Raw genomic sequence first — 111,922 nt, 5'->3', positions numbered from 1 at the left:
AACGAATAGAGGGCCATATTTGCCTTTGTTACATAGCCTTCGCCATTCAAAACTTCGTGCTACAAAAAATAAATCGTGACAAAAATGTGATTACAGAAAAATTGCTAAGAGAAGCATTAGACAAAATGCAAGTAAGTCTGATAGATAACAATGGGAAAAAATCTTACTTGAGATCGATGCCATCAGAAAACGAAAAACTCATCCTAAATAAAATGGGTCTAAAACCAATCTTACCAATCCAAACACAAGAAAAGTTTAAAATCTAAAAATCCACCAAAATAATGGTTTGTAGAGAGCCGATTGGACAATACTGTGCCTTATTATCAATTACTTAACTCAAAATGGTGTCAAACTCAAGGGAAAAGGGAAATATTGATAAGATTAGTGCTGTGATAATTCTTCAGTCTTTTTTGAGTTCAAATAAATTCTTTTAAGCTACAATCTAAATAGTAAACTTCAAGCAGAGGATTTTTAGCTTTGATTTTGTTTGCAAGTGTTTTGCTTCTAATACCGCTGCTACAATACAACACTATTTTCTCGTTTTCTCTGATATTTTCAATTTCGAATTCATCTTGCGGAATGTTTTCTCCTCCTATATTAAATTCTTCGTGTTCGTAGTTTTCTCTGATATCTATCAAAGTAAAGTTGTCTAGTTCAAGAAACTCATTTTTAGAAATGGCCAAAGGATTTTTTATTTCTGAAGCACAGAATGCTTCATAATCAATTAATTTTTCCACTTTGGGCCGGCTTAGATCTTTTTTGATTTTCATTTTTCGAAAAATCATTTCTGAAAAATGAACCAGGAGAATTTCATCTACCAAAGGTTTACCGATACCGCTTATGATTTTTATGGCTTCTAATGCTTGCAAACTTCCTATTACGCCTGCCACAGGTCCAAGTACTCCGCCAGTGGCACAGTTTGGGGCGTTTTCAGGACTTGGAGGTGAATTAAACAAATCTCGATAGGTACTTGATCCATTTAAATTAAATACTGCCACCTGGCCTTCCATTTGGTGGATGGCAGCATAGACAAATGGCTTGTTGAGAATTTCGCAGGCATCATTTACCAAATATCTTGTTGGGAAATTGTCTGAGCCATCAACTATCAAATCAAATTTAGAAAAAATTTCTAAGGCGTTGTCGCTATTTAGACCTTGAGGATATAATTCAGTTTTAATGTGTGGGTTTAAATCTTTGATTTTTTGGTCTGCAACATCTATTTTTTTTTTGCCTATGTCTTTGGTGTCGAATATTACTTGTCTATGTAAATTAGACTCTGCAACAGTATCAAATTCTACCAAACCTATGGTTCCAACTCCAGCTGCCGCCAAATAGGTCAAAACTGGCCCACCTAGGCCTCCGCATCCAATTATAAGAACAGATGCTTTGTTTAGCTTTTTTTGACCCTCTATGCCCATTTCTGAGAGGATTACTTGTCGAGCGTATCTGGTGTTATATTCAAGAGACATTCAAACTGTTTTTTTGTAAAAATATGGAATAAATTGAATAAAATAAAAAACCGCCCGAAGGCGGTATTTATTTTTAGAATAGCAAATTAGTAAGTCGGAATCCTTAAGAGCCGCACATCTCGCAACCTTCTGGGTTGTCAAGTGAACATTGCATTGCTGCATATTTTAGTTCTTCTTCGCTTAATTGGAAGCTTGCGGCTGCTTCTTTTGCTTTTGCTTCATTTTCTTTAGCGTAAGCTTCATAGTTGAGGGGTTTTTCTTCAAACTTCTCAGTTACTGGCGTAGTTTCTGCTATGGCTTGTCTATCTACTGTAAACTTAACGGCATCAACTGCGGCCTTAGTACGTAAGTAGTACATGCCGGTTTTCAGTCCAGCTTTCCATGAATAGAAATGCATAGAAGTTAATTTAGCAAAATTAGGATCCATCATAAAGATATTCAAAGACTGACTTTGGCAAATAAATGCACCACGGTCAGCAGACATATCTATTAAGGTTTTTTGTTTTATTTCCCAAGCTGTTTTGTAAAGGTCTTTTAAATGATCTGGGATTTCTGAAATGTTTTGAACAGAACCATTGGCTGCAATCAGCTTATTTTTCATTGAATCATTCCAAAGACCAATTTTTACTAAGTCTCTCAAAAGGTGTTTGTTTACTACTACAAACTCACCTGAAAGAACTCTTCTTGTATAAATGTTAGAAGTGTAAGGCTCAAAACATTCGTTGTTTCCAAGAATCTGGCTTGTAGAAGCTGTTGGCATTGGAGCTAATAACAATGAGTTTCTTACACCATTTTTTATCACTTTGGCTCTCAAATCTTCCCAATCCCAAAGGCCTGAATCTGGCGTTACGCCCCACATATCAAACTGGAATTCGCCTCTCGAAATTGGTGAACCTTCCCAAGTTTCATATTTTCCTTCTTCTATGGCAAGCTCCATAGAAGACTCCATAGCAGCATAATAGATAGTTTCAAAGATATCTTTATTTAACTGTTGAGCAGGTTGACTATCAAAAGGCATACGCATCAAGATAAACGCATCAGCCAAACCTTGAATACCTATTCCGATTGGTCTATGACGTTTGTTGCTTTTCTCTGCTTCTGGAACAGGATAGTAGTTAACGTCTATGATTTTGTTTAGGTTACGCGTAATAACCTTTGTGATTTCATAAAGTTTTTTGAAATCAAACGCTACTTGGTTTGTGTCAATGTTGTTGACAAACTTAGGCAAAGCAATTGAAGCCAAATTACAAACAGCTACTTCATCAGGAGCAGTATATTCTATGATTTCAGTACAAAGGTTCGAAGATTTGATTGTACCAAGATTCTTCTGGTTCGACTTTTTGTTGGCTGAATCTTTGAATAGAATATATGGCGTACCAGTTTCTACTTGTGATTCTAAAATTTCGAACCAAAGTTCTTGAGCAGATACTTTCCTTCTGGCTTTTCCTTCTGATTCATATTTGTCATAAAGTCTTTCAAATTCTTCTCCATAACAATCTGACATACCTGGACATTCGTGAGGGCAGAATAAAGACCAATCTTCGTTTGCCTCAACTTTTTTCATGAACAAGTCTGGAATCCAAAGAGCGAAGAAAAGGTCACGGGCTCTTAGTTCTTCTTTTCCGTGGTTTCTTTTCAAATCCAAGAAATCGAAAATATCTGCATGCCATGGCTCAAGATAAATTGCAAACGATCCTTTTCTTTTACCACCACCCTGATCTACATATCGTGCGGTGTCATTGAATACTCTCAACATCGGTATAATACCGTTTGAGGTACCATTGGTGCCTTTGATATAGCTTCCCGTTGCACGGATGTTGTGAATAGAAAGTCCGATACCACCAGCAGATTGGGATATTTTTGCAGTTTGCTTTAATGTATCGTAAATACCATCAATACTATCGTCTTTCATTGTTAAAAGAAAACATGACGATAATTGCGGCTTAGGTGTACCTGCGTTAAAAAGCGTAGGCGTAGCATGTGTAAACCATCTTTCAGATAAAAGATTGTAGGTTTCGATGGCTTTTTCGATGTTTTCGCCATGAATACCAACAGAAACTCTCATCAACATGTGCTGAGGACGCTCAACGATTTTTCCGTTAAGTTTCATCAAATATGATTTCTCTAGTGTTTTGTACCCAAAATAATCATATCCAAAGTCTCTATCATAGATTATTGAAGAATCTAGTAACGCTGCATTAGCTTGAATCACCTTCCAAGTTTCTTTTGAAACCAAAGATGCATTTTCTGCAGTTTTAGGATCAACATACTGATAAAGCATTTTCATTGTACCTGAAAAAGACTTCAAAGTATTTTTATGTAGGTTTGAGATTGCTATCCTTGCCGCCAGTGTTGCATAGTCTGGGTGTTTGGTGGTCATAGAAGCTGAAGTTTCAGCAGCTAAATTATCTAATTCTGAAGTTGTAACTCCGTCATAGATTCCTGAAACTACTTTCATTGCAACTTCAACTGGCTGAATAAAAATGGGATCTAGTCCATAGCAGAGTCTCTCAATACGAGCGGTGACCTTGTCAAATTTAACTGATTCGCGTCGTCCATCTCTCTTAATTACGTACATGTCTATTCTAGGAGTAAAAAGGTGTAAAATAAATTCTTTTAAATCTTGGGTTCTCGATAACGAACATCAAAAGTAGATAAAAAATAAAATAAAAAAAAGACAAATTTTTTTTGGATTAACAGAATATTAAAATTCTTCCGAGAGGCTAATTTTAATTGTACCTTATAATCAATTATTTGCAAAAAAGGCATCACGAAAAAATACCAAAATAAAAGTTTTCCACAGGAGTTTTAGAAATTTATTATTGGTTTACAAGGTCAAAAATTCAATAAAATATTAATTATTTTAAGATAAAAAAGTGTAATCTAAAAAACATTTATCCGCTAACTTATCCACACTTAATGTGTTCATTATTAATCTGTACATTCCATTATCAACAAATCACCACTTTGATAGGAAATCTTTATAATTCCATCAGTTGCTACCTCGTTGCTATTTCCGTTTCTATAACCTAAAATGAGGGATTCATTGTTCAGAGGGTATTTTAAATTTTCAGTACTTATGCCATCTGTTTTTCCAAGCGGCATTAGCGATATTGGGGTACCAGATTTGTACCATTTTGTATAAATATTAGGGAAGGGCAATATTGGAAAAATACAAGAATGGTCGTCTATAATTTTGAGCTTAATGAGGGGTAAATACTTAGGTAAAATGGCAATATTTGCCATGGTGTGATCTGCTCTTTTACCAGTTGCCCAGAGTATATTAGCAGCAGGGAAATTCCGCTCAATCAGAAAATCAATGGCCTTTTCGAGATCTGTTTTGTCTTGATCTGGGGCATGAATTATTTCAATTGGAAACTGACTTTTTAGGATCTCCTCTTGATTAAAATCAATTCTATCAAAATCGCCGAATAATACATCTATTTTAATTCCTAAATCTATGACTCTATTTATGGCTCCATCTAGAACAATGACAAAAGGACTCCATTCAAGTAGTTGACCCATAAGTTCTTGACTACAGGCTTCTCCGTTAGCAATAATAAGTGCCGGCTCTTGTTTTTCCTTTACGATATGATGTGATGACATATTAAAAAAAAGACCCAAATTTTTGTTTGGGTCAGGTTTTATTATTCTGCTGCTTTTGTTTCAAATAATTCTGGGAGATTAGCGGAGAGAATATTAAACCAATTGATGATTTTCTTTACATCTGTGGCATAAACTCGCTCTTTATCATAATCTGGCATAACTTTTTCAAAAAACGCAAAAATCTCTTTGTTCTGAGCATTTTTTACGTCAATGTCTACTTTCTCTCCAAATTTTTCTTTGATTGACATAAAGATTTCACCCAAAGGAGTGGCTTTATTTATATCTTCTGTATAAACTGAAATTTCTTTTAAAACAGATACTTTAGCATTAGCATTAATCATTTCTCTTTTTTTGAGACTATCTAATGATTCAACGATAACACCCGCTCTGCCTGGTTTAACTATCCTATAAAGGCCTGGTTTTCCTGAGATATTTGCTACTTCTTGTAATAATTCCATATATATTTTTCTATGTGATTTTTAAAAACGCTGCAATTTAAACAAAATTACGCTTGAGACTGTAATCTTATGTTTTGTGAAATTAATTAAATGTCCCCTTTTATGGGTCTTAGTACAATTTCTTCTACTACTGCAGAATTGGATAGATTATAACTAGCCCAAATAATATCTGCGATGTCTTCAGCTTTCATAAAACGCTCTTCTGGCAAGTCTACGCCAGCCCAACTATCAGTAAACGTAGCACCGGGCATAACAGAGGTAACTTTTACACTACTTAACTTAAGCTCGTCTCTAAGGCTTTTACTAAATCCAAGCAAAGCAAACTTTGATATAGAATATGAGCCACTTTGTGGATAAGCCAAAAGGCTAGCTATAGAGCAAATATTAAAAACGTGAGAGGAGTTTTCTGCTTTTTTCATTTCTGGCACCAAAATTCTCGATAAATAGTAGGCACTGTAAACATTGGTATTGATTAAAGTTTCTAGGACACCATCTTCTTCTTCCAATAATTGCCCTGGAATAAAAGCACCCGCATTGTTTACCAATACTTTGATGTTTTGGTTTAAGCTTAGAATAAATTTACCAAAATTTTCAACTTCAGATTTCACAGACATATCCGCTGCAAAAATGTGGATTTCAGATGTAAACTTATTTTCTAAGTCTATTTTTAATAAATTTAAGTGCTGAATATCTCTTGAACAAACGGCAATATCAAATCCCTCTGACGCAAATTTTTCTACTATGGCTTTACCTATTCCTTTGCTTCCTCCACTAATGACCGCTAAATTTTTCATAATTTTTATTTTCCTCAAAATTAACAGAAAGAAGACTTAAAATAAAATTCAGCATTTATTTAGGGTTAATTTAATCGTGCGTTCATTACCTTTGTATACTAAAACAGTATCCTTAATGTTAAATCTTTTAGGCAAATTCTTCATTTTTCTAATCGAACTATTCACCAGACGTGAGGCTGCCAAAGTATATTGGTATAGGTTTTTGGATGAATGTATAACTATTGGAATAGACTCAGTGTTAATTATTGCTATAGTAGCATTGTTTATTGGGGCTGTGACTTGTGTTCAGATTTTCGCCAATTTGGTGAGCCCGATGATTCCTTTATACATTGTGAGTAATATCGTAAGGGATATGACTCTCCTAGAATTGTCGTCTACGTTTATGTGTGTGGTTTTGGCTGGAAAGGTTGGATCCAACATAGCCGGTGAGCTAGGCACAATGAGAATCACAGAGCAAATCGACGCATTAGAAGTGATGGGAATAAATTCGGCTTCGTATTTGGTACTTCCAAAACTTTTGGCTGCCGTAGTTACTTTTCCAATCCTAGCTATCTTTTCTGGATTTTTAGGAATTTTCGGTGGATATTTGGCAGGTACTTTAACCGGAATTATTACCCCTGAGCAGTATATTTATGGAATACGGTTTTCGTTTATTCCTTATAACTTTATTATTCCAATCGTAAAATCTATGGTTTTCGGGTTTTTGATAGCTACTATTTCGGCTTATAAAGGTTATCATACTAGAGGGGGAGCACTAGAAGTTGGAAAAGCTTCTACCGCTGCGGTGACCAATAGTTGTATTGCCATTTTGATTGCCGATTACCTTTTAGCAGAGTTGTTGACATGATAGAAATAAAAAACATTAGTAAAGCTTTTAATGGGAAAGTTGTTTTAGATAATATTTCTGGGCAATTTAAAAAAGGGCAAACGAGTTTGGTGATAGGTTCAAGCGGTACAGGTAAGAGTGTTTTGCTAAAATGTATGCTTGATTTGCTTCAACCTGAAACTGGAGACGTATATTTTGACGGAAGAGAGTTTTTGCATATTTCCGAAAACGAACGTAAAGACCTCAGACGAGAAATGGGGGTTTTGTTTCAAGGAGGGGCTTTGTTTGATTCTAAGACCGTTCATCGAAACGTTCAGTTTCCTTTGGATATGTTGACAACTATGACAGAAGCCGAAAAAAAAGATCAGGTGGAGTTTTGTTTGCATAAAGTTGGACTTGATGGCACAGGAAAACTTATGCCATCCGAAATATCAGGGGGGATGAAAAAAAGAGTTGGGATTGCAAGAGCAATTGTAATGAACCCTAAATATCTTTTTTGCGATGAGCCTAATAGCGGTCTTGACCCTTTGACATCAATAAAAATAGATGAGCTTATAAAGGAAATTACTGACGAATATCAAATAACTACTGTAGTAATTACCCACGATATGAACTCGGTCCTTTCGATAGGCGATAATATAATGTTTTTGTACAAAGGCAAGAAGATATGGGAAGGAGACAGCACTTCTATTATGAAGTCTAGTTTAAAAGAGCTGGATGAATTTGTATTTTCTAATCATGCTTTGAAAAAACTACGTGGAGAATATAATAAATAAAGACATGTATAATTATGCCTTATTTTAAATCTTCAAAAAAAAAGCTAAAATTCTATTTCTTACTACTTTTTTTAGTTTCCAATCAAGTAAGTTTTTGTCAAGAGAACTTGATTTCCAATGATTTATTAAAAGGTCAAATTGACTCTGCTTTGAATTTTATGCAAAGCAGCCAAATAAAAGAGACAATACCTGAAAAACAATACGCTGGTGAGTGGCCTGTAGATATGCATTTGACGAGTGCTTATTTTTTTATTGGCAAAAAACAAAAAGCTCAAGACTCCAATTGTTTTACGGTTTCGGCCATTCATAATGCCCTAGCTGAGGTGTATTTATTGGACTCTTCTCGAAAGGAATTGTTGCCGATTTTGAAAGCTGCCCATGACGATATTGCCGAGTATGACGATAGTAATCTTTACAATTTCTGGAAAAAACTGCCTCCCACTAGGCGTTTGAAATATTTTAATGAGCCTAAACCACAACCTTTGGTTCATCGCCCTACCAATTTTCATCTAAGAATCAAGTTTATCCATAATGCCGCGAACGTACCAGAAGATGCTGACGATACTTCTTTGGGAAACCTAGCAGCATATTATAGTAACAGACTTTTTGACACGAAAAACTCTTTAGCTTCATACAAAAGATTCGATGAGTATTTGGACTTAAATCGAAAAAACAGGAATTGGTTTAATGTACTTTTTCATGCCGATGCCAATTCGGGAGCTTACATGACGTGGTTGCATCCTGAATACGAATATAATCGCTGGAATGTAGCTAAGACTGCATTCAACACGCTACTCATTTTCGTGCCTGGCAGTACTGCTCGCCCTGAAGCCTATGAGCCTTGGGTTCCATTTGGAGCGAATGATGTCGACGTAGTTGTGAACGCTAATGTTTTGACCTATTTAGCTAAAACTCATCAGTTAGAGAAAAGTATAGGATATAAAAACTCTGCTGAATTGATAGAAAAAAGGTTGAAAAAGAGAGCTTGGGCTAACAATTCGGTTTATTATCCCAATCAATTTCATATTCACTTTACAGTTGCTAAAGCCTACGCAAGTGGTGCTGAATTGTTGAAAAACTCAGCAGAAATAGTTTTAAAAGACATTTTAGAAAAACAGAATGAAGATGGGAGTTTTCAAAGCTATAGTTTTATTAATCATTTTGATAAAGTCCAAACTACAGTGAATGCTTTATCGGCCATGGTAGATTGTAAAAAGAAAGGTTTGGAGGTCTCTGATGATGTAATGAAGAAAGCTATTAAATTTATTTTATCTCAAAAGATAACCTCAGGAAATGAAATACACTGGGAAGCAGGCGTGTATTTTTCAGGCGGTACACTTTTACGGAATACTTTGTTTTGGAAATCAGAAGCCTATACTACCGTTGCTATTATTAATTGTTTTCAGCGATATTTGAGTTTGTAGAAGGGGGTAAGTTTAAGTTCAAATTCAAATTCAAATTCAAGTTCAAGTTCAAAATCAAAGCATAAATTCAAAATTTTAATTCAAATACAAAGTTTAAAACTATTTTCAAGCATCAATTTTTTTCAAAAACTTCTGGGTTTTTTACTGCGAATTTTAAGTATTTAAATAGTTTTCCGGCATGAGATGCATCTACTACTCTGTGGTCTAAAGCTGCACCAAGGGTAATTACTCTTCTAGGAACAACTTCTCCATTCACCACCCAAGGTTTGAGTTGAACCCCGCCCATTATCATAACAAAAGAAACGTTGGCTATAGGAAATAAAGCAGGAAAGCCGATGTCTAAACCCAGTGTGCCAATATTTGACAGCATAAATGAACCGAAAGTATGAGGTTTTAAGCCCAAGAATGGAATTGAAATTCCCCAATCTACAAAAACAGTTTTTAAGATTTTATAAAGCCAGTTTCTTATCGGCCACGGAATCTTAGCAACTACTTCTTTTAACTGCATAGTTCCGCTTTCTACACCTTTTCTTGACTTTTTGATTTCTTCATTGAGTGCCTCTACGGATGTTTCAAAAGTAAGTTTGTCAGATTCTTTTACAACTATCGAAGTCATTTCACCATTTGCTCCAAGTACACTAACTGCTGGATTTATGGTTGGGAAAGTATAAATAGTGCCTCTTTTTACGAATGTATTAAGTTCTGGTACGTCTTTTTTGATGGCCCTTGAAGTAGCCAACATGAAGAAATGAGTTAATGTTATTTTAACCCCTTCTTTTCTTCTTTTAGCTATATAAGTTTCTAAGTCAGTAACATCAATTTCTACCGAACCTAATATTTTAGAATCACTGGGTTTTTTGTATAAAGTAGAAGCGGTTTGTCGCCAAGAGGTATTCAGATTCAATTTTTCTATTTTTTCTTCAAAATTATTAATTTTTATATCAAAAAGCACTATTCTAAAGCAAAAGCAACATACTTATTCCCTTTTGGAGTACCCAATTTTGTTCCTCCACATGCAAGCACCAAGTATTGTTTGCCGTTGACTGCATACATTGCTGGCGTGGCAAAAGCAGCTGCTGGTAATGCAAATTCAGAAATTAATTTCCCTGTTTTTGTATCAAAAACACGAAGTTTTGCGTCTTTTGTTGCTGCTATAAACAATAGCCTAGTTTTCGTTATCACTGGTCCTCCATAGTTTTCAGAGCCTGTTCCAGTTATTCCCTCTTTTTCTAAAAGCGGTTCGTTTCCAAATGGAATTCTCCATAGTTGTTTGCCAGAATTTAAATCAATGGCATTTAATGTTCCCCAAGGCGGGGCAATAGCGGGTAAGCCTCTATTATCTAAAAATTTATTATAACCCGTCATTTTAAAGGCTACACCGGCTTTTTGACTTATCTCATTGCTTTTACTTTGAACTTCTTTTTTCTCTTCATCAAAAAGAAATGAAATTAAGGCTTGTTTTTCTTCTGGTTTAATAAATGCAAAACCTGGCATCATGCCTTTTCCTTCGTTAATTCTAGTTAGTAAAGCTACTTTGTCGAGTTTTTTGGAAATATCTATTAAACTTGGATTACCGCTTTTTACGTTTCCTTCTCTGTCTGGCTGGTGGCAACTTTGGCAATAGTTTACGTAAGTTTTTTCGCCCAATGGGAGGCCACTTACACTTTTTGTAGGCCTCATGGTTTGTATCCAGGCCATTTCATTGGCATTGATGTATATTACTCCATTGGGGGCCACAGCACTTCCACCCCATTCTGCTCCGCCATCAAAACCTGGGAAAATAATTGTTCCTTGTTCGCTAGGTGGGTCAAATAGCCCTTTTTTGTAGGTTTTGAATAGCTTTTTTAGTTCTTCTTTGTTTTCAGCATAAGGCGATATGTCTTTTTCTGTTAAAGTATGCGATTGCCTAGCGTAGGGTTTGGGCAGTGATGGTACCGGTTGCGTTGGCCATGTAACTTCTCCTTGCAGTTTTGATTTTGGTACAGGTATTTCATTTATCGGGAAAAGGGATTTTCCAGTCACTCTATCAAACACAAAAACATAGCCTTGTTTGGTAACTTGTGCCACAGCATCTACTGCTTTTCCATTTTTATTTAAGGTTATTAAATTAGGAGGGGCTGGTAAATCTCGGTCCCAAATATCATGATGGACAAACTGATAGTGCCATTTTAGTTTTCCTGAGCGGGCATCTAAAGCCAATAGACAGTTGCTGTATAAATTTTGCCCAACTCTGTTCCCTCCATAAAAATCATAGGCGGCCGAGCCAGTAGGTACATATAATATTCCTCTTTTCGTATCTACTGCCATGCCTGCCCAGTTATTTACCGCTCCAATGTTTTCGTTTTTGTAAGCTTCTTTTGGAAAAGTTTCGTAGCCTTTTTCGCCAGGGTAGGGGATAGTGTGAAAAGTCCACACCAGTTTTCCTGTAATAACGTCAAATGCTCTGATATCACCTGGTGCGGCATCTGCATCTTCAGAAAGTCTAAGCGGCATATAAATTAAATTTTCGAAAACTGTTCCTGGCGTATTTGAAATTATGAACTTGTCTTTGGCTATCTCTGGCAGTCCTGTATGAAGGTCTACTTTTCCATTATCTCCAAAACTTTGGATTGGTTTCCCTGTTTCGGCATCCAAAGCCCACAAATTGGGCCCAGCAGTATAAAGAATACGTTTGTCGTTTCCATTTTGCCAATACGAAACACCCCTGCTTGTACTTGCCCAGTTTTTCAGCGGATCGCCAAATCTCCAAATCTCTTTTCCCGTGGCGGCATCAAGTGCAAATGCTTGAACGGCGGCAGTTACACCGAAAAGCACGCCATTTACAACCAAAGGATTGGTTTGCATTTGACCTGAATCTGGACATGCATATTCCCAAGCTATTTTTAGGTTTTTTACGTTTTCGGGTGTGATTTGCTCAAGTTTAGAGTAATGATTTCTGTCAATTCCTCCTAAGTATTCAGACCAATTTTCAGCAGAACCAAAGCTATTGTCAAAGAAATTTAATTTTATAAAACCGAATGTTGCGATTAAAATAAGTAGGATTAAAGCCTTTTTCATAGTTTTTTACATTAGAAATTCTAGTTTTCTTTTTTCATGATTTTGGTAATCTCGTTTAGCTTTTCCACTTTAGATGTAAAATCACCTTTTAGCTTGTTCCGTATACTTTGAAGATTGTCCAATGTTTCTTGTAAGTTATCTGGTAAAATATCTTCTAAAATTTCACGAAATCTTTTAGCAAATGTTGGAGACTTTCCATTGGTTGAAATTCCTATTTTCAAATCACCTTTGGACACCACTGAACCTAGATAAAAATCACAAAGATCAGGCGTGTCAGCTACATTTATAAGAATTTTACGTTTTTTGCACTCAATTCTCGCTTGCATGTTTACCTCTTTACTATCTGTTCCAGCGATTACAATATCTATATTTTCTAAATATGTATCATCAAAGGGTTCATAGATGAGTGTCAAATTATGATTTTTTGATAAATCTTCTATTTCTCTTTTAATAATAGGAGCTAAAATCGTTATTTCTGCATTCGGTGCGTTTTTTAAGAGTGCTTCTAATTTTTCTAATCCTACATTTCCCCCACCAATTATTAAAAATTTTAATTGGTCGGCTTTCAGAAAAATTGGGAAAAGGGTATTCATATTTTTGAAATATTTGCAAATTCAATATTACTTAATTTTCCTTTTATAATAAAGCTTACTAAACCTTTTTAGGTTTGGCAGGTTTATTTTTTGGCAATGAACTTTTGAGTTTTTAGGTTTGAAAATTTAACAATTTTAATAAAAAATAGTAGAATTTAGTTTTTGAAAAACTTTAATTCGAACAAGATTTTTAATTAGTAAAATATTAATATTAAATTAGTTACCAAATCAAGTAAGCGTTGAATTTCCTTTATAATTTGAACAATAAAAATATAGTTTTATGGCTCTAAATGACGACTATTTACCTTGTAAATCTTACGAAAACCAAGAAAAAGATCCAAAGAATCCTGGATTTACTATTTTTCAAGACAAAAAAACAAAGAAATATTATTTTGCATTGGTTGATGCCCTAGGCGGGCTTTTGCTCAAAAGTGAAGGATACGCAGATTTGAAATCAAGAAAAAACGGCATTGCTTCTGTTTTGAAAAATAAATCTATGGACGGAAGATTATCCATAGTAAAAGACAAGAAAAAATATTTTGTGGTTTTGAAAGCTGGAAACAACAAAGAAATAGCAAGATCATGTGATTTCACTTCTGAGTTAGACGCAAAGAATGTTTTTGAAAAAATAAACCAAAAAATTGAGGTTACTGAGGTAAGCGGATCAGTTGAAAATCAAAATATTCTAAAATCTTTAGAGGGCTTTTTGAATGTTGGAGAATATTTGGATAAAGCCAGAATTTGGGATTCTTATGGCATCACAGGTTTTGTGAAATTTCAAGCCGAAAACGGCCAATATTATTTTGGCGTTTATAACCCTGACGCCACTCTTTATTTAAGATCAGTAGGTTTCTCTACAGAAGACGAAAGAGACAATGCTTTTGACTTAATGGAAAGCACGATATTGTTAGAAGAAAATTATAAAATTGAAAACTTCGACGGTAAATATTACGCTGTTTTGTTTGAGGAAAGTGAGATTTTGGCCATTTCGCCAGATTTTAGTTCATTCATTGAGGCATTCGTAACTACACCAGGAGGAAGACCTAAAGAAGTGGTTGGTACTATATATTAAAAATCATTTATTCAATCTTGTGATCGTCAAAGCCCTCTTTTTTAAGAGGGTTTTTTTGTTACCTAAAATCCTGAAATTGAATTCTAAATATTAATTTTTTATTTCAAATAATAAATCTAATTTTTGCAAGAATTTGCCGTTAAACTAAAAATTTTAAACCTTCTACTTTTCATGAAAAAAAGCGTAATTCTTCTGTTGGCTTTAGTATTTTTCAATTCGTGCAATCATCTGCCATCTGTTGGAATAAAATCTCTGGGTTTTGGAGACGAAATCGAAGTTTTGCAGAACTTGTTTTTTGAGTTTGATGAAGATTTAATGTTTGATGGAGACCTCAACAAATGGGAAAGTACCCCATATATAAACTTTGAGCCTAGAATTGATGGAAAGTTTAAATGGATAGGGAAAAAAGAATTGGTTTTTTCTCCTTCAAAGCCCATGAAGTTTGCCAATGATTACAAAGCCACTTTGTCGGATAATTTGCTGAAAAGAAAAAAAGGAAAGGCCGAAATAGATAAAAAAGAAACGATTTTGTTTCATACGCCCTATCTGAAAGTTGAAGATGCTCAAGTGTTTTTTGCAAAAAACAAACAAAACCAAAAAGAGGCGAGGGTGCTTTTTGACTTAAATGGTAAGTACGATGCTCACAACATTAAGGAAGAGATTAAGATTTTTGACGGTAAAAAAGAACTTGACTACAAGCTTATTCCAGCAGAAAACTCCAGCAATTTGGTTTTGGCATTGAATGATTTTCCAGAAACAAAAAAAGGAGATTTAGTAGCACAAATAGAAGGAAAAGAGGGTAATGCGGCAAAATTCAAGAAGTCTGCAAAGTTTGATTTGGCATTTTTACCTGCCGACCGGCTTGAAATTTTAAAAATGCAGACAAGCTTCAAAAAACTGAAGGGTTATATTTATGTGAAAACCACCCAACAAATCGAGATAAATCAACTCGAAAAACTTATTGAAATTGAACCCAAGGTGAAATTTACCGTCGAAAAAGCCGATCAAGGATTCACGATAAAAGGAGAATTTAACCAAGATGATCTCTATAAAGTGATTCTAAGCAAAAATTTAACAGGCGTGTTGGGAGGAAAAATGGATGAAGACTATGAGGGCGAAGCGTTTTTTGGTAGGGTAAATCCATACTTGGAATTTACCAATAAAAATGCCCAATACATATCAAACCAAGGCAATAAGAACATTGGCGTCAATATCATCAATATTCCGAAGGTGAATATTACAGTTTCTAAAATCTACGAAAACAATATTCTGCCGTTTTTGAAAGGCAGCCGAAGGAGCTATTTTGATGGAGATGAGGAGCAGTATTATTTTTCGAGTGAAGCGGATTTGTACAGTGATGTGATTTCCGATCGAAAAATCGAAACCGAAGATTTGCCATTGAAACAAGGCGTGTCGATTTTAAATCTGCCTTTGCCAGAGCAAACCAACAAGAGGGGCATTTATTTCGTTTCGGTTGCTTCTGAGGACGATTATTACCGAAGAATCCAAAAGATTGTGTCCGTTTCTGATATTGGCATAATAGTCAAAATGTCACAAAATCAAGAAGACTTGGTAGTTATGGCCAATTCTATTATGAACACATCTCCTTTAAAAAACCTTGAAATAAAACTCATTAGCAACAATAATCAAGAAATAACCAGGGGAACTACCAACGACCAAGGCTTGGCTATTTTTAAAGACCTTAAAAAAAATAATCCAACATTCACTATGGCCATGGTTACAGCTTCCACGGCTGATGACTTTAACTACATATTGTTTGATGATACCGAAATTGAAACCTCAAAGTTTGATATCTCTGGCAAAAACCTTAATGAAGCTGGCATGGATGCCTTTATTTATGGTGACAGGGAAATTTACCGTCCAGGCGAAACTATAAATATCAACACCGTAATCAGAAAAGACAATTGGGACACACCGGCTAATATTCCCATAAAGATATTGGTAAAACAACCCAACGGAAAAGAGATAAGCTCCGCCATGACCCAAACCAATGCTTCTGGGGCAATTCAACATAGTGTGAAATTAGAAAGAAGTGCTTTGACGGGGTTTTATAACGTTGATGTTTTTACAGGAAACAACGTTTTGATTGGCTCAAAAACTATCAGTGTGGAAGATTTTATGCCTGACAGAATTAAAGTAGTTCTTGACGCACCCGAAAAAGTAGAAATTGGCCAAAAGGCCCAAATAAAAATCCAAGCTAACAATTTATTTGGCCCACCCGCAGCCGACAATAAATACGAGCTTGATTTTTCTATCAAACGCAAAACATTTAGTCCAAAAGGATTCGAGGGTTTCACGTTTGGCATAGAAGACCAAACCAAGTTTGAAAACGAACTCAGAAATGGTATCACAAACGCCAAAGGAGAAGGTTTGCAAATATTTGATATAGATTCAAAATTAGAAAACAAAGGATTGTTAGAAGGTAAAGTCCTAGTGTCTGTTTTCGACGAAACTGGTAGGCCCGTTCACCGCAAGAAGTCTTTCGAGATATTTACACAAAAACAGTTTTTTGGCTTGAAAATTCCCACCTACTTCGTAGGAATCAACAATCCATTGCCAATAGAAATGGCAGCTGTAAATTCGGAAGGGAAAAGTGTAAGTGCCAATGCAAAAATGGAAATATACCTATTAGAATACCAAACTGTTTTAGAAAAAACAGAAGAAGGCCTAAGATATGTTTCTAAACGAAAAGAAAAACTTATAAAAAGCCAAAATGTAAATTTTGCGGGCAAAAATTATCAACAGAATTTTGTTCCGAGAATTTCCGGTGAATATGAAATTAGGATAATGCCAGAGATTGGAAACAGTTTTGTGAGTACAAATTTCTATGCTTATGGCTATGGAAGTAAGGTTTCGTTTGAAGTGGATTCTGACGGTGAAGTAATGATAGAAACCAATCAAGAAAGCTACGTTTTAGGGGAAAAAGTAAAGGCGATATTTAAAACACCTTTTGACGGAAAACTTTTGGTAACTGTGGAAAACGCGGGAATTCTAGAACACAAGTTTATTCAAACTACCAACAAATCTGCTGAAATTACGATTGACTTAAAAGATAGTCACCTTCCAAATGTGTTCATAACAGCCACCCTAATCAGAGCTATGGACCAGCCTGAGTTGCCGCTGATGTCTGCTCATGGCATGAAAACCATAAAAGTGGATGATCCGAAAAGGAAAATTCCAATAGTGATAACAGCAGTAGAAAAGTCAAGATCTAAGACAAAGCAAAAGGTTGAAGTTAGAACTCTGCCAAATACTGAGCTAACCATAGCGGTAGTGGACGAGGGTATTTTACAGTTAAAAAATACTGAGACACCAAAAATCAACGAATATTTTTACCAAAAAAGAGCATTAGGTGTTAGGTCTTTCGACTTATATCCTTTGCTTTTACCAGAGATAAAATTGAACGCTAAAAGCAGCACAGGCGGAGATGGCGGAATGGGAAAAAGGGTAAACCCGCTAGCCAATGGACGAGCCGAATTGGTAGCCAAATGGAGCGGTCAATTAAAATCTGACGAGAACGGAAAAGCCAATTTTGAATTTGATATTCCAGAATTTTTAGGAAGTCTACGTATTATGGTTGTGGCCTACAAAGGAGAAAAATTTGGTTCAGAGGAACAAAAAATGACCGTAACGGACCCAATTAGCATAAGTGTAGGTATGCCGCTGTTTTTAAGTCCAACGGACAAAGTGAAGGTTCCTGTTACGTTTTTTAATACTACCGAAGAGACCCAAGAAATAAAAGTTTCGGCACAAACCGAAGGCGAAATAAACGCTGGGGCTTTTTCAGAAAATAAACTGACGATAGAAGCCGGAAAGGAAAAACATTTGGATATTGAAGTAGCAGGAAAGGACAAAATGGGCTTGGGAAAATTAAAAATTCTGGCAAAATCTGACAAAGAGACTTTTTCTAAAACAACCGAAATAAGTGTTAGGCCAGCAGGTTCATTACAAAAATCTGGCTCTTCGGGTATATTGGCCAAAGACAAAGAATTGGCCTTTGCATCGCCAGATGGTTATATACCAGGCACTTTTTCTTCAAAAATTTATATAGGCAACACACCGATGATGCAGTTTGGCAATAGGCTAGAAACCTTGCTTGCATATCCGCATGGATGTTTAGAGCAGACGATTTCCAAAGCCTTTCCTCAATTGTATCTCGACGACCTGATTGGAGAAATAAACGGCAAAGTGGAAATTTCGGAGTCGGGAAATTCGGAGCGGAATCCACAATATAATGTCAATGCGGCGATTCAAAAAATCGAAGGAATGCAACTTTACAACGGTGCCTTGAGCTATTGGCCAGGCTCTCAAGAAGAATATTGGTGGGGTACGGCTTATGCTTTGCATTTTCTTTTAGAAGCCCAAAAGTCGGGCTTTGAAGTTACGCCGAGTGTAATAAGTCAAATGACAAGTTTTCTTACCCAACGCACCAATGAAGAGGAACAAAAGGAAACGATTTGGACTGCTACCAATGGCGTTTATAGAAAAAAAGAAAGGCTAAAAACCGAGATTGCATATTCACTCTATGTGCTTTCGCTTACGGATGAGCCCAATATTTCGGCTATGAATTTGCATAAAGCAGCCTTTGCTAATTTATCCTCTGACCAACAGTTTTTGATAGCTTGTGCATACAAACAAATTGGCGATGATGCTACTTATGGAAAACTTTTACCAAAGACTTTGGTTAGAGAATCTTATGATCGAATGCTTCATGATAGCTTTTCCTCGCCTATCCGAAACATGGCTTTGGTGCTAAATACCCTTGTAGAAAGTGATCCAAGCAATCCGCAAATAGCGAGTCTGACGCAGGCATTAAATACGTTGCTGAGCAATAAAACTTTGTATCTTAATACCCAAGAATTATCGTTTTCAATGTTGGCAATGGGAAAAATCTTAAAATCACGAAAATCAACTGGAAAAGCTGAGATATTTTCGGAAGGAAAACTCATAAGGACCGTAGAAGGTAAAGGCCAATGGATAGACATGAGCAAATATCCCAAAGGAATAAGTGTAAAATCTACCAACGACAATCTGTACTATTATTACGAATCAGAGGGTATCCGCAAAGACAATAAATTTATAGCCGAAGACAAGTTTTTGAAAGCAAGAAGGGCATATTTTACAAGAACTGGCGAGGTGATAAAAAGCCCGATTTTTAAACAAAACCAATTGGTGGTGGTAAGGCTAACCGTAAGTGCCCAAGCAGGTTTGATGTACAATGTAGACAACGTAGTGCTGACAGATATGCTACCAGCTGGATTTGAGATAGAAAACCCAAGATTGGTAGAAGACCGCGATATGCCATGGATCAAAAATGCATCAAATGCCACGTATTTTGATATTAGAGACGACAGAATCAATTATTTTGTAAATGTTGACAACACAGAACGTCATTATTATTATTTGGCCAGAGCCGTAACGCGAGGGACTTTCGTGCAAGGGCCAGTTTCTGCCGACGCCATGTATAACAACAACTTGCGTAGTTATTGGGGCGGCGGGACTGTTGTGGTGAATTGATTGGGAGATATCGGATTTTTTGATTAGCCAGTACTATCTGTCTAGACAGTTTGGTAATGTAAATAGATGCTTGGTAGTTTTGAGGAACTGGCTGAGTCTTCACTAGGGACTCAGCTTTATTGGGTGATTTTTTTGTTTAAAGTCTCTTAAGGGGAGGCTCTAAACGGCGAGGAAATGGCTCTTGGATATGTAAATATTTTTGTAATTTTGGAAAAAAAGATTAATGAAAGTAATATTGGATATAAAAGATAACCGGATTCCTTTTTTTATGGAACTGGTTAAAAGTCTTGATTACATAAGCGTAATTAAGGAAGTAAAAGACGAAAGTAAAAGTCAATTTGTGTAAGATCTGGCTGAGTCCTTTAACGACGTAAAGTTATACGAGCAAGGAAAGAAAAAGTTGAAATTCGCCAAAGACTTATTAAATAAGTTTTAAAGTAATAGCAACTGAATCGTTTGAAAGGAAGCTAAAACGTTTGGCAAAAAAACATAGATCCCTTAAAACTGATTAACTTGATATAATAGAAGAACTTTTAGAGAATCCAAATTCGGAACTCCCATAGGAAAAGATTGCTACAAAATTCGTATTGCAATTTCTAGTAAAGGAAAGGGTAAAAGTGCTGGGGCAAGATTGATTACTTATGTTCGAATTTTAAATAAATTTTTTTTTAATGGATATAGAGAAGCCCTTGTTAAGGCCTTATCGTTTAATTTAACCTTTGCCATTTTATATGCAAATCTCTGGGAAATTAACATTCCTTTTAATTTACCTTTTTTACGATATTTGCAATTGCTCTTTTTTTATTCAGCATAGATATTTAACTACCCCAGTGATGAAGAAAATATTTACTTTTATCTTTTTTTTAACAAACATCTGTCTATCAGCTCAGGTAAAACAGCCTAACATAATAGTGATAGTAGTAGATGATATGCGATTTGACGAATGGGGTGGTGGAGGGCATAGTTTTCTAAAAACACCTGCTATAGACAAGTTAGTCGCTGAAGGAACACAATTTACAAGAGCCTATCATGCCATTCCCTTATGTTCGCCAAATCGTGCCAGTATCTTAACAGGACAGTATGCGTCTAGGCATGGTATTTTGGACAATTCATCCCGAGATCAAGCCAGCTTCATGCTAGACTTATTCCCAAAATACCTCCAAAAGGCAGGATACAAAACTGCACATGTTGGAAAATGGCACATGGGCAATAGTTCTTTACCAAGACCAGGATACGATTATTGGTTATGTATGGAAGGACAAGGAAAAACCTACAATCCAATACTATTCGAAGGGGATAAAAAGCAAACTTTCGAAGGATATATCACGGATATTTTCACAGAGAAATCCATACAGTTTATTAAAAACTCCTCTGAAAAACCGTTTTTTCTATATATCGGTCACAAAGCGGTTCACCCTGAGGCTGTTCAACGAAACGACGGCACTACGGATCTTTCGGTTCCTAAAGTCTTCATGCCAGCTCAGCGACACATTGGTACCTATGATAACCAAACGTATCAACGAAGCCTCTCTTATTCTCCTGATGCTAGGGTAGAAGCAGGAAAACCAGTTATTAATAACGCTTTTAAAATTAGAAATGAAACTATAGAAAAAGATTCGCTTTGGATTCCGGCTATGGACTTGGGGGTTTCGGATCAATCTATCAGAAATAGAGCCGAAATGATGCTGTCGGTAGATGAAAGCTTAGCAAAAATTGTAACAACTCTAAAAGAGCAAGGGATAGAAGAGCAGACTGCCATAATTTTCACAAGCGATAACGGTTATTTCTTCGGAGAACACGGGTTTTCGCTTGAACGACGCATGCCCTATGAAGAATCTATAAAAGCACCCTTGTTTATTAAATATCCTGGTATAAAAAGCCAGATATCGAAAGTTGACGGGCTGGTATTATCTATTGACATTGCTGCCACTGCCTTGGATTTGGCACAATTGAAAACGGAGAAAAGTATTCAAGGAAAATCTTTGGTACCGCTTATTCAAGGAAAAAAGCAAAGTATTCGGCCTACTGCCTTTGTTGAATATTATAGTCACGAAAACCCATTTCCTTGGACTGCTCAATTAGACTACAGGGTGGTGGTTAATGAAAATTTTAAATATATCAAATGGCTTAGATTTGACGAGGCTGAGTTTTATGATTTGGCAAAAGATCCCAATGAGTTAAATAACCTCATTGATAATCCTTCTTATAAAAAGAAAATCGAGGAAATGCGAGCAGAAATGGCCAAACTTCAATTGAAGGCATTGGGCTTAAATTAGGAACAAGATTTGGAATTATAGGTAAGTTGTATAAAGCAAAAATTAAAACGCCTCAGATATGCGAAACTTATTTTGATGTCAGCGAGGACAGAATAACTATATCATAAACGTGGACAAAATAGACCGTCATTATTATTACTTAGCACGATCAGTCTCAAGAGGCACCTTCATACAAGGCCAATTTTCAGCCGACGCCATGTATAACAACAACTTGCGTAGTTATTGGGGCGGTGGGACTGTTGTGGTGAATTGATTGTTTTAGAAGCTTTTTAACCACAAAGACCAAAAAAGTTTTAGGAAAGTTCGTTAAAGGGTGAGTATTAGCAGAGTCTCCGTCAGGGACTTAGAAGGTTTGGGCTACTTTCTTTTTGGCATTTGTATGCTCAGAATCCCCTAAAAGCCGACTCTGAACAGATAGTAAAGGGCAAAGTTCTATTTATTTAGACCAATAATAATAATTAAGTATTTTTGTATTAGAACAAATAAGATATGGCAACAATTATTATTCAAACGGAATCAAAGAGTACAACAAAATTAATGTTGGACTTGGCCAAAAAATTGGGTGAAAAAGCCAGTGTTTTAAGTAAAGACATTGAGGAAGACTTGATTTTTGGAAGTATGATTAAGAAAGCAAAAACCAATAAATTGCTGTCAAAAGAGTCTATTTTGAATTGATTTATTGTGAAAATACCATGTTACCAAAAATTAAGTCCGTTAAACCATTACCAAATTATATCATTGAGGTTGAATTTGAGCCTTCGGTTCAAAAGCAATTTTCAGTTTTACCCTATTTAAAATATACAGTTTACAAGTCATTGGTTGATGTATTTTTTTTTAATACCGTAACTGTAAAGTATGACACAGTTGTTTGGGGAAAAAATGAGGAAATAGATTTCGATCCATATACTATTTATTCTGAGGGGGTTCCGGTTTGAGGTTTGTATACGCCATTTTGTTACTAAATCTTAAAATTAATCGTTTAAAAGTATTTTAATTTAATGTTAACTTTTGGTAAAGGCATTTGTTTAATTCGGGCTGAAGACCGATGTTCACCCATACTTTGTCTGAAGACTAAGCATAGTTTTGCAATCATTATTCTTTCCAGTGTCTCTAGTGGATATTTAATAGGGTTCAGATTAAATTAAAACGTAACACATTTAACTTAAACTTTAATAATTTTGAAATCTTTAATTTTATTTTTTTTAATTAATATCACTGCATTAAAATTAGGGTTTACACAAGTTTTGATTGAAAAACCAAGAGATTTTGAAAATCCTCAAATTATTTTGATTGAAAAACCAAGTGATTTAAGAAAACTTCTTCAACGAAAAAAAGACCTTCCGATACAACAAGTAGAATCTATGGATAGGTTTAAAGCTTTATTATTGAAAGAAAATTTATATGATTCAGTAAGTTTAACCAAGATAAAAGAAAACGTTAAATTAGAATTAAAAAGAGATAACCAAACTCCCTTTTTTGATTTTGAGGATGTTGAATATTTTTGCCAAAAGAGCTATTTTTTGCCTTATTTAAAATTTCCAAAGGAAATAAATCTTATTCAATCCTTTAAAAATAGTTCTGAAAATTATTTAAAAGATTCTTACCGTGAAATATTTAAGCTTATTGAATTAGACGGTAAAATTAAAGATTTCGAGATAAATAGGATCGAAGAAATTAAAGATTTTGGTGAAAGAACAATAAAAAGGGTTGTGCACGTTGTAACCTTTTCTTACAACAATATCAAATATGAGGATCGATACAATTATTTAGAGCCTTTAAAAGATGCTCATTTATCGAATTTAATAAAAGAGCCAGATTTTTATGTTCAAGATCTAAGTTCTGTATTGCCTTCAATTTATGCAATTAATTTTCTATTGGCCGATATTAATAGCACTAAAAGGTTTTTAGTAACTTGGAAAGGCCAAATAATGAAATTGTATTTTATAAAAAAAGAAATTGCTAAAGAATTTGAACCAGACATTTGTTTTGCAGACTCATATTCAAATATGCAAATTGTAATGGATGAATTTATTGAAGAAGGTTTTTTGCCTCGAATGTCAAAAAACGAAAAATCTCAAATTTTTAAAAATTATCGAAAAACTTCACCTCAAATTTTAATTCCAGAATTTTTAATTAGTGCAAATACAGATAAAATAGTCAAGTTTACTTTTTATGATTATTACGAAAATAAAAGCTTTAAATGGCATGAAAATATCCAGAAAATGTCAAAAGGCATAATCAAAATTAAAGATTTCAGTGATAATTTAGATGAGTACGTGAAATATATTAAGGGGAAAAGCGAATCCCAAAAACAAGTTGATTATAAATTTAGATTTGTTTTAAATGATTCCTTAATTAGCAAAAAAGTTGAATTACATAATAAATGGCAAAAAAGAGTTGAAGAGAAAGATATATTCAATTCTGTTTTAATTGATGTAAATAAGAAATTATCCTCAATGAATATTGATTCAAAATTTTATTATGACGGATACAAATATTTATACTTCCTAAATGAAAAGGAAAAATCTACTTTGAAAAAGAACAACTTGGTATTTGAACTTTACGACAAATTTTAATCAAGATGAAAATAATATTCAAGGATTAAAGAAAACAGTGAAACAAAAAACTTTTTTTCTTGCTCACTTCCTATCCTCCCCCAAAGTAAAATACACCTTGGTCATATTGGCTTTGCTTTTGGTGTTAGATTTGGCATTTCCAGTAAAAGTACCAGACAATTATTCCACAGTAGTGCTGGACGATGAAGGTCGCATTTTGAGTGCATATCTCAATGACGAAGATAAGTGGCGGCTGAAAGTGCGGACAGAGGAGGTTTCTCCATTTTTTCTCAAAGCAATTCTTGAAAAAGAAGATAAATACTTTTATTATCATCCTGGGGTCAATCCTGTGGCCGTTTTGAGGGCTTTGGTATCTAATCTTAGCAAAAGTCGTAGAGTTTCTGGGGCTTCCACCATAACTATGCAAGTAGTTAGGATGATTTACCCCAATGACCGCACCTATTTTCATAAAATTATTGAAATGATTCGGGCCGTTCAACTCGAATTGCATTTTTCGAAAAAAGAGATTTTGGCGATGTATCTCAATTATATACCATTTGGCTCAAATGTGGAAGGTATCAAGGCGGCATCGTATATTTATTTGCAAAAACATCCTTCCAAACTCAGTTTGGCGGAGGCCTTGATATTGAGCCTAATACCTAACAAACCCAGTCTTTTGCTTTCTGGCAAAAACAACAAAGACTTGGATTTCTTTAAAACCAAATGGCTGAAAAACTTCGAAAATCAAGAGATTTTTACTCCTTCGGAAATAAATTTGGCAAAAAGCGAAGTAATAAAACTCCACAGAACTACTTTTCAGAAAAAAGCCCCACACTTGTCTGATAGATTAGCCAAGGAAATTTCGGCTCCTTATATTAAATCTTCTATTCATTCTGGCTTTCAGTTTTTGGTAGAAAAACAGGTCTCAACTTATTTGGAACGCGTAAATACCTTGGGAGTAAAAAATGCCATGGCCATGGTGATAGACAACAAAACCATGAAAGTAAAAGTCTACTGTGGCTCTGGAAACTACAAAAATAAGCTAGATGGCGGCCAAGTAGATGGTATAACTTCGGTTCGATCACCGGGAAGTGCTCTGAAGCCATTTTTGTACGCTTTAGCTTTAGAAAAAGGCATCATAAACCCCAAGGCCATTTTGTATGATATTCCCTCGGATTTTGGAGGATTTTCACCCACTAATTTTGACAATACTTTTCAAGGGCAAGTAAGCATGCGAGATGCTTTGCAACAATCGCTCAATATTCCCGCCGTAAAAACTTTAGACGAAGTCGGCTTGGCGGATTTTCTGATTGAAATGAAAAAGGCGGACTTCAAAAGCATCAAAAAAAATGAAGACCAACTTGGTTTATCGGCAATTTTGGGCGGCTGCGGCGTGAGTATGGAAGAAATGGTGCGACTTTACGCCACTTTTGCCAATGGTGGTTTTTTTCAAGAACTTAATTTTACATCAAATGCAAATTTGCCTAAAAACACCCCAAAAGCTCTCCTAGATCCTGCTTCTTGTTATATTATATCGGATATTTTGAGTGGAATTCAGCGACCTGATTTTCCCAATAATTTTGATTTTACGTTCCGACTGCCAAAAGTAGCCTGGAAAACCGGGACTTCCTTTGGTAAAAGAGACGCCTGGGCCATAGGATACAATCCCGACTATACGGTAGGTGTTTGGTTAGGCAAATTTTCTGGAGAAAGTATCACGCAATTGAGCGGAGCTGCGGTGGCCACGCCCTTACTTTTTCAGATTTTTAATACCATTGAGAAAAACAAACCGTGGTTTAAAAAACCCGAAAGCCTGATTTACAAAGAAGTTTGTTCTGTAACAGGTTTACCCAAAAATGATTTCTGTAAAGAAACACAAATGGATTTTTTTGTAGATAAGGTCTTTTATAAAAACAAATGCCAACATCTCAAAAAAGTGTGGGTGAATCCTTCGGAAACAATGAGTTACTGTAGCTATTGTTTGGATAAAAACAACGCAATTTTAAAAGATTATCTTAATTTGCCCCCGGCGTATATTTCGTTTTTGCAAACTAATGGCCTTCCACACCATGCACCGCCTGTTCACAATCCTGCCTGTAGTCGTATCACCAAAACGAATGCTTTGTCTATCGTTTCACCACGAAACAAAGGCCTATATTATGTTGAAAATACTGGAGAAATAGAATTGAAAGCGAGTGCGTCAAACAGTACCTCACAGGTTTTTTGGTACCATAATAATACTTTGGTTGGGAAATCAGAAGTTTCGAAAAGTGTGTTCATAAAGCCCGTTTTAGGAAAAAACACCATCACTTGTACCGACGAAAAAGGCAAAAGTGTGAATGTTTGGTTTGAGGCAAAAAGGCTATAAATTCTCGAAAGAATAAAATTTTACAATAGAAGGTCAGACCCATAACGAACGATGGTCAGACCAAAGGTCAAATTCGCGATTCTGGCAGATGGAACGATGTCAGACCAAAGGTCAGACCTTCAATACTAATAAAGTGAAGTAACAATTAAAAGGAAATAAGCTCCCACCCAAACACATCAAAATTCAAAAAACCTACCGAATCTGCCTAACATCAGAAATACAATCTTTAGGCAATTGTCCGTAATAATGAGGAAAAATCTCTCCATTTGTGGCTTTTTCATAAAGCAATTTATCACCTAAAATCTCGTCATTGATTGACAAAAGTATAAGGTCTTTCTGATTTACATAGTATCTTTCAAGCACGCCTGCTACTTGGTTTTCGGTGGATAAATGCATAAAACCCTCCGCCTCGAATGTTTCTGGATAATAAAACGCTTCGTTTTCAAATTTCTCCCAATATGCTTTCTTTACTACGTGAAATATCATAAATTTAGTTTCAGATTAAGAACCTCAAATTACCATTTTATCAACATTACCCCATGAAGAAGCTCCTGATTTTTTTGTTTTTTTGTTGCTCAAGTCTAATTTTTGCTCAAACCCGGTTTGAAGTAAGTTTCCCAAAGACCGAATCCAAACTTGACGGGAGACTTTTGCTGTTGATTTCAAACAACAATACTTCTGAGCCACGGATGCAAGTAAGCGATGGACATGATACCCAAATGGTTTTTGGTTTAGACCTAGACAATCACTCTGCTGCTCAAACCAGAGAAATAAACGCAACAAATAGTTTTGGCTATCCTATCCAAAACTTAAGCAAAATTCCAGCTGGAGAGTATTATGTACAGGTGTTGTTACACAAATACGAAACTTTTAAGCGGAAAGATGGCCACACCGTAAAACTTCCGATGGATAGGGGCGAAGGCCAGCAATGGAATCTCGCACCGGGCAATATTTATTCAAAACCCATAAAAATCAAGATAAACCCCAAAGAAAATACTATAGTAACGCTCAAAATTGATCAAACCATACCGCCAATAGAAGAGCCGAAAGACACCAAATACATCAAACACATAAAGATTCAGAGTAAGCTATTGACGGAGTTTTGGGGAAGGCCTATGTTTATTGGAGCTCATGTTTTGTTGCCTGAAGGTTTTGATACTCATCCTGAAGTAAAATATCCTTTGGCTATATTTCATGGTCATTTTCCTGCTGACTTTGATGGTTTTCGTACTATTCCTCCTGACGAAAATCTTCCAAATGATTATAACGAGCGTTTTAAAATCTATGGTTATCAGAAAATAGTACAACAAGAAGCATACGATTTTTATAAAATGTGGACGGGTCCAGACTTTCCACGGGTTTTGGCTATAGAGATACAACACGCCTGCCAGTTTTACGATGATTCGTATGCCGTAAATTCCGAAAATATCGGCCCTTATGGCGATGCCATTACTTATGAGCTAATTCCTTACATTGAAAAACAATTTAGAGGCATTGGCCAAGGTTGGGCAAGGTTTACTTATGGTGGTTCTACTGGAGGTTGGGAAGCCTTGGCAGTACAAGTCAAATATCCTGAAGAGTACAATGGCTGTTTTGCAGCATGCCCTGATCCCATAGATTTTAGAGCATTTACTTCGGTAAATATCTATGAAGATGAAAACGCTTATTATTATGGAAGTGATTTCAAGAAGACCTTAAAGCCTGGGCATAGGGATTATTTAGGTCAGATTCAGTCCACGGTGCAGGACATGAACCTAAGAGAATTGGCTTTAGGAACTAAAACCCGAAGTGGCCAGCAGTTTGATATATGGGAGGCTGTTTATTCTCCTATAGGGAAAGACGGCTATCCGAGCAGAATATGGGATAAAAAAACCGGAATGATTGATAAAAACGTAGCTCAATATTGGAAAGAAAACTATGATTTGACCTATATCTTAAAACGAGATTGGGCAAAAAATGGAGACAAATGGCGTGGGAAAATCAGGATTTACTGTGGTGACATGGATAATTACTATCTCAACAATGCCGTTTATTTGGCCGAAGAAGAACTGAAGAATCTTTCAAACCCAACTTACGACGGCCAAGTAGACTACGGCGACCGAGCCGAGCACTGCTGGAACGGTGACCACAGCCAACCCAATTATATCAGTAGACTCAGATACCATCGCATGTTTATACCCAAATGGACCGCTGAGATGAAAGCTCCCGCTGATGCCAATTTGACGAGTTGGAGATATTAAACAATCATAGCACTTTATTTTTACTTTTAGCTTGAGAGTCCATATTACTGCCTGATATTAAGCCCAAAAGCATTTCTAAACTCAAACCCAAAGCAATACCTATGGACCGATCAAAACGCGATAAAAATATAATTCCAAAAAGGATACCGAAAGTCATACCTAAACCAATGCCAAGTTTGGTGTAGTACCCTTTTGAAATTAAAGAAAATGTCGTTTTCAAGTAATTTTCAAAATTTATTAGAGCTTTTTCATAGAATTTTTTCTTGTTCTCTGGGTTAGATTTTATATTTAAACTGTCAAGTTCTGTTTCAATGGACGCCATTTCCTCTTTTGAGAACGTTCTAGTTTTCAATTTGGATAAAAGATAAACAAATTTCTCATAAACCTTAATTTCAGATTTCTTTGTTGATTCAGTGATTAAACTTTCAAAATAATTGTACGCTTCTTGTATTGTCATAATATAAATGTTTTCATTTTTAGTGGCCAAAGCCAGAAATTATTACGTTTAATATAGTTAATTGTAAAATATATATATCGTGGAGCTATTTTTAGCACATTGTAGCATGTCGTGTGAAACTATTCTAATTTACTATCTTTCCCACCTTTTATTATTAACCAAAAAGCAAGTCCCAGTTCGCCAATGGCCATCGGAAGAGCCAAAATCATTTCCAAATTACTTACTAGGTCAGATGGGCTTACGGTCAATTTAAGGAAGTGGACTATCACATAAGATATACCAGCTATTAATGCCAAAAACCCTAAAATCTTTGGTATTTTCGAATGAAGTTTTATTAAAACGCCAACGAAAAAAAGATGGATTCCAAAGATAATTAAACCAGCACTCCAAGTCGACTGGAACAATTGAAAATTTTGGATAATTGTTTCCTTACTTTTTTCAGAATAATTAAGGTTTTTAGTGAGATAATATGTCGCAATGCCGAATATTAAGGTATACGCAATTCTCAAAATACTTGAAAGTAATGCAATCTTTTTATTGTCGTTTTTGAAATAAACATAAAGTGTCCAAGAAACCAACAAGTCAAGCAAAAGTATTGCTATAATAGCCAATAACATCCATTTGTAAAGTGGCAAATTGCTGGCGAGGTTGATTTTGACTAAGTCTAATTGACTGGGATTAAATATTTTGGGCAATACAAAGCCAAACGCAAATCCGGCTATTATTGCCATTAAAAAAAGGGAGTACCCAGTGATTTTTGCAAAAGTTCTATTTTTATTCATTTTATTCTACAATTAGTTTCTCAATATCATTGTCTATTAGATACTGAATAAGTTTTTAATTTCTCATTTAAATTTATAAGCTTTCTTTTTCAGCTTTTCTCCAAAAGTAAATAGCAAAAATAGTCGTTATTATAGGAATCATCAGTCCATATTCATCTATCCAAAACGTAGTCTTATTGTTAGAAATCGTTATTGGAGTACATATTTTTTGTATAAAAATATTATGAACAGAATGATAAAGAGCTGCTGGCCATAGACTGTTCGATTTAAAAGTGTAATAGGCTAAGATAAAGGAAATTCCAATTATCATAACCGTAAAAGCTCCCATATGTAGCCAAAGATGCTCACTTTTACCGTACATCAAATTTATCAAAGGGAAATGCCAAATGGCCCAAATTATCCCACTTACAATGGCAAGAGCTTTAAAGGACATCACTTTTCTCAATTCGAAGATTAAAAACCCCCGCCATCCAATTTCTTCTCCCAAGGTTGAGCCTAAGTTTTTTATTACCCCAACAGTCAACAATAGCAAGACCATTATGGCAATTACAAGCGTTTGATATTTACTTTCAATTCCCAATTCATTGCTCCATTCTGAGATTTGTTCAGTATCTATCAGATTTCCAAAGCCTAATAACCATATTAAGGAATAAGCTATGGATACATACAAAAGGGGGGTAAAATAGGAGCGTTTTAAATATTTCAATTCTTTTAAACTCCATGGTAAACTTGAAAAAGACCGCTTTCTGATTTTCAAGGTCAGGAAGGTCGCCAGAGCAGGTGACATCATCAAAGCACCAACATAAATACTAGTTGGGTTTAATTTTAAAATGGCATAATAGGCTACGGAACTTAAAACAGTAAGGAGTATTAAAAATAGCCAAATTGTTCTCCAAGTTTCCTTAATTTCCGATGTGTTTTTTGACATTAAATTTTAGATTTTTTAAAAAAAGGCCATAATAAGATTCTGTTTTTACGTAGCAGATCATTGTTTTATCAAATATAAATATAAGTAAAAATTTCAGGAGTGCTTGAAATATGCCTTTACTGCTCTATTAGGGCATTAGTATATCCGCTTTATAGTCTAGGATACCATCTGTTAAGATTAATCCTGCTTCAGATACTGTTATTTTCAGATCTTGCATTCCACCATTTTGGTGCCCATTGATAAAAAAAGTGTTTTCTCCAGTAGGAATTAAAATGACTTTTGAAACATGGCTTGTTTTTACGGCATCATCCATAAACATTCCTTGTATTTTGTGGTCAGCGTTAATGCTTAGCACAATTCCGACATCAACTGTCTCAAAATGAAATCTGATGTGTACATTTTTAACTTCATCACCTTCCATTTTATAAATATTATACGACTTGAAATTGCCGGCATGTTGTAAAAAATTCATCCACATCCCTTTTAATTGTTCTAGCCCTTCGTCTGTGCCTAAAAATCCTTTCATTTGCTCATTGGCATAATTTAGTATTCCTTTAAAATTTTGGGTACTCATAGCATTTGCGAAAAACAAAGCGGGTTCTTTGAAGGCATTATTTTCTTCCACGCTTTTTGAGAAAGTATAGGTGAAGACGGACCAAGGTTCTTTACCGTTGGTTTCTAAATAGTAGGATCCTCCTTCCTTTTTTAGGCTGAGGGAATGCTCATCGTCTAATTGATAAGTATTTATATAATCAACAAGGCTCTTGTTTTTGATCTTTGTTGGTTTTGGTAAATTTTCAACGGCTTTTCCTTGAATTATTGAAATGATTTTATCCGTAATTTCCGGAACAAAAGTAACCTCGCCCTGAAATTCCTCTTTCACTGGATTTACTGTAGTCGCATTAGAAAGGATGATAATTTTAATGTTTTTTTCTGACAATGAACCCATAACCGAAGCATAGCCAGGAAGTAGGCCAGTGTTGTAAATCCATTTGTCGCCGTCTTTATCGTCAATTACCCAGCCCAATCCAGAGGCCATTTTGTTTACACCCATTGACTGTGTGGAGGTGTATAGTTTATCCACAGACTCAGATTCTAGTAAAATACCATTATCCAAAGCTTGCATAAATTTAAATAAATCGACCGTGTTTGAGTTCATATCTGCTGCACCTTTTAGCCATGATGGATGGAACGGGGAATTGAATTTTTTTAAAGTGTCAAAACCCAAACCTAAATAAGATTGTGCTTTTTGTCCCAAAGGTTTAAAGGAAGCAACCGCTGTATTTGTCATTCCTGCTGGTTTGAAAACAGTTGCCTGCATAAACTGAGCGTAAGGCTGTCCACTTACTTTTTCTATAATATTGGCTAAAAGTAAGTATCCAAAATTGTTATATTCATAACCTTTACCAGGTTTAAACTTCATTTTTGAATCCTTGAATTTTTCCAAAACTTCCTTAAAGGTGATTGCCGTTTCCTCGGGCATGATTCCGTTTCCATTATCATCTTTTCGGCCTATATTGGCTTCCATGCCTGAACTATTATTCAGCAAATGTTGAATCGTGATGGTTTTTGAATATTCAGGTATAAAATCTGGGAAATAAGTTGAAATAGGTGTCTCTAAAGTTAATTTCCCTTCTTCCACTAATTTCATAATTCCTACTGCAGTCAAAGATTTTGTAAGAGACGCAATACTAAAAACAGATGTTTTGGTATTCTTTTGGTGTTTTTCCAAATCAGCATATCCAAAACTTTTTTGGTAAACAATAGCATTGTTTTTGCTAATTAAAACACTTCCGATGAAGCGATTGTGATAAGAATAACCTGCCAATAAGGCATCAACTTTCTTCTCTAAATCTTTTTTGGAGCTTGTTTGTGCAAAGGAATTACTTCCTAATACCAAAGTGATGAAAACGATTATAGCTTTTTTCATAATTTATAATTTACTGGCTGCAATATTATATCTTCTGAAATTCTTCTTAAAATGAAAGTGACGTTTCGCCGCTTTGCTGTGATAGGCCCTCGTTTTTTTGTGAAAAAAGCAAACTTAACAGTTTTGTGGGTTTTGGTCACAACAATGACCCCATTCATCCCTTTTAAGTGATTTTTATAAATTAAATCCTATTTTTGATAAAGAAACGATAGATTATGAAGAAATATGTAGAGCCAATAATTCATCTTTTGATATGGGGAATTGGATATTTTTTGATTTTAAACTATACTTCTACTATAGGTGATTTCAGAAAAGAAAGAGGACCTTATTGGATTGCCCTTTTATTCGGGATGCTTATGAATTTAAGCGTTTTTTATACAACGGCATATTTTTTAGTTCCCAAATTTTTGCGGCTTAAAAACATTAAGGCATTGGTTTTTTCTGTGCTGACTGGTTTTATTTTTATCAATTTGTTTGAAAGCACCGTAGATCATGGCTATTTGGTTAACTTTTTCTCCTCAGCTAGCGAATCATTTTTTGTAACTTTTCTTTACAATACTACAGTCAGTTTTTTTATCTTATTGCTTGCTTTGTCCTATTCACTTATCAAATATTGGGTACAAAATGAAAAACTTAAAAGAGTTCTGCTTGAGGAAAAACTTTCCACAGAAATGGCCTTTTTGAAGTCTAAAATTAATCCTCATTTTTTGTTTAATGTTTTAAATAGTTTTTATGCCAAATCATTAAAGTACAATGCACCAGAATTGGCAAACGGAATAGCTAAACTGGCCGAACTGATGAGATATATGGTGTATGAAACAAACGAAGATAAAGTAGCCCTTGAAAAAGAAATTCTTCATCTGAAAAACTTTATTCAGGTCTACCAACTTAGGATTGCTGAAGAAGACGATGTAACTATAAGTTTTGACCTTAAAGGAGCTATAAATGCTGTTCAAATAAGTCCAATGTTGCTTATTCCTTTTGTTGAAAATGCGATTAAACATGGAATTGACCCTAAATCAAAATCATTAATCAATATTTCTATTGTGGTAGAGCAGAATAAGTTACACTTCGAAGTTACCAATACGCTACATCAAAGTTTTTATGACTTAGTTGACGAGCCTTCAGGGTTCGGACTTGATAATTTAAAAAAGCGACTCTCTATTTTGTATCCTAATGCATATACTTTGGAAACTAAAGAAGTAGATGGATATTTTAAATCTTTACTTATTCTTCAACTTGATAAATAGCCATATGAACTGTGTAATAATTGATGACGAACCAGCTGCGATTGATGTTCTTAAATTTCATTTAAACAACATCTCATATGTAGAATTGCAGAAAACTTTTAGAGACCCTTTGGATGCACTTGAATACCTTCAACAGCATTCGGTTGATCTCATTTTCTTAGATATTAACATGCCCAAATTGTCAGGTATTAACTTTCCTAAGTTTTTACAGAACCCGCCACTTATAATATTTACTACTGCATATTCAGAGTATGCGTTGGAAAGTTATGAGCTTAAAGCGGTTGACTATCTTCTGAAACCCATTGAATTTAATAGGCTGTTGCAGGCAGTTATGAAAGCAAAACAACAGGTAGAAAACAATAATTCAATGCCAATTTCTGGATCTGAAATTTCTACTGACATCACAAAGCAAACTATTTTTATAAAAAGTGGGTCTGAGTTTCATCAAATCTATGTTCATAACATAAAATATATAGAAAGCGAGGGCAACTATGTTACTATCTATACAGACAAGCGACCTGTTTTGGCCCGATATAAACTATCTGAAGTAATAGAAATGCTCCCAAAAGCATACTTTACAAGGATTCATCGGTCTTATATTGTCGCACTAAAACATATAGAAACGGTTAAAAAAAATAGTGTTGTAGTTGACAATAAAGAAATTCCATTAAGTAGCAATTATAGGGAAGAGTTTATGGCTATCATTGAGGACAGGGTAAACAAATGAGAGTTTAAAAGCTAAAAGCAAGTATTTTGCTTCATTCTTTTTTGATTCCCCAAGTTTTTCTCCTTTTCAATGTCTTTATTAAATTTGGCTCATTAAAGGGAAAGTCAATTTGTTTTTTATTAATAAATGCATTTACCCATTTAGCAGAATTTTTAGTGTTGAAATGAGATTGTTCCAAACTTAGTTGAAATTCCTTTTTGATAAAAAAGGAAAAAGAGATCTAAAAGAATTAAACTTGAAATAGCAAATAACAATCTAAACTCTTAAAGATCCCTATGTTGAACAAAGTTAGTAAAATCGGAACAGAAAATCTCAATGATTTTTTGTTGAGCAGTTTAGAAGTTCAAGTGAGCATGATGCAGCAACATTTAGATATTTGTAAGATTTTTGCAAATACTTTACTTTCGAACGAAGTTGATTCCTTAGCTGGGTCAAAGTATTCACATGAAAAGCCCTTAGAGGGTCGCTACAGTCGGTGGGGTCATAATCCAGGAAGTGTTAAGGTTGGTGGTCAACGTGTACCTATTCAAGTCCCTAGAGTATTTGATAATCAAGACCAAAAAAATGTGAGTCTGGAATCGTATGAACAATTACGGAAAGCTCCAGAGCAAGCCGAGAGTATGGTTCAGAGTGTCTTACATGGCATATCGATGCGTGATTACCAGCGAACAGCAGAGACTTTGGTTGGTAACTTTGGTATAAGCCCAAGTAGTGTTAGCAGAGAGTTTGTGGCCCAAAGTGCGGCAGCTCTTGAAGAATTTCAGAAAAGGCGATTTGAAGAAAATGAGTTTGTGGCTTTATTTATTGACGGCAAGTATCTTGCTGGACAACAAATGATTATCGTATTGGGTATAACAGGCAAAGGCCAGAAAATCGTATTAGGCATAACCCAAACCGCTACAGAAAACCACCGTCCAATACTGGAACTACTGACAGATTTGATAGATAGAGGTCTAAAGTTTGAAGAAGGAATACTGGCTGTAATAGATGGTTCGAAAGGGCTAAAAAACGCGATAGAAGAAGCTTTCGGCGACAAGGTGATAATACAAAGATGTCAATGGCATAAACGTGAAAATGTTGTGAGTTATTTGCCAGAAAACAAACAGGAAGAATATCGTAAGAAGCTACAAAACGCCTATTCAGAGGAAGAATATGAGGTCTCCAAAGCAAAGCTTGAGGCTATTGGGAAAGAAATAAAAAGTATAAACGATTCAGCCCAAAAATCGCTTTTAGAAGGGCTAGAAGAAACGTTGACGCTGAAAAAACTAAAGCTTAATGAGTTTTCAAAAAGCTTCTCAACAACAAACTGTATTGAAAGTTTAAACTCTCAAGTGGGTAAATTTACCAGAAAAGTAAAAAGATGGCAAACCGGAGATCAGCGATTAAGATGGGTAGTTTTAGGACTATTAGAATCTGAAACAAGAATGAAAAAAGTCAGTAACTTTGAAAATCTTCAGAAAATGCAACAGAAAATAAAGTCAGAAATAGAAAACAGAATCAATTCAAGTAAAAACTCTTAAATTTCAACTAAGTTTGGAAAAATCTCTTGTTGTTGTTAAAAAATTCAACCAAATAAAACATGAAAAAACTATCGATTCTAAGCACTTTCTGCCTAATAGCTACAAATGTTTTTGCCCAGGTTCCAACATTCAAAAAAACCGTTCTTACCAGAGACTTCATCTCAGAAGGAGTAGCCGTAGCGGACCTCAATAAAGACGGCAAAACAGATATTATAGCTGGCTATTATTGGTTCGAAGCACCCAAATGGATTCGCCATGAAATGGCTCCTTCACGCGTATTTGACCCAAGAAAAGAATATTGTGAGTCTTTCTTAAACCACGCTATGGACGTAAATCTGGACGGTTGGGAGGATGTAATCATAGTAGATTACCCTGGCAAACCCGGATTATGGTTTGAAAATCCGAAGAACAAACCTGGCCAATGGAAAAAACATATCATAGCGGACTCTATGGGAATAGCCAATGAGTCGCCAGGATTTATAGATATTGATGGCGATGGAAGGCTGGATATTTTGTGCGGAGACGTAAAGAAAAAACAGATTGTCTGGCTCCAAGCTCCAACCAAAAAAGGTGACACTGAATGGAAAAGGCATGCAATAAGTACAGAAAACGTAAATGGAACAGAGCGTTTTTCGCACGGTATTGGCTTTGGAGATATCAATATGGACGGCATTAAAGATGTAGTGATAAAAGAAGGTTGGTTTGAAGGTAAAAAAGATCAAAGTTCGGGCGACTGGACATTTCATGCTGCAAACTTGGGCGATGCCTGTTCACACATGCAAGTATTGGACATGAATGGCGATGGCAAAAACGATGTTCTTACTGCCTCAGCACATAAATTAGGCGTTTGGTGGTATGAGCAAATCTCTGAAAATGGCCAAATAAACTTCACGATGCACAAAATTAGTCAAACAACAGCCCAAACCCATTCATCTATAATGGCCGACATCAACGGCGACGGGAGAAAAGACTATATCACTGGGAAAAGATTCTTAGCTCACAATGGAAACGATGCAGGCGACGGTGATGAACCAATATTAATGTGGTTTGACCTCAATCCTAAAAAAGCCCCCTACTACACCGAACATATCATAGACACCGACTCTGGAGCTGGTCTTAACATTGCCATAAAAGATTTGAACAAAGACAAAAAACTAGACATAATTATTGCCAATAAAAATGGAGTGTTTTTGTTGGAGAATGGAGGGAAGTGAATCTTATTTATGTCTTTTAAAAATTAAAATGAGACTTTTTGATTTGAAAACTTTAATAACAGCAATAGATACCGAATATATTCAGTAAAATTGAAATCAAATTTCTTTGTTTACCGTATATATCACCAATAAATAGCAATATTTCAAAATACATTATGCTTTTCAAAAGCAATTCAAAAACACTTCAAAACATTAAGGAGTTTATATCTTAATTTCATAGAAAATTTCTGGAAATAGTTTGCTTACCTTTGCGGCCTAATCACTTTATATGAGAGCTAAGATTGATGATTTTAAAAAAAGAGATATTCAAAATATTGATTATCAAAGTCTTTTTTTAGAGTTAAAAGAGCTTTGTTTTCCCTTATTTAAATACAAACAAGGCAACTGCCACAATATAGTCCATTACTGTTCCATGATTTTGGCAAGTAAAGGCATAAGTCACAAAAAAATCTGGTATTATACGCCCGCCATTTTAAATTTCAATTCAACACTTTGTATATCAAAACCCGATCCCAACAATTTAGTGGCAGAAGGAAATCTCGACTGGGGGTACCATGTAGCTATAATTTTTGATGAAATGGGAAACCATCAAATTTTTGATTGGATAATGGACGAAAACAAGCCATTAAGTTTACAAGATTGGATTTCGAACTTGGGATTAGTAGAATTTAAAACAGACATTGAAGACCCAGAAAACTATCTTTTCAATATTGAGCTAAACTTTGATGACCTGAGCAAACCTGCTAATATTGAATATTTTAAGTACGAAGGTTTTGCCAAAACCAATTATTGGATACCAACAGGACTTGCCATAAACGACACTGCGTATACTTTTTATAACAATGAAAAGGAAATTTTAGAACAAAATAACGACATCTCTTTTGACTATAAATTGTTGGTTGGTAATATCTTAGATTTTGAATGTGTCATCAGAGACCAATTGTATAATGATACAGTTTCACTCGATTTTCAAGCTAAACATTTTTATTTAATTCGAAAGTACATTGAACTATATCATCAAAATCTCAATAAATGGATTGGCGTTTTTGAATATTGGGGATTTTAATATATTGAACGGCAAACTTTAACAATTTCAATATTTCGCATACTTCCCGTCTTTGAAGTTATACCTAAGTTCTGAGTTGGTTTTTGTATTATATTCTTTCTCACTTTCATCCACCCCTCCTTCACTTTCTGTTAAACTGATTTTGAAATCGCCGTTTTTTAACAATTCTCCGTCTGCTCTGACGCTATTGTAAAAAGGTGCGTCGGCCCAGTTCTGATAGTACGAAAACGGGGTACAAGAAGTGTTTTTTCCGTTAATAAAAGTACTCACCAAAATCACTTTTCCGTTGGTATAAGGGCATGCATCAAAAGTAGAAAAGTCATATCCCCAAAACTTCAGCGATTTTGAATCTCCTAAATCATATTCCTTAAATAAGACCGATTTGATGTCTTTAAACACTCCGATATCCAGTTTAGACAAAAACTCTTCGTATTTACCCATTTTTTTCGCCGAATCTATCTGGATAAAACTCGCTTTCAGCCCAAAAAACTCACTTGTGTCAATTAGCGTTTCTGATAGAACGTTAATCTCGTCTACACTTAAATTTTTCAAAGTAGAATCAGCAAAAATATTCTCTAAAGCCAAACTATCAAGTTTAATTTCTTCTTGAAAACTAATGGTCTCTTTGGTCTCATTTTTAGGCGTATTGCAAGCGTTAAAAATACCAATAAAGAGTAAAAAATATATTGATTTCATGGGTTATTTAAATGTTCAAAAATATAGATTTTAGAATTCGAAAATAATGTTGAATTCTTTTTTAGGCATATTTTTTATTTCATTTCAGCAGAAAGAGCATCTAACTCTTCTATGGACCAAGCTTCTTTTTTGTCGGCATGTTGTTCCCTTATTTTCTTTACGTCTTCCACTTTTACTACAGCAGATTGACGGCTTTTACCAACTCTTACCGAAGAGCCCACAAACTCGTAGCGAATATAACTGGTGACGGCCGCAATCCATTCGTCTGAATTATCATTCATAGCCAGCATTACACTTGGATATGTTTTACCTTCTATTGGGCCTTGCAATCCATTCATTAGAATTCTTATAGCTATGTCTTTGTCTGCGTTCAAATGCTTGGCTCCTCTTAAAGCTGGAGCGGCATTGGTAGGTAAACCCTTGCCATCAGATCCATGACAAGCCGAACACAATGATTTATAAATATCTGCACCAGCCAAAATCAATTTCCGCTCAGAAGGAGCAAAATTCGCAAGTTTAATTCCATATATTTTTGCGTCTTGGTTTTTGTCAATGCTCTTTTTAACACTAGAAATCATTTGATTATCAGCATTTTGGGCTAAAATATCCTCTACTATTTTCTTTGCCAAAACACTTTTGTTCGACCCTAAGGATAAAAGTATCTGCGTTCTAACATCATAGCTTTCGTCGTTTATCATTTTACCTACTGCCGCTAGCATAGTTTGGTCATTTTTATTCAAAAAAACCTCGGAAATCCAAATCCCCGTTTTACGAATTTGAGGATCAGGATCTTTCAAAGCCCAAAATAAAGTGGCTTTATCTATAGCATTTAATCCTTCTAAAGTCCATAAGGCATGTATTTTCCCTAAATTAGAAACTCCTGTTATTCCAGTAACCATGGCTTTCAAAGCTGGAACCACAGATTTATCATTCAAAATAATAATTTGTTTTTGAGCATTATCTCTCCACCAGCCATTTGGATGGTCTAGGTATTTCACCAACGATTTAGCCGGCATGTCTAACATTTTAGGTTGTGGACCAGGTTTAAAATCATCATGAACCAATCTCCAGATTCTTCCTCTTTGATTTATCTCTCCTATTCCGTAATAATCTATTTTGTTTCTCAAAAATGAGCCTTTTGGCGTCCAGTTAGACTCTTGAATTATGCCTCGGTTCATATCTACAATATATAAGCAACCGTCAGGGCCTGTGTAAGTATTGTTAGGTCGAAAATAAAAGTCTGTACTTGCTATAAACTCTTTTTTTTCATAGACATTTTCAAGCTGCGTTTTACCTTGGTTATTTATGACTTTTGCCCTTCTAATTATACGAGCCACTGGCTCACAAATAAGATAATCTCCTATCAAGTCTGCCGGCAACTTATCCCCTCTAAAAATAGACTGACCGTTGGCAGCCGTAAAATGATTCAAAGTACTATCAGGATTTAACCTTGGCTTACCTCCCTGCACATCGGGCGTAGATATAATTGGCCATAATTGATTAAATGTCTGCTCGTTATATGCGTCAGCAAACTCCAAAGCACCATACTTTGGATTTATTTGAAACCCACTTCCTGCGTTTTCGCCTCCAGCCCTACTGAAAAATAATCTACCATAATTATCATGCGTAAGCCCCCATTGGCCATTTGAGCCACTCGGCATAGAATCCGGTTTAAGCACCCCGTTTTTATATCTAAATCTTACTGCATCATAAGTTTGATAAATATAATTGTCGATATTCCAGTCCAAGCCACTCCTTTGATGTTCTAGATTCCCGCCTGCCTCTTTTCCTAAAATATAGGCAGGTTTCTTTACATCGGCCACACCATCGCCATTGGTATCTTTGTAGCTATATATATCGTACGTATCGGTTTCATTTACCAAGAGTTCGTGGTTTACACAAAGAATCATTCTAGGCAATAGGAGGTCTTTGATAAAAACCGAACTCTTATCCATTTTTCCGTCATTGTCAGTATCTTCCAAAAGCATCACTCGACTCCTTTTTTCTTTCGTACCTGTACCATCCGTATCCTGCGTATAGGTTTCCATTTGGGCTACGTACATTCGTGCATTCCCATCCCAAGCTATGGCTACAGGTTCTTTTATCATAGGCTCACTGGCCACTAACTCCATATGATAGCCATCGGGAACATGAAACGCCAAGCGACTTTGTTCAGGTGAAAGCACAGCCGGAGTAAGCGGATTAAGGCTATCTGGAATTGAATAAAAAGCCGATTCTGTGGGTTTATTTATTGAAAGATTTGAGTAAAAAAACAAAACAGAAAACGCAATGATACTGTACAATAAATTGAGACTTTTCATTTGGCTTGAATAGGTTTCTTTTAAAAAATATTTTATGGTTGAATTTTCGAAAATCTAAAAAAAGCATAGCTAAAAAAACTGCTCAATGCAGTTAGCAAATGCCAAATGGCGTGACCTTGGTAAAACGAATGCGGGTCACAACCGATTTTTTGCACATCTAAAGTACGAATTTTGACTGCAATAAACATTAATATTATACTAGAAATTGCTAGTAAAAAAAATCTTTCCTGACGGTTTCTGAAATAGATAATAAATACCAAAACTGTCTGAAGTAAAATCATTCCAGGCAAAAGTATGCTGCTTGATATCAACAGGTGGATTGGTATAAATATTACAGTCATAATAATCAATGCTATTACCCAAATTTTTTTACCATTTTCAGTAAAACTATCAATTTGAAATAAATGATAAAAAGCAATCCCTAAAAGAGCAATAGAAATGCTGTAAGTGCCATTCATATCTACTCTTTGGCCGACATAGGTTAGTGAGGCATGAAAAAACGCACTCCCAATACTCAAATAAATCAAAAACAAACCCATTAAAATGGATAACTGTGGAAATTTTTCTAATTTATTTTTAAGATTATTTCTAGTATTTTCAATATCATAAATAGCTATGAATATAATAAGAATACCAAAAAAGAAATAAGCCAAGTTGGAGTAAGTATTCATGGATTGATGAAAAAACTTTTGCGAATTATTAAATTCACAATATTCACCTACCAAAGCAGACTTGCTCAAGGTCATTCCTTCCCAAACTTTGCCACTCAATACTGAATTTAATAACCAAAACCCAAGCAACGTGGCGAGCGTAAATAAAACCGCTTTAAAGACCAATTTAAAACCCAAAGATTTATTCATGTTAGCAATATTTGGAAAACATGCTTTTCATCTTTCAAAAACAGTTTCAAGTAATTGTTTCTCGCTGTAAACCCCGCTACCTTCAGGTTTCATGTCTCGTAGTTTTTTAACTTCGCTCACCGATATATTCTTCCATTCTTTGGCATAAGCGTTTTGCAAATATCTTATAATATCCACAATGTCAGCATCACTTATTGAAGTGTTATTGAGCAATCCAGGCATATCATTATTGAGTTGATACTGCTTACCTCCCACACTTAATGGGCCACTAACACCATGTAAAACTATGGAAGTCAGGCGATGAATCGAACCATCAATATATTCCGAACCTTTGAGTGGCGGAGCTAAATCTTGGACTCCTTTGCCATCGGCTCCATGGCAGGTTGCACAAATAGACCTAAAAAGCTGAAGGCCTTTAGTTCGGGTATCCGTTTCCTTCTTTTGTTTTACAAAAATGCTATTCATTTCATTTTTCTTGTGATTGGAGAGGGCGGTTTCCAAATTGCCTTTTAAAGCTGCCGAAGGATTCATTGAACTAAGATATTTTTCCTCTTTGCCCTCAAGATTACTTACAATAGCCTCCTGGTAAATCTTTTGATCGATATATTTTTGATCGATTTTAGTAAGAATTGGGAAAAAAGTACTCTCCGAAACTTTCAACCAATTTTTAAGTGACAATGGAAGATATAAGTCTATGATTTCATTATTCTTGGCCAAAAGATTATCGCAAATTGCTTTCATCTTAGGAACATTAGCGGCGATTGCAAACTGCTCCGAAAGCCCTAAAGCGTGGGCAATAGTTTCGGGTTGAGAAGTTTGGGAAATGATGTCTGAAAGGTTATTGAAATTTAATGCATTGAGTCCTTCTAGCACAAAAAGAGCATGAATCTCTACACCAAAAGGCTCATTAGACTTACTTAAATTTACCAATTCTTTCACTACCGAAGGGTCTTTCTTCTGAATGAGCAATTGTTGAGATCGATCTCTCAACCAACCATTTGGATGACTTAAATTGGCCACCAATTGTTTAGAACTCGCTTTCGATAAATCTCCGATTTCAAAACCCTTATTTTCCTTACTCGTAATTTTGAGAATTCTCCCAGCATTCTGCAAGGTATCCATTTTCTGTAAAGCCAAAAGCTCTGAAAGATATTGCGAAATGTATGCTTTGTGTTGAATAATTCCCCTGTGCATATCCACCACATACATGGCTCCATCTGGTCCATTGAAAAGATTTACAGGTCGAAAACCCTCATCTGTTGAGGCTAAAAACTCTTTGCCAATCTCAGCTTGCGTAGCTTTTGTGGAAGTTTTATCAAAAGTCAGAATATTCCTTTTAATCAAATTCGCCTCAGGTACACATACAAAGGCATTTTGGTCATATTCAGTAGGGAAAGTGCCTCCACGGTAAACTAATGGACCACAAGCAGCTGTTACACTAACCAAAAAACCATCTTCATTTAACACTCCTTTCTGATAGCCTCTATTTACAGCGGCTTTGCTGATAGGATAAACCAAATCCTCGGCTATTTTTTTGCTTTCAGATACCGTCGGTTTATAGTATCTATTTTTTATGGTTTTGTTGGGCAATACAAAGTCGGCCTGTAAGTTCGTGGAATTGTTGTTAAAATACAGCCTTCCAAAATTATCCTTCGTAATCCCCCATTGCCCCCGCTCTGATGTCGGTTCTTTTAGCCATTTCCCATTTTTCAATCTATACCTAAAGTTCCAATTTGAATTATAAATCCAATTGTCAATATTCATCATCAGCCCGTTAGAAGAATGCTCTACATTTCCACCTTCGGCGTATAATGGGTCTACAATTGTCTTTTTGCCAGGTTTATCATTTTTTATTTCTACAAAAATAAGCTTTGGACCATCCACATATAATAATCCTCCATAAACATGAGCTATGGCACGAGGAAGCACCAATTTTTCTAGAAAAACTTTGCTGTGGTCTGTAACACCGTCTTTATCCAAATCTTCTAAAATAGATATTCGGCCTGTTGGCTCTTCTTCTCCAATGCCCTCCAGATTGGGCATATAGTTAATCATTTCTACTACCCACATGCGGCCTTTATTATCAAAATCCATGCTAACGGGAGCTTTTAAAAATGGCTCGGATGAAATGACTTTCAAGTCAAACCTTTCATCTATTTTATATCCATCCAAAGAAATTTTGGGTTCACTAATATTGATACTAACAAAGCCAAAAATTACAATTGAAATAAAAAGAATTAGTAAAGTTCTACTAGGGCTTAAAATACGCATTGATTGTATATTCTAGATTTTAAATAAATTTTTCGTAAAATAATAAATTTTAACTAATCAATTGTAATAAATCGACCAATTGATAATAGCGATAGATTCTAAGCCTTTTTTTAAAATAAATTATGTTTTTAGGAGATTTTCTTTAATCAGAATTTTGTAAACAAAGGTCGAAACCTAGTTTGCTATTTTTACGTTTATATAACGAACCATATTTGTATCAATGAAAATCGTTATATCTCCTGCCAAAACCTTAGATTACCAAAATACCTTACCTACAAACGAGTATTCACTTCCTATTTTTGGAAAAGAAACTGCAGAACTAAACGAAACTTTGAAAAAAAAATCGCCAAAAAAATTATCAGACTTGATGAGTATTTCGACGGCTTTAGCCCAGCTTAATCATGAAAGAAACCAAATAAGAACAGAGGAATATACCACAGAAAATGCTCGGCAAGCAGTTTTTGCCTTCAAAGGCGACGTATATTTGGGATTAGACGCTTATACACTGAAGCCAGAGCAAATACCTCAAATGCAGGAAAAGCTGAGGATACTATCTGGGCTATACGGATTGCTTAAACCTTTGGACCTAATACAACCCTACCGCCTCGAAATGGGAACCGCACTGAAAGTTGGCCGGAAACCCAATCTTTATAAATATTGGGACAAAAAAATCACCGAGGCCTTAAAAGCGGAATTACAACCAAATGAACCTTTGATAAATCTAGCCAGCCAAGAGTACTTTGGGGCAGTAAAACCAGCCTTGTTAAGTTCGCCCATTATCACCCCCGTTTTTAAAGATTTTGTAAACGGAAAGCTCCAAATCGTAAGTTTCTTTGCCAAAAAAGCACGCGGAATGATGGTTCGTTATATTTTAGACCACGACATCAACGATCCCGAAAATCTAAAAACATTCAATTATGGCAATTACGAATTTGACGTAAAAGCTTCTACGGAAAACGAATTGGTATTTGTGAGATAATATTTATGCAAATTTTTTTCTATAATTTTCCCAAAAAAACGAAGTATTAAAACCAGTCTAAAAAATAAAATGAACGAAAATAAAATACTCAATATCTTCCGCAAAATTGCCATTTTAGAAGGAATTAGTTTCCTTTTAATAGGTATTACGATGTACATGAAGTATGAAATGGCGATGCCAAAGCCCAACTATATTGTGGGTCTAGCTCATGGTTTGCTTTTTATCGCTTATTGTATTTTATTAGCTATGTTGTTTTTCAGAGATAAATGGAAATTCTCAGAAGGCGTACTCGGCTTTGCAGCATCGCTTATTCCCTTCGGGACATTTGTGGCTGATAAGTATATTTTTAGTCGCAAATGATTTAAGACCTGGTGTTATATGTTTTTCTAAAACTGCTTGATATTTTTACAATTCATAAATGAGTTGGAAATTGCTCACCACTCTGTAAAAGCATTGCCTTAATGGGTGGAAATTTCTAGTTTCATACACAGAAATACAATTGTCTTCTAAAACTCATATTAACAAACCTTTACAAGTTAAATACTAAGCAAATTAAACAAACTTTATGATAGCTAAACTCTGAAATACACAATGGAATCTTAGAAAGGTTAAACAGCTGTTTTTTTAAGCATAAAAATCCCAAATTAGTTTAGGTTTTAGTGAGTTTGAAGAATTCGAACCACTCTTCGACATGTTCTGAAAGACATGTCGAAGCTTGATGATGAGGATTTTCAATCCGAATTAGATACTCAAAAAACTAATAGTCAAAAATTATCACTACAATAAATTAAAATATTACTGGCGTCTGAAAAATAATCAGAACTCATTTTAACTATTTGAAAATTAAATTCTTAAAGGGTTAATGATTCAATAGGAGTCATTTTTACTATAATAAAATTCCCCCTTCGGGCTATCAATTGTTTATGATTTAGATATATAATTTTCGATTTTTAGAAGGATGCTAGTAATAAAATAGTGACGCTATACAGCTATGCCAAAGTTTTGAAAATTAAAATATATAGGATTGGAAATCCTATTTTATCTAGCTTCGACATGTCCTACGGAACATGTCGAAAATCCGTAGTTTATTATTACTCTGATATCATTTTATTTAGAATTTTTGTAGTTAACAAATAGTTGAGAAAGTGTAAAATACATCACGCGGATCGTATATTTTAAAGCTTTTAGTCCAAATTATTCCTATATTTTATACTAAAAAAATACTTATTTCGAAAAGTAAAAACCTATAGAATAGTTGAACAAATAACAAGTGTAAAAGAACGAAAAGAAACGCACTAATTATAGATCTCCCAATTGAAACATTAAAGAAACGTTTAAATGCAATTGAAGAAAACACAAGGAATAAGGTAGAGATAAAAAATAAAAGGTATGTTTCTGAAATCAAATTTCTACCTTTTATTAAAAAAGAAATAGCGAATAAGAATACAGGTATAAATAAATAATTAGTAGCTAGATAGAATATATTTAACTCTGAACTCAAAATGAAGTAATCGTAAATTAACTTCTTTTTACTGAAAAATAATATGTAAAGGCATAATGCACTAAGAGGAATTAAAATCAGCAATAAAATTTTTGATATTTTCTCTGATTTACTATAATACAATTGATTTAGCTCTTCTTCATTTATCATTATTTTTTCGCTTTTCTTTTTAATTTGAGATTTGGCCATTTTTCCATAGAAAAACATATTCTTGTGTCCATTTAGACTCATATTCATCCCCTTGTAAACTGGGAAAAAAAGATATAAAACTACCAAAATTAAGAAAAGGGAAATGGGTTTGAAATATTTCTTTTGAATCCCACTTGAAAATTCCAGGGCATATTTACCTGGTTTTGTAAAGATGGTTTTAATTGTTTGAAAAATATTGCCTTCAAAGTGCGTTATAAAGTGTAGTGCCTCATCAACCAGGTGCGAAACTGTTTTATCTTCATAGTTAAATTTCTTTTGGCCGCAGGCAGAGCAGTATTTTCCATTTAATGTGCTACCACAGTTCTTACAAATTTCTAGCATACATATTTTGTTTTAGTTTTTCGAATAAACAAGACATCTTTCAAAAAAACAAAGAATAACAAGCCAATTTTTGTATTAGGGCTTTTATAACTAGTTAGATTAATTTTAATGTTTGAGAATTTACTTTTAAATATACAAGATAGTGGTTTTCATTTCCTTAGCTGAAAGTATATTTAGGGATATCGATAATGAAAAATTTCCTACAAACCGAATCTGCATTACAAAAAACCAAATAGAAATAATATTTTATTACAAAAATAAAAATTTAAACTATTTGAGATTCGATTTTGTAATTATCACACTGAAAATTAAAATAAATAGGATTGGAAATCCTTTTTTATATAGCTTCGAAATGTCCTACCGAACATGTCAAAGAGCCGAATTTTTTTTATTTGTCAAATAAGTATCAAATAGCAAAACACTGATAATAAAGATTTTAAATTGACAAAATGTATGATTTAACAAATAACCATCAAATAAAAAATTAAGCACCGTTCTGCGAAGGCTCCGACCTTCGTACGTGTGTATTTCGGTCTTTGACCTAAGTAAGCATAGTGTATTTTAGCATTTTATTTGAATATTATTGTTGCGACAAATCATTTATTCTGTGGCTACAAGCCGCAATACGCACGTACGAAGGAAATATCCTTCGCACAGCTGGGTTGGGAGATTTTATAAACTATTAATTGAAACATTCAACCCCAAAAAAAGACCTCCCAAGCTATTTGAGAGGTCTTTTTGTATTATAAGGATGCTAAGCTTATTTAGCTCCCCAAAGTTTTACTTTGGCTCTTTCGTTTAAGTAATATAAACAAGGGATGATTATCAAAGTTAGAATAGTAGAGAATATCAATCCAAATATGATGGTCCAAGCCAAGATATTCCAGAATACTGCACTATCGCCGCCTACTGTAACAATCCAGTCAAGATTGACAAATAATGCTCCAAAGTCAAACGCTAGACCCAAAGCCAATGGTATCATACCAAGTACGGTTGATGATGCCGTAAGCAATACGGGAGTCAAACGAGTAGAACCACCCTCAATAATCGCATCTTTCAGGCTATAGCCTTTGGATTTCATCTCATCTATAAACTCAATAATCAAGATACCGTTTTTCACAACTATACCCGCCAAGGCTATTATACCTACGCCAGACATGATAACTGAGAAAGTCTTACCTGTTATCAAAAAGCCTAATAACACACCGATTAAACTCAAAATGATGGTCACGAAAATAATCATAGGCTTAACGATAGAGTTGAACTGTGCCGCTAGGATAAGGTAAATCAAAGCAATGGCCAATAAAAATGCCGTTGATAAGAAACTCATAGCTTCTTGCTGCTCCTCTTGCTCTCCACCTTGGCGTATTTTGTAACCAGATGGCATCTCTATCTGTGCTAAAACATCAAAAATTTGTTTGTTGATATCTGTTGCCTGAGTCGCAAATTCCGGTGTAACATCTGAACTGATCGTTACGATACGCTCATTGTTCTTTCTGTTTATTTGGCTAAACGTACTTGAATAACTCACATTGGCCAATGACGAAAGCGGTACGTTTCTCAATACACCGCCCATGTTCATGTCACGGTAGGTGATGTTCATAGACAGTAATTTGTCTATGCTATTTCTGTCTTCAGGTTTCAGTCTCAACTGTATCGGATACTCGTCTTTGTTATCTCTGAATTTCGAGATTTCGGTTCCAAACAAGGCCGTTCTTATAGCTCCAGCTATTTGAGCCGAACTTACACCCTCTCTCGAAGCCTTGTTTCTGTCAATATTCACCACTATTTCAGGCTTATTTGTTACCAAATCAGATTTTAATTGGTCAATACCTGGTATGTTCGATGCGTTGACTTTGTCAATCACTTCTTTTTGGATCTCCATTAGCTTTTCGAAGTCTTCACCTACCACTTCTATCGTAATGGCTTTTCCGGTAGGAGGGCCATTTCGCTCTCTTTCTACAGAAATTTCGGATCCAGGTATGCCGCCCAATGCATCTCTAAACTTGGTCAACATTTCGGCAGAAGATATCTCTCCTCTTTCACTTTTACTTACAAATGCCACCGTCACCTTAGATTTGTTTGGCGTAGGGGCACGGTCAGGGTTAAAAGGGTCTCCCGCGTTTTTACCAACGTTGGAAATCACCGAGTTTATAGCTCCTTCAGCTTTGTTCTTTTTGATAACATCAAAAACTCTTTTTTCTATTTCAAGTGTTACCTCATTCGTTTTTTTAGCATCTGTACCCACAGGAAGTACATTGTAGATATAAACATAATCAGGATCACCACTAGGGAAGAAAATCACATCAGGTTTTAGAATTCCCATTAAAACAAACGTGAATATCAACAAACCAAAAGTGGCCAATGTTACCCAAAGCGGTCTTAAACCTGTCAAAATCCATGATATCAGATTTTTATAAGATTGGATAAGACGTGGCAAGAGTTTTTCTTGAAAAGGAATAATCAAGTGCGGCGTAAGGATGAAATGGTTGAAAACATAAAGGATAATCAACATTACCATTATATTTCCTACACCTAAGAAAAGGTCAGTTTTACTGATAAAGTATATCAAATAACCCAATGCTGACAATGCCCCCATTACGATTAATGCTTTTTTACTTAGCCCTGAATTGTCATCTTCATGATCACGTTTCATGAATGTAATAGCGAACACAGGATTCATCACATAAGAAACCACCAAAGAAGCCGAAAGTGTAAATATTAACGTAAACGGCAAATATTTCATAAATTCACCGACTATTCCTGGCCAAAACAATAGGGGGAAGAAAGGGGCAATCGTTGTTGCTGTTCCCGCTAAAACAGGTACAAATACCTCCGAAGCAGCAATTTTTACAGATTCCTTGATGTCTAGGTGTTTATATTTGTTAAAAATCCTATGAGAGTTTTCTATAACCACGATGGCGTCATCCACCACAATACCTAAGCCTAATAAAAATCCAAAAAGCACGATGGTGTTTAAGGTAAAGCCCATTAACATTAATGGATAAAATGCCAAAAGAGCAGATAGCGGAACCGAAAGACCCACAAAGATTGCATCACGCACGCCCATAAAAAACATCAAAACCATCACCACAAATATAAAGCCCATCACAACGGTATTGATTAGGTCGTTGATGTCTGCTTTGGTTCTTTCTGAAGCATCGGCCGTAATTTTTAACTCTACATTGGCAGGAAGTCTATTTTCTTTGTAAGTATTAAGTATCTCTTCAATTTTTTCTGAAGCAATAATCAAGTTCTCTCCACCTCTTTTTATTACGTTTAGAGTAATAACAGTTTTGTTGTTAAGTCTTGCAAAATCCTGTTTTTCAGCATTGGAGTCTATAACTTCACCTATTTCACTTAGTCTTGCAGTTGCACCTTGTCCCGATCGAATGATTACATTTTTAATATCATTCAAATCTACAAATTCACCTTTTACTCTGATGGTACGTCTTACGTCATTTACGTTTAAGTCACCACCTGAAATATTCACATTTTCATATTGAACAGCATTCTGAATATCTCCAAAAGTAATTCCATACGCTTGCATTTTTTGCAAATCCAAGTTGATCTGAATCTCTCTGTCCAAGCCACCCACTATATCTACACGGGTGATTTCTGGCGTAGCCTCTATCAATTCCTGAATGTCTTCTGCATAGCCTTTTAGTTTTTCTAGAGATACATTCCCAGCTATGTTGATGTTCATGATAGGAAACTCAGAGAAGTTTACCTCAAGAGCAGTAGGGTCTTGGGTCAAGTCCTTTGGTAAATCTTTTTTGGCTTTATCTATGGCAGATTTAACACGCTCTTTGGCCACTTGTACATCTACGTCGGTATCAAATTCTACCAGAATAATAGAAATATCCTGCAATGCGTTTGATTTAACTCTTTTTACTCCTTTTTCAGATTTTATCTGATTTTCAAGAGGTTTATTGACGAGGTTCTCTATGTCTGAAGGAGCCGTACCAGCATAAACCGTGTTTACATAGATTTGTGGAACCACAATCTCTGGAAACTGCTCTTTTGGTAGGTTTTTGAAAATATTGTAACCTGTAACAGTTATCAATCCAATAATCAAAAATATTGTTGTACGGTTATCACCTAACCAACCTATCAAATTATAAATCATACCCTTTTTAGGGTGCAATTCGTCATATTTATCTAATTCTTCCATAATTTTCTATCGGTTGATTTTTAATAATTAATCAATTGACCATCAACCACTTCTTGGTATCCTTCGGTTATGATTCTATCGCCAGCTTGTAAGCCTGAGGTAATCTCTACAGCACCATTGTAGCTCAAACCTGTTTTTACTTCTCTCGCTCTTGCTACTTTGTTTTTACCTTCTTCCACAGCCACATAAACCAATTTACCTAATTCTGTATTTTGGATATAGTTTTCTGGTATCACGATAGCGTTACCACGACTGATGTCATTGATCATCAATTTTGCTGTAAGATTAGGCTTAAGTTGTTTGTCAAAACTTGGTATATGAGATTCTACCACAAAAGTTCTTGAAACAGCGTTTACACTTTGGCTCACAAAACTCAATGGAGCTTTGATAGATTTCTGAAGATCTGGGAATGTAATTTCTACTGCGTCTCCTTTGCTGATAGTTCCTGCATAAGTATCTGGTACATTTGCCGTAACTTTTAGATTGCTGTAGTTTACAATTCTCAAAATTCCCAAACCTGGCGAGGCCATTTCGCCTGCTTTTAATCTTACCTCATCCACATATCCAGAGATGGGCGACACAACAGTGTTCATTGCATCTTGCGACTTTAGCGTTGTGATTCTTCTTTCGAGAGATTCAACAGATGTTTTGGCTTGGATTAACTGTATCTCGGTACCTATTTTTTGATCCCAAAGATTTTTTTGTCTTTCGTAAATGGTCTTTGCCGTTTCTAATTGTATCAAAACTTCTTGAATGCTATTTCTAAGAATAGAATTGTCAATAGTTGCGATTTTTTGGCCTTTATTTACAAAATCTCCTTCTTTCACAAACACATTAGTAATAGCTCCGCCAGTTTGCGGGCTGATGAATTGGTTGTTTACCGCTTCAACTCTTCCAGTAGCCTCTACGTAATGTTGAAATGTAGATGGCGTAACAGTAGAAACAGTTACTGTTTTGACTTTCTCTACTTTTAGAGGCTCCATTTTTTCTATTTCTGACAGTAGGGTTTTTATTTTTGTGGCTATTTCAGCCTCATTTTTTTTCAACTCTGCCAATTGGATTTTCTTTCCTACCAAGGTATTGTCCTCTTTTTTGCCACAACCCATTGCCACAAACATTAGGGCCAATACTAGCAATATTCCGCTTTTTCTTTTTGTAAAATTTTTCATCTTGTGATTAGTTTTTTAATAATTTACCTTGAGCTTTATCAATATCTACTTTTGCAATCAACACATCATACAATGCACTGAAATAATTATTTTGTGCTTGTTTTAAGTCCGACTCCGCATTTATAACTTCTAAACTTGAACCAAGACCTTGTTGAAACTTAATTTTTGAAACTCTTAATATTTCAGCTGCTAAATCCATGTTTCTAACTTGTACGTCTAATGCTTCAAAACCATTCTTAAGGTTTGTCATCGCTTGTTCGTTTTCAAGCTTTACTGACTCTTTCAGGATTTCAAGACCATTGTCAAGCTTTATGATGTTTAATCGTTGGCGTTCTACTTGGACTTTTCTTACACCTGAGTCATAAATCGGAATCCTAACACCTAATGTGAGAGCAGAGGACCCAAACCAACGTTGAAAAGGATTAAAGACAATATTGCTATGTCCCGCACCTAAACTTCCGCTGAAAGAAACAGAAGGAAACACACCTTTTTGGATTCTCTCCATATTTAGCATGGTCAGTTTTCTATTTGTTTCAAGTTGGTTGTACTCAATTCTGTTTTTTATGTCTACTTCCTCAGATCTTATTCCTCTTAACATTTTCACATCATCCACATTCAATTTTTCTTCCAGTTTAATAGTAGAATTTATTGGATAGGACATTTGGAATTTTAAAAGCTGATAAGTAAAGCTTATCAAGTTTTGTACTTTTTGTTTTTCTGTCAAAAAATTATTTCTCTGTACTGTTAATCTATCTACGTCTATTTTTTCGGCAAAACCTTGTTTAAAAAACTGATCCGTTTGAAAAATCATCGAATCCATTCTCTCTAAATTAAGGTCAAGCAAAATAGCTCTTTGCTCAGCCACTAAAACTGAATAATAAGCCTTTCTAACATTTTCTACCACAGTCAACTTCGATTTTTCAACATCCTGATTCGCCATTTGTCTATAAGTATCTGCTGCCCTTAGTCCAACTAACCATGTGGCATCAAATATCAACTGATTTAGTCCAATCCCAGCTTGACCGCCCCATGGCACACCAAATTTTACTTTGGCAACCTCACCTTCTGCCGCCTGAGGATTAAAAGTTTTTGCCGCAATCAACTGCGTAGGTACAATGGCATTGTAAGTATAGCTAAACTGCCCATTGATTTGAGGCATCCCAGCGTACTTTATCTCCTTTATTTGTAGTTCTGCATCTTGAATTCCCACTTGTGCATTTTTGATGGTATTGTGGTTTTTCAAGGCATAGTCTACTGCTTCATCTATTGTGAAGCTAGTTTGTGCGATGGTTTTTGCTCCAAAAACCAATATCGCCATAAGCGTAAATAATAGCTTTGTTTGTTTCATAAAAAATTAAATTGCTAAACGTGTTTTTTCATATAATTCAAGTCCTTGTGGTGTTACTATGCCTCGTATAAAATGGTCTATACTTTCGAGTTGTACATTCAATAGATTATACACTTTAGGCGGAAAAAGATCCATATTGAAAGCTAAATCGACTAATTCTACTCTTAATTTTGCCAAAATATCTACATTGATATCTGCTCTGTAAAGTTTTTCTTGAATACCATTTACTAAATTCCGTTTTACGATATCTAAAAAACCGTTTTTAAACTCCACATATTTTGCCCAAGAAGAGGGGTGGTATTTTTGCATATCAAAGAACAAAACTCCGTTTACGTTCTCGAGCATTTCACGCATCATTTTGGTAGAGTACATCATTTCCTCAATCGGATTCTTTGATATGTCATAAATCTCATTGGTTTTACAAATTTGATTTGAAAGTGAATGTTCCGTCACTTTTTCTACCAAATCGTCCTTGTCGGCGAAATAATGGTAAATTGTTTTTTTCGAAATACCGAGTTCTTTGGCAATCTCGTCCATGGTGACGCTTCGGATTCCGAAACGAAAAAACATAGACTCCGCCTTTTCGATTATTCTTTGTTGCATATCGGTAAAAACTTAGGAAACTTTCAAAAGGTTCAAAGTTTTTATAATTTTTTTTATTTGCAACTTCTAGGCAAAAATCTAAATATTTTGATATTTCAAAATCATAAAAATATAAGTAGTTTATTTTCAGCTATGAATGGCTTTGTTTATTTATTTGGAAATAAAAATTAAATTTATTAAAATGGTATTTTTTCAAGATATAATTTAACTTATCAAAAACAAATAAGGTAATTTTTTTTCCACAATTCCCTTATTTGCCATTCCAATGTTTTAGAATTAATTTTGTGATATAAACCGGTTTTTATTTGTCTTTGTATAAAAAAATAGTTTTTCCAGTCCTTTCTCAGTTTGACCCAGAGCGTATTCACTACTTCGCCATGGGAGCTTTGACTTTTGTTTGTAAAATTCCTGGCTTCAAAGCTATTTTGAGGAATACTTTTGAAGTAAAAAGTCAAAGTCTGCATCGCAATTTTCTTGGTTTAGATTTTAAAAACCCCGTTGGTTTAGCTGCTGGATTTGATAAAAATGCACGATGGATTGACGAGTTGGATGTTTTAGGGTTTGGGTTTATAGAGATAGGCACCGTAACTCCCAAGTCTCAAGAGGGTAATCCGAAACCAAGGCTTTTTAGATTGAAACCTGACGAAGCCTTGATAAACAGAATGGGATTTAACAACGGTGGCGTAAAAGAAGTGGTTGAAAATCTAAAAAAAAGAAATTCAGAAATAATAGTCGGTGGTAACATTGGCAAAAACAAGTTGACCGAAAATGAAGACGCTTTGAGTGATTATTTGATAGCGTTTAAAGGTTTGGTAGATTATGTTGACTATTTTGTGGTAAATGTTTCTTCACCCAATACGCCAGGTTTAAGGGATTTGCAAGAGAAAGAGCCATTGAAAAAAATATTGAGTGCTTTACAAATCGAAAACCAAAAGCATCAAAAGCCCGTTTTACTAAAGATAGCTCCAGACTTGACAAATTCGCAGCTGGATGATATTGTAGAAATAGTAACTGAAACCAAGATTTCGGGGGTGATTGCCACAAATACCACTTTGTCTAGAGAGGGTTTAAAAACACCGGCTCAGAAAGTGCAAGAAATTGGAGCAGGAGGCCTTTCAGGTAAACCTTTACGGAATCGGTCGACCGAAGTCATTCGGTATTTAAGTGAAAAAAGTCAAGGTAAATTCGGAATAATAGGAGCAGGAGGAATATATACGGCGGAAGATGCCAAGGAGAAATTAGAAGCTGGTGCCAGTCTGATTCAAGTATATTCGGGATTTGTATATGAAGGACCAGCAATTGCCAAAAACATAAATAACAAACTAAAAAAATGAGCGTAGTACCTTACAAAGATAGTAGCGATAGTAAAAAAGAGCAGGTAGCGGAAATGTTTGACAGTATTTCTGGCAAATATGATTTCTTGAATAGGTTGCTAAGCGGAGGCGTAGATATATACTGGAGAAAAAAAGCTCTGGGAATGATAAAAGACAGACCCAATAATCTTGTACTTGACATAGCTACAGGCACTGGAGATTTGGCAATAGAAGCCAATAAAATCTTAAAGACTGATAAGATAATTGGTGTAGACATATCAGAGGGTATGTTGAAAGTCGGTAAAGAAAAAATCAAAAACCTTGGTTTAACTGATAAAATCGAACTCCAAATGGGTGATTCGGAGAAATTGTTGTTTGAAAACAATACTTTCGACACGGTTATCGTTTCATTCGGTGTACGTAACTTCGAGAATTTGCTCAAGGGCCTTACGGATATGTGCAGGGTGTTAAAACCTGGCGGAACATGTCTAGTGGTCGAATTTTCGAAACCATCAAGTTTCCCATTTAAACAATTCTATTGGTTTTACTCTACTAAGATTTTACCTATTATTGGCAAATTGGTGTCTAAAGACAGCTCAGCATATACTTATTTGCCTGAGTCTGTTAAAGCCTTTCCAGACGGTAAAGCCTTTTTGGATGTTTTCGAACAAGCTGGTTTTAAAGAAACCTCAGTAAAAACCCTTACTTTTGGTATATGTTCAATCTATTTAGGAAAAAAATAGTATTTGTAGTGAGTTTTGTATGTTTATCTGCTCAAGTGATTGGACAAATACACACAAAGTTTCAGCCTGATTATGACAATAAAAAAGTCCATTTTGGATATTTTCTTGGCATGGCAAATACCAATTACATTGTAAAATTCAACAAATCGTATTTGGCAGATGTAAATGGCCAAAAAGTTTATGCTATAAGTTCTCCATCATCTACGGCCATAAAAGCAGGAGGATTGGTAAATGTCTACATAAATGATTATTTTGATTTTAGGTTTTCTCCACTTTCGGTAGCCATTTATTCTCGAAAATTACTTGAAAATGATTCAATAGCTCATAATCAAGAAGATAAAGCTTGGTTTGAGATACCGCTTCAGATTAAATATAAATCCGAAAGGAGGAATAATTCGCGAATGTTTATTTTCGCTGGTGCAAAATACGGTTTTGAAACTAATATAGTAAGCAAGAGAGATGGCGTAAGTAAAGTCAATAATTTTTCTACAAAGACCAGTGACTTTTCTATCGAATATGGCATGGGTCTGGAATTGTTCAGAGAATATTTTAAGATTACACCAGAACTTCATTTCTCGCATGGCATAAAAAACATGGTAAGTCCAGGAAACAACAGATCGAGTTTTTTAAGTTATGTCGATAAACTAAAAACACATTCAGTTACCCTTTATTTAGTATTTCAATAAGCTCTGTTCCTTGTTTTATTAAGTTCAAGTCAGCTTCGTAAGTGGCATATTCGTCCGCATTTTTATCTCCCATTTGTATTTTTTCGTTTCTGTAGAGCATTTGGCTTGGAATACTTTTTTTAGCAGAAAAATGAAAAGCATCCACTCCTGCTTCAGATATTTTTAGGATATTGCTTGGATTGACTCCACTTCCAGCCATTATATTTATTCGGTTTGCGGCAGTGGCTTTGAAATCTCTTAAGTTTCCTAAACCTTCAAGAGCTGTTGGATACTGGCCTGATGTTAAGATGTTCTCTATACCCAAACTGATGAGCTGCTCAATAGCCATAAGCGGGTTTTTACACATATCTATCGCTCTATGAAAGGTGACCGGAAAGTCTCCGATGGCATCTAAAAGTCTACTTGTTTTTTCTAAATCTATATTTCCGGTTTTATCCAAAGCTCCTATTACAAATCCCGCTGGTTTTATTTCTTTTAGAATTTTAATATCAGTTAGCATGACCTGCATTTCTTCCTCATTGAAATAAAAGTCACCACCTCTAGGCCGAATCATCGTATAGACAGGTATTGAAACTTCGCTTAAAACAGAGGAGAGAAGGCCTGCTGATGGAGTAGTACCCCCTTCTGGCAAACTACCACAAAGCTCTATTCTATCTGCTCCACCTTCATGGGCAGTTTTTGAGGATTTTAGACTGAAACAGCAAATTTCTAATACTTTTCTTGGTGATTTTTTTAGCATTTTTGAAAAATTAAATATCTGAAAATAAGGCAAATAAGGTTAAAGATGTTTTTTTATTGGAATTTATGACAATTTTTTATACTAATTGCGTTTTAGTGTCAAAGTTTTTTTTACTTTTGCAGCCAAATTTAAGGATTTTTTTAACTAAAACGAGTGGGAATATGTACTGGACACTAGAACTAGTTTCTTATTTGGAAGACGCCCCATGGCCAGCAACTAAAGACGAATTGATAGATTTTTCTATAAGGTCAGGAGCACCAAATGAAGTAATTGAGAATTTGTCGGAGTTGGAAGATGATGGTCAACCTTATGAAAATATTGAGGAGATTTGGCCTGATTATCCTACCAAGGAAGACTTCTTCTTTAATGAAGACGAATATTAATTGTATTCTCTGATTTAATAAATTAAAACACCTCTAATTGGGGTGTTTTTTTTGTGCCAATTATCAATTATATTTGAAGATACTTGATCTAAATTTCAAGTAAGAATGACCTATGGATTTAAAAACGCTCAAACTTTTGGTAAGGCAAGGTGAAGGCCAGCAACTTGAATTTAAGTTGAAGAGCAATCACCCTGACAAAATCATGAAAGAGATAGTGGCTTTTGCTAATTCTGATGGTGGACTACTGATTTTAGGTGTAGCTGACAACAAAGAACTTATTGGATTAAAATATGCTGACGAAGATGAGTATATCATAACAAAAAACATCGAAAAGTACATTTTCCCACCGATTGCATATAATTTGGAACGGATCAGGCTAGAAAATGAGAAAGAAGTACTAATATATAAGATTCTTGAAAGTAATATAAAACCACACTATCTTGACTTGACAGGAATAGCCGAAGAACGAAAAGTTTATGTAAGAAATGCTGATAAGTCGATACAAGCTAGCAAGGAAGTTAGGGAAATTTTGAAAGGTCAAAACAAACCCAAAGGTTACAAATTTGCTTACGGCGAAAAAGAAAATAAGCTTCTAAAATATTTGGATTTAAACGAAAAAATCACGGTTTCTAAATTTGCGGAAATTGCGGAAATTAATAAAAAAGTGGCTAGTAGAACCTTGATATTGTTGGTTTTGACAAATGTTTTAAAAGCCGAACCTCGTGAAATAGAAGACGTATTTGTGATAAATAATGAGCCAAGAATGAAAATTTAAAAAAATTATCATTGGTTTTAATTTCAGTTTTTGGAATAATTCACATTTATTTCAAAATCTAATTGCATAATTTTGTATTGTATTTTACCAATATGAAATTAAATGAAAAAAAATCTACTAGGGATGCTTTTAATCGCATGCTGTTCTTTTGAGGTATTTTCACAGGAAAAAGGAGCCCTTATGACTGCTGACACAACTAACATGAAAATGCTATTTTCTAAACTTAAAAAAATAGAATATGTTGGTTTTTCGGGTTATATGCAGCCTCAGTTTCAAATAGCTCAAACGCCTGGGATTAAAAGTTTCAACGGAGGCAATTTTCCAACAAATATCAATAATCGTTTCATGTTGAGAAGAGGACGATTGAGAATAGATTTCGCCAGATATACAAAAGACAACATGCCCAAAGTTAATTTAGTTTTTCAATTTGACGGGACAGAACGTGGTTTTTTTATTAGAGACTTTTGGGGTAGGGTATATGAAAACAAGTTGAATTATTTTTCCCTAACTACTGGTATGTTTGCAAGACCTATGGGCTATGAAATCAACCTTGGTTCATCAGATAGAGAATCTCTAGAAAGGGGTAGAATGTCACAAATTCTAATGAAAACAGAACGAGATTTGGGAGCAATGGTTAGTTTTGAGCCAAAGGGAACTACCGATTGGAGAAATCATGTAAAATTTGATTTTGGGGTTTTTAATGGAACTGGGCTTACTGCAACGACTGATATCGATAGTCACAAAGATTTGATTTCTAGGCTTTCTTTAAAAAGCACGAAAATTGGCAATAATTTAATTCTTTCGGGTAGTATTTCTGGACTTTTTGGTGGGTTTTCTAATAGGAGTCAACAAGCATATCAGGTTAGCTCCAATAAAGAATTTGAATTAGGTTCAGCTATCAAAGTTGCTCCAAGACAATATCGTGGAGCAGACTTTCAGCTCAAGATTCCAAATAGAAACAAAATGTTCACCGAGATAAGGGCTGAGTATATCGTTGGAAGACAATCTTCATCGGAAAATACCACAGAAACGCCTGCCACTTTACCAAACTTGAACGGTATACCAACTCCTTTTTATATTCGAAAATTTGACGGTGCTTACTTTTATTTTTTACAAAATTTTATAAACCCTAAAAACCAGTTTGTAGCTAAATATGATTGGTATGACCCCAACAAAATGCTATCTGGAGATGAAATAACTGACAAAGTTTCATTAGCGGAAATAAAATTCAATACGCTAGGTTTAGGTTATATTAGATATGCAAATGAAAATCTAAAATTCGTGTTTTATTACGAAATGCCTAAAAATGAAACTACCCAAAAGAAGGAATACACGTCGGATTTGAAAGACAATTTATTTACTTGTAGAGTACAATATAGATTTTGATAATTATTTGTTTTTTCAAAGAGCGAGGCTTTGAATTATTTAAAAGCCTTGTTCTTTTTTTGTTTTAAAAATGCGGATTATAAATAACTCCGAAAATATTGTCCCAAGGGTCTTTTACTGTCGCTACTATTATGCCTCCTCCTACTTCTTGTGGAGTTTCGTGGCTTGTAGCACCTAATTCTAAAAGTTTTTGATAGGCTTCTTCTACATTCTCAATGCCCCAATATGTAATTACCGAATCACCCTTTTCGGCAGTTTCATTTTCTTCCGGTTGTAAACCTAATTCATAACCAGCTACATTATATCCAACATAAAATGGTTCATCAAAATAGGGCTCGAAACCTAAGAATTCAGAATACCACTTTTTGGCTTTTTCAATATCAGATACTCTGTAAATGCTTGTTCTAAGGCCTAATAGTTTCATTTTCATTAAGTTTTTTTCAAAAATAAAATAATTCTTACAACAAATTCTTTTTTTCAGAAATTGCTAAAAAAATAATCTTCTAGGTTAAAGCCTAATTTAGGAGTTTCCTAAATCAAATTTTAAATCGAAGGAGGCAATAATTTGTACATTACCGGTGTCACAATTCTAGTCAATATCAAAGACGAAATAAGGCCGCCGATAATAACCAAAGCCAATGGTGAGTACAGTGGGGAATGTTCCAAAACTAGAGGTATAAGGCCTCCAATGGCAGTCATTGTAGTTAAAACTATTGGAATAAACCTCGTTTTTCCGGCTTTTTCTATTGCATCGTTTATACTCAATCCTTCTTCCTTTCTAAGGTAATTGGTATAATCAACAAGCAGAATGGAGTTTTTTACTTCGATGCCTGCCAGGGCTATAATACCGACAATAGCAGTAAATGAGAGCGTATTGCCTGTTAGATATAATATGCCAACTGCACCAATTACCCCGAGTGGAATTACAGATAAAACTATAAATGAACTTTTGAAAGTTTTAAACTCCAAAATAAGAATTGCTAAAATTCCAAAAATTGTAATTATAATAATAGTACCCAAGCCGCCGAAAGTTTGAGCTCTTTGTTCTTCTTCACCGGCCATTGCAATACTATAGCCTTTAGGAAGAGCTAAGGTTTTCAGTTTTTCTTTAAAAACCGCTTGGACTTCAGGTGTTAAATATCCATCTGCTATAAATGCCGAAACACTTGTATAGCGTTCTGTATCATAATGTTGAATTCTATTTTGAGAGGTTTCGAATTTCAAAGAGGCTAATTGCGACAGCGGTATCTGAGCACCCATTGGCGATGCTATATATACTCTATCAAAAACGTCGGTGGAGACAGTTTTACCTCTTGGCAAAGAAATGTTAATATCATAATCTTCCCCTGTTTTGTCTTGAAATGTACCCAATGATAGCCCTGAAATGGCCATTCTAACATTTCTATCTATTTCGGCAGTTGCTATGCCCATCATTCCGGCTTTATCTTTGTTTATTTCTACCTTAAGGTCAGTATTAATAGCTCCTATTGGGTTGTTTACATAAATCGTACCTTCGGTGCTTTTATAGATTTTTTCGACTTTTAAGGCTATATTTCTCAAGGAATCTAAGTTGTCTCCAAATATCCTGACTGCAAGTGGTGCTTCTACGGGTGCTCCTTGTTCAAACTCTATCGCTTTGATTTTCGCTCCAGGATATTTTTGAAATTTCACTCTAAGTTCATTTATATAGACTGTCCTTTCAGGTACTTCTACATCATCTTGCAATTGAACAAAAATTTGCCCTGTATTGCTACTTGTGCCTCCTTTTGGTAAAATATTATAGTATATACGTGGATTGTCTTTGCCTACATTTGAAGCATAATTTTTTACTATTTTATTCTGTGCCAAAATACCTTCAACGTATCTTACGGCATTGTCAGTAACTCCCAAAGATGTACCAAGAGGTGTTTCAATATTAATTAAAAACTGAGGTTTTTCGGACTTTGGAAAAACACTAATGCCAATCACAGGAATTAATGCCAAACTCCCTCCAAAAGCCAAAAGTGCTATTATTAAGGTTTTAAAGGGATTATTTAAAGACCAAGTCAATATTTTTTGGTAAGAACCGTCAATGGCTTTGTTTAGAAACTGTAAGAAAACATTGCCGCTTTCATGCTCTTCTTTGGGCATAATAAGACTTGCCAAGAAAGGTACAATAGTCAAAGAAACAAAAAGCGAAGCTATGACAGTAGTAATAACTGCCATTGGCAAACTTCTGATAAAGTCACCTGCAGATTCTGGCAAAAAAAGTAAGGGTAAAAAGGCAAAAATTAATGTAGCCGTGCAACCTAAAACCGCAAGACTAATTTGTTTTGTGGCCTCTACGGCTGCATCTTTTCGAGAATAGCCTAGTCTCAGATATCTGGCTATGTTTTCAACTACCACAATCGAATCATCGACTAAAAGGCCTAATGAAATAACCAAACCCACTACACTTAATTGGTTAATACCAAAACCCAAAATGTCCAATCCAGCTAAGCCAATCGCCAAAGAAAGTGGTATGGAAATCATTACAATTACAGCTGCTCTTATGCCCAATGGAATAAGGGTGATTAAAACAAGTATAATAGCAATACCGAAATCTCGACCTAAGCCCATTAGTCTTTTTGATACACTCGTCGCCTGGTCAAAGCTTTTCTCAAATTTTATATGTTTAGGTAGTGTTTTTGCAAAATTTTCAAGTATAGGACTTAGTTTATTGTTTAGCTCGAAAATGTTAGTGTTTTTTTTCTGAGAAGCCGTGATAAAAATACCTCTCTTGCCATTGAGTCGAGCCAGATAAGTTTCTTCTTCATAACCAAATTCTATTTCTGCAACGTCTTTGAGATAAGTGACTTGTGTACCAGATGTACCTATAACAGTATTTTTTATCTCTTCAAGGTTTTCATAAGACCCTGAAGTTTTAACATTTATCTTTCTGTCACCAATTTCTATTGCTCCAGCTGGGATATTTATGTTTTCTGATTGGATGATCGACATTAACCTTGTTAGCGGAATTTTAAATTGAGCCAATCTATCGGTGTTTACGGCTACCCTGACTATACGCTCAGGTGCCGCATGAATCATTACTTCGTGTACATCTTTGAGTTTTTTAATTTCGTCTTTAAGGTCTTTTGCATAGTCCGTCAATTCTCCATAAGTTGCACTTTCTGAAAGAAACGCAGCTTGCATAATATTAACAGTTTCTGGGGTATATTTAAAAACATCAATTGAATAAATGTCCTGTGGAAGTTTGTTTCTAAGGCTATTTAATTCTCTTATAACTTCATTGTTTTTTTCGTCTTCTTTGGCATCATGATTAAACTCCAGTATTACGCTTGCCACGCCGTCATTGGCATAAGACACCATTTTTTTAACTTCAGAAATAGTGTTTAGCTTGTCTTCTATTGGTTCTAGCACAAGTTTTTCCATGTCCTCGGGGCTTGTGCCTGGATATACCACTACGATGGAATTATAGGTAGCCTTAAGAACAGGATCCTCGGCTTTCGGCATATTAAGCAAGGAGCTTAATCCTAAGGCCATTATCATTACAAAAATGATAATTGTAAACTGATGATTTTTAACTGAAAATTCGGTTATTTTCATTTTATAAAGATTTTATTTGTGGGATAGAGTAACTTTTTCGCCATCTGAAACAAATCCACTCCCAAGAGTAACTACTTGATCTTCCTCAACTAAACCATTGATAATTTGCACCTTAGAATCAATAATTTTTCCAATTTTAATTGGTCTTCTCATTACAGAGCTATTTTCATTTTTGTATAAAAAAACAAATGCTTGATCGCCATTGGCTTCAATTAAGGCCGAAATGGGAATAACTAAGCTAGAATTGCTCGTAGAAGGATGAATAACCGCCTTTGCCACAAAGCCAGATATAAGTTTTTTGCCGTTTGAAACCATTTCTAGCTCAACTTCATAAGTACCAGAAGCAGGATTTATTGTTTGTGCTATTTGGCTTATTTTGCCTGTAAAGCTTTCATTAGGATAAGCATCCAAAGATATTTTAGCGTTGTCTCCAATTTTAAGTTTTACAATGTCTTTGTCAGCTAAACCTACATTTACTATAAATGCATCTGTTCCAGTTCCTAGTATAAATGCTGGGGAAAACGGTACGATTAATTCTCCTTGTTCTGCTATTTTTCTCAATATTTTACCTGAAACTGGAGCATATATTCTAGATAACTTTTGGTTGAATTGGGCCGCTTTTACGGTTTGGGTTGCCATTTCCATTCCACTTGTAGCATCTTGGAGATTGGTTTGTGTGGCAGCTTCGTCATCGTATAGTTTTTTAACTCTTTCAAAGTCTCTTTTGGCTTTTTGAAGGCCAATATTGGCTTGGTTTACCTGAGCGTCTATTTCAGACATATCTAGTTCGGCCAATAATTGCCCAGCTTTCACAAATTGTCCTTCTGAAACATAGACTTTTTTTATCATTCCACCGGTTTTAAATGCCAGTTTGATTTCAGACTTAGAGGCTAATACGCCAGAAGCGGAGATTTGATTCACAAAATTTTGTCTCTCAACTGAGGCTACTTCTATGGATTGGGTCTGGATTATTGCTTTGCTTTCTTTTTTTTCTTTGGTTTTGCAAGAAAACGCCAAGCTTCCGAGGACTAAAGGAATAAAAAATAATTTTTTCATAATATCATTGCTGTTGATTTTTTCAAATCAGATTGTTAATTTTTTATAAACCACTGGCTTTTTTAAGATCTGCATATTTTACCCAAATGTCATATTTGATCAGTGACTCACTCAGTTGTGCTATCATAAGGTCATTTTGAGCTTTGGATACTTCCATAAAAATCGCATTTCCGTTTTTATATCGACTATTTACCAAATCAAAAATCTTTTGGGTTTTTTCTATTCCACCTTTCGCAGTATTCAAATTCGCCATGCTAGATTTTAGCTCTTTATATTTTTGTAAAACTTGCAATTGAATTTGATTTTTGGCTTCCTCAAATTTCACGTTGAGTATTTCGTTTGAGATTTTGGTTTGTTCTATCTTGTGTTTTTTCTCATAGCCATGAAAAAGGTCCCAATTCAAACCCAACTGAGCAACTAAATAGGCTTGGTTAGAAAAACTATAGCCAAACCCTTGAAAACCGGTATTAGCTCCAATAAAAAGAGAAGGCAGTTTTGCGTTTTTTTGTTGAAGGTTTAGCAAAGATTGATTAATTCTTTTTCCACTATTTATTTGATCGAATTCCGGTCTGTTTTCTAAAGCAGTTTTTGTATATTCTTCCTGAAAATTTAGAATAGGCAAGCTATTTATTAAGTTGGTATCAGCTAACACATCCTCTTCCAGATTTCGGTTTATAAGAAAATTGAAATAAGCTTTAGCCAATGCACTGTTTTTGTTGGATTCCGTTATTTGCTGCTCAAGTTTGTCAAGTTCATATTCTGAAGTGAGCAAAACATCTTTCAGTATGACATGATTGGATAATAGTTTTTGATTCAAAGAATTTAAATCTTGCAAAACTGATTTTGAATTTTCATATATTTTAACCGCTTCTAGGGAAGTAAGATATTGAAAATAAGCAATTTCAATATTGTGTTTTAGCTCGAATTCCAAAAATCTTTTCTTTGAATATTCAGATGTTAAAAGTTCTTTCTGAAGTGCAATGTTGTTTTTTATGTCAGGATTAAAAATAGGATATTGAATAGCAAACTTGGTGTCGTGAAAATTATTGGGAGCCAATAACTGATTCACATTTTCGACTTGTGGAAAATTGTTGGTTTTGGTGAGTTGATTGAGTGTAGAATATACAGGGTTCAATAAATCACCAATCGGAAACTCCAACCTTCTACCACCGGCAGCCAATGAATAAGTAGGCGAAAACGAAATTTTAGGGAACAAATTGGCCTTGGCTATATCGATTCCCTTTAGTGCTTTTTCCAGCTCCAAAGATTCTTGTTTTAAGGACAAATTACTCTCCAATCCTTGCTCAATATAGTTGTGTAATATTAGAGATTGAGAAAAGGATTTTTGCAAAAAAACCAAGCAAAAAATAAGGATTAGTAACTTTTTCATGCTTTTGGGATATTAGTCATTACCAAATTAGAGGCAGCTTTTGCTATTAATTTGCCTTCTTGATTAAAGATTTTACATTCGGCATGGGCCATTGTTTTGCCATCTCTTATGACTTCAGAAACGGCTTTTATTTTTTCGCCTTTTAAGCCAGGTCTTAAAAAATCTATGTTAAGGTTTATGGCAACGTAAAAGCCAGGTTTGCCCAACGAAAAAGTGGTCATTCCTATTACTTCGTCTATTATGGCAGCTATTGCACCACCGTGCATAATGCCTCCGGGGTTGGTTAGTTCTTCTCTTATTTCAAACTCCACTGTTATACTCCCGACTTTGGCTTCTAGAAGTGTTCCATTAAGCCATCTTCCAAATGGCGATGGGCTTGAGTCTTTAGCTTGTTTTCCAATCAATTCTTTAAACATTTCTCAATTTATTTTAGTATTCCTAAATGCGTGTTTTTAAAACTATCTTCATATTTTAATCCAAAACCCAAAACTCTATCCATTGCAGAATGTGATAACAGAATAGCTCCAGCCAGACTTGCTTCATTTATTGCTAAAACATATCCTGCAATTATTAAAAGAATAGCTAGTGCTTTGTGATGAACTATATTGTATAGCCAAGCACCTATTTTGGTATTAATTAAATATCCTACCATCGAAACATCTGGCACAAAAAGCAATGCTAAAAACCACCACCAAGGGTAGGATAGCAACGCAAACAAAAACATACCAAAGAAAAATTCAGCAATTTCTTCTATTTTTAAGAGGGTCTTCATTTTAGATTTGTTTTGAACCTAAGTTTTTTATTTTATTTAAATGTTTCTCACGAAATGAATCCTTTGAAAAGCGAATTGGGCCAATTGAAGTAATTTTTACGGGTGTAATTCCGCAAAATTCTAAAATCATTTTTTTCAAAGCTTTATGACCAGGGGCTCCATAGATTAGCCAATAATACCACGGTGGTTGGTCCATTGTTGTTATTATTCTGGCTGATTTTCCCTTTAGATATTTATCCCACCAAACTGAGTTTTCTTTCTTTTGAAAAGCAAATCCTGGAAGGAATGTTCTATCGAAGAAACCTTTTAATAGTGCTGGCATGCCTCCCCACCAAAGTGGATACACTATTACAATATGATCGGCCCAAGTTATTTTTTCTTGAGCATTTAATAAATCAGGCTCCAATTCCGTCCTTTTTCTGTAGCCCAAAGCAAGATTGGGATTAAACTCTAAGTCGCTAACGATAATCTCTTTCACTTCTGCTCCGGCAGAAAGTGCACCTACCTTATATGCATTTGCAAGTGCTCTGCAATAACTTTCTTGATCAGGATTTCCCTGAATAATGAGAATTTTTTTCATAGAATAAATAGCTTTATCATTATCAAAATTCCAATAAAAAGGGAAAAAGGCGTGAATATTTTAGTGTCATATTTGGAGAAATCTGTGCCTTTTATTTTCTTAAAAAAACCAAAATATTTAAAGTCACCAATGGCTCTGAGCAAGAAAACAACAGCAATTGTTAAACTGAGGTAATAATTCGAAGTTTTGGAAACAGTCCAAAAATCAATATCAAGCACTATAATTGCCATTAAAAGAAATGCCAAAGCGACGATTAAAGTCATGAAAACACCTGGTTTTAAGGGTTTGGTTTTCGTGGAAGTTTCTGGTAGAGCAACGGAAAGTCCCCAGTTTCCTCCCAAAAGCCAATAAAAATGAATAATGGAAATGCCAAAAATTAAAAAAGCAGCTGTAGATCCGAAAAAATGTGGGAATTGTAAAGCTCTCATTTTTTGCTGCATTTTATGGTACTCAAAAAACTCAAAAAAGCCTTGTTCATTCTGGTTTCAAGTTCCAATTCGGGCTCACAAAACATCGATAGTCGCTTGCGTGCATGTAGCGTAACTATTCCATGAATAAAACTCCATATCATAAGAGAGGCATCATCAACTTCGTATTCTGTTAAATAGCCCTCTGTTTGGCATTGTGCAACTAAAAAACGTAGCAAATCGAAAGCTTTTTGACCATCGTCCCACACTTCGTCTTTGCATTCGAGCGAATCTATTGGGGCGTTCATGATAAACATTAGGTCATATAGTTCGGGATTCTCGAAAGCAAACTTCATGTAGTGCTTGCCCATATCTTCTAACTGATCTATTGCATTTTCGAACTTTGCGGTGTTTTGTAGAGCGGTTATTAATCCAATGAAAGCCTCTTGATGCAATCCAAAAAGCAGATCGTTTTTATCTTTAAAATATAGATAAATGGTACTTGGGCTATATTCTATTTCTTCCGCTATGTTTCTTATCGAAGTTTTTTCGAAGCCTTGCTCTAAAAAGAGCTTTTTGGCTGCTTCCAAAATCCTCTTTTTCATTTCTTCTTTTTCGCGTTCTTTTCTGTCTGCTACACCCATTGTTATTAAACGGTAGTTTTTTTGTTTACAACACAAATAAAATGAACAGTGTTCATTTTCCCTAAAAAAATCTAAAAAATTTATCAAAAGGTGGTTTTAAAAGGTCTTGTGGGGTTTAATTTCTAATTTGCAATTCAATAATATTTAAAAGATGTATTTAAGTTTTTTGTTAATTTTTAGATTTTTTATCTTATCTCAAACGCTAAGTTCGCAGGTGGTTGGAGTTATGGATGGCGACACAATAGAGCTGAGGGAAGTTTCAAATAGCCCAAAAGCCAAAGAAAGGATTGGGAAAAATATCAGGGTTAGGTTTGCTCATATTGACTGCCCCGAAAGAGGAAAGCCATATTTTCAGGTTGCAAAGAAATTTGTATCTGATAGATGTTACAGAAAGACCGTAAAAATAATTCACAGCAACGAATTTGACAGATACGGAAGGTTAATCGGAGAAGTCATACTTGAAGATGGCACAAATCTCAACCAAGAATTGGTGAAGGCTGGATTGGCTATTCATTACAAAAAATATTCTAAATCTTATACTTATGCCAAGCTTGAAATAGAGGCAAAAAACAAAAAAATAGGTATCTGGGCTCAATAAAAAGCTTATTTTCTGACAAATAGCAAAAATTCGTTATTGTTAGAACTTAAAGTGAGTTGATCGTAGGCATTATCATTGGTTTTTAAGACAACACTAAAATTTGTAGCTTCAGAAAATAGCGTTTTAAATTTGCTGTCTTCGGCAGTTTCATAAGGTTTATTAAGAATTTCTAAGTTCAAATTTTCAAAAGTGCCTGTAGATTTACTAGTTGAATTTTTATCAAAAGAAGTGGAATAGTCGCCTTTGGCTAGCAGTAAATTGATTTTAGCAGAATAAGATGTACCGTCTAGAAATGATATTTTATACAAACTTTTATTTATGTCAAAGTCTGAACAAACATAACAACTGTAATTTTGAGTTTCGCTAAAAGTACCAACATAAGTCCAATCTCCTTTTAATATTTCGTCTGATTTTATGTCGGTTTTTTCGCATTGATAAACGCCAAAAACTAAAAGAAAAGCTACGAATTTGAACATAGATTGGGTTGTTTTTTAGTGAATAGATATAAATTCCCAATAAACGAAAAAACGAAAAAAAACAATATACGATTTTCGATTTTTTGGTAATAAATGTATATTCAAAAACTATACCTAAAGGTACCAAGGTTGGTTTTTTTCGAATATTTATTATTGGAAAATTTAGTTGAAAAACTAAATTAGAGATTCTTCCTGTCTATATATCAGGCAATTATTTTCATAATTTTCTTCTTTGTTTTAGCAGAAAACTTGAAAGATAAATATTACCTGTATTTATTAAAAAAATCGAAAATCAATTCGTTGGCATTTAGTGCAGTTGATGGATCGTCACCTCCAATTCTAACTTTGGTAATACCTGGCCAAGAGTGTCCACCGTCTTTTGTAAGGTAAACAGAAACCGTCGCATTGTTTTTACAATCAATCCATTGCGTTAGTTTATAGTTTGTTTCCTGCTTTGTGATTTTTGAAGTATTGCTACAAGTATTGTTTTCTGCCCAGAACTTTAAACCTTTTTCTACAGCTGGGTAATTTATACCTCTTATTCCAATTCCGCCTTCATAAGGCACATGTTCGTCAAGTTCGGAATGAAAATGTAGGACAGGAATAGTATTCTGAGAAGTGCAAGGTTTTGTAGTTACCATAGTACAGGCCACTGGAGCTATAGCAGTAATTTTTTGAGGGATTTCGCAAGCCAATCGATAGGCCATCATTCCTCCATTTGACATACCGGTTAAAAATACTTGCTTGGGATTGATATTAAAATCAGCTATTAATTTATCAATCATTTTACTCAAAAAACCCACATCGTCTATGTCGTTTTCTACGGCGTATTCGCAACAAAGTCCCGCGTTCCATGTTCTTGCTTTTAGCAATCCATCGCTTTGAATACCGTCAGGATACACAATTATGTACTTTTCAGCTTCAGCTTTTTCGGGTAGTTCGTAGCTTTCTTCCATTTGTTTGGCACTACCTCCACCACCATGCATGGCAATCACAAGTGGAAGATCCGTTTTTTCGGAGTAATAATTACTTGGCAAAACAACCGTATAAGTTCGGTTTAGATTTCCGACTTTAATGGTCGGCTCAAATCTAAAAATATTATCAGGTTCAATATCTTTTCTTCTTTGGCAAGAATTTGAAAATGAGGCCAATAACAGGATTATTACGATTAATTTAAATGGCATTGTTATTTTTTAAATATGAGTAAGTTTGACCAAAATTTTTCGATTTGGTTTAGTATAAGCAATACAAAATTTATACCGTATTCATATTTAAATTACTAATTTTTAAAAGTCAGAACATACTTTTCTATAAGTTTAAGTTCATATTAAGCTTTAAGTATTATTTTTGATTTTAATTGAAACCAATAACCTAAAAAAAGTATGTCACTTTGGAAGAAAAAACCAATCAGTCTGCTAATAGAAGAAGCTGCTGATAATGAGAAAAGCTTAAAACGAACGCTAACAGCATGGTCGCTGGTGGCTTTGGGTGTTGGTGCCATAATTGGGGCAGGTTTGTTTGTAAGAACAGCTGCGGCGGCGGCAAACAATGCTGGTCCGTCTGTCACTTATGGATTTATTTTGGCAGCGGTTGGCTGTGCTTTGGCAGGTTTAGCCTATGCGGAGTTATCATCTTCTATTCCTATAGCGGGTAGTGCTTATACATATACTTATGCTACCATGGGTGAATTTTTAGCTTGGATAATAGGCTGGGATTTGATTTTGGAATATGCAGTTGGAGCCGCCACAGTGGGTATAGCTTGGAGCGAATATCTAAATAATTTGCTGGTTGAAGTCTTACATACCAGCCCAATTCCATATGAGTGGTGCCATTCTCCATTTCAGACCTCAGCAGATGGGGTTTCGGGAATTATGAATATTCCTGCCTTGTTTATTGTAGGCGTTATCAGTTTGTTACTTATAAGAGGTATTCAAGAATCGGCTTTTGTGAATGGCATAATTGTAATATTGAAAGTAACCATCGTAATTTTAATTATTATCATTGGTTGGGGTTTTATCAATCCTGCCAACCACGCCACTTATATTCCAGAAGCCACAAAATATATTGACGATCAAGGCATCAGTCATAATTTCGGAGGCATTATGGGGATTTTAGGTGCTGCGGGCACTGTGTTTTTTGCCTTTATTGGTTTTGATGCAGTAAGTACTGCAGCCCAAGAAACCATAAATCCAAAACGTAATATGCCCATTGGGATATTAGGATCGTTAGTTGTTTGTACTATTTTATATATACTTTTTGCCCATGTGCTTACGGGTGTAGCTACTGTAGAGGATTTCAGAACGGGCGGAAAAGAAGCCTCAGTAGCTTTTGCTATTAACAAATATATGATAGGCTATGCTTGGTTAGGTCAGTTTGTTACTGTTGCAATTTTGGCGGGTTTTTCATCCGTTATTTTGGTGATGCTATTGGGCCAGTCGAGAGTATTTTATGCTATGGGGAAAGATGGATTATTACCAAAAGCATTAAGTGATTTGCACCCAAAGTATAAAACTCCTTTTAAAGCAAACATTGTAATTTTTATAATTGTTGGTTTGTTTGCGGCGTTTGTACCGGGCGACATTGTGGGTGATATGACAAGTATCGGTACTTTGTTCGCCTTCATATTAGTTTGTATTTCTGTTATAGTTTTAAGAAAAACAGAGCCCGATATGAAGAGAGAATTTAAAACGCCTTGGGTGCCTTTTGTTCCTGTTTTGGGCGTATTGGTTTGTTTGTCAATGATATATGGTTTGGGATGGACAAACTGGTTGAGACTGATTGTATGGATGGTTTTAGGTATGATAATTTATTTCACATACAGTAAAAACCATAGCAATTTGAAGGATTGATTCTAAACTTCATTTTATGAAAAAGGCAAATCATTTTAACGATTTGCCTTTTTCTTTTTAATATTTCTTACCAAACTTTCACTTCACTCAGAACTACTGCTGCTTTTGCGTCCAAAATCCTAATCCTGATTTTTGAAGTTTGTGTTTTTTCTATTTCTACAATTCTTTTATACCCTATCGTAGTTTCTTGTGCTACTTGTTTCCATTCGTTATTTTTCCAAACATCTAATGCAAAACTTTTAACTCTTTGGCCAAGAGCTATGTATTCTTGTATTTCTACGAAATTTACCACTTGAGTTTTACCTAAATCCAGCTCTACCACAGCCGAATTGGTATTTTCTGCAGCTGCCCAATAGGTTTTTGTATCTCCATCACAAAGGTTTTGGGCTTTCGTGTTTTTATTGAAAATAGAATTAACGGTAACTTTGGCATTCGCCGCAAGGTTATTTGAAAACTTTTCGTTTAGCATTTTTCTCCATTCCAATAGTGACTTTACGTCGTTTTCATGTACTTGGCCTCTTCTGTCAGGAGGAATATTTAATAAAAGATTAGAGCCTCTACCTACCGAAGTCATATAGATTTCGAAAAGCTTTTCAGGTGTTTTTACTTTATCATCTTCTTCTTTGTGATAAAACCAACCCGGTCTAATGCTCACATCAACTTCGGCAGGCACCCAATCTTTTCCTTTTTCATGGCCTGTATTTAATAGGCCTTCTATACCAGCTTTACCTGCATAAAGCGTATCCCGGCTTATGCTATTCCAGTTGGTTCTGCCAGCTACACCGCGTTCGTTTCCAACCCATCTTATCTCTGGACCAGCATCACTAAAAAACAAAATCTTTGGTTCAAGGTCTCTTACCAGTTCAATAGTTTTTGGCCAATCGTAATAAGATCTGCCATTGATTTTACGTTTTTCTTTGCTTCCTCCATAATAGCCATCTCCACCATTGGCTCCGTCAAACCACATTTCGAAAATCGGCCCATAAGCTGCAAAAAGTTCTTTTAGTTGATTTCTGTAATATTCCACATAGGAAGGACTTCCATAATCTGCTCGGTTTCTATCCCAAGGAGACAAGTATACCCCAAATTTTAAACTGTATTTTTTACAAGCTTCTGACACTTCTTTTACAATGTCGCCTTTGCCGTTTTTATAAGGACTTGCCGCTATGGAGTGGTCGGTGTACTTACTTGGCCAGAGCACAAATCCGTCGTGGTGTTTGCAAGTTAATATCACTGCTTTTAGTCCTGCATCTTTTATGGTTTTTACCCATTGGTCTACATTCATATCCGTTGGGTTCACTATTGAAGGACTTTCGTCACCATATCCCCATTCTTTTCCTGTAAAAGTATTGGTGGTAAAATGAATAAAAGCATAAGTCTCGAGTTCATGCCAGGCTAATTGATCAGTTGTTGGTATTGGATAAATGGGAGCTGGGCTTTTAATTTGGCTAGTTTTGCAACTAAAAAGACTTGAAAAAACGAGAGCAGTTAAGGTAATTTTAAAAAGTTTCATTTGGTTTTGGTTGAATTTTAGACCATGATTAAAATTATAAGGAAATGTTTAGAAAAGAAACAATTTTCACTAATTTAGACAAAAAAAACCATGGCCAAATTTCTATCTCTTGAAAACCTCAAAACTGTCTCAAATGCATTTTCATTTTCATTGAAAAGGTTTTCATTTACACTTTTGAGTAGTTTAGTAGCCACTATTTCTATGATTTACTTAGCTACAGAAGATAATGAGAATAATGAAGTTGTGAAAATCGGAATTACGTTTCTTTTAGGTGTTCCATTGTTTTTTAGTGCTGAGATTTTTGGAGAAAGAAATCCCAAGTTAAAATTACCTTCTTTGGCCATTGGAATCTTATTTCTTCTTTTTTTCTATTTTTTAGACGCTCCAGATCCTAAAGATTTATTATATAACAAGTCTTTTTTTATAAAATACGCGGTTTTGATTGTTGCTTTTCATTTATTGGTTTCGGTCGCACCTTTTTTTTTAAACAAGCAAATTTCTGGTTTTTGGCAATACAATAAGCACTTGTTCATTTCTATTCTAACTGGTTTCCTGTATAGTGTAACGCTAAGTATTGGGCTAGTTGTGGCATTGCTTGGAATCCAGAGCCTGTTCGAAATAAAATTAAGCAACGATTGGTATCCGTACATTTGGATTGGGATAAACGGCTTTGTAAATACTTGGATTTTTACCTCAAAAATCCCAAAGCTGGAAATTATTGACGAAGACAATGCCTATCCGATTGGTCTAAAATATTTTACGCAATACGTCTTATTGCCATTGGTGGCTATTTATTTAGCGATTCTTGTAGCTTATGAATTTAAGATTTTGGTGGCTTGGTCATTGCCAAAAGGCTGGGTAAGTATTATGGTTTTGGCAAGTGCAATTTTCGGCATATTGGCCTTTTTACTCATCAACCCTCTAAAAAATACCAATAAGTGGATTCAAATATTTTCTAGGGCTTATTATTGGATTTTGCTGCCATTGGTAGGTTTGATGTTGGTGGCTATTTATGTGAGAATACATCAATATGGACTTTCAGAACCTCGATATTTTGTGGCATTACTGGCTATATGGCTTTTAGGAATTTGCCTATATTTTTCTTTTTCTAAAGTTGATAATATTAAAGTTATACCTCTTTCTTTGTTGATTATTAGTCTTTTAGCTATTTATGCACCTTACAATGCATTCCAAAGTTCTAGAAAAAACCAAGTTGGAAGAATGGAAAGTGTGTTAGAGAAAAATAAGCTTTTAAAAGCAGGGAAAATTGAAGTTCCGAAAGGTTTGAAATTAGATAGCTTAGATCAGGACAAGCTTTATGCTTCTTTGGAATATCTTTCTGAAAATCGTGTGGAAATTTTTGAAAAATACTTGAGTCCGAAGCAATTTCAAGAACTTAAGAATGAGAAAAACGAATACCAAAGGAGTCAATTGGTATTAAATCTGCTCAATCTTCCGTCTAAGCAATCTTATGTGAAATACAGATATTTCAGTAGAAAGAATGAAAATTTTATTGAATTGCATAATGCTGATTATATGATTTCTTCAGATGTGAGTCAGTATAAAGAAGATGTGTTTTCAAGAACAGTAGCTGGTAATTCCTTAAAGACTAAATTAGAAAAAAACATATTGGAATTTACGATTAACGATACCGAGAAAATTGATTTTGATTTGAGCAGTTTAAAAGAATTGGAAGGAAATTTGATAGATTCAAAAGAATTGACTTTTGAAAAAGATAGCCAAAATTGGAAACTGATACTTATTATTGAAAGTGGTAGTTCTGAAAATGGCGAAATAGAGTATTTAGATTGGAAAATATTAATGAAAAGGAAATAATGCCCAACCCTCTTTTCAAAAAACTAGGCTTAAAGGACGGTCAAAAGGTGATTTTAAAGAATATACCTGAGAATTACTTTGACTTATTGATAGAAATTCCAGATGTTGAAGAATGTGAAGAAGGAGAATTTGCCGATTTTATTCATGTTTTCGAAAAAAATCAAGATGCCCTGAAATTAGAACTATCAACACTTTTCGAGAAAATGAAACCAAACGGAATGATTTGGATTTCTTGGCCAAAAAAAACTTCTGGAGTAGCAACTGATCTTGATTATCATTCAGTAAAAGCCATTGCCTCACGGTTCGGATTGCAAGATGTAAAAGTTTCGGCTATCGATGAAATTTGGACAGCTTGCAGATATATAATTCCCCTAAAAAACAGGAAGTGAAACTTATTTTTTAGTCACAGATTCTATCTCAATTTCAAAGTCAGCTTCTTCATAACCTAACTTTAAACTTTCAAACTCTTCTTGATTGCCTACAAATGCATTGATATCAACATTTCCTGCAACACCACTTACGCGTCCTTTTTCGGTGTATTGCCATATCTTTAGATTCGGGCTTTTAACCAAGCTGTGAATATTCCCAGATTGATAGTCGGCTAACCATAGTGGCGTATCTTTGAAATGGCCTTTGATGTATTTGTTATAAATAAAAGTGTTGGAATAAATTATGGGTTTAATACCATAATGTTTTTCAACAATTTGTAGCCATTTGGTTAAATTTTTACGTACAGTAGCAACACTAACATTGTTTACGTCTTTTTCAAAATCTAAAACAGGTGCTAAATCTCCTTCTTGAAGTTTTACATTATTTATAAAATTTCTGGCTTGAACAACGGCATTTTTGCTTGGATTGTAAAAATGATATGCTCCTCTTGATATTCCTGCTTCTTTACTTTCTCTCCAATTATGCTGAAATTTGGTATCTTGAAAATCTCCACCTTCGGTAGCTTTAAGAAAACAAAAACTTATTTTAAAATCACCGTGATTGGCAACTCTTTCCCAATCAACGTTTTTTTGATGGTGAGATAAGTCAATACCATGTATACTATAACGTTTGGTAATGTGTTTGTGGCTAGGTATATAGCTAAAGCTAAAAACGTGCAAAAGCAGCGTTAGAACTAAACTTAAATTTGTTAACATTTCACTCAATAATAATTGCTTAAAAACAAATTTTTATAAGCAATTATTGTGCCGCTTAATCAGACTTTTAGAAGTTTTTATCCTCTCCTTTGATAGATATAAATAAGGCAATAAAAAATATTAAAATGCGAAGAACCAGGATAAAACAAAAAAGTAGAGCCAATTTAAATGACCCTACTTTTGGAAAATTTTACTGAAAACAATTATGCCATTTTTTTATTTGGCCCTTTTTACCAATTCTTCATAAGGTATAATTAATTCTCTGCCAAGTGATTGTCCATTTCTGAAAGATTGAGTTCTAAGACTAAGATTACCATTTGGAACTTCAAAAGGTCCAGTGTATTTATTTCCGAAATTTACTGGATAAGTATTATCTATTGTATAAAATAGTTCGGTATTAGGCACATGATTGCTCAGTTCAACCATTATTTTTTCGTCCACCTTTTTTACTGTCACGATAGGCTCAAATACTGCTCTAGAAATATTGGTTTTAGCAGCATCAAATCTATAGAAATGCGATTCTGTACGATTTATAAATGAATCCCAACTTTTCTTTTCTAATGGACTCCAAAGCACCTCAGAAGTAGCAAAAGCTCTTGGGTAAGTCATGTAAAATGCAAATTGCAAGTTTGGAATCACCTCTGTCCATAAATTGGCTTGACCACCTAGTATATACTTAGCTTCGACACCCTCCGGAACTGGCTCAAACTCGAATGATTTCTCTAAAGACAAGCTGGCATAAATTGGGTTTTCAACACTTTTATCGCCTTGGGTATAATCTATGTAGGCGTAAGTGGTTGGTGTCATCACAACTGGAACACCCATTTTAGCAGCCTCAATTCCGCCCTTCATGCCTCTCCAGCTCATCACTGCGGCACCTGGAGCCAATCCACCTTCTAATATTTCGTCCCAACCTATTAGTTTTTTGCCTTTTGAGCTCACTATCTTCTCTACTCTTTTCACAAAATAGCTTTGCAATTCGTGGGTATCTTTTATTTTATTCTTTTTCATAAAAGCTTGCACAGAAGCGTCTCTTTCCCAATATCCATGATAAGATTCATCTCCTCCCATGTGAATGTATTGTCCTGGAAACAACATCGCAACTTCCGTCATAACTTTGTTTACAAAATCGTAAACCTTCTCGTCGGCAGGATTCAGTGTATTTTCGATCAACATTTCAAATTTTCCGTCTCCATACCATTCCGCAAACTTAGCTCCTGGGTTTACCATAGTTGGTTTTTTCAAAGTTGAAAGTTCGGGATAAGCTGCTAATGCTGCCATACTGTGGCCTGGAATATCAATTTCAGGTACTATCGTAATATTTCTTTCAGCCGCATATTTTATAACATCCTTGATTTGTTCTTGGGTATAAAAACCACCATAAGTTGCTTTTTCGCCTTCTTTTGGTTGTGGACGCGTATCTCCAAATCTTCCAAAACGTTCAACTCGCCATGCCCCAATTTCTGTTAGTTTTGGAAGCGACTTTATCTCAATTCTCCAACCTTCGTCGTCTGTCAAGTGCCAATGGAAAACATTGAATTTGTATTGGGCCATTTTGTCGATATATTCTTTCACGGCATCCACTCCGAAAAAATGGCGACTATCGTCAAACATCAAACCTCTCCAACCAAACCTTGGATAATCCTTAATTTTGCAACCCATCAACATACCCATTCCGCTAGGATAATCTTTCGATTCAAAATCTCTCGGCAACATTTGTCTTAGTGTTTGTAAACCGTTAAATATTCCACCATTGGCATTTGCTGCTATTTCAACCGTATTTTCTTTAACTTCAAGTGTATATCCCTCATTTCCAAGAGATGCATCTTTGTCTTTTAAAATTTCTAAAATAAGTGCCTTATTGCTTCTGTCAGGATTGGCAACTGATTTAATTTCAACATTTGTGCCGCCATTTTTTAGGAATTGTTGAAAATTTTCGACTATTTTCAATAGTTCAGGATTGCCATTTTTTATGTCTAGGCTGGTTTGTTGGTCAAGCATAAACATGGCATCCGTACTTTCAAAACTTACAGGAGCAGGTATAATGGTATGCTGAGCAAAAATCGAATTAGTAAAAAAGAAAATGCTAATTATGAGCAGTAGTTTTTTCATGAAATATATATTAAGGTTTTAATGTAAAATTATTAAATTTTTTTAATAATTGGCTATTTATGAGCTTTAAAAAGTAAATTTCAATACACTTTTTATGCAAAAGATGGAATCTTATTTTATAGAAATATTTATAACAGCCAATACGGGATGATGATCGGAAGCAAATAAACCTCCCCAAGTATTGGTTAGTGTAGCGTGTTTTAAAACATTTGTTTTTGGCTTATTTACAAAAACATAATCAATTCTCCGGTTGTCAACTTCTTTAGCTTCAAAACCGTTAAAGGTGCTTTCAGGCCCAAAATGTGGGCTCTGGCTTAAGGTGGAGGTTTCTGTTAGTTCACTTAGAATTATTTTAATGGGTTCTTCCGTTGGTGTTGCATTAAAATCTCCTGTTAAAATTGCCAATTCATTTCCTGCAATTTCCTTTATTTTTCTTAAAATCAATTTTGAGCTTTCGGCTCTCGCTACTTGACCAATATGGTCATAATGTGTATTAAAAACATAAAATTTCTTTTTGCTTTTAATATCTTGAAAATAACCCCAAGTCACAATTCTTGGCAAATTGGCATCCCAACCTTTGCTAGGTTTTTCGGGAGTTTCGCTTAACCAAAACGTTTCATTTTTAAGCAATTTAAACTTGGTTTTGCTGTAAAAAATAGGGGAGAACTCGCCCTTTTCCTTTCCGTCATCGCGGCCTAATCCAAAGTGTGCATATTCTGGCAATCTTTCTTGTAAATCATTGATTTGGCCAATCAAAGCCTCTTGCATGCCACAGAAATCAGCCTCATAAAATTTCACCATTTCAGCAGCTCTATCTTTTCTGTTGTCCCATTTGTTGATCCCATCTCGCTCCGTATTGTAGCGGATGTTGAAGGTCATTACTTTAATGTTTTGAGCATTTAAATTATTTAACACAAATAGACAAAAAACAAGCTTGATCGCTTTCATACTTTTCTAGGTTGATTATTTTATTAAGCCTTAAATCTATAAACTTTGAATATAAGAAACAATTCTATTTAGAACTTTCAATTAGCCTAATCGGAGATAATCTATCATGATTTCTTTATTTCTATGGAATTTAAAATAGTGACTATTTTGATTTGATAGGAATAATAACTTTAAAATTATAACACAAATTTAATAGTCTACTAATTTGGTAGATTAAATATATTAATATAATTTTGTCGAAGTTTTTTAAATGAAATCTGGATGAAATCGCAAAATAGAAGTCAAGCAAATACGATAGAATCTCAATATTGGTGGTATATAATCCCAATGTTGATGCTTTTTGTATTGTTTTCAGTTTTATTTTATAATTATTCATCAAGGTTTACTTTTGCTAATATCAGTGAAGGTTTTTCCTCTGACTTTTTCATTTTTCTGTTGATTGGATTGTTTGCCCAGTTGGTAGATGGCACCTTAGGAATGGGTTATGGTGCTACTTCAACCTCTTTTTTGTTAGCTTTTGGTATTCCTCCTGCCATTAGTAGCACAGGTGTTCACGTAGCCGAAATGTTTACAACTGGAGCTTCAACTATCTCTCACCACAAATTCGGTAATATCAACAAAAAATTAGCTAAAATGCTAATAATTCCTGGCGTAATTGGCTCAATAATTGGAGCATATCTTCTGTCAGATGTTATTAATGGAGATCTGATTAAGCCATATATAGCTATTTATATGATAATTCTGGCTTCCATTATTATTTATAAAGCTTTAAGAAAAAAGAGACCCAAAAAAGCCACCAAACAATTAGGCGTTCTGGCTGTTTTTGGTGGTTTTATGGATGCCATAGGCGGAGGAGGCTGGGGCCCCATCGTTACTTCAACGCTTATTGGAAGAGGTCGAGACCCTCGCTATACCATTGGCTCAGTCAATGCCGCTGAGTTTGCAATAGCCTTCGCTAGTGGACTAACTTTTTTGATGTTTGAAGGCGTAAATGGCTGGCAAGTAATAACTGGACTAATTGTTGGTGGAGTAATAGCAGCTCCAATTGGAGCTTATTTGGTTAATAAAATCCCACGTAAACCAGCCATGGTCGCTGTAGGATTATTGATTATAGCCATAAGTGCAAGAACACTTTTCAAACTACTTTAATGTTCTTGCTTTAAGTTTTCGTTTAGACTCCAATCGAAATAACTTAAGGGTATAGCATAAATCTCTATAGATTTTTCTTCAAACTGGTCGTGGATTAATTTTTGAATTTCTGTAAAAAAAGCAGCCTTGGTTATGCAACTAAGCTTATGAACAATCTCCTCACTTCCTTCTGCTTTATAGCTTGTTCTATTCCAGTCAATTTCTATTGATTTTGCATATTTATATTTAAGAATTAAATCTTTGATTTGACTCATTTGATTTTCAGTTCTTCCTATTACCTGTAGCTGTATCATGAGATTTTTATTTAATTGTTGATGATTCCTGCAGCCCATTGTTGTTTAAACCATGTCTGTAGATACTTATTTTTGAGTTCTACCAATTTCAATTGTGCCTCTAGAGATTTATTCTGTCTTGAGTTTATGATAAACAAGGAACTTTCTCCTTGAGAAAACCTTATCTCTTCTAAATTTAGCAATGACTCGTAGTTGCCTAGCAATTGCTCAGATATTTTAATCTGTTTTGCTAAGGCCAATATTTCGGCTTGGTGGCCTCGGATTTTAGTCTCTAAATCCCAATTTTTTTGTTTAAGAAGCCAGTCGTTTTCTTTTAATTTTAAGACTGATTTCTGATATTCACCACGTCCTTCCCTAAAAAGCAAGGGAACGTTTAGGCTCAAGCCAATTTTGTAGTTATTGTTTAATTGTGAATACATTGCTGGCTCAAAGCTGTAATAATCTTTGGATAAAAGATTCATCTTAACTCTTAAATCAGGCATAAGTGCTTGTTTTTTTAGCCTTTGTTCTATTTCTAATTGATTCCTTTTGAGGTCGTAAAATCTAATTTGTGGATGCATATCAATATTCTGTATCAGAGACTCTACGACAGGAATACTTGGCAAACTTTTAAGAATCAAAGTATCGGGAATGGTCTGATTGGTCAATAACATCGGCTCGCCATTCTGATCCCACACATAACTTGACAATAGAATAGCTGATTTATTATAAGACTGAAAACTATTCTCAAGCATTAATTGAATTGAAATTAGTTGACTTAAAGCCTCTGTAGTATCAATACCTGACTTATCTCCGTTTTTTTCTAAAACTTTGGTTAATTGAAATCTTTCTTGGGCATTATTGAGGTTTTTTTCTAGAACCAATATCTGCTGGTAGTTTCTAGCCCATTCATAGTAATCGCTCAAAGCTGATAGAAATAAATCATTCAAAGCATTTCTTTTGTCTACTTCATTACTTTGAACCAAAACCGCTGCTTGCTTTAATGTTGCCCTTTTTTTATCTAAGATAAAATCTTTTAGCAAGGGCATTTCCAATCCAAAATAACTCAAATTCCCACTGGTGCGTTCGGCATTAAGGTATTTACCAGAAGCGTTTTCCATACCCATTTTTACTTTTAAGCCGATTGGCGTAAAAAGGCTAAGTTCGGGTGTGTTCAAATTATAATAGGTATCGCCTAACAGTTTCTTCGAATCAAAACTATAGTTTAGCTGAGGGTCAAAGATTCCTTTTGCTGCTAGCACGGCATATCTAGACTGACCAATCTTTAAGTCAGCCTGTTTGACAATAGGATGATTTTCTTCTATTTGTCGAAGAAATCTATCCAATGTTAAAGTTTGGGCCTGTGTGAAGGACCCAAAACTTAATAAAAGAAATATAATATTATTTAGTCTTTTCATCTTTTTTAAATTGATAATATTCTGGTGGGAATCCGTTGATGTTTCTCCATAGTTCGAAATAAATTGGAACATCTTTTAGCAAAGCAATACCGTTAGCCCCGCCTCCTATTTTTAGCATATCTGGCCATTTTTCATCAGGTGCTACCAAAACCCTAAAAAGGCCGCTTTCGTTGGCTGAAGTTTCAATATAGGTTACTTTTCCACCAAATGTACCATAGCTTGAATTTGGCCAGCCACTAAACACAATTGCTGGAAAGCCATCAAAAACAAACCTGATATTTTGTCCAAGACTCAACAGTGGCAAATCCATGGGTTGAATATACAATTCGACTGCTTTATCAGGCATTTCTGGAACAACTTCGGCTATTACATCAGCCTCTTTTAGCACTTCACCTATACCCGCTTTTTTTGTTTTTACGATTTGCCCATCTTGTGGAGCTAAGATGAATAGCATTCCTTGCCTAACAGCATAGCTGGCCATTTGATTCTTTAATTTTGATATTTCCGCCTCAGTAGATCTAGCGGCAGAAATGCTACTAAACCTATCTCCGTCGGCTTTCGAAATTTTCTCTTGATAATCTTGAAAAATACTATTTCGCTCAATTTTTAGATTAAGCAATTCCTGTTTGCTCTGGTTAAGTTTGTTGCTTACGCTATTCACTTTGGCTTTGCTATTCTGAAAGTTTACTCTTCTTTTCTCAAACTCCACCATAGAAAGTGCACCTTGGTCTAGCATCGTTTTTGCGGCTTCTATTTGCCTACTATAGGCATTTAAGGCATTTTCTTCCGCCACCAGGTCTAAGCTATCACTCGAAATTTTTAATAACTGTTGTTCTATTTTGTTACTATTGGCCGAAATTTTTAGCCTTAAGCCTTCTTTTAGTGCCGAAATCTGTATTTCAGAAGTTTTGGCTTTATTTAGATAGCCTTCCGAACTTAATGTTTTTGCTTCTATTTGTTTTCCGTAATTTTCAGTTAGAAAAGGATCCAAATATTCTGTTTTTACTTCCGAAAGTTGAATTATGGTATCTCCTTTTTTTACAAAATCTCCCTCTGAAGCATACCATTTTACAATTTTGCCAGGTAAAAGCGTGTTGAGAGCTTGAGGTCTATATTGTTGATTTAAAGTGGTTACTTTTCCTTTTGCCCTTATATTTTGGGTCCAAGGCAAGAAAAGAACAATAGCAGCACCAATGGAAATTCCTAAAAACCATTTTCTGATTTTTGATTTTTTATCAATGTGATATAAGTGATTAAGCGAATCGTATTTCTCTTCTAAACCAGAGTCGCCATCCAAAGATTTTTTTAATAAATTATTCATTAGTTTTTCAATTCAATGATTTGATTAAAATATGATTTATGATTATCATTATTTGAAGTCATAATTACGGTTGATTGCCTTTCTTTTAGAAAATCAAAGATTGGCTCAAATTGTTCTTGGTTGTAAAACTTAAAGGGATCTTCTATCAAAAAGATGTTTTTAGGCAATATCAAAGCCCTACATAACAATATTTGATATTTAATTTTTGAAGCCAATTGCAATCCAAATGGCATTAAGGGCGTATTTATTCCTTTTTCCATTTTGTTTACATAAACATCCAAGCCAGTAAGTTTAATGATGTTCTGTACCGCTGCTAGGCTTATTTTTTTATTTCCAAGCGTAATGTTTTCGTATAAGGTGCCATCAAATATCTCTTGATTTCCTGACAATATTCCCATTTGGTTTCTTAGTGATGCGAGGTCATAACTGCCAATTGGTAAGTCATTTATAAGCACTTGTCCATTTTGTTTGTTTACAACTCCCCCTAAAAGTCTAAATACGGTAGATTTTCCAGATCCGAAATTTCCTTTTAGCAAAACCCACTCTCCTGAATTGATCTTGAAATTCAAATTGTCAATTAATGGTTCTTCGTTTTTATATTTAAAGTAAACATCCCTAAACTCTACACTTAAGCCTTGGTTGTTTTCTTCTAATATCGAACTTCCAGTATCTTCTATTGCAGCTTTAGATATTTTATCAAGTTTTTCTACTGATGTTAATGATTCATAGATTTGATCAAGGTTGCTAATCATTTTTTCGACCGAAGTCAGAATCACGATTATTACAATATCTGCTGCTATAAACTGGCCAATATTAATTTGCTGTTGGATTAATAAAACCACACCTAAAATCAACATTGATGCAACAATTATTGTCTTAAAAACAATTAAAATCCAAAACTGAATTTTTAATATTTCGAAATGGCTCGTTCTTGCTTTTAAATAACCAGATAATAAATTATCTGCTTTTTGCAAATGCAAATGGGAATTTTGCGAATATTTAAATGTTTTTATTCCTCTTGCCATTTCTTGAAGCCACGCAGCTATTTTGTATTTGTAATCACTGGTTTCTAATGAAGTCTGGAATCCTCCTTTTGAAGTGGAGCGGATTATCAAAAATATTGCTGTAAACAAAATCAAACCGAACGCAATAAACAGAGGATGATAAAACGATAGTAGAATTATTCCGAAAAGAATCTGAATAAACGCAGCAGGTATATCTACTAGCAATTTGTGCAAACTTTTTTGAAGACTTGGCAAATCAAAGTATCTGTTAACTATTTCTGGTAAATAATAACCCTCTAATTTTTCAATATTTAGTCTAGGTAATCTCTCTGCATAGTCAAGTGTGTATCGGAAATATAGCTTTTGTTCGATTTTTTCAATTAGTTCTAGTTGTTTAACTTGCAAAAAACCCCCAATGAAGGTTCCAATCAAAACTAATATTATAAGAACAATAATAGAAGTTGACAAGCTGCCTGCTTGGACAAAACCTATAATGGTTTGTATACCCAAAGGCAGTGAAAGGGAAACCAATCCCGCAAAAATTGAATAGAAATATATAGCAGTTATATCTTGTTTATCAAGCCACAATAGTTTGAATATCTTACTTAAAGCTGCTAAAATGCTTGGTTTTTCCATAAAAGTGTTTTTTCTTTCAACAAAGATAATAAATAATTGTTATAATAGTAATACTATTACAAATATTTGTTTAACTTTGTTCCATCGATGTTTTAATATTATAAAGTATTTTTTATGCAGATAGGATTTCAAGTAAAAATGAACAAAGCTCTTTATTTGAGAGACCCCGAAACTAGCGGTTTAGGTAAGCAGATGATAAGGAAGTCTATTGAATTGATTAACGAAATAGGTTATGAAAATTTTACTTTTAAAAAATTGGCCGTTGCTATTCCTACCACCGAGGCCTCCGTTTATAGATATTTTGAGAATAAACATAAACTGCTCATTTATTTAGTGGACTTATATTGGGCTTTTGTAGAGTTTCAAGTGATTTTCAAATTAAACAATATCATTGACCCTGAAGAAAAAATAAAAAAAATTATAGATTTACTGGTTTGGGAAGACAACGAGGAACAAAGTATACTTGACATTGACCAAAAGGCTCTTTACTATATTGCGATTGCGGAAGGAAGCAAAACATATTTAGCCAAAAACATAGATGAATTAAACAGAGAAATGCTATTTAAGCCTTTTAAGGATCTTTGTTCTCTGATAGCAGATGTCTTTTTGGATTATAAACCTGGTTATCCATATGCCAAAACTTTAGCAAGTTCTTTGGTAGAAATGAGTCATTTTCAATATTATTTTATGCAACACTTACCTCGCCTTTGTGATTTTTCAGAAAAAAAAGACCCCAAAGAACTGGAAGCATTTCTCGAGCATTTTGTATTTCAGAGTTTAAAATGAGTAATTCTTAAATCTCAAAATGGCCTCGAAGCCATTATAAAAACTTATCCCTCCTTTTTAGATATTCACCCGCAATTCTTTTGATTCTAGAATTTATTGGTATTTTTGAAAACCAATAAAACTACCTTCCTATGCGATTATTTTTAGCATGTATTTTCCTTATTAGTTTTGTGTCAATCGCACAAAAAAAGCCAAATGTGGTTTTTATTTTGGCTGATGATCTAGGAATTGGAGATGTGAGTTGCATGAATCCTAAGTCAAAAATCAATACACCCAATATCGATTTAATGGCAAAAAAGGGTATTAAATTTTCAGACGCACATAGCAATTCTGCGGTATGTACACCTTCCAGATACGGAATCCTTACGGGAAGATATGCATGGAGATCTGAGATAAAATCTGGTGTATTGTGGAGTTATGATAGTCTATTGATTAAAACGCAAAGAATGACTTTGGCCTCTATCTTGAAAACCAAGGGCTATGAAACAGCCTGCATTGGCAAATGGCATTTAGGTCTGGGTTGGCAAAAAAACGGAAATGGTGAGATTTCGTTTGAAAAACCATTAAGAAATGGCCCAAATGATATCGGCTTTGATTATTTCTATGGCATTACAGCCTCCTTAGATATTCCGCCCTATTTTTATATTGAAAATAACAAAATTACGGCTACTAAAATTGATACAATTGCTGGTACAAAGGGAAAAGGTTTCTGGAGAGAAGGACCTATTGGGGATGATTTTAAGCATAAAGAAGTATTAGATGTTTTTACACAAAAAGCCATAGATTTTATTGGGAAAAAACGCAAAGAGCCTTACTTTTTATATTTGCCATTAGCTGCTCCCCACACGCCAATTTTGCCTTCGAAAGAATATCTTGGTAAATCTAAAACTAACGAATATGGTGATTTTGTACTTATGGTTGACGATATGATAGGTAAAATTATCCAAGCGATAGAAAAAACTGGCGAAATAGAAAATACAATTATTGTTTTTACGAGCGACAATGGATGCTCTACAGCTGCTGATATTCCCGAATTGCAGGCTCTCGGCCACGAGCCAAGTTATATTTACCGCGGGCAAAAAGCCGACATCTATGAAGGTGGACACAGAATTCCTTTGATTGTAAGGTGGGATTCTAAAATTCCAAATTCTAAAGTTTCAAATCAGACAGTTTGCTTAACAGACTTTTTTGCTACGATGGCAGAAATCACTCAAACCAAGCTAGAAGATAATGCTGGAGAGGATAGTTTTAGCTTATTACCGATTTTTGAGAGTAAACCAAAAAAGTACGAAAGAACTTCTACTGTTGTGCATTCAATAGATGGAAATTTTGGAATTATGGAAGGAGATTGGAAGTTAAATTTTACTGCAGGTTCTGGCGGGTGGAGTTTTCCGAGGGCTGGAAAAGAGGAGCTAGGTTTACCTAAAATACAATTGTATAATTTAAAAGACGATCCATCTGAAAAGGTTAATCTTCAAGATAAATATCCAGAAAAAGTCAATGAAATGAGACTTCTTATGCAGAAAACCATAGAAAATGGAAGAAGCACCAAAGGCCAAAAACAAGCCAACGACGGAGAATTTCTCAAGGATAAAATGATAGGAATTTGGGAATAAGCTTATCAACACACCAACTTAAACCCTTCACCATGCAGGTTCATGATTTGGATACTTGGGTCAGCTTTTAGGTATTTTCTCAGTTTGGTTATATACACATCCATGCTGCGGGCATTGAAATAGGAGTCGTCGCCCCAGATGAGTTTTAGGGCATAGCTTCTACTAACCGTTTTGTTTTGATGTTGACAGAACAACTTAAGCAAATCGGATTCTTTGGTGGTGAGTTTAAATTTTTCGCTCGTGCTTTTTAATTCATGTTGTAGGGCATTAAATTCCAATTTTCCAAGCTGAAAAATTTCAGATTCAGGATCTATATCTCCTTTTTTGCTTCTTTTGAGTATGGCTTTTATTCTTACCAAAAGTTCCTCCATGCTGAATGGCTTCGTAATATAATCATCTGCTCCTACCTCAAAACCTTTGATGGTATCTTCTGTCATACTTTTGGCAGTTAGAAATATCAAAGGAATGTCTGCATTTTTTGTTCTGATCTCTTTGGCTAGGGCAAAGCCATCTTTTTTAGGCATCATCACATCTAAAACACAAAAATCAAACTCAGCAGAAAGGAAAATATCTAATGCTTGATTGCCATCTTTGGCAAGGGTAACATCATAATTTTTAGCTTCTAAATATTCTTGTAAAAGTGAGCCAAGATTTTGGTCATCTTCGGCTAATAGGATTCTTATTTTTTCCATTTGGTTTCTAAGTTTTGGTTGTTTTAGGAGTCTTTTATTTGAATATTTATATAGTTGAAAGTGGCATTGTAACTAAAAACTCAGTGCCTTCGTTTATTTTGCTGTTTACTACGATTTTTCCTTTATGCAATTCCACCATGGTTTTTACATAACTTAAGCCTAATCCGTAGCCTTTTACGTCATGTAAGTCTCCTTTGGGTACTCTATAGAATTTATCGAAAATCTTGCTCAACTGATCCTTTGGTATACCTATGCCTTTGTCTGAAATAGAAATAAACATTTCTGAATCGCTATTGCTGGTAGCTATACTTATTTCAGGTTGTTCTTTTGCATATTTTATAGCATTATCCATCAAATTAAAGAAAATATTGGTGAGATGAACGCTGTCAGCTGAAACAATGGTTTCTTCAGCTTTCAAATCAAGATTTAGTTTTACGCCATATTGTTCTAGTGCCACACTTTGATTTTTTACAACTTGATCCAATATCTCGTTAATGTCTATTGGTTCAAAATTCAAGTTCAAATCTCCTTTTTCGAGTTTGGCTATCTGTAATACTTTTTCTATTTGGGTACCTAGTCTTTGGTTTTCCTCTGTTATTATGTTCAGATACCTTTCCGTTTTTTCTGGGCTTTTGTGAATATCCTTATCTTTGATAACCTCCAAAGCCAATGCTATAGTTGATACTGGTGTTTTCAGCTCGTGGGTCATGTTGTTGATAAAGTCGTTTTTGATATTCGAGAGTTTCTTTTGGGTTAAAAGACTATTTACAGAATAGTAAAAAATCCCTCCCACAAAAGCAATTAACAGGAACGAACTGCCAAAAACTGACCATAGGTTTTTCAAGATATAATTCTGTTTTTCAGGAAAATTTACCTGCAAGAATTGCTCCTGCTGAAATGTATCATTTGGAAAGAGTTTGATTTTATAATTGAGGTGATTTGATTTTGATTCTTGTTTGTTTAAAGAAGCAAAAATCACGTTGCCATTATCTTTTACCGAATATTCAAAAGGAATATTTATACCGTTTTCTGCAAATTCTTTTTTAAGTAAGGTGTCTAGCATTACATGCCCTAATCGTTCATAAATACTTCTTTTTCCTATGATGAAATCCTTCATCACATCCTTCATCAAATTTACTTTCTCTTGTTTTTTCGAATTGTTATTGGCCCATTTGTTACTAATAGAATTTGATACAGCCCTTGGTTTTTGAGGTAACTCTGGCCCATGGATTTCCACAGTAGAATTATCTTCTGAAACGACCCAGTTTATTTCAGGAAAACCATTGGAGAGGTTAAAAAATGGGTCTTCATCAAAAACCTTGGTCATATCCAAAAGGTTGGATTGTTTCTGTGCCAACTCTCTAGAACGCTTTCTGAATTTCTCAAAAGTCTTGTGTTCTTCTTGCAAATATGCTCTTATGTATTCACTTTCTTGTTCGGGGAAAATAAACATACGTTCGGTTCCGGCATCACTTTTTGGCTCTATTCCAGAGTTTATATTGATTGTTACAACTTGACGAGGCTGCATTTTTAACTGATTTCCATCAGCATAAACAAAGTTTAAAGTATCCGAAACGTAATCCTGTTTTTTAACTATTTCTCTTTTAGGCTGTTTTTTCTTTTGCGAAATCTCCAATAGGCGTTTTTTTTCTTCTTCAATTATTCTTTGTTTGGTCAAAAAAATCACCTCCTGTTTCTCAATTTGTTGAACAGTTTCTTTTAAAGTTTCATTTACTTTTCGGTCAAACTGCTCTTTTTTTACGGTAATGGCATCTTGTATCCAATACCATTGGAATCCAATGAGAGATACCAAGGCAAGGAGCATTAGGCCAATTAATACATTTATTCTATTCAAAACTTAAGAATTGTTTATCCAAAACTACTTTTTATAATAATACTAAAAAAGGGCTTTAACACTTTTTAACTTTAACTTAAGTGCCCAAACTCTCACAATTAGGCCTTTTTACTATTCTTAACGAATAAATGATTAATTTTGTAATCATTATCTGTTATAATTCTAAATGTCGATAGAAGTAAAAAATCTCACTAAAATTTATGGAAGCCAAATAGCCGTAAATAATATATCTTTTTCATTGAAAAAAGGAGAGATTCTAGGGTTTCTAGGTCCAAATGGTGCCGGAAAAAGTACTACTATGAAAATTTTGGTAGGGTTTTTAAATGCAAGTTCAGGAGAAGCATTTTTAAACGAAATGCCCATTTCTGTTGATAATCTAGACACCAAAAAACAGGTAGGTTATTTACCAGAACACAATCCTTTGTACCTTGAAATGTACGTGAAAGAATATCTGGCATTTGTAGGTGAAATGTACGGATTGAAGGGAGAACTTTTAAATGAAAAGGTTGACAAAGTGATAGAAATGGTGGGGCTTTCTCCTGAAAAAAGCAAAAAAATAGAGCAGCTTTCAAAAGGGTACAGACAAAGAGTAGGCTTAGCACAAGCACTTATTCATGATCCAGAAGTGTTAATTTTAGACGAACCAACAACTGGTTTAGACCCAAATCAACTGGTAGAAATTCGAAAATTGATAAAGGAAGTTGGAAAAAACAAAACGATAATATTGAGTACGCACATTATGCAGGAAGTAGAAGCAATATGTGATAGAGTAATAATAATCAACAAAGGGAATTTGGTGGCAGATGATACCTTAGAAAACCTCAAATCAGGTGGTGCCACATTAGAGCAAGTATTTAGAAAATTGACAAACTAAAATAAGATATGGACATTTTTGTAGGGAGTATCCCTTTTAAATTTACAGATAAGGATTTAATGGAATTGTTTTCGCCGTTTGGTGAAGTAACATCAGCCAAAATCATCATTGACAAGGTTTCTCGGCAAAACAAAGGCTTTGCGTTTGTTGAAATGGCCGATAGAAAAAGTGGCTCAGCTGCTATAAAAAAATTAAATGGCTCAGAGCAAATGGGCAGGGTCATAGTGGTATCCGAAGCTAACAAAAACAAAGAAGGTGAAAGAATAGATAAAGCACCGAGAGATTGGCACAACAAAAACAAAAAGAAAAATGACAATATTATAACTTGGGGAGATTGATATGAAGTTTGAAGAATACAGAATATCCTCAGATATAAAAAGAAGCTTGGCGGAAAAGGGTTTTAAGAAACCTACGGATATTCAGTATAAGGCTATTCCTAATATTCTGAAAGGCGAAGATGTGCTGGCAATAGCTCAAACAGGAACAGGAAAAACTGCGGCTTTTGCAATTCCAGTTATTAATATTTTACATAGCAATCCGCCTTCACGATTTACCAAAGGTTCGGTTAGGGCTTTGGTTATGGTGCCAACACATGAATTGGCTCAGCAAATAGCGGAGGTTTTTAAAGAAATAGCGAAATACACCAAACTTCGTATTTTGGCTTTGTTTGGCAGTACCGACCAAGACCCACAGATAGCGGCATTTCAAAAAGGAGTAGATATTTTGGTAACTACACCTGGAAGAATGTTTGATTTACGATCACAAGGTTATATTGATTTTAGCGGTACTGAGTTTTTGATATTAGATGAGGCAGATAGAATGTTGGACATGGGTTTTTATAAAGACATCGAAGATGTTTTGAGGTATTTACCTAAAAAACGACAGACTTTATATTTCTCTGCCACGATAGACGAGAAAATTAAGAAATTGGCGTATTCCATTGTAAAAAACCCTATTCGTATACAGATTTCTCCAGACGATCCCATCTCAAAAAACATAAGCCATTCGGTGGTTTTGGTTGAAATGGATGATAAAAGATTCTTTCTTGAGCGATTTATTAATCAAAACGCAGACAAGAAGTTGGTAGTTTTTGTCAGAACAAAAGTACGAGCTGATAGGGTGGTTGCAGCCATGGAAAGAGTGGGGATAAAAACAGAATCGATACATTCAGGAAAAACCCACCTAGAGCGGAAAGATACCATGAGGAGGTTAAAATCTGGGGAATTAATGGTACTGATAGCTACAGATGTAAGTGCTAGAGGCGTAGACATTCCAAATGTAGACTTTGTGATTAATTATGACTTGCCAGAAGAGGCTGAAAACTATGTTCACCGCATAGGTAGAACGGGTAGAGGCATGCAAAAAGGCAAAGCTTTATCTTTTTGTAGCACCGAAGAAAAACCGATGCTGGATGCTATAGAGGATTATATTGGACATTCGATAGCCACACAGAAATTAGCGGACATGGACTACCAAGAAACCTTGATTTTCTCGGATGCAGACCAAAAGACATTTAAGGACGTTTTTAAAGAAATCGCAGAATTTGAAAAATTGAATCTTAAGAAAAAGAAAAAATAACATGAAGAATTTGACATTCATTTTAGTTTTATTTTTTGGTTTTTATGCCAAATCATCCGGACAAATAAAATGGCAAAAAGACTTTGATGTGGCCAGAAACATAGCTTTTAAAACGGGCAAAAAGGTGGTAGTAGAATGTTTTCATCCTGAATGCTCTCATTGTAAACTTCTAAATGCCAACTTGCAAAATGAAACTGTAGCCCAATACTTCAATGAAAATTATACTTGTTTCAAAATTGATTTAAGCAATCAAGAAGAAGTAAAACTGTTGGAAAGCAAGCATATCAGATTGACAAATTATCCTGTATTTTTGTTTTTTGATAATGACGGCAACTTTCAATATTTTATTGAACCAAAGGAAAAACCGCAAGATATTCTGATTCAATTTGAGGAAGAAAGAGGAAATTCTTGTGTAGACTGTGAGAAGGCAGAAAATGCGTCAATTAAAGACAATGTGAAATGTGCCACTTATTATAGATTGCTGAAAGATTATGAGAAAAGTGAAGCCATTTGTAATAAGTTTTTTAGAGAATTACCAGAATCTGAAAAGTCATCACAAGATGCCTGGAATGTTTTCAAAAAGGTGGTTTTGAGTCCTAATAATGATTTTTTTGCTTATTGGATAAATAATCAGAATTTAGCGGCACAATATGAAGGAAATACAGGAAAAGAAAAAGATAGCTTTGTAACGGTTATTCAGCAAAGGGCTAAGTATTTAGAAACTTTGGAGGAATTTCCAGGATGGGAAGTAGACTCTTTAGACAGCTACTTAACAAAAATGGGAGCAGACGAAAAAATGAAGTCTGTATGGTTGTGGAGTTTAAGGATGTCTTATTATTTGAATTCCAAAGATTACAATTCTGTAAAAAACTTTAGCAATAAAATGGTTGAATTTTATCCAGATGCCTCTACCTACGGCTTTTTATCAGAGAAAGTTAATTCTAAAGTTTCTGGAAACGAAATGCACGCCTATTTCCTAGAAATAAAAGACAAATGGTTTGCTGGTATAAAGGAACCCAAACAAAAGCTCCAATTCTTTAAGCAATCTGCCCTATTTTACGGCAAAAATGGAGATAAAGCAATGTGTAATTCCTCAATAGCTGAGGCTGAAAAATTAATAGACGACAAATCTGAATTAAAGGCTATTAGAGAAAAGTATTGTAGGTGAGTTTATTGGCTTTTATATAATTCCTATAAGCTACTTTATCCTTTCATAAAATCTCATTTTAAGTTTTTCTACAATTGGATTATTTCCTTCCCTGTACTTATTTTATGGTACCCATATTTTAGAATTGTAATTTAAATTTTCATTAATCTATCAGGAAATGAAGTTTAGGTCAAGTTTAATTCTAATGAGAATCTAATCCAAAAAAGATTTTTGAGCTAAAGTATTCTATTAAATTTATGGACTTTTTTAAATTAAATTAGGTTCAATGATTTCAGATGCTTTAGTACCACTATTATCGTTAATTGCCCTTGAGGTGATTTTAGGCATAGATAATATTATATTTATTTCAATATTAGCCAATAAATTACCTGAAAATCAAAGAGATAAATTAAGGTTTTGGGGAATTGGCCTAGCCATGTTAATGCGTTTGGCCTTATTAGCCTTTATTTCATGGATTTTAAAATTGGATGTTAAGCTTTTTACTGCTTTTGGGATTGATTTCTCGGGTAAAGGATTAATTTTATTGGGAGGTGGTTTGTTTTTAATTTTAAAAAGTACCAAAGAAATCTATCATAAAACCGAGGTTATGGATAAAGAGGAAACTTTATCTTCAAATTACCAAAGCTTTTCTAAATTGCTACTTGAGGTAATCATATTAGATCTGGTTTTTTCAATTGATTCTATCATCACAGCCGTTGGTATGGTAGAAGAGATTTGGGTTATGTATTCGGCGGTTATTATTACTGTAATCGTTATGTTGTTAGCGGCTAAACCTATCTCAAGTTTTATTCATAAACATCCTTCGTTTAAAATTTTAGCCCTTTGTTTTCTAATGATGATAGGTGTCTCGTTGCTGGCCGAAGGATTGAGCTTTTCTATTCCGAAAGGGTATATATATTTTTCTATGGCTTTTGCTTTTTTAGTTGATATAATACAGATATATACCATTAAGCCAAAAAGCTCTTAAAGTTCTAGATTTATTTTTCTTTTTTAATTTATTTTCTTTTCGACTTAAAATTCGAATCTAAATTTTTGAAATAAACACTTCAAATCATGAATAATTGTCAGAATATATTAATTGTTGAAGACGAAGAAAAAGTTGCCAGTTTTATTAAAAAAGGTCTTCAGATACAAGGTTTATTATGTGATATTGCTTTTTCAGGAAAACAGGCTTTTGAATTATACAATTTAAATACCTACGATTTAATTATATTGGATTTGGGATTGCCAGATATCAGTGGACTAGAAGTATGTAAAAAATTAAGAGAAAAGGACAAAAATATCCCGATACTTATGCTTACAGCCCTGGGTAGTGTGTCTGATAAACTTTCAGGATATGAAGTTGGAACGGATGATTATCTCGTAAAACCTTTTGATTTTATGGAGTTACAGGTCAGGATTAAGGCTTTATTTAAAAGATGTGGAGATAAAAGCAATTTGGAAGCCGAAGAGAAAATTTCAGTTGCCGATTTGGAGTTGGATCTGAAAGAAAAAGTGGCCAAAAGAAGTGGCTCAGTTATAAGTTTAACAGCTAAAGAGTTTAATCTTTTGGAATATTTTATGAGAAACCGCGGACGGGTAGTTTCAAAAGTTGACATTGCTGAAAAAGTTTGGGATATTTCTTTTGACACAGGCACAAACTTCATTGAAGTGTATGTAAACTATTTACGAAATAAAGTAGATAAAGGTTATTCAAATAAACTGATTCATACTATAGTAGGGATGGGTTATATGTTAAAAAACAAATGAGTCTAAGATATAGGTTGATTTTGATGCACCTTTCAATAATGGCTTTTTTAATAGCCATTTTTTGTTTGGCAATTTATATACAGAGTGAACAATACAGGCGGAATGAATTTAATAGTAGGCTAAAAGAAGAGGCCATAACGGCTAGTACTATTTTCTTCACAAAAAGTGAAATAAGTCCAGATATTTTAAAATTGTTAGACAGAAACAATTTTACAATGTTATTTGATGAAGAGATTTTTATTTTCAATAAAGATAAAAAAATTGTATACGAAAGTGGTGAAGATAAACTTATCATAAAAGCTAATAGGATAGATGAAATAATTGATAAAAAAGAATTTATTTGGAGGGAAAATAACAAAGAATATTTTGGTACAATATATAAACAATTGGATGCCGAGTATATAATTGTTTCTTCAGCGATAGACAAATATGGTTTAATAAAACAGAGAAATTTAGCTAACACATTGGTTTATGGTGGTGTAATTGTTCTGTTTTTAAGTGCTTTGGTTGGATGGGTACTCGTACGAAATATGTTGAAACCATTAAAGGATATTATCGATAAAATTGATAATATAAAAGTTTCGAAACTTAACCTTCGCTTAGAAATAGGTAAACGTGATGATGAATTTTCTCAATTAGCAATTAGATTTAATCAGATGTTAGATAGACTCCAAAAGTCATTTTTATCACAAAAATCTTTCGTTTCACACGCATCTCATGAATTAAGAACACCTTTGACCTCCATAACCGGGCAAATTCAAGTTTCGCTATTGGCAAACGACAATCCAGAGGATTTGCGAAAGATGATAAATTCAGTTTTGGAAGACGTGCAAGACCTTAATAAACTAAGCAACAATTTGTTGGACCTTACCTCATTGAATACCGTAAGTGAAAACTTAACAGATTCACTTGTAAATATTTTAGAGAAACTGTCAAGGGTAAGAGATGAATTACTCAAAAAAAATCCAGAAGCGACGGTTTTTTTAGATTATGATGAAGATGAAGAAAATATTCCGGAATTAATGGGTAACCCAAATTTGTTGTTTTCTGCATTTTTTAATTTAGTAGAGAACGGCATAAAATATTCACCTAATAAAACTGTAAGTATATCAGTTAAAACTAAAGAAGATAATATTATTATAAAAGTTGAAAATGCTAGTGAATTTTTATCAAATGATGATTTGAGTCAAATATTCGAACCATTTACAAGAGGAAAAAACACAAAAAACAAAAAAGGACATGGTGTAGGTTTGTCATTAGCCAAAGGAATTGTAGAGTTACATTCCGGATCAATCTCTACAGAATATTCCAGTTTTCAAGAGATTTGTTTTACCATAACATTACCAAAAAAATCTAATACAATTCTAATTTCAGGTTAATCCCATTCTAATAATGAGGTTTTAAGTTTGTATCGTAATCAACATAAGCAACAAATTAAAATTTCAAGAAAATGAAAACACGATTGATTTTATTCACATTGGTATCTTCCATGTTTTTTGGAGGTTGTACCATAATTAGGCAAGGCGAAGTAGGAGTAAAGCGATCTTTTGGTAAAATTAAAGCTGAACCATTAATGGAAGGAGCAAAAGGATATAATCCGTTTACTACAACCATTATTAAGTTGCCAACTAGGACAATGAACATGGAAGTTAGAGTACCGCTTCCTTCTAAGGAGGGTCTGACAGTTCAATCTGATGTATCCATACTTTATAGACTTGAAGGAAGTTATGCTCCTAAAGTAATTGAGAAACTAGGCAAAAATTATGAGCAAGTAGTTATTCTGCCTGTTTTTCGGTCTGCCGTTGCTGATATTTCTTCTCAATATTATGCCAAAGATATGCATACAGGCCAAAGATCAATAATAGAAAAATCTATCAAAACTTTAATGATGGAACAATTAAAAGAGCGAGGATTTGTTATTGAATCTGTCCTATTAAAAAGCATAGTTTTACCTCCTGGCCTTACTAAAGCAATAGAGGAAAAATTGGAGGCAGAGCAAGATTCTCAAAGGATGCAGTTTGTTTTGGATAAAGAAAAACAAGAGGCCAAAAGGTTAATTATACAATCAGAAGGTATCAGAGATGCTCAGAAAATAGTTGCGGAGGGTTTAACACCTATGTTGATAAGGTTCAAGGCCATCGAAGCATTCAATAAGCTCTCTACCTCGCCTAATACAAAGGTTATTATCACGAGTGCTGATCAACCGATGATGGTAAACGCGGATTTAGAAAAGTGATATAAAGTTAATCAAAGTACCTTTTCAAGGTACTTTGATTAAGCTAAGGCATTTGAGAAGAAGTAAACAAAGAAAATGGAAGGATTTTGTAGGCTTATTATAAAAAAGTATTCAACCTAAATATTACGAAAATGACAATGTTAGAGTATACTAAGATAATCCTTGACAAGGTAAGTTTTGAACCAAAATTGTTTAGAAAAGAATTAAGGAAAGCGATAAAATATGTTAGTAAAGATGAATACGCTCAATTAAAAATGTGGTGTAAGCAAAAGTTTAAAAGAAGCCCTTTTAAGCGTATGCATACCCCGTCCGCAGTTTAAATTGTTCAAATTAAAACACTTTGAAAAAATGAAAAAGTATTGTTTAATTTTCACTATTTTTTTCTTATCAACTAAATTATTTAGTCAGAATAGAGAATTTAAAAGCATCAAAGAGGCATTGGCTTTTTCAAAACCAGATAGTGTTTTTGTTTTGGATTTAAGTAATCAAGAGTTAGGGGACTTCCCTTTAGACATTTTAAATTTCAGGAATCTCCAAAAATTAAGTTTAAGAAATGATCATTTAAAGGCTGTTCCGGAAGAAATTAATTTTTTGAAGAATTTAAAAGTTCTCGATTTAAGTGGAAATGATTTTAGCGTTTTGCCCAAAAGTTTTTCTTCTTTGGGAATGTTGGAGGAATTTTTTTTAGATAATAATAATAATCTAATACTTGAGGAAAATATAGAGATTATTTCAAAATTACCAAGCTTAAAATCGCTTCATCTTGAAAATAATCATCTTCAAAAAATTCCATCAAATTTCAAAAAATTACAAAAAATAGAGAATCTGTATTTTGTAAACAATGACTTTAAATACGTACCTAAAGAGATATTAGGATTAAAAAATTTAAAAAGCATTGATTTCAGGAAAAATCCTATTTCTAAAAATAAGGATTTTTATAGAGTCGAAAACCATGGGATAAAGATAATGTGGTAAATTTTAACAGAGTAGTTTTTGGGGTATAAAGGCAGCGAGGTTTCCTTGCTGTCTTTTTTTATCTCTTCAGTTTTCCGCTTCCATCGCCAGCCATTAAACTGTCGACTTCTATAATATCAACTAAATTCTGATCTCCGGGGATGGTGTGTTTGAGTGCACTTGATGCATTTCCAAACTCCAATGACTTTAAGTCGTCTTTATAGATTAATTGACCATATATAAAACCTCCCAAAAATGCGTCTCCAGTTCCGATTCTGTCCACAATATGCGTGACATCAAGCGTTTGAGACTTAAGATATTCGTCTCCGTTCCACATTCTGGCGTTCAATCTATTATGCGATGCACTTATTTGGATTCTTTCGGTATCTATCACTTTTTCAATGTTAGGATAACGTTCCATTAGTTTGCGTGAAGCCATCTGAAAGCGGCCTTTGTCTTCTTCTGTAGTTATGCCAAATATTTCCTCAATGTTTTTTCTGCTGGCCAACACTACGTTTGAATAAGAAGCCAATTCTGGTAGAATATCTTGTGGAGTTTTGCCGTAATTCCAAAGGTTACTTCTATAATAAATATCGGAAGAAACTTTAACCCCTAATTTTTTAGCAACTTTCAGTGCTTCCAAAAGTGCAATTGCTGGTTTTTCGCCCACGGCAGGAGTTATTCCGCACCAATGAAACCAATCTGCATCTTTGAGTATTTCTTCCCAATTAAACCATTCTGGATTTAAGTTTACAAAAGCCGAATCAGCTCTGTCATATACTATTTGGCTAGCCCTACTAACTGCACCAGTTTCTAGAAAAAACAATCCCATTCTTTTGCCTTTCAGGTGTATTTCTTTGTCAGAAATTCCTAGTTTTCTAATAAATGATTTTGCTTTTTTGCCAATGTGGTTATCTGGAAATACCCCAACATGTGTTACGTCGAAGCCAAAATTTACCAAAGCCGCTCCGACGTTCATTTCGGTGCCACCAAAAGTGCATTCAAAGGTTTCAGCTTGAGATATTTTTTGAAATCCTGGCGTTGAAAGACGCATTAATATTTCTCCGAAAGTGACGATTTTTGGCATTTAATTAAAATTAAATTTTAGGATTTTCAAATTCTCTACTCTTTCAAAATGTTTATAATTAAGAGTTGCTATTTCAAGGTTATTTTGAAGAGCAGTGCAAGCAATCGCTAAGTCAATAAATTCAATTATTAGGTTCTGAGACTTTAACTTCTTAAAGTTTTCGCTGCAAATTTTGGCAGTTTCAGAATCAAAATTAAAAACAGTAAGATTGGACAGTAATTCTTCCCAAAAAAATTTATTTTGATCATTTATACCAACTTCAATCTCATATTTTGTAAGTGAAGATATAGCAAAAGCGTCATGTTTTTCTGTTAATTGAAAAAAGACCGAATTTTCTTTATTAGTTTTTCGAAAATATTCAATTAAAATAGAAGTATCAAGCAAAACCATTTCCAACTTTATTAATACTTTCTCTTGCTGTTTTCACCTCATTTTCATTTTCTTCTGTCCAATTTGGGCCTTCTAACAAAAGTTTTTTTAATGTTTTTTTCTGAATATTTTTTTTCTGTTCTTTAATGGCTATCAAATCCAATGCAACCAAATCATTCAACAATGAAATGGCTTTGGGATTAATAATTTCTATTGAAAATGTTTGCATCTCCTAATTAGTTTTTACGAATATCCTTCAATTTTCAGTAAAATCCAAAACTCTAGTATTGAAACTGGATTATTTGCCCAAATTTCTCCTAATTCCCATTTCCAATCCCCTAAGTTCTGCAAGTCCTCTTAATCTACCAATAGCCGTATATCCAGGATTTGTTTTTTTATTGGGATTGAGGTCATCGAGCATTCTGTGGCCGTGGTCAGGTCTAAATGGCAGCCTGTAATCTTCTCTATTGCTAGTTTTACGTTTTTCTTGTTCATTCACCAAGGCTTTCATTACACCATACATGTCTACATCCCCATCCAGATGGTCGGCTTCATGGAAATTGCCCACCTCGTCTCTTTTAGTAGCCCTTAAATGGATGAAATTGAATCTATCTCCCAATCTTTCTACCATCCCAACCAAGTCGTTATCGGCTCTAACGCCGTAGCTACCTGTACAGAAACACAAACCGTTGTATTTGCTTGGATAGGCGTCCAATAAAGCCTTCGCGTCAGCTTCGGTACTCACCACACGAGGTAAACCCAAAATAGTATAAGGAGGATCATCTGGATGGATCGCTAGTAGAACTTTGTTTTCCTCAGCCACAGGACCGATCTCTGCTATAAAAGCGTACAGATTAGTTCTAAGAGCAGCATCATCTATTTGGTCATAAGTGGAGAGTACGTTTCCAAATTGCTCAATTGTGAAGCTCTCCTCACTTCCAGGCAATCCAGCAATAATATTTCTAACCAATTTGTTTTTTTGGGCTTCAGAAGCTGATGCTATATACTTTTTAGCATCGGTCAAAACATCAGCCGAATAGTCATCTGTTGCGTTTTTTCTTTTCAAAAGATAAACCTCAAAAGCACAAAACTCTACCATGTCAAACCTTAGGCCGGTAGAGCCGTCTGCCATTTCATAATCTAGGTCGGTACGTGTCCAATCCAAGACTGGCATAAAATTATAGCAAACGGTATCTATGCCGCAAGCTGCTAGATTGGCTATTGAAGTTTTATAATTGTCTATATAAAGTCTAAAATCACCAGATCGTTTCTTTATGTCTTCATGCACAGGAATACTCTCAACAACCGACCAGGTCAAACCAGCAGCCTCAATGATGTCTTTTCTCTTTTGTATTTCCTCCAAAGTCCACACTTGCCCATTAGGAATATGATGCAAAGCCGAAACTACGCCAGTAGCACCAGCTTGTTTTACGTCAGAAAGACTCACGGGGTCATTTGGACCGTACCATCTCCAAGTTTGTTCTAAAGCCATAAAAAAGGTTTGATATTATTTTGACAAAAATAATCTAAGTCTTTGCCAATAACTACCATAAAAGGCGTAAATAATTGTATTATTTTGCCAGAATATTGCTTGTAAAAAAGAAAATAAAAAAAAAGTAAATTTTTTTTGTTCAATGTTTGGAAATAAAAAAACAGTCCTACATCTTTGCAGTCCCAAAGAGAAAGGGAGTTTAGCTCAGTTGGTTCAGAGCATCTGCCTTACAAGCAGAGGGTCGGGGGTTCGAATCCCTCAACTCCCACAAAACCTCAGAGAAATCTGAGGTTTTTTTTGTGTCCAAAAAGTGATATTTGCATTACAAGCTGAGGGTCGGGGCGGTGCGATTGGCTTTAGCTGGGAAACTTCGAATCACTCAACTACGAAATGCACAGAATACTCAAAATAAGTAGATTGGGAGGCTTTTTTCTGAGTATATCTATCATATTAATTTTGTTTAAATAGAATGTAAATCAAGATTTTGTTTTACCAAATACCTTAAGATAGCTTTTTTACCATGCAAATTATGTATCTTTAAACTTAAAGTTTTAAAGTACCTTAAAAAGCTTTTGGACAGCATTTAATTTATGGCTACTAACAAACACGCTACCATTCGCTACCATGCTCTTGACCAATGTTTCAGCAATTTTGGCCGAAAATACTTCATGGATGATTTAATATCAGCATGTAACCGAGCTATTTATGACCATGCAGGTATTGAAGATGGTGTAAAACGTCGCCAGATTTTTGACGATATCACATTCATGGAAAGTGAAGCAGGTTGGGCTATTCCTTTACAAAGGCATAAAGATGGTAAAAAGGTATATTACCGATATGAGAGCAAGGAGTATTCTATAAAAAGCCAAGCAATTAATGAAACAGAAGCTCGACAACTACAAGAAACAATTATGACTTTGTCTCGATTCAAAGGTATGCCACAATTTGAGTGGATGGAGGAACTTCTAATAAGACTGGAAAGCTCTTTTAATATTAAAAATACCAAATCTGCAATTGTTGGTTTTGAGCAAAACCTATACCTAAAGGGACTTGAACATTTCTCTAGGATTTTCGAGGCGATTCAAAATCAAAAAGTACTGAGCATTGTTTACAAAAGTTTTAAAAACCCGGAAGCTCATAAACAAGAAATACATCCATATTTTCTGAAGCAATACAATAATCGTTGGTTTTTATTTGGTTTATCAGAGAAATATGAATCAGTTTCAAACCTTGCTTTAGATAGGATACAAGAAGTGGAAGAAAGTAATTCCAAGTATTTGCCTAACAAAACTTTCAATTTCGAAGAGCACTTCGATGATGTAGTCGGTGTAACGGTAACAGACGAAGAACCACAAAAAGTATTGTTAGAAATAGAAGATTCTCTATGGCCATACATTGAAAGTAAACCTATTCATGGTTCTCAAAAATACAAGGGCAAAACAGAAAAAGGAGTACAAATTGAATTGAATCTTCAAATTAATTATGAACTAGTGGCATTAATTTTTGGGCTAGGGGAAAAGGTAAAAGTAGTTGAACCTGAACATTTAGCTAACGAAATTTTAGCAAAAGCAAATAATTTAATATTAAAATATTAACAGCGATGCACTTATACTGCATAGATAATTCGGAACTTTGTCTAATCAATATGTTAATCGAATTTAATGAAGGAATTTAATGAAGGAATTTAAGGTAGAAGAGATAACGCCGCTAGAAGTAGTGAAGTCCAAAATATGGAAGATATTTGATCTTTTAAGAAATGAAAACATTTCATTAGAGGATTCACATATTGTTTTGTTTTTACTTTCTGCATTTAAAGACGGTCTAATCTCTTCAGATTTAATTGGCGACAAAATAGGAATTAAAGATAGGTTGATTGAAAATCTTCATAAACCTTTAAGCGAAATCTTCAGTCAGTATGCCCCGATTATCCACAATTTTGATCCTGCTTTATACAACTTAAGCGAAATAGGTTTACATAATTTGCTTGAAGCTATTTTCAGCCTAAATAAGCAGGCTTTGTTGGTTAACTTCCCGGATGTTTTTGATAGTGTTTTATACCGCATTACCCAATCTCAAGGAAGATATGCTGGTGAATTTATTCAGCCTGTTGAATTATCCCGTTTTATGTGTGACTTGGCTGATTTGAAAAAAAATGCTAAAGTTTTTAATCCTTTTGCAGGCTTAGCTTCCTTTGGCGTTTATCTCGACCAAGGTCAGGATTATTTTGGACAAGAGCTAAATCAAAAAACATGGGCTTTGGGTGCTTTGAGACTTATGGCATACGATAGGCCAGGTAGTTCAAAATATGTATGTGATGATTCCATTTTACATTGGCCAGAAACAGCAGATGGGTTCGATTTAATTATTTCCCATCCACCTTTCGGGAGTAATTTTGGAAATCAATACCGAAGTATTGACTCTGACTTCAGATCTATCGAACAATTCTTATTTGAAAAAGGGGTTCATTCATTAAAGAAAGACGGCAAGTTGATAGCTCTGATACCACAAGGTTTCCTATTTAGGGGTATGTATGAGCAGCGTTTACGAGAGTTCTTAATTGAAGAAGATTTAATTGATACTATTGTTTCAATGCCTTCTGGACTTTTGTTAAACTCTGGTATTCCTTTAACATTATTGGTTATAAGTAAAAAGAAACAATTACCAGGCAAAGTCAAATTTGTTGATGCAAAAAATTTTATAATTGCCAAAAGCACTAGAGAGAAAGTACTTGATGATTTTGCCTTAAATAGTTTTCTTCAGAATGACAAAACAAATGAAGATGTAATTCAAATTGTTGACAATTGGCAAATCAAAGCCAATGATTACAACTTGAATGTGCCTCGTTATTTTCAAAAGAAAATAGATGGGATAAAACTTGGCGAAATTCTAGAATATATAAGAGGTCAAAGAGGAAACCTTCCTAAAACGGGTAAGTTAACTCGCATTCGTGATTTAAAAGACGACAAAGTTGATTTTACGCTTGATGTTCCCAGAATGGAAGAAACTGAACTGAGACGACCCGACATTCATCTTTTGGATGAATCTTGCCTACTTCTTGCTATACGGTGGCGTACATTGAAGCCAACACTTTTTGAATTCAAAGGTGAGCCTATTTTCAGAGGTCAGGATATTTTGTCATTCAAGGTAAATGAATCTCGTGCCGACAAAGCATACTTAATCAACGAACTTCATGCCGATTATGTGCAGGAGCAACTTGAATCATACCGTTTGGGTGCTTCTGTTATGCCATTTATTCGTAGAGACGATTTGATGGAGGTCGTTATCAAACTTCCTTCAATAGAAGAGCAACGAGCAAAAGTGCAAGGAATTTACGAATTGTCTGATAAGATTAAAAGTTTACAGGAAGAACGTAATGCTTTGGCTCATGGGAAGTCTATAAAGCAATTCAATGAATTTGCTTCATTGAAGCATACTTTGGGAAGACCTAGGCAAAACATTCTTGATTGGTCTGACAACTTGCTAGATTTTTTAAACAAGAAAAAGGAAGGTTTTGAAGCATTAAATAAAGCCTTTTCCGAATTCTATGATATTGATATTATTTCGGCTTTAAGAGAAATCAAGCGTGATGTAAACTTCATTACAGATGTACTTGAAAAGGGTGAAAACGGATTTGTTTTATCCGAGTACCAAAAACAAATAATTGCTTTATCCGACATTAATAGTATCATCAACGAACTGTCTAATAACGGATTTAACTTCAAAATAAAGAAGTTGCTTCTGAAAAGTGAAAAGTTGAAAGAAAGAGGCATCAATGCCAACAAAACGCTTTTCAAAACATTGCTGGACAACATTCTGACAAATGCAAACAAGTATGCATTTGATAAAAAAGCAACGGGTAACGAAGTGATTATTGAATTGACCGAAGTAGATGATTCCCTTTCGATGGAAATCAGAAATAACGGTAAACCATTTCCGAAGAACTTCGACAGAGAGAAGTTTATTACCAAATACTCCACAGCCGATTCAAGCAATGGCAGTGGGTTAGGCGGTTATGATATACACAGAATTGCAAGCGATTTTAATAACCCTGATTGGATTCTATCACTAAACGAAGACCCTTTCTTTTTAGTGAAGTTCAAATTCCAATTCCCAATTAAACTGATTAACTGATTATGGAAGATATATTTTATAATATTTTGTGGATAGACGATGAGCACGAAACGCTTACAGGCACTAAAGGCCGTGCAAAGCGAAACGGCATTAATCTGATCCCATTCAAATCATTGAATAGTGGTATGTATGAATTGGAAAGGAATTTTCCTTTTTATGATGGTGTATTACTCGACGCTAAATTTTTTGAAAATGAAGATGATGTAAAAGGAACGGAAGACACATACAATGTACATAGAGCCAAGGAGAGATTGCTCCAACTTAAGAAGAAATTTGAGGTATTTGTCCTTACAGGTCAAGCCGAAGCTTATGAAGATAAAACCTTCCAAAAGGCTTTTACTAACGTTTACAAAAAAGGAAGTGATGAGGAAATTGGCCGCCTATTTTCCGATATTAAACTATCCGCAGCAATGCAGGAGGACACTCAAATACGCCATTCGTACAAGCGGGTATTTGATGTTTGTACAGAACGATATCTTGGCGAATATGCTGGACAAGACCTTTTAAATTTACTTAAAATAAATCATGAGTCTGAAATACATAAAAATTTGAGTACGATTAGAGATATCGTACAGGATTTATTTTCATCTTTTTATAAGTTTAATTTATTGCCGTTAGAATTTATCAAACCTTCTGTGGCTTTAAATGAGAGCAGTAAGTTTTTAGCGGGTAAAAATGAGAAAGGTTATCAGCATTTAGATGAGACACATTTGCCAAAACAAGTTGCATTCAACTTACGAAGTATTTTAGATATTACCCAGCCTGGTTCACACAGATCAGAAATTGATGATCATATCCGAAATGTGCGAACACATTATTTAATGAAAAGCACTTTGTATCAACTTTTAGATGTCATGATTTGGTTTAAAATTTATGTGGATTCCAGTCCTAAAACCGGAAATTGGATAAAGATCGAAACAGCAAACGAAGTAACGGAACCAGCGACTGAACTAATTCCCGGTAAAGTTATCAATATAAATTCACAAAAGGGTTTCGCATTTTTCAAGCCTGATGCTATTGGTGAAAATGTTTTCATCCCACCGCATTTGGTTACGAACCATTCGCTTATAGAGGGAATGTCTGTGCAAGTGGAAGTAGAAGAATATACCGACAACCGTACCAACGAATCAAAAAATAGAATAAAAAGAATTGAAATAATAAAGTGATTATGGCCAAACAAGAAAAACAAAAATCCATAGAAGAAACCCTTTGGGACTCTGCCAATAAGCTTAGAGGTAGTGTAGAGCCTGCCGAATACAAACATGTAGTGCTTGGGCTAATATTCTTGAAGTTTGCGAGCGATAAGTTTGAAGAACATCGCAAGGCCATGATAGCTAAAGGCCAAGAAAAGTACATTGAAATGCCTGATTTCTATGGTATGGCCAATGTATTTTATCTGGATGAAGAATCTCGCTGGAGCTATATCATCAAAAACTCGAAGCAAAACGATATAGCCTTAAAGATAGATACTGCCCTGCACAATATCGAGAAAAACAACAAAGCCCTGAAAGGTGCCTTGCCTGATAATTATTTTTCTCGATTGGGTCTAGATGTTACTAAACTTGCTTCATTGCTTGATACCATAAACGATATTGATACTCTAAAAGACAAATCACATGATATAGTAGGGCGAGTTTATGAATACTTCTTATCAAAGTTTGCTTTGGCAGAAGGTAAAGGCAAAGGAGAATTTTACACCCCCAAAAGTATTGTAAACCTCATTGCCGAAATGATTGAGCCCTACAAAGGTATTATCTATGACCCTGCCTGTGGTTCGGGTGGTATGTTTGTGCAGAGTATCAAGTTTATTGAGGCACATCATGGCAACAAAAAAGAGATAAGCATTTATGGCCAAGAATATACCAATACGACCTATAAGCTTGCTAAAATGAACCTAGCCATAAGGGGAATTACGGGTAATTTGGGCGAAAAAGCTGCCGACACCTTTGCTGACGACCAGCACAAAGACCTGAAAGCCGATTACATAATGGCTAACCCGCCTTTTAACCAAAAAGACTGGCGAGCAGAAAACGAACTAAAGGACGACCCACGTTGGCGAGGCTATGACGTACCACCAAAAAGTAATGCCAATTACGGTTGGATTCTGAACATGGTATCCAAACTTTCAGAAAACGGCATTGCAGGTTTTATTCTGGCAAATGGTGCATTGAGTGGTGGTGGTGAAGAATACAAAATACGCAAAAGCTTAATTGAGAATAATTTAGTTGAGGCTATTTTGGTATTACCTCGCAATTTGTTTTATACAACAGATATAAGTGTTACGCTATGGATTTTGAATAAAAACAAAAAAGACCAAATCAAAACCATTGGTGATGAGCAACGCCAATTTCGTGACAGAGAGAAAGAAATCTTGTTTATGGATTTGCGACAAATGGGCGAACCATTTGAAAAGAAATTTACACAGTTTTCTGATGAAGATATTCAAAAAGTAGTAAGCACTTACCACCAATGGCAAACCAAAGAAATTGAAAATATACCAGAGTTCTGTTATTCAGTAACATTAAACGAAGTTATTAAAAAAGATTTCTCTTTGGTGCCAAGCAAATACATAGAATTTGTAAATCGAGACGAAAACATAGACTTTGAAGAAAAAATGAAGGCGTTGCAAGGAGAATTTAAAGAACTTCTAAACGCTGAGGTCCAAAGCAAAAATGATTTATTGAAGGTATTTAAAGAGCTGGGATATGAAATCAAACTATAAACCACTTGGCCAATACATTCAGCCTGTTGTAGGGCGAAATAATGACCTGGGAGATTTGCCTTTGGTTGGTTTAAGTATTCAGAAAAAGTTTATACCATCGATAGCCAATACGATAGGTACAGATATGTCAACTTACAGAATCATTGAAAAGAACCAGTTTGCTTATGGGCCCGTAACTTCAAGAAACGGAGACAAAATCACCATTGCTTTGTTTTCAGATTATGAAAAAGCACTGATTTCGCAAGCATACACGCCATTTGAGGTTAAAGACACCAAGGAGTTAGATCCTGAATACCTGATGATGTGGTTTCGTAGACCAGAATTTGACCGTTATGCACGTTTTAAAAGCCACGGCAGTGCCAGAGAGATATTTGATTGGGATGAAATGTGCAATACGAAGCTCCCCATCCCCCTCATAGACAAACAAAAGGAAATAGTTGCTGAATACAATGTCATCCAAAACCGCATAGCACTTAATCAACAACTGATACAAAAACTCGAAGAAACCGCACAGGCGATTTATAGGGAGTGGTTTGTGGAGGGAATTGATTTGGAGAATTTGCCAGAGGGGTGGAAGGTTGATTATATTGGGAGCTATGTTAAACTAAGTCAAGGTTTGGTAGTAAATGCAACAACAAGGCACCTAATAAAGGATTCAGGCATTCCACTTTTGCGAATTACTGACTTGATAAATGATACACAAGAAATTTTTATTGATGAGTCAGTAAATAAAAAGAATATTGCAAATAAAGAAGACATAATAATAACTCGTACTGGTCAAGTCGGATTGGTATTTCGTAATAAAGTCGGAGTAATATATAATAATTGTTTTAAAATTGAACCTTCATCAGAAACAATTGAAAAAGAATTTCTTTTCCAATTTTTAAAAAGGAAGGAAACATACAATTCTATGGTGGAATTAGCCTCAGGTTCTTCTGCACAGTATGATCTAACACATACTGCGTTTAATACAATAAAGATTATTATCCCTGATTTAAATACTCAAAAATCTTTCTCAAAATTTGTAAAGCCTATTGAAAGTCACAAAGAGATCATTTATATAGAAAACCAAAAGCTAACGGAATTGAAGGAGTTGTTGCTTTCTAAACTTGCCACTGTAGAAAACTGAGGAAATGAAAAAAACACTTAAACCCTTATGCCCTGTTTTGATGAGGTGAGTAGGTGAGCTTGACCGATTTGAAAAGAAAACAACTTAAAAAATTATAAAATATGAGATATAGGTATCAATTAATAATTTTGGGAACAACTGGACAATTATCAGATGAGATAATCAGTCTTTTTTCTGATACAGTTAAAGACTTGCAAATGCTTCAAGATGCTTTCACCACTATAACAGAACATAATTTTAGCAAAGATTATACGGGGAAGCAACCTGCATTTGCAATTTACTTTGGAGACAAAGAAGGAAGTTTTACTAATCTTGACATAGTTGATAGGTTAATCACAGATGGAACATCAATTCTGCCAGTATTTTATA

At 34.7% G+C, this 111,922-nt stretch carries 96 protein-coding genes and 1 tRNA gene (1 of these 97 running past the window's edge); 49 read left to right on the top strand and 48 right to left on the bottom strand.

The annotated features are described in order from the left end of the window. On the top strand, window positions 1-266 hold a 266-nt coding region (locus tag EGI22_RS08745; RefSeq protein WP_255067812.1), incomplete at its 5' end, for a hypothetical protein. 150 nt (window positions 267-416) lie between these two features. On the opposite strand, the gene moeB is transcribed toward EGI22_RS08745, so the two are convergent. The 5 genes from moeB to EGI22_RS08720 all read right to left on the bottom strand — a co-directional run bounded on the left by moeB (window position 417) and on the right by EGI22_RS08720 (window position 6,327). Beyond that, complete coding sequence (moeB, locus tag EGI22_RS08740; RefSeq protein WP_255067811.1) at window positions 417-1,469, bottom strand: molybdopterin-synthase adenylyltransferase MoeB; 1,053 nt, start codon at window positions 1,467-1,469, stop codon at window positions 417-419. A 103-nt stretch (window positions 1,470-1,572) separates the two neighbouring features. Further along, window positions 1,573-4,047, bottom strand: coding sequence for a ribonucleoside-diphosphate reductase subunit alpha (locus EGI22_RS08735; protein ID WP_255067810.1), 2,475 nt, complete (start codon window positions 4,045-4,047; stop codon window positions 1,573-1,575). Window positions 4,048-4,400: 353 nt separating this feature from the next. Beyond that, complete coding sequence (locus EGI22_RS08730) at window positions 4,401-5,075, bottom strand: thiamine diphosphokinase (RefSeq protein ID WP_255067809.1); 675 nt, start codon at window positions 5,073-5,075, stop codon at window positions 4,401-4,403. 41 nt (window positions 5,076-5,116) lie between these two features. Continuing rightward, complete coding sequence (locus EGI22_RS08725) at window positions 5,117-5,533, bottom strand: DUF5606 domain-containing protein (protein WP_255067808.1); 417 nt, start codon at window positions 5,531-5,533, stop codon at window positions 5,117-5,119. Between the two features lie 86 nt (window positions 5,534-5,619). Continuing rightward, entirely contained in the window at window positions 5,620-6,327 is a 708-nt protein-coding gene (locus EGI22_RS08720) for an SDR family oxidoreductase (RefSeq protein WP_255067807.1), read from the bottom strand. A 115-nt stretch (window positions 6,328-6,442) separates the two neighbouring features. Here EGI22_RS08720 and EGI22_RS08715 point away from each other — a divergent pair, with 115 nt between their 5' ends. Genes EGI22_RS08715 through EGI22_RS08705 form a run of 3 tightly spaced genes read left to right on the top strand, consistent with a single transcriptional unit; the run spans window position 6,443 to window position 9,353 of the window. Then, on the top strand, window positions 6,443-7,174 hold the full coding sequence (locus EGI22_RS08715) for an ABC transporter permease (RefSeq protein ID WP_255067806.1): 732 nt from the start codon (window positions 6,443-6,445) through the stop codon (window positions 7,172-7,174). Continuing rightward, window positions 7,171-7,929 (top strand): ABC transporter ATP-binding protein, encoded by a 759-nt coding sequence (locus EGI22_RS08710; protein ID WP_255067805.1) that lies wholly within the window; start codon window positions 7,171-7,173, stop codon window positions 7,927-7,929. Before EGI22_RS08715 ends, EGI22_RS08710 begins: the two co-directional genes overlap by 4 nt. A gap of 14 nt (window positions 7,930-7,943) precedes the next feature. Further along, window positions 7,944-9,353, top strand: coding sequence for a hypothetical protein (locus EGI22_RS08705; protein ID WP_255067804.1), 1,410 nt, complete (start codon window positions 7,944-7,946; stop codon window positions 9,351-9,353). Between the two features lie 112 nt (window positions 9,354-9,465). Here EGI22_RS08705 and EGI22_RS08700 read toward each other — a convergent pair whose 3' ends face one another. The 3 genes from EGI22_RS08700 to EGI22_RS08690 are packed head-to-tail and all read right to left on the bottom strand — an operon-like array spanning window position 9,466 to window position 13,003. Beyond that, window positions 9,466-10,257 carry a 2-oxo acid dehydrogenase subunit E2 gene (locus EGI22_RS08700; RefSeq protein ID WP_255067803.1) on the bottom strand — a complete coding sequence of 264 codons (792 nt, stop codon included), beginning with the start codon at window positions 10,255-10,257 and terminating at the stop codon, window positions 9,466-9,468. 47 nt (window positions 10,258-10,304) lie between these two features. Next, entirely contained in the window at window positions 10,305-12,410 is a 2,106-nt protein-coding gene (locus tag EGI22_RS08695) for a PQQ-binding-like beta-propeller repeat protein (protein WP_255067802.1), read from the bottom strand. A gap of 20 nt (window positions 12,411-12,430) precedes the next feature. Beyond that, window positions 12,431-13,003, bottom strand: a complete 573-nt coding sequence (locus EGI22_RS08690) for a bifunctional precorrin-2 dehydrogenase/sirohydrochlorin ferrochelatase (protein ID WP_255067801.1) — start codon at window positions 13,001-13,003, stop codon at window positions 12,431-12,433. A 280-nt stretch (window positions 13,004-13,283) separates the two neighbouring features. Between EGI22_RS08690 and EGI22_RS08685 the strand changes: the two genes are divergently transcribed. The 8 genes from EGI22_RS08685 to pbpC all read left to right on the top strand — a co-directional run bounded on the left by EGI22_RS08685 (window position 13,284) and on the right by pbpC (window position 26,812). Next, the gene (locus EGI22_RS08685; RefSeq protein WP_255067800.1) at window positions 13,284-14,075 is read left to right on the top strand and encodes a YegP family protein; all 792 of its coding nucleotides are present in this window, start codon (window positions 13,284-13,286) and stop codon (window positions 14,073-14,075) included. A gap of 171 nt (window positions 14,076-14,246) precedes the next feature. After that, the gene (locus tag EGI22_RS08680) at window positions 14,247-19,613 is read left to right on the top strand and encodes an alpha-2-macroglobulin (protein ID WP_255067799.1); all 5,367 of its coding nucleotides are present in this window, start codon (window positions 14,247-14,249) and stop codon (window positions 19,611-19,613) included. Window positions 19,614-19,836: 223 nt separating this feature from the next. Next, window positions 19,837-19,959, top strand: coding sequence for a hypothetical protein (locus EGI22_RS08675; RefSeq protein WP_255067798.1), 123 nt, complete (start codon window positions 19,837-19,839; stop codon window positions 19,957-19,959). A 487-nt stretch (window positions 19,960-20,446) separates the two neighbouring features. Continuing rightward, on the top strand, window positions 20,447-21,889 hold the full coding sequence (locus tag EGI22_RS08670; protein WP_255067797.1) for a sulfatase-like hydrolase/transferase: 1,443 nt from the start codon (window positions 20,447-20,449) through the stop codon (window positions 21,887-21,889). 489 nt (window positions 21,890-22,378) lie between these two features. Continuing rightward, window positions 22,379-22,564, top strand: a complete 186-nt coding sequence (locus tag EGI22_RS08665) for a hypothetical protein (RefSeq protein WP_255067796.1) — start codon at window positions 22,379-22,381, stop codon at window positions 22,562-22,564. 17 nt (window positions 22,565-22,581) lie between these two features. Continuing rightward, window positions 22,582-22,824, top strand: a complete 243-nt coding sequence (locus EGI22_RS08660; RefSeq protein ID WP_255067795.1) for a DUF2442 domain-containing protein — start codon at window positions 22,582-22,584, stop codon at window positions 22,822-22,824. 243 nt (window positions 22,825-23,067) lie between these two features. Continuing rightward, window positions 23,068-24,465, top strand: a complete 1,398-nt coding sequence (locus tag EGI22_RS08655; RefSeq protein ID WP_255067794.1) for a hypothetical protein — start codon at window positions 23,068-23,070, stop codon at window positions 24,463-24,465. Next, window positions 24,443-26,812 carry a penicillin-binding protein 1C gene (pbpC, locus tag EGI22_RS08650; RefSeq protein ID WP_255067792.1) on the top strand — a complete coding sequence of 790 codons (2,370 nt, stop codon included), beginning with the start codon at window positions 24,443-24,445 and terminating at the stop codon, window positions 26,810-26,812. Before EGI22_RS08655 ends, pbpC begins: the two co-directional genes overlap by 23 nt. 192 nt (window positions 26,813-27,004) lie before the next feature. Here pbpC and EGI22_RS08645 read toward each other — a convergent pair whose 3' ends face one another. Next, window positions 27,005-27,298, bottom strand: a complete 294-nt coding sequence (locus EGI22_RS08645; RefSeq protein ID WP_255067790.1) for a DUF952 domain-containing protein — start codon at window positions 27,296-27,298, stop codon at window positions 27,005-27,007. A 53-nt stretch (window positions 27,299-27,351) separates the two neighbouring features. Between EGI22_RS08645 and EGI22_RS08640 the strand changes: the two genes are divergently transcribed. Then, window positions 27,352-29,052 (top strand): alpha/beta hydrolase-fold protein, encoded by a 1,701-nt coding sequence (locus EGI22_RS08640; protein WP_255067789.1) that lies wholly within the window; start codon window positions 27,352-27,354, stop codon window positions 29,050-29,052. A 4-nt stretch (window positions 29,053-29,056) separates the two neighbouring features. Here the strand turns inward: EGI22_RS08640 and EGI22_RS08635 are convergent, their stop codons facing one another. From EGI22_RS08635 to EGI22_RS08620, 4 genes are all read right to left on the bottom strand, one after another. Continuing rightward, on the bottom strand, window positions 29,057-29,509 hold the full coding sequence (locus EGI22_RS08635; protein WP_255067788.1) for a hypothetical protein: 453 nt from the start codon (window positions 29,507-29,509) through the stop codon (window positions 29,057-29,059). A 119-nt stretch (window positions 29,510-29,628) separates the two neighbouring features. After that, the gene (locus EGI22_RS08630; protein WP_255067787.1) at window positions 29,629-30,291 is read right to left on the bottom strand and encodes a DUF4386 domain-containing protein; all 663 of its coding nucleotides are present in this window, start codon (window positions 30,289-30,291) and stop codon (window positions 29,629-29,631) included. 73 nt (window positions 30,292-30,364) lie between these two features. Next, the gene (locus EGI22_RS08625) at window positions 30,365-31,219 is read right to left on the bottom strand and encodes a CPBP family intramembrane glutamic endopeptidase (protein WP_255067786.1); all 855 of its coding nucleotides are present in this window, start codon (window positions 31,217-31,219) and stop codon (window positions 30,365-30,367) included. 127 nt (window positions 31,220-31,346) lie between these two features. Further along, window positions 31,347-33,149, bottom strand: coding sequence for a serine hydrolase (locus EGI22_RS08620; protein ID WP_255067785.1), 1,803 nt, complete (start codon window positions 33,147-33,149; stop codon window positions 31,347-31,349). A gap of 215 nt (window positions 33,150-33,364) precedes the next feature. On the opposite strand from EGI22_RS08620, the gene EGI22_RS08615 reads away from it, so the two are divergent. The 5 genes from EGI22_RS08615 to EGI22_RS08595 all read left to right on the top strand — a co-directional run bounded on the left by EGI22_RS08615 (window position 33,365) and on the right by EGI22_RS08595 (window position 38,926). Next, window positions 33,365-34,399 carry a sensor histidine kinase gene (locus EGI22_RS08615; protein WP_255067783.1) on the top strand — a complete coding sequence of 345 codons (1,035 nt, stop codon included), beginning with the start codon at window positions 33,365-33,367 and terminating at the stop codon, window positions 34,397-34,399. Window positions 34,400-34,403: 4 nt separating this feature from the next. Beyond that, window positions 34,404-35,126 carry a LytTR family DNA-binding domain-containing protein gene (locus EGI22_RS08610; RefSeq protein ID WP_255067781.1) on the top strand — a complete coding sequence of 241 codons (723 nt, stop codon included), beginning with the start codon at window positions 34,404-34,406 and terminating at the stop codon, window positions 35,124-35,126. 275 nt (window positions 35,127-35,401) lie between these two features. Then, window positions 35,402-36,646 (top strand): IS256 family transposase, encoded by a 1,245-nt coding sequence (locus tag EGI22_RS08605; protein ID WP_255067779.1) that lies wholly within the window; start codon window positions 35,402-35,404, stop codon window positions 36,644-36,646. Between the two features lie 59 nt (window positions 36,647-36,705). Further along, window positions 36,706-37,860 (top strand): VCBS repeat-containing protein, encoded by a 1,155-nt coding sequence (locus tag EGI22_RS08600; protein WP_255067777.1) that lies wholly within the window; start codon window positions 36,706-36,708, stop codon window positions 37,858-37,860. A gap of 268 nt (window positions 37,861-38,128) precedes the next feature. Next, a complete protein-coding gene (locus EGI22_RS08595; RefSeq protein ID WP_255067776.1) occupies window positions 38,129-38,926 on the top strand; it encodes a protein-glutamine glutaminase family protein in 798 nt (265 codons plus the stop codon). Between the two features lie 27 nt (window positions 38,927-38,953). Here EGI22_RS08595 and EGI22_RS08590 read toward each other — a convergent pair whose 3' ends face one another. The 4 genes from EGI22_RS08590 to EGI22_RS08575 form a co-directional block, all read right to left on the bottom strand. Beyond that, window positions 38,954-39,622, bottom strand: coding sequence for a hypothetical protein (locus tag EGI22_RS08590; RefSeq protein ID WP_255067774.1), 669 nt, complete (start codon window positions 39,620-39,622; stop codon window positions 38,954-38,956). Between the two features lie 74 nt (window positions 39,623-39,696). Next, on the bottom strand, window positions 39,697-41,943 hold the full coding sequence (locus EGI22_RS08585) for a PVC-type heme-binding CxxCH protein (protein ID WP_255067773.1): 2,247 nt from the start codon (window positions 41,941-41,943) through the stop codon (window positions 39,697-39,699). Window positions 41,944-41,975: 32 nt separating this feature from the next. Beyond that, on the bottom strand, window positions 41,976-42,803 hold the full coding sequence (locus tag EGI22_RS08580; protein ID WP_255067772.1) for a ceramidase domain-containing protein: 828 nt from the start codon (window positions 42,801-42,803) through the stop codon (window positions 41,976-41,978). A 27-nt stretch (window positions 42,804-42,830) separates the two neighbouring features. Next, window positions 42,831-45,074 carry a c-type cytochrome gene (locus tag EGI22_RS08575; protein WP_255067770.1) on the bottom strand — a complete coding sequence of 748 codons (2,244 nt, stop codon included), beginning with the start codon at window positions 45,072-45,074 and terminating at the stop codon, window positions 42,831-42,833. A 220-nt stretch (window positions 45,075-45,294) separates the two neighbouring features. On the opposite strand from EGI22_RS08575, the gene yaaA reads away from it, so the two are divergent. Further along, window positions 45,295-46,053 (top strand): peroxide stress protein YaaA, encoded by a 759-nt coding sequence (gene yaaA / locus EGI22_RS08570; protein ID WP_255067768.1) that lies wholly within the window; start codon window positions 45,295-45,297, stop codon window positions 46,051-46,053. A gap of 69 nt (window positions 46,054-46,122) precedes the next feature. Next, window positions 46,123-46,413: a DUF3817 domain-containing protein gene (locus EGI22_RS08565; protein ID WP_255067767.1), complete on the top strand. Its 291-nt coding sequence runs from the start codon at window positions 46,123-46,125 to the stop codon at window positions 46,411-46,413. Window positions 46,414-47,260: 847 nt separating this feature from the next. On the opposite strand, the gene EGI22_RS24120 is transcribed toward EGI22_RS08565, so the two are convergent. The 5 genes from EGI22_RS24120 to EGI22_RS08545 form a co-directional block, all read right to left on the bottom strand. Further along, on the bottom strand, window positions 47,261-48,085 hold the full coding sequence (locus EGI22_RS24120) for a DUF3667 domain-containing protein (protein ID WP_369010870.1): 825 nt from the start codon (window positions 48,083-48,085) through the stop codon (window positions 47,261-47,263). Between the two features lie 760 nt (window positions 48,086-48,845). After that, window positions 48,846-52,214, bottom strand: coding sequence for an efflux RND transporter permease subunit (locus tag EGI22_RS08560; protein WP_255067815.1), 3,369 nt, complete (start codon window positions 52,212-52,214; stop codon window positions 48,846-48,848). Window positions 52,215-52,279: 65 nt separating this feature from the next. After that, window positions 52,280-53,428, bottom strand: coding sequence for an efflux RND transporter periplasmic adaptor subunit (locus tag EGI22_RS08555; protein ID WP_255067765.1), 1,149 nt, complete (start codon window positions 53,426-53,428; stop codon window positions 52,280-52,282). A 7-nt stretch (window positions 53,429-53,435) separates the two neighbouring features. Then, window positions 53,436-54,776, bottom strand: coding sequence for a TolC family protein (locus tag EGI22_RS08550; RefSeq protein WP_255067764.1), 1,341 nt, complete (start codon window positions 54,774-54,776; stop codon window positions 53,436-53,438). A 6-nt stretch (window positions 54,777-54,782) separates the two neighbouring features. Next, a complete protein-coding gene (locus tag EGI22_RS08545) occupies window positions 54,783-55,379 on the bottom strand; it encodes a TetR/AcrR family transcriptional regulator (RefSeq protein ID WP_255067762.1) in 597 nt (198 codons plus the stop codon). A gap of 311 nt (window positions 55,380-55,690) precedes the next feature. On the opposite strand from EGI22_RS08545, the gene EGI22_RS08540 reads away from it, so the two are divergent. The 3 genes from EGI22_RS08540 to EGI22_RS08530 are packed head-to-tail and all read left to right on the top strand — an operon-like array spanning window position 55,691 to window position 58,121. After that, the gene (locus EGI22_RS08540) at window positions 55,691-56,713 is read left to right on the top strand and encodes a quinone-dependent dihydroorotate dehydrogenase (RefSeq protein ID WP_255067814.1); all 1,023 of its coding nucleotides are present in this window, start codon (window positions 55,691-55,693) and stop codon (window positions 56,711-56,713) included. Continuing rightward, entirely contained in the window at window positions 56,710-57,435 is a 726-nt protein-coding gene (gene ubiE / locus EGI22_RS08535; protein ID WP_255067760.1) for a bifunctional demethylmenaquinone methyltransferase/2-methoxy-6-polyprenyl-1,4-benzoquinol methylase UbiE, read from the top strand. Before EGI22_RS08540 ends, ubiE begins: the two co-directional genes overlap by 4 nt. Further along, the gene (locus EGI22_RS08530; protein ID WP_255067759.1) at window positions 57,408-58,121 is read left to right on the top strand and encodes an outer membrane beta-barrel protein; all 714 of its coding nucleotides are present in this window, start codon (window positions 57,408-57,410) and stop codon (window positions 58,119-58,121) included. Before ubiE ends, EGI22_RS08530 begins: the two co-directional genes overlap by 28 nt. Here the strand turns inward: EGI22_RS08530 and EGI22_RS08525 are convergent. After that, window positions 58,096-58,860, bottom strand: a complete 765-nt coding sequence (locus EGI22_RS08525) for a copper homeostasis protein CutC (RefSeq protein WP_255067758.1) — start codon at window positions 58,858-58,860, stop codon at window positions 58,096-58,098. The two genes, EGI22_RS08530 and EGI22_RS08525, sit on opposite strands and share 26 nt — an antisense overlap. Before the next feature lie 161 nt (window positions 58,861-59,021). Here EGI22_RS08525 and EGI22_RS08520 point away from each other — a divergent pair, with 161 nt between their 5' ends. The 3 genes from EGI22_RS08520 to EGI22_RS08510 all read left to right on the top strand — a co-directional run bounded on the left by EGI22_RS08520 (window position 59,022) and on the right by EGI22_RS08510 (window position 61,404). Next, window positions 59,022-59,243 carry a DUF2795 domain-containing protein gene (locus tag EGI22_RS08520; RefSeq protein WP_013409416.1) on the top strand — a complete coding sequence of 74 codons (222 nt, stop codon included), beginning with the start codon at window positions 59,022-59,024 and terminating at the stop codon, window positions 59,241-59,243. A gap of 112 nt (window positions 59,244-59,355) precedes the next feature. Next, on the top strand, window positions 59,356-60,018 hold the full coding sequence (locus EGI22_RS08515; protein WP_255067756.1) for a helix-turn-helix domain-containing protein: 663 nt from the start codon (window positions 59,356-59,358) through the stop codon (window positions 60,016-60,018). 102 nt (window positions 60,019-60,120) lie between these two features. Then, complete coding sequence (locus EGI22_RS08510) at window positions 60,121-61,404, top strand: porin (RefSeq protein WP_255067754.1); 1,284 nt, start codon at window positions 60,121-60,123, stop codon at window positions 61,402-61,404. Window positions 61,405-61,468: 64 nt separating this feature from the next. On the opposite strand, the gene EGI22_RS08505 is transcribed toward EGI22_RS08510, so the two are convergent. The 9 genes from EGI22_RS08505 to EGI22_RS08465 all read right to left on the bottom strand — a co-directional run bounded on the left by EGI22_RS08505 (window position 61,469) and on the right by EGI22_RS08465 (window position 69,838). After that, window positions 61,469-61,828 carry a VOC family protein gene (locus EGI22_RS08505; protein WP_255067753.1) on the bottom strand — a complete coding sequence of 120 codons (360 nt, stop codon included), beginning with the start codon at window positions 61,826-61,828 and terminating at the stop codon, window positions 61,469-61,471. Between the two features lie 119 nt (window positions 61,829-61,947). Beyond that, window positions 61,948-64,989 (bottom strand): efflux RND transporter permease subunit, encoded by a 3,042-nt coding sequence (locus EGI22_RS08500; protein WP_255067751.1) that lies wholly within the window; start codon window positions 64,987-64,989, stop codon window positions 61,948-61,950. 12 nt (window positions 64,990-65,001) lie between these two features. Beyond that, on the bottom strand, window positions 65,002-66,045 hold the full coding sequence (locus EGI22_RS08495; RefSeq protein WP_255067750.1) for an efflux RND transporter periplasmic adaptor subunit: 1,044 nt from the start codon (window positions 66,043-66,045) through the stop codon (window positions 65,002-65,004). 43 nt (window positions 66,046-66,088) lie between these two features. Next, window positions 66,089-67,435 (bottom strand): TolC family protein, encoded by a 1,347-nt coding sequence (locus EGI22_RS08490; protein WP_255067748.1) that lies wholly within the window; start codon window positions 67,433-67,435, stop codon window positions 66,089-66,091. Then, complete coding sequence (locus EGI22_RS08485; RefSeq protein ID WP_255067746.1) at window positions 67,432-67,851, bottom strand: PaaI family thioesterase; 420 nt, start codon at window positions 67,849-67,851, stop codon at window positions 67,432-67,434. The genes EGI22_RS08490 and EGI22_RS08485 overlap by 4 nt, the downstream gene beginning before the upstream one ends. Before the next feature lie 8 nt (window positions 67,852-67,859). Next, window positions 67,860-68,207: a DUF4260 domain-containing protein gene (locus EGI22_RS08480; protein ID WP_255067745.1), complete on the bottom strand. Its 348-nt coding sequence runs from the start codon at window positions 68,205-68,207 to the stop codon at window positions 67,860-67,862. A gap of 1 nt (window position 68,208) precedes the next feature. Then, window positions 68,209-68,787: an NAD(P)H-dependent oxidoreductase gene (locus EGI22_RS08475; RefSeq protein ID WP_255067743.1), complete on the bottom strand. Its 579-nt coding sequence runs from the start codon at window positions 68,785-68,787 to the stop codon at window positions 68,209-68,211. Next, window positions 68,784-69,215 (bottom strand): DUF3995 domain-containing protein, encoded by a 432-nt coding sequence (locus EGI22_RS08470; protein ID WP_255067742.1) that lies wholly within the window; start codon window positions 69,213-69,215, stop codon window positions 68,784-68,786. Before EGI22_RS08470 ends, EGI22_RS08475 begins: the two co-directional genes overlap by 4 nt. Further along, entirely contained in the window at window positions 69,212-69,838 is a 627-nt protein-coding gene (locus EGI22_RS08465; RefSeq protein WP_255067741.1) for a TetR/AcrR family transcriptional regulator, read from the bottom strand. Before EGI22_RS08465 ends, EGI22_RS08470 begins: the two co-directional genes overlap by 4 nt. A gap of 151 nt (window positions 69,839-69,989) precedes the next feature. Here EGI22_RS08465 and EGI22_RS08460 point away from each other — a divergent pair, with 151 nt between their 5' ends. Further along, window positions 69,990-70,436, top strand: coding sequence for a thermonuclease family protein (locus tag EGI22_RS08460; protein ID WP_255067740.1), 447 nt, complete (start codon window positions 69,990-69,992; stop codon window positions 70,434-70,436). Window positions 70,437-70,441: 5 nt separating this feature from the next. Here the strand turns inward: EGI22_RS08460 and EGI22_RS08455 are convergent, their stop codons facing one another. Continuing rightward, the gene (locus tag EGI22_RS08455; protein ID WP_255067739.1) at window positions 70,442-70,912 is read right to left on the bottom strand and encodes a hypothetical protein; all 471 of its coding nucleotides are present in this window, start codon (window positions 70,910-70,912) and stop codon (window positions 70,442-70,444) included. A gap of 263 nt (window positions 70,913-71,175) precedes the next feature. Next, window positions 71,176-72,096: a PHB depolymerase family esterase gene (locus tag EGI22_RS08450; protein WP_255067738.1), complete on the bottom strand. Its 921-nt coding sequence runs from the start codon at window positions 72,094-72,096 to the stop codon at window positions 71,176-71,178. 198 nt (window positions 72,097-72,294) lie between these two features. Between EGI22_RS08450 and EGI22_RS08445 the strand changes: the two genes are divergently transcribed. Continuing rightward, window positions 72,295-73,761, top strand: coding sequence for an amino acid permease (locus EGI22_RS08445; protein ID WP_255067736.1), 1,467 nt, complete (start codon window positions 72,295-72,297; stop codon window positions 73,759-73,761). A gap of 67 nt (window positions 73,762-73,828) precedes the next feature. Here EGI22_RS08445 and EGI22_RS08440 read toward each other — a convergent pair whose 3' ends face one another. Continuing rightward, entirely contained in the window at window positions 73,829-75,274 is a 1,446-nt protein-coding gene (locus EGI22_RS08440) for an alpha-L-fucosidase (RefSeq protein WP_255067734.1), read from the bottom strand. 90 nt (window positions 75,275-75,364) lie between these two features. Here EGI22_RS08440 and EGI22_RS08435 point away from each other — a divergent pair, with 90 nt between their 5' ends. After that, window positions 75,365-77,110 carry a DUF4153 domain-containing protein gene (locus EGI22_RS08435; RefSeq protein ID WP_255067733.1) on the top strand — a complete coding sequence of 582 codons (1,746 nt, stop codon included), beginning with the start codon at window positions 75,365-75,367 and terminating at the stop codon, window positions 77,108-77,110. Then, complete coding sequence (locus EGI22_RS08430) at window positions 77,110-77,499, top strand: DUF3052 domain-containing protein (protein WP_255067732.1); 390 nt, start codon at window positions 77,110-77,112, stop codon at window positions 77,497-77,499. Before EGI22_RS08435 ends, EGI22_RS08430 begins: the two co-directional genes overlap by 1 nt. Before the next feature lie 3 nt (window positions 77,500-77,502). On the opposite strand, the gene EGI22_RS08425 is transcribed toward EGI22_RS08430, so the two are convergent. The 3 genes from EGI22_RS08425 to EGI22_RS08415 form a co-directional block, all read right to left on the bottom strand. Further along, window positions 77,503-78,255, bottom strand: a complete 753-nt coding sequence (locus tag EGI22_RS08425) for a glycoside hydrolase family 25 protein (protein WP_255067731.1) — start codon at window positions 78,253-78,255, stop codon at window positions 77,503-77,505. 216 nt (window positions 78,256-78,471) lie between these two features. After that, window positions 78,472-80,367, bottom strand: a complete 1,896-nt coding sequence (locus EGI22_RS08420; RefSeq protein WP_255067729.1) for a beta-N-acetylhexosaminidase — start codon at window positions 80,365-80,367, stop codon at window positions 78,472-78,474. 111 nt (window positions 80,368-80,478) lie between these two features. After that, the gene (locus tag EGI22_RS08415) at window positions 80,479-81,246 is read right to left on the bottom strand and encodes an endonuclease/exonuclease/phosphatase family protein (RefSeq protein ID WP_255067728.1); all 768 of its coding nucleotides are present in this window, start codon (window positions 81,244-81,246) and stop codon (window positions 80,479-80,481) included. 330 nt (window positions 81,247-81,576) lie between these two features. Between EGI22_RS08415 and EGI22_RS08410 the strand changes: the two genes are divergently transcribed. Further along, window positions 81,577-82,464 carry a sulfite exporter TauE/SafE family protein gene (locus tag EGI22_RS08410; protein ID WP_255067727.1) on the top strand — a complete coding sequence of 296 codons (888 nt, stop codon included), beginning with the start codon at window positions 81,577-81,579 and terminating at the stop codon, window positions 82,462-82,464. Here the strand turns inward: EGI22_RS08410 and EGI22_RS08405 are convergent. From EGI22_RS08405 to EGI22_RS08390, 4 genes are read right to left on the bottom strand one after another with little or no spacing between them, the layout of a single operon-like run. Next, the gene (locus tag EGI22_RS08405) at window positions 82,461-82,757 is read right to left on the bottom strand and encodes a hypothetical protein (RefSeq protein ID WP_255067725.1); all 297 of its coding nucleotides are present in this window, start codon (window positions 82,755-82,757) and stop codon (window positions 82,461-82,463) included. The genes EGI22_RS08410 and EGI22_RS08405 overlap by 4 nt on opposite strands. An 11-nt stretch (window positions 82,758-82,768) precedes the next feature. Beyond that, window positions 82,769-84,154, bottom strand: a complete 1,386-nt coding sequence (locus EGI22_RS08400) for a TolC family protein (protein ID WP_255067724.1) — start codon at window positions 84,152-84,154, stop codon at window positions 82,769-82,771. After that, the gene (locus EGI22_RS08395) at window positions 84,138-85,475 is read right to left on the bottom strand and encodes an HlyD family secretion protein (RefSeq protein ID WP_255067723.1); all 1,338 of its coding nucleotides are present in this window, start codon (window positions 85,473-85,475) and stop codon (window positions 84,138-84,140) included. The genes EGI22_RS08400 and EGI22_RS08395 overlap by 17 nt, the downstream gene beginning before the upstream one ends. Beyond that, the gene (locus EGI22_RS08390; RefSeq protein WP_255067721.1) at window positions 85,475-87,115 is read right to left on the bottom strand and encodes an ABC transporter transmembrane domain-containing protein; all 1,641 of its coding nucleotides are present in this window, start codon (window positions 87,113-87,115) and stop codon (window positions 85,475-85,477) included. The genes EGI22_RS08395 and EGI22_RS08390 overlap by 1 nt, the downstream gene beginning before the upstream one ends. A gap of 138 nt (window positions 87,116-87,253) precedes the next feature. On the opposite strand from EGI22_RS08390, the gene EGI22_RS08385 reads away from it, so the two are divergent. Together EGI22_RS08385 and EGI22_RS08380 are read left to right on the top strand one after the other, a co-directional pair. Further along, the gene (locus tag EGI22_RS08385) at window positions 87,254-87,901 is read left to right on the top strand and encodes a TetR/AcrR family transcriptional regulator (protein ID WP_255067720.1); all 648 of its coding nucleotides are present in this window, start codon (window positions 87,254-87,256) and stop codon (window positions 87,899-87,901) included. Between the two features lie 131 nt (window positions 87,902-88,032). Further along, complete coding sequence (locus tag EGI22_RS08380) at window positions 88,033-89,517, top strand: arylsulfatase (protein ID WP_255067719.1); 1,485 nt, start codon at window positions 88,033-88,035, stop codon at window positions 89,515-89,517. Between the two features lie 5 nt (window positions 89,518-89,522). Here EGI22_RS08380 and EGI22_RS08375 read toward each other — a convergent pair whose 3' ends face one another. After that, window positions 89,523-90,209 (bottom strand): response regulator transcription factor, encoded by a 687-nt coding sequence (locus EGI22_RS08375; protein WP_255067718.1) that lies wholly within the window; start codon window positions 90,207-90,209, stop codon window positions 89,523-89,525. A gap of 46 nt (window positions 90,210-90,255) precedes the next feature. Next, on the bottom strand, window positions 90,256-92,064 hold the full coding sequence (locus EGI22_RS08370; RefSeq protein ID WP_255067717.1) for a cell wall metabolism sensor histidine kinase WalK: 1,809 nt from the start codon (window positions 92,062-92,064) through the stop codon (window positions 90,256-90,258). Between the two features lie 166 nt (window positions 92,065-92,230). Between EGI22_RS08370 and EGI22_RS08365 the strand changes: the two genes are divergently transcribed. The 9 genes from EGI22_RS08365 to EGI22_RS08325 all read left to right on the top strand — a co-directional run bounded on the left by EGI22_RS08365 (window position 92,231) and on the right by EGI22_RS08325 (window position 100,644). Further along, on the top strand, window positions 92,231-92,938 hold the full coding sequence (locus tag EGI22_RS08365; protein ID WP_255067716.1) for an ATP-binding cassette domain-containing protein: 708 nt from the start codon (window positions 92,231-92,233) through the stop codon (window positions 92,936-92,938). Between the two features lie 8 nt (window positions 92,939-92,946). Then, window positions 92,947-93,276 (top strand): RNA-binding protein, encoded by a 330-nt coding sequence (locus tag EGI22_RS08360; protein WP_255067715.1) that lies wholly within the window; start codon window positions 92,947-92,949, stop codon window positions 93,274-93,276. A gap of 1 nt (window position 93,277) precedes the next feature. Further along, window positions 93,278-94,516, top strand: coding sequence for a DEAD/DEAH box helicase (locus EGI22_RS08355; protein WP_255067714.1), 1,239 nt, complete (start codon window positions 93,278-93,280; stop codon window positions 94,514-94,516). A 1-nt stretch (window position 94,517) separates the two neighbouring features. Next, window positions 94,518-95,684, top strand: coding sequence for a thioredoxin family protein (locus EGI22_RS08350; RefSeq protein WP_255067712.1), 1,167 nt, complete (start codon window positions 94,518-94,520; stop codon window positions 95,682-95,684). 265 nt (window positions 95,685-95,949) lie between these two features. Further along, window positions 95,950-96,651, top strand: a complete 702-nt coding sequence (locus tag EGI22_RS08345; protein ID WP_255067711.1) for a TerC family protein — start codon at window positions 95,950-95,952, stop codon at window positions 96,649-96,651. A gap of 86 nt (window positions 96,652-96,737) precedes the next feature. Continuing rightward, a complete protein-coding gene (locus EGI22_RS08340; RefSeq protein WP_255067709.1) occupies window positions 96,738-97,433 on the top strand; it encodes a response regulator transcription factor in 696 nt (231 codons plus the stop codon). Beyond that, a complete protein-coding gene (locus EGI22_RS08335) occupies window positions 97,430-98,812 on the top strand; it encodes a HAMP domain-containing sensor histidine kinase (protein ID WP_255067708.1) in 1,383 nt (460 codons plus the stop codon). Before EGI22_RS08340 ends, EGI22_RS08335 begins: the two co-directional genes overlap by 4 nt. A gap of 71 nt (window positions 98,813-98,883) precedes the next feature. After that, window positions 98,884-99,669 carry a prohibitin family protein gene (locus EGI22_RS08330; RefSeq protein WP_255067707.1) on the top strand — a complete coding sequence of 262 codons (786 nt, stop codon included), beginning with the start codon at window positions 98,884-98,886 and terminating at the stop codon, window positions 99,667-99,669. 348 nt (window positions 99,670-100,017) lie between these two features. Continuing rightward, complete coding sequence (locus EGI22_RS08325) at window positions 100,018-100,644, top strand: leucine-rich repeat domain-containing protein (protein WP_255067706.1); 627 nt, start codon at window positions 100,018-100,020, stop codon at window positions 100,642-100,644. Window positions 100,645-100,702: 58 nt separating this feature from the next. On the opposite strand, the gene EGI22_RS08320 is transcribed toward EGI22_RS08325, so the two are convergent. From EGI22_RS08320 to uxuA, 4 genes are all read right to left on the bottom strand, one after another. Further along, the gene (locus EGI22_RS08320; protein WP_255067705.1) at window positions 100,703-101,710 is read right to left on the bottom strand and encodes a sugar kinase; all 1,008 of its coding nucleotides are present in this window, start codon (window positions 101,708-101,710) and stop codon (window positions 100,703-100,705) included. Continuing rightward, the gene (locus tag EGI22_RS24115) at window positions 101,711-102,100 is read right to left on the bottom strand and encodes a type II toxin-antitoxin system VapC family toxin (protein WP_369010869.1); all 390 of its coding nucleotides are present in this window, start codon (window positions 102,098-102,100) and stop codon (window positions 101,711-101,713) included. It lies immediately after the preceding gene. Then, entirely contained in the window at window positions 102,087-102,308 is a 222-nt protein-coding gene (locus EGI22_RS08315) for a hypothetical protein (RefSeq protein WP_255067704.1), read from the bottom strand. The genes EGI22_RS24115 and EGI22_RS08315 overlap by 14 nt, the downstream gene beginning before the upstream one ends. A 69-nt stretch (window positions 102,309-102,377) precedes the next feature. After that, window positions 102,378-103,571, bottom strand: coding sequence for a mannonate dehydratase (uxuA, locus tag EGI22_RS08310; RefSeq protein ID WP_255067703.1), 1,194 nt, complete (start codon window positions 103,569-103,571; stop codon window positions 102,378-102,380). Window positions 103,572-103,764: 193 nt separating this feature from the next. Between uxuA and EGI22_RS08305 the strand changes: the two genes are divergently transcribed. The 7 genes from EGI22_RS08305 to EGI22_RS08275 all read left to right on the top strand — a co-directional run. Then, window positions 103,765-103,839 (top strand) — tRNA-Val (locus EGI22_RS08305). A 322-nt stretch (window positions 103,840-104,161) separates the two neighbouring features. Then, window positions 104,162-105,166 (top strand): YafY family protein, encoded by a 1,005-nt coding sequence (locus EGI22_RS08300; RefSeq protein ID WP_255067701.1) that lies wholly within the window; start codon window positions 104,162-104,164, stop codon window positions 105,164-105,166. A gap of 79 nt (window positions 105,167-105,245) precedes the next feature. After that, window positions 105,246-107,702 (top strand): N-6 DNA methylase, encoded by a 2,457-nt coding sequence (locus EGI22_RS08295; protein WP_255067699.1) that lies wholly within the window; start codon window positions 105,246-105,248, stop codon window positions 107,700-107,702. Window positions 107,703-107,704: 2 nt separating this feature from the next. After that, window positions 107,705-108,868: a hypothetical protein gene (locus EGI22_RS08290; protein ID WP_255067698.1), complete on the top strand. Its 1,164-nt coding sequence runs from the start codon at window positions 107,705-107,707 to the stop codon at window positions 108,866-108,868. A 2-nt stretch (window positions 108,869-108,870) separates the two neighbouring features. Continuing rightward, window positions 108,871-110,424, top strand: coding sequence for a class I SAM-dependent DNA methyltransferase (locus EGI22_RS08285; protein WP_255067697.1), 1,554 nt, complete (start codon window positions 108,871-108,873; stop codon window positions 110,422-110,424). Continuing rightward, the gene (locus tag EGI22_RS08280) at window positions 110,408-111,553 is read left to right on the top strand and encodes a restriction endonuclease subunit S (protein WP_255067696.1); all 1,146 of its coding nucleotides are present in this window, start codon (window positions 110,408-110,410) and stop codon (window positions 111,551-111,553) included. Before EGI22_RS08285 ends, EGI22_RS08280 begins: the two co-directional genes overlap by 17 nt. Before the next feature lie 101 nt (window positions 111,554-111,654). Continuing rightward, window positions 111,655-111,922, top strand: partial view of a toll/interleukin-1 receptor domain-containing protein gene (locus tag EGI22_RS08275; protein WP_255067695.1) — the start only. Its footprint extends 899 nt past the window's final position; 268 of the gene's 1,167 nt are visible here — the first part of the coding sequence; it begins with the start codon at window positions 111,655-111,657; the stop codon falls past the right edge of the window.

This window comes from Lacihabitans sp. LS3-19, assembly GCF_024343575.1.
Lineage (GTDB): Bacteria > Bacteroidota > Bacteroidia > Cytophagales > Spirosomataceae > Leadbetterella.
This window is presented reverse-complemented; position numbering and strand designations above follow the sequence as displayed.

What these genes read in the sequence shown, in the direction of transcription:
- moeB (WP_255067811.1), bottom strand. Translation starts at nt 1,469, where the DNA reads ATGTCTCTTGAATATAACACCAGATACGCTCGACAAGTAATCCTCTCA.
- EGI22_RS08735 (WP_255067810.1), bottom strand. Translation starts at nt 4,047, where the DNA reads ATGTACGTAATTAAGAGAGATGGACGACGCGAATCAGTTAAATTTGAC.
- EGI22_RS08730 (WP_255067809.1), bottom strand. Translation starts at nt 5,075, where the DNA reads ATGTCATCACATCATATCGTAAAGGAAAAACAAGAGCCGGCACTTATT.
- EGI22_RS08725 (WP_255067808.1), bottom strand. Translation starts at nt 5,533, where the DNA reads ATGGAATTATTACAAGAAGTAGCAAATATCTCAGGAAAACCAGGCCTT.
- EGI22_RS08720 (WP_255067807.1), bottom strand. Translation starts at nt 6,327, where the DNA reads ATGAAAAATTTAGCGGTCATTAGTGGAGGAAGCAAAGGAATAGGTAAA.
- EGI22_RS08715 (WP_255067806.1), top strand. Translation starts at nt 6,443, where the DNA reads ATGTTAAATCTTTTAGGCAAATTCTTCATTTTTCTAATCGAACTATTC.
- EGI22_RS08710 (WP_255067805.1), top strand. Translation starts at nt 7,171, where the DNA reads ATGATAGAAATAAAAAACATTAGTAAAGCTTTTAATGGGAAAGTTGTT.
- EGI22_RS08705 (WP_255067804.1), top strand. Translation starts at nt 7,944, where the DNA reads ATGCCTTATTTTAAATCTTCAAAAAAAAAGCTAAAATTCTATTTCTTA.
- EGI22_RS08695 (WP_255067802.1), bottom strand. Translation starts at nt 12,410, where the DNA reads ATGAAAAAGGCTTTAATCCTACTTATTTTAATCGCAACATTCGGTTTT.
- EGI22_RS08690 (WP_255067801.1), bottom strand. Translation starts at nt 13,003, where the DNA reads ATGAATACCCTTTTCCCAATTTTTCTGAAAGCCGACCAATTAAAATTT.
- EGI22_RS08685 (WP_255067800.1), top strand. Translation starts at nt 13,284, where the DNA reads ATGGCTCTAAATGACGACTATTTACCTTGTAAATCTTACGAAAACCAA.
- EGI22_RS08680 (WP_255067799.1), top strand. Translation starts at nt 14,247, where the DNA reads ATGAAAAAAAGCGTAATTCTTCTGTTGGCTTTAGTATTTTTCAATTCG.
- EGI22_RS08675 (WP_255067798.1), top strand. Translation starts at nt 19,837, where the DNA reads ATGAAAGTAATATTGGATATAAAAGATAACCGGATTCCTTTTTTTATG.
- EGI22_RS08670 (WP_255067797.1), top strand. Translation starts at nt 20,447, where the DNA reads ATGAAGAAAATATTTACTTTTATCTTTTTTTTAACAAACATCTGTCTA.
- EGI22_RS08665 (WP_255067796.1), top strand. Translation starts at nt 22,379, where the DNA reads ATGGCAACAATTATTATTCAAACGGAATCAAAGAGTACAACAAAATTA.
- EGI22_RS08660 (WP_255067795.1), top strand. Translation starts at nt 22,582, where the DNA reads ATGTTACCAAAAATTAAGTCCGTTAAACCATTACCAAATTATATCATT.
- EGI22_RS08645 (WP_255067790.1), bottom strand. Translation starts at nt 27,298, where the DNA reads ATGATATTTCACGTAGTAAAGAAAGCATATTGGGAGAAATTTGAAAAC.
- EGI22_RS08640 (WP_255067789.1), top strand. Translation starts at nt 27,352, where the DNA reads ATGAAGAAGCTCCTGATTTTTTTGTTTTTTTGTTGCTCAAGTCTAATT.
- EGI22_RS08635 (WP_255067788.1), bottom strand. Translation starts at nt 29,509, where the DNA reads ATGACAATACAAGAAGCGTACAATTATTTTGAAAGTTTAATCACTGAA.
- EGI22_RS08630 (WP_255067787.1), bottom strand. Translation starts at nt 30,291, where the DNA reads ATGAATAAAAATAGAACTTTTGCAAAAATCACTGGGTACTCCCTTTTT.
- EGI22_RS08625 (WP_255067786.1), bottom strand. Translation starts at nt 31,219, where the DNA reads ATGTCAAAAAACACATCGGAAATTAAGGAAACTTGGAGAACAATTTGG.
- EGI22_RS08620 (WP_255067785.1), bottom strand. Translation starts at nt 33,149, where the DNA reads ATGAAAAAAGCTATAATCGTTTTCATCACTTTGGTATTAGGAAGTAAT.
- EGI22_RS08615 (WP_255067783.1), top strand. Translation starts at nt 33,365, where the DNA reads ATGAAGAAATATGTAGAGCCAATAATTCATCTTTTGATATGGGGAATT.
- EGI22_RS08610 (WP_255067781.1), top strand. Translation starts at nt 34,404, where the DNA reads ATGAACTGTGTAATAATTGATGACGAACCAGCTGCGATTGATGTTCTT.
- EGI22_RS08605 (WP_255067779.1), top strand. Translation starts at nt 35,402, where the DNA reads ATGTTGAACAAAGTTAGTAAAATCGGAACAGAAAATCTCAATGATTTT.
- EGI22_RS08600 (WP_255067777.1), top strand. Translation starts at nt 36,706, where the DNA reads ATGAAAAAACTATCGATTCTAAGCACTTTCTGCCTAATAGCTACAAAT.
- EGI22_RS08595 (WP_255067776.1), top strand. Translation starts at nt 38,129, where the DNA reads ATGAGAGCTAAGATTGATGATTTTAAAAAAAGAGATATTCAAAATATT.
- EGI22_RS08590 (WP_255067774.1), bottom strand. Translation starts at nt 39,622, where the DNA reads ATGAAATCAATATATTTTTTACTCTTTATTGGTATTTTTAACGCTTGC.
- EGI22_RS08585 (WP_255067773.1), bottom strand. Translation starts at nt 41,943, where the DNA reads ATGAAAAGTCTCAATTTATTGTACAGTATCATTGCGTTTTCTGTTTTG.
- EGI22_RS08580 (WP_255067772.1), bottom strand. Translation starts at nt 42,803, where the DNA reads ATGAATAAATCTTTGGGTTTTAAATTGGTCTTTAAAGCGGTTTTATTT.
- EGI22_RS08575 (WP_255067770.1), bottom strand. Translation starts at nt 45,074, where the DNA reads ATGCGTATTTTAAGCCCTAGTAGAACTTTACTAATTCTTTTTATTTCA.
- yaaA (WP_255067768.1), top strand. Translation starts at nt 45,295, where the DNA reads ATGAAAATCGTTATATCTCCTGCCAAAACCTTAGATTACCAAAATACC.
- EGI22_RS08565 (WP_255067767.1), top strand. Translation starts at nt 46,123, where the DNA reads ATGAACGAAAATAAAATACTCAATATCTTCCGCAAAATTGCCATTTTA.
- EGI22_RS24120 (WP_369010870.1), bottom strand. Translation starts at nt 48,085, where the DNA reads ATGCTAGAAATTTGTAAGAACTGTGGTAGCACATTAAATGGAAAATAC.
- EGI22_RS08560 (WP_255067815.1), bottom strand. Translation starts at nt 52,214, where the DNA reads ATGATTTATAATTTGATAGGTTGGTTAGGTGATAACCGTACAACAATA.
- EGI22_RS08555 (WP_255067765.1), bottom strand. Translation starts at nt 53,428, where the DNA reads ATGAAAAATTTTACAAAAAGAAAAAGCGGAATATTGCTAGTATTGGCC.
- EGI22_RS08550 (WP_255067764.1), bottom strand. Translation starts at nt 54,776, where the DNA reads ATGAAACAAACAAAGCTATTATTTACGCTTATGGCGATATTGGTTTTT.
- EGI22_RS08545 (WP_255067762.1), bottom strand. Translation starts at nt 55,379, where the DNA reads ATGCAACAAAGAATAATCGAAAAGGCGGAGTCTATGTTTTTTCGTTTC.
- ubiE (WP_255067760.1), top strand. Translation starts at nt 56,710, where the DNA reads ATGAGCGTAGTACCTTACAAAGATAGTAGCGATAGTAAAAAAGAGCAG.
- EGI22_RS08530 (WP_255067759.1), top strand. Translation starts at nt 57,408, where the DNA reads ATGTTCAATCTATTTAGGAAAAAAATAGTATTTGTAGTGAGTTTTGTA.
- EGI22_RS08525 (WP_255067758.1), bottom strand. Translation starts at nt 58,860, where the DNA reads ATGCTAAAAAAATCACCAAGAAAAGTATTAGAAATTTGCTGTTTCAGT.
- EGI22_RS08520 (WP_013409416.1), top strand. Translation starts at nt 59,022, where the DNA reads ATGTACTGGACACTAGAACTAGTTTCTTATTTGGAAGACGCCCCATGG.
- EGI22_RS08515 (WP_255067756.1), top strand. Translation starts at nt 59,356, where the DNA reads ATGGATTTAAAAACGCTCAAACTTTTGGTAAGGCAAGGTGAAGGCCAG.
- EGI22_RS08510 (WP_255067754.1), top strand. Translation starts at nt 60,121, where the DNA reads ATGAAAAAAAATCTACTAGGGATGCTTTTAATCGCATGCTGTTCTTTT.
- EGI22_RS08505 (WP_255067753.1), bottom strand. Translation starts at nt 61,828, where the DNA reads ATGAAACTATTAGGCCTTAGAACAAGCATTTACAGAGTATCTGATATT.
- EGI22_RS08500 (WP_255067751.1), bottom strand. Translation starts at nt 64,989, where the DNA reads ATGAAAATAACCGAATTTTCAGTTAAAAATCATCAGTTTACAATTATC.
- EGI22_RS08495 (WP_255067750.1), bottom strand. Translation starts at nt 66,045, where the DNA reads ATGAAAAAATTATTTTTTATTCCTTTAGTCCTCGGAAGCTTGGCGTTT.
- EGI22_RS08490 (WP_255067748.1), bottom strand. Translation starts at nt 67,435, where the DNA reads ATGAAAAAGTTACTAATCCTTATTTTTTGCTTGGTTTTTTTGCAAAAA.
- EGI22_RS08485 (WP_255067746.1), bottom strand. Translation starts at nt 67,851, where the DNA reads ATGTTTAAAGAATTGATTGGAAAACAAGCTAAAGACTCAAGCCCATCG.
- EGI22_RS08480 (WP_255067745.1), bottom strand. Translation starts at nt 68,207, where the DNA reads ATGAAGACCCTCTTAAAAATAGAAGAAATTGCTGAATTTTTCTTTGGT.
- EGI22_RS08475 (WP_255067743.1), bottom strand. Translation starts at nt 68,787, where the DNA reads ATGAAAAAAATTCTCATTATTCAGGGAAATCCTGATCAAGAAAGTTAT.
- EGI22_RS08470 (WP_255067742.1), bottom strand. Translation starts at nt 69,215, where the DNA reads ATGAGAGCTTTACAATTCCCACATTTTTTCGGATCTACAGCTGCTTTT.
- EGI22_RS08465 (WP_255067741.1), bottom strand. Translation starts at nt 69,838, where the DNA reads ATGGGTGTAGCAGACAGAAAAGAACGCGAAAAAGAAGAAATGAAAAAG.
- EGI22_RS08460 (WP_255067740.1), top strand. Translation starts at nt 69,990, where the DNA reads ATGTATTTAAGTTTTTTGTTAATTTTTAGATTTTTTATCTTATCTCAA.
- EGI22_RS08455 (WP_255067739.1), bottom strand. Translation starts at nt 70,912, where the DNA reads ATGTTCAAATTCGTAGCTTTTCTTTTAGTTTTTGGCGTTTATCAATGC.
- EGI22_RS08450 (WP_255067738.1), bottom strand. Translation starts at nt 72,096, where the DNA reads ATGCCATTTAAATTAATCGTAATAATCCTGTTATTGGCCTCATTTTCA.
- EGI22_RS08445 (WP_255067736.1), top strand. Translation starts at nt 72,295, where the DNA reads ATGTCACTTTGGAAGAAAAAACCAATCAGTCTGCTAATAGAAGAAGCT.
- EGI22_RS08440 (WP_255067734.1), bottom strand. Translation starts at nt 75,274, where the DNA reads ATGAAACTTTTTAAAATTACCTTAACTGCTCTCGTTTTTTCAAGTCTT.
- EGI22_RS08435 (WP_255067733.1), top strand. Translation starts at nt 75,365, where the DNA reads ATGGCCAAATTTCTATCTCTTGAAAACCTCAAAACTGTCTCAAATGCA.
- EGI22_RS08430 (WP_255067732.1), top strand. Translation starts at nt 77,110, where the DNA reads ATGCCCAACCCTCTTTTCAAAAAACTAGGCTTAAAGGACGGTCAAAAG.
- EGI22_RS08425 (WP_255067731.1), bottom strand. Translation starts at nt 78,255, where the DNA reads ATGTTAACAAATTTAAGTTTAGTTCTAACGCTGCTTTTGCACGTTTTT.
- EGI22_RS08420 (WP_255067729.1), bottom strand. Translation starts at nt 80,367, where the DNA reads ATGAAAAAACTACTGCTCATAATTAGCATTTTCTTTTTTACTAATTCG.
- EGI22_RS08415 (WP_255067728.1), bottom strand. Translation starts at nt 81,246, where the DNA reads ATGACCTTCAACATCCGCTACAATACGGAGCGAGATGGGATCAACAAA.
- EGI22_RS08410 (WP_255067727.1), top strand. Translation starts at nt 81,577, where the DNA reads ATGAAATCGCAAAATAGAAGTCAAGCAAATACGATAGAATCTCAATAT.
- EGI22_RS08405 (WP_255067725.1), bottom strand. Translation starts at nt 82,757, where the DNA reads ATGATACAGCTACAGGTAATAGGAAGAACTGAAAATCAAATGAGTCAA.
- EGI22_RS08400 (WP_255067724.1), bottom strand. Translation starts at nt 84,154, where the DNA reads ATGAAAAGACTAAATAATATTATATTTCTTTTATTAAGTTTTGGGTCC.
- EGI22_RS08395 (WP_255067723.1), bottom strand. Translation starts at nt 85,475, where the DNA reads ATGAATAATTTATTAAAAAAATCTTTGGATGGCGACTCTGGTTTAGAA.
- EGI22_RS08390 (WP_255067721.1), bottom strand. Translation starts at nt 87,115, where the DNA reads ATGGAAAAACCAAGCATTTTAGCAGCTTTAAGTAAGATATTCAAACTA.
- EGI22_RS08385 (WP_255067720.1), top strand. Translation starts at nt 87,254, where the DNA reads ATGAACAAAGCTCTTTATTTGAGAGACCCCGAAACTAGCGGTTTAGGT.
- EGI22_RS08380 (WP_255067719.1), top strand. Translation starts at nt 88,033, where the DNA reads ATGCGATTATTTTTAGCATGTATTTTCCTTATTAGTTTTGTGTCAATC.
- EGI22_RS08375 (WP_255067718.1), bottom strand. Translation starts at nt 90,209, where the DNA reads ATGGAAAAAATAAGAATCCTATTAGCCGAAGATGACCAAAATCTTGGC.
- EGI22_RS08365 (WP_255067716.1), top strand. Translation starts at nt 92,231, where the DNA reads ATGTCGATAGAAGTAAAAAATCTCACTAAAATTTATGGAAGCCAAATA.
- EGI22_RS08360 (WP_255067715.1), top strand. Translation starts at nt 92,947, where the DNA reads ATGGACATTTTTGTAGGGAGTATCCCTTTTAAATTTACAGATAAGGAT.
- EGI22_RS08355 (WP_255067714.1), top strand. Translation starts at nt 93,278, where the DNA reads ATGAAGTTTGAAGAATACAGAATATCCTCAGATATAAAAAGAAGCTTG.
- EGI22_RS08350 (WP_255067712.1), top strand. Translation starts at nt 94,518, where the DNA reads ATGAAGAATTTGACATTCATTTTAGTTTTATTTTTTGGTTTTTATGCC.
- EGI22_RS08345 (WP_255067711.1), top strand. Translation starts at nt 95,950, where the DNA reads ATGATTTCAGATGCTTTAGTACCACTATTATCGTTAATTGCCCTTGAG.
- EGI22_RS08340 (WP_255067709.1), top strand. Translation starts at nt 96,738, where the DNA reads ATGAATAATTGTCAGAATATATTAATTGTTGAAGACGAAGAAAAAGTT.
- EGI22_RS08335 (WP_255067708.1), top strand. Translation starts at nt 97,430, where the DNA reads ATGAGTCTAAGATATAGGTTGATTTTGATGCACCTTTCAATAATGGCT.
- EGI22_RS08330 (WP_255067707.1), top strand. Translation starts at nt 98,884, where the DNA reads ATGAAAACACGATTGATTTTATTCACATTGGTATCTTCCATGTTTTTT.
- EGI22_RS08325 (WP_255067706.1), top strand. Translation starts at nt 100,018, where the DNA reads ATGAAAAAGTATTGTTTAATTTTCACTATTTTTTTCTTATCAACTAAA.
- EGI22_RS08320 (WP_255067705.1), bottom strand. Translation starts at nt 101,710, where the DNA reads ATGCCAAAAATCGTCACTTTCGGAGAAATATTAATGCGTCTTTCAACG.
- EGI22_RS24115 (WP_369010869.1), bottom strand. Translation starts at nt 102,100, where the DNA reads ATGGTTTTGCTTGATACTTCTATTTTAATTGAATATTTTCGAAAAACT.
- EGI22_RS08315 (WP_255067704.1), bottom strand. Translation starts at nt 102,308, where the DNA reads ATGCAAACATTTTCAATAGAAATTATTAATCCCAAAGCCATTTCATTG.
- uxuA (WP_255067703.1), bottom strand. Translation starts at nt 103,571, where the DNA reads ATGGCTTTAGAACAAACTTGGAGATGGTACGGTCCAAATGACCCCGTG.
- EGI22_RS08300 (WP_255067701.1), top strand. Translation starts at nt 104,162, where the DNA reads ATGGCTACTAACAAACACGCTACCATTCGCTACCATGCTCTTGACCAA.
- EGI22_RS08295 (WP_255067699.1), top strand. Translation starts at nt 105,246, where the DNA reads ATGAAGGAATTTAAGGTAGAAGAGATAACGCCGCTAGAAGTAGTGAAG.
- EGI22_RS08290 (WP_255067698.1), top strand. Translation starts at nt 107,705, where the DNA reads ATGGAAGATATATTTTATAATATTTTGTGGATAGACGATGAGCACGAA.
- EGI22_RS08285 (WP_255067697.1), top strand. Translation starts at nt 108,871, where the DNA reads ATGGCCAAACAAGAAAAACAAAAATCCATAGAAGAAACCCTTTGGGAC.
- EGI22_RS08280 (WP_255067696.1), top strand. Translation starts at nt 110,408, where the DNA reads ATGAAATCAAACTATAAACCACTTGGCCAATACATTCAGCCTGTTGTA.